Source organism: Pseudidiomarina homiensis, assembly GCF_003987225.1.
Lineage (GTDB): Bacteria > Pseudomonadota > Gammaproteobacteria > Enterobacterales > Alteromonadaceae > Pseudidiomarina > Pseudidiomarina homiensis.
This window is the reverse complement of sequence record NZ_PIPX01000001.1, coordinates 973,762-1,089,104: the sequence shown is the minus strand read 5'-3', so window position 1 is coordinate 1,089,104 and position 115,343 is coordinate 973,762. Positions and strand designations below refer to the sequence as shown.

105 protein-coding genes and 8 tRNA genes (2 of these 113 only partly in view) are annotated in these 115,343 nt (G+C 50.3%); 74 read left to right on the top strand and 39 right to left on the bottom strand.

Features of this window, described 5'->3' with window-relative positions; genetic code table 11:
- From aspS to nadA, 15 genes are all read left to right on the top strand, one after another.
- A protein-coding gene (aspS, locus tag CWI70_RS05305; protein WP_126771191.1) for an aspartate--tRNA ligase crosses the window boundary here: on the top strand, positions 1 to 1,724 show its 3' portion. Its footprint begins 55 nt before the window's first position; 1,724 of the gene's 1,779 nt are visible here — the last part of the coding sequence; the start codon falls outside the window, past its left edge; the stop codon is at positions 1,722 to 1,724.
- 14 nt (positions 1,725 to 1,738) lie between these two features.
- Positions 1,739 to 2,485: a YebC/PmpR family DNA-binding transcriptional regulator gene (locus CWI70_RS05300; protein WP_126771189.1), complete on the top strand. Its 747-nt coding sequence runs from the start codon at positions 1,739 to 1,741 to the stop codon at positions 2,483 to 2,485.
- Positions 2,485 to 3,012 (top strand): crossover junction endodeoxyribonuclease RuvC, encoded by a 528-nt coding sequence (gene ruvC, locus CWI70_RS05295; RefSeq protein ID WP_126771187.1) that lies wholly within the window; start codon positions 2,485 to 2,487, stop codon positions 3,010 to 3,012. Before CWI70_RS05300 ends, ruvC begins: the two co-directional genes overlap by 1 nt.
- The gene (gene ruvA, locus CWI70_RS05290; protein ID WP_126771185.1) at positions 3,009 to 3,629 is read left to right on the top strand and encodes a Holliday junction branch migration protein RuvA; all 621 of its coding nucleotides are present in this window, start codon (positions 3,009 to 3,011) and stop codon (positions 3,627 to 3,629) included. The genes ruvC and ruvA overlap by 4 nt, the downstream gene beginning before the upstream one ends.
- A 130-nt stretch (positions 3,630 to 3,759) precedes the next feature.
- Positions 3,760 to 4,758: a Holliday junction branch migration DNA helicase RuvB gene (gene ruvB / locus CWI70_RS05285; protein ID WP_126771184.1), complete on the top strand. Its 999-nt coding sequence runs from the start codon at positions 3,760 to 3,762 to the stop codon at positions 4,756 to 4,758.
- A gap of 498 nt (positions 4,759 to 5,256) precedes the next feature.
- On the top strand, positions 5,257 to 5,682 hold the full coding sequence (gene ybgC, locus CWI70_RS05280; protein ID WP_126771182.1) for a tol-pal system-associated acyl-CoA thioesterase: 426 nt from the start codon (positions 5,257 to 5,259) through the stop codon (positions 5,680 to 5,682).
- Positions 5,672 to 6,373: a protein TolQ gene (gene tolQ, locus CWI70_RS05275; RefSeq protein ID WP_126771180.1), complete on the top strand. Its 702-nt coding sequence runs from the start codon at positions 5,672 to 5,674 to the stop codon at positions 6,371 to 6,373. The genes ybgC and tolQ overlap by 11 nt, the downstream gene beginning before the upstream one ends.
- Entirely contained in the window at positions 6,373 to 6,810 is a 438-nt protein-coding gene (gene tolR / locus CWI70_RS05270; RefSeq protein WP_126772737.1) for a protein TolR, read from the top strand. The genes tolQ and tolR overlap by 1 nt, the downstream gene beginning before the upstream one ends.
- A gap of 44 nt (positions 6,811 to 6,854) precedes the next feature.
- Entirely contained in the window at positions 6,855 to 7,745 is an 891-nt protein-coding gene (tolA, locus tag CWI70_RS05265; protein ID WP_126771178.1) for a cell envelope integrity protein TolA, read from the top strand.
- A gap of 26 nt (positions 7,746 to 7,771) precedes the next feature.
- The gene (gene tolB / locus CWI70_RS05260) at positions 7,772 to 9,127 is read left to right on the top strand and encodes a Tol-Pal system beta propeller repeat protein TolB (protein ID WP_126772734.1); all 1,356 of its coding nucleotides are present in this window, start codon (positions 7,772 to 7,774) and stop codon (positions 9,125 to 9,127) included.
- A 58-nt stretch (positions 9,128 to 9,185) separates the two neighbouring features.
- Entirely contained in the window at positions 9,186 to 9,722 is a 537-nt protein-coding gene (pal, locus tag CWI70_RS05255) for a peptidoglycan-associated lipoprotein Pal (RefSeq protein ID WP_126771176.1), read from the top strand.
- A 35-nt stretch (positions 9,723 to 9,757) separates the two neighbouring features.
- Positions 9,758 to 10,498 (top strand): tol-pal system protein YbgF, encoded by a 741-nt coding sequence (ybgF, locus tag CWI70_RS05250; RefSeq protein ID WP_126771174.1) that lies wholly within the window; start codon positions 9,758 to 9,760, stop codon positions 10,496 to 10,498.
- Positions 10,499 to 10,635: 137 nt separating this feature from the next.
- Positions 10,636 to 10,711 (top strand) — tRNA-Lys (locus CWI70_RS05245).
- A 29-nt stretch (positions 10,712 to 10,740) separates the two neighbouring features.
- A tRNA-Lys gene (locus tag CWI70_RS05240) sits at positions 10,741 to 10,816 on the top strand.
- Positions 10,817 to 10,887: 71 nt separating this feature from the next.
- A complete protein-coding gene (nadA, locus tag CWI70_RS05235; protein WP_126771172.1) occupies positions 10,888 to 11,937 on the top strand; it encodes a quinolinate synthase NadA in 1,050 nt (349 codons plus the stop codon).
- A gap of 8 nt (positions 11,938 to 11,945) precedes the next feature.
- Here the strand turns inward: nadA and CWI70_RS05230 are convergent, their stop codons facing one another.
- The 8 genes from CWI70_RS05230 to CWI70_RS05195 form a co-directional block, all read right to left on the bottom strand.
- Positions 11,946 to 12,767, bottom strand: coding sequence for an NAD(P)H-binding protein (locus CWI70_RS05230; RefSeq protein WP_126771171.1), 822 nt, complete (start codon positions 12,765 to 12,767; stop codon positions 11,946 to 11,948).
- A complete protein-coding gene (locus tag CWI70_RS05225; protein ID WP_126771169.1) occupies positions 12,764 to 13,540 on the bottom strand; it encodes a ZIP family metal transporter in 777 nt (258 codons plus the stop codon). Before CWI70_RS05225 ends, CWI70_RS05230 begins: the two co-directional genes overlap by 4 nt.
- A gap of 71 nt (positions 13,541 to 13,611) precedes the next feature.
- Positions 13,612 to 13,812, bottom strand: coding sequence for a helix-turn-helix transcriptional regulator (locus CWI70_RS05220; protein WP_126771167.1), 201 nt, complete (start codon positions 13,810 to 13,812; stop codon positions 13,612 to 13,614).
- Complete coding sequence (locus CWI70_RS05215; RefSeq protein WP_126771165.1) at positions 13,809 to 14,204, bottom strand: hypothetical protein; 396 nt, start codon at positions 14,202 to 14,204, stop codon at positions 13,809 to 13,811. Before CWI70_RS05215 ends, CWI70_RS05220 begins: the two co-directional genes overlap by 4 nt.
- Before the next feature lie 75 nt (positions 14,205 to 14,279).
- Entirely contained in the window at positions 14,280 to 15,320 is a 1,041-nt protein-coding gene (locus tag CWI70_RS05210) for an MBL fold metallo-hydrolase (RefSeq protein WP_126771163.1), read from the bottom strand.
- A 45-nt stretch (positions 15,321 to 15,365) separates the two neighbouring features.
- A complete protein-coding gene (ggt, locus tag CWI70_RS05205; RefSeq protein WP_126771162.1) occupies positions 15,366 to 17,069 on the bottom strand; it encodes a gamma-glutamyltransferase in 1,704 nt (567 codons plus the stop codon).
- Between the two features lie 104 nt (positions 17,070 to 17,173).
- Positions 17,174 to 17,497 carry a c-type cytochrome gene (locus CWI70_RS05200; protein ID WP_126771160.1) on the bottom strand — a complete coding sequence of 108 codons (324 nt, stop codon included), beginning with the start codon at positions 17,495 to 17,497 and terminating at the stop codon, positions 17,174 to 17,176.
- A 181-nt stretch (positions 17,498 to 17,678) separates the two neighbouring features.
- Positions 17,679 to 17,769, bottom strand: a tRNA-Ser gene (locus CWI70_RS05195).
- A 247-nt stretch (positions 17,770 to 18,016) separates the two neighbouring features.
- Here CWI70_RS05195 and CWI70_RS05190 point away from each other — a divergent pair.
- Entirely contained in the window at positions 18,017 to 19,897 is a 1,881-nt protein-coding gene (locus CWI70_RS05190) for an acetate--CoA ligase (RefSeq protein ID WP_126771158.1), read from the top strand.
- Here CWI70_RS05190 and CWI70_RS05185 read toward each other — a convergent pair.
- The 6 genes from CWI70_RS05185 to CWI70_RS05160 all read right to left on the bottom strand — a co-directional run bounded on the left by CWI70_RS05185 (position 19,894) and on the right by CWI70_RS05160 (position 23,601).
- Positions 19,894 to 20,913 (bottom strand): mechanosensitive ion channel family protein, encoded by a 1,020-nt coding sequence (locus tag CWI70_RS05185; RefSeq protein WP_241967823.1) that lies wholly within the window; start codon positions 20,911 to 20,913, stop codon positions 19,894 to 19,896. The genes CWI70_RS05190 and CWI70_RS05185 overlap by 4 nt on opposite strands.
- On the bottom strand, positions 20,910 to 21,380 hold the full coding sequence (bfr, locus tag CWI70_RS05180) for a bacterioferritin (RefSeq protein WP_126771156.1): 471 nt from the start codon (positions 21,378 to 21,380) through the stop codon (positions 20,910 to 20,912). The genes CWI70_RS05185 and bfr (CWI70_RS05180) overlap by 4 nt, the downstream gene beginning before the upstream one ends.
- Position 21,381: 1 nt before the next feature.
- On the bottom strand, positions 21,382 to 21,858 hold the full coding sequence (bfr, locus tag CWI70_RS05175; RefSeq protein WP_126771154.1) for a bacterioferritin: 477 nt from the start codon (positions 21,856 to 21,858) through the stop codon (positions 21,382 to 21,384).
- Positions 21,859 to 21,893: 35 nt separating this feature from the next.
- Positions 21,894 to 22,118 carry a bacterioferritin-associated ferredoxin gene (locus CWI70_RS05170; protein WP_126771152.1) on the bottom strand — a complete coding sequence of 75 codons (225 nt, stop codon included), beginning with the start codon at positions 22,116 to 22,118 and terminating at the stop codon, positions 21,894 to 21,896.
- Positions 22,119 to 22,200: 82 nt separating this feature from the next.
- Positions 22,201 to 22,635 (bottom strand): DUF3429 domain-containing protein, encoded by a 435-nt coding sequence (locus CWI70_RS05165; RefSeq protein WP_126771150.1) that lies wholly within the window; start codon positions 22,633 to 22,635, stop codon positions 22,201 to 22,203.
- The gene (locus CWI70_RS05160) at positions 22,636 to 23,601 is read right to left on the bottom strand and encodes a calcium/sodium antiporter (protein WP_126771148.1); all 966 of its coding nucleotides are present in this window, start codon (positions 23,599 to 23,601) and stop codon (positions 22,636 to 22,638) included.
- 91 nt (positions 23,602 to 23,692) lie between these two features.
- Between CWI70_RS05160 and CWI70_RS05155 the strand changes: the two genes are divergently transcribed.
- Positions 23,693 to 24,661 (top strand): CorA family divalent cation transporter, encoded by a 969-nt coding sequence (locus CWI70_RS05155; RefSeq protein WP_126771146.1) that lies wholly within the window; start codon positions 23,693 to 23,695, stop codon positions 24,659 to 24,661.
- Here CWI70_RS05155 and CWI70_RS05150 read toward each other — a convergent pair.
- The 3 genes from CWI70_RS05150 to CWI70_RS05140 are packed head-to-tail and all read right to left on the bottom strand — an operon-like array spanning position 24,638 to position 28,414.
- Entirely contained in the window at positions 24,638 to 25,747 is a 1,110-nt protein-coding gene (locus tag CWI70_RS05150) for an ABC transporter ATP-binding protein (protein WP_126772728.1), read from the bottom strand. The two genes, CWI70_RS05155 and CWI70_RS05150, sit on opposite strands and share 24 nt — an antisense overlap.
- Complete coding sequence (locus CWI70_RS05145) at positions 25,734 to 27,401, bottom strand: ABC transporter permease (RefSeq protein ID WP_126771145.1); 1,668 nt, start codon at positions 27,399 to 27,401, stop codon at positions 25,734 to 25,736. The genes CWI70_RS05150 and CWI70_RS05145 overlap by 14 nt, the downstream gene beginning before the upstream one ends.
- Entirely contained in the window at positions 27,401 to 28,414 is a 1,014-nt protein-coding gene (locus CWI70_RS05140) for an extracellular solute-binding protein (protein WP_126771143.1), read from the bottom strand. The genes CWI70_RS05145 and CWI70_RS05140 overlap by 1 nt, the downstream gene beginning before the upstream one ends.
- Before the next feature lie 192 nt (positions 28,415 to 28,606).
- Here CWI70_RS05140 and CWI70_RS05135 point away from each other — a divergent pair, with 192 nt between their 5' ends.
- The 13 genes from CWI70_RS05135 to CWI70_RS05075 all read left to right on the top strand — a co-directional run bounded on the left by CWI70_RS05135 (position 28,607) and on the right by CWI70_RS05075 (position 42,247).
- A complete protein-coding gene (locus tag CWI70_RS05135) occupies positions 28,607 to 30,493 on the top strand; it encodes a cation:proton antiporter (protein ID WP_126771141.1) in 1,887 nt (628 codons plus the stop codon).
- Between the two features lie 194 nt (positions 30,494 to 30,687).
- Positions 30,688 to 31,176, top strand: coding sequence for a hypothetical protein (locus tag CWI70_RS05130; protein ID WP_157980868.1), 489 nt, complete (start codon positions 30,688 to 30,690; stop codon positions 31,174 to 31,176).
- 4 nt (positions 31,177 to 31,180) lie between these two features.
- Positions 31,181 to 31,507: a BolA family protein gene (locus CWI70_RS05125; protein WP_198677650.1), complete on the top strand. Its 327-nt coding sequence runs from the start codon at positions 31,181 to 31,183 to the stop codon at positions 31,505 to 31,507.
- 66 nt (positions 31,508 to 31,573) lie between these two features.
- Positions 31,574 to 32,755: an enoyl-ACP reductase FabV gene (gene fabV / locus CWI70_RS05120; protein WP_126771137.1), complete on the top strand. Its 1,182-nt coding sequence runs from the start codon at positions 31,574 to 31,576 to the stop codon at positions 32,753 to 32,755.
- A gap of 238 nt (positions 32,756 to 32,993) precedes the next feature.
- Entirely contained in the window at positions 32,994 to 34,334 is a 1,341-nt protein-coding gene (locus CWI70_RS05115; protein ID WP_126771135.1) for a Na(+)-translocating NADH-quinone reductase subunit A, read from the top strand.
- Positions 34,335 to 34,336: 2 nt separating this feature from the next.
- Positions 34,337 to 35,533, top strand: a complete 1,197-nt coding sequence (locus tag CWI70_RS05110) for an NADH:ubiquinone reductase (Na(+)-transporting) subunit B (protein ID WP_126771134.1) — start codon at positions 34,337 to 34,339, stop codon at positions 35,531 to 35,533.
- Positions 35,526 to 36,314, top strand: a complete 789-nt coding sequence (locus tag CWI70_RS05105) for a Na(+)-translocating NADH-quinone reductase subunit C (protein WP_126771132.1) — start codon at positions 35,526 to 35,528, stop codon at positions 36,312 to 36,314. Before CWI70_RS05110 ends, CWI70_RS05105 begins: the two co-directional genes overlap by 8 nt.
- Complete coding sequence (locus tag CWI70_RS05100) at positions 36,307 to 36,942, top strand: NADH:ubiquinone reductase (Na(+)-transporting) subunit D (protein WP_126771130.1); 636 nt, start codon at positions 36,307 to 36,309, stop codon at positions 36,940 to 36,942. The genes CWI70_RS05105 and CWI70_RS05100 overlap by 8 nt, the downstream gene beginning before the upstream one ends.
- Positions 36,943 to 36,952: 10 nt before the next feature.
- On the top strand, positions 36,953 to 37,561 hold the full coding sequence (nqrE, locus tag CWI70_RS05095; protein WP_126772722.1) for an NADH:ubiquinone reductase (Na(+)-transporting) subunit E: 609 nt from the start codon (positions 36,953 to 36,955) through the stop codon (positions 37,559 to 37,561).
- A gap of 43 nt (positions 37,562 to 37,604) precedes the next feature.
- Complete coding sequence (nqrF, locus tag CWI70_RS05090) at positions 37,605 to 38,846, top strand: NADH:ubiquinone reductase (Na(+)-transporting) subunit F (protein ID WP_126771128.1); 1,242 nt, start codon at positions 37,605 to 37,607, stop codon at positions 38,844 to 38,846.
- Between the two features lie 7 nt (positions 38,847 to 38,853).
- Positions 38,854 to 39,867 (top strand): FAD:protein FMN transferase, encoded by a 1,014-nt coding sequence (locus CWI70_RS05085; RefSeq protein ID WP_157980891.1) that lies wholly within the window; start codon positions 38,854 to 38,856, stop codon positions 39,865 to 39,867.
- A gap of 14 nt (positions 39,868 to 39,881) precedes the next feature.
- Positions 39,882 to 40,094, top strand: coding sequence for a (Na+)-NQR maturation NqrM (gene nqrM / locus CWI70_RS05080; protein ID WP_126771126.1), 213 nt, complete (start codon positions 39,882 to 39,884; stop codon positions 40,092 to 40,094).
- 47 nt (positions 40,095 to 40,141) lie between these two features.
- A complete protein-coding gene (locus CWI70_RS05075) occupies positions 40,142 to 42,247 on the top strand; it encodes an aminotransferase class V-fold PLP-dependent enzyme (protein ID WP_126771124.1) in 2,106 nt (701 codons plus the stop codon).
- Between the two features lie 15 nt (positions 42,248 to 42,262).
- Here the strand turns inward: CWI70_RS05075 and CWI70_RS05070 are convergent, their stop codons facing one another.
- The 4 genes from CWI70_RS05070 to CWI70_RS05055 all read right to left on the bottom strand — a co-directional run bounded on the left by CWI70_RS05070 (position 42,263) and on the right by CWI70_RS05055 (position 46,707).
- Positions 42,263 to 43,249: a WD40/YVTN/BNR-like repeat-containing protein gene (locus CWI70_RS05070; RefSeq protein WP_126771122.1), complete on the bottom strand. Its 987-nt coding sequence runs from the start codon at positions 43,247 to 43,249 to the stop codon at positions 42,263 to 42,265.
- Between the two features lie 63 nt (positions 43,250 to 43,312).
- On the bottom strand, positions 43,313 to 45,559 hold the full coding sequence (locus CWI70_RS05065; protein WP_126771120.1) for a heavy metal translocating P-type ATPase: 2,247 nt from the start codon (positions 45,557 to 45,559) through the stop codon (positions 43,313 to 43,315).
- 21 nt (positions 45,560 to 45,580) lie between these two features.
- Positions 45,581 to 45,868, bottom strand: coding sequence for a metal-sensitive transcriptional regulator (locus CWI70_RS05060; RefSeq protein WP_126771119.1), 288 nt, complete (start codon positions 45,866 to 45,868; stop codon positions 45,581 to 45,583).
- A 101-nt stretch (positions 45,869 to 45,969) separates the two neighbouring features.
- The gene (locus CWI70_RS05055) at positions 45,970 to 46,707 is read right to left on the bottom strand and encodes a YciK family oxidoreductase (RefSeq protein WP_198677678.1); all 738 of its coding nucleotides are present in this window, start codon (positions 46,705 to 46,707) and stop codon (positions 45,970 to 45,972) included.
- Positions 46,708 to 46,959: 252 nt separating this feature from the next.
- Here CWI70_RS05055 and CWI70_RS05050 point away from each other — a divergent pair, with 252 nt between their 5' ends.
- From CWI70_RS05050 to CWI70_RS05035, 4 genes are all read left to right on the top strand, one after another.
- The gene (locus CWI70_RS05050) at positions 46,960 to 49,350 is read left to right on the top strand and encodes a VolA/Pla-1 family phospholipase (RefSeq protein ID WP_126771109.1); all 2,391 of its coding nucleotides are present in this window, start codon (positions 46,960 to 46,962) and stop codon (positions 49,348 to 49,350) included.
- Positions 49,351 to 49,436: 86 nt separating this feature from the next.
- Positions 49,437 to 50,438: a protease SohB gene (gene sohB / locus CWI70_RS05045; RefSeq protein WP_126771107.1), complete on the top strand. Its 1,002-nt coding sequence runs from the start codon at positions 49,437 to 49,439 to the stop codon at positions 50,436 to 50,438.
- 12 nt (positions 50,439 to 50,450) lie between these two features.
- A complete protein-coding gene (smrA, locus tag CWI70_RS05040; RefSeq protein WP_126771105.1) occupies positions 50,451 to 51,059 on the top strand; it encodes a DNA endonuclease SmrA in 609 nt (202 codons plus the stop codon).
- 21 nt (positions 51,060 to 51,080) lie between these two features.
- A complete protein-coding gene (locus CWI70_RS05035) occupies positions 51,081 to 51,794 on the top strand; it encodes a hypothetical protein (RefSeq protein ID WP_126771103.1) in 714 nt (237 codons plus the stop codon).
- 28 nt (positions 51,795 to 51,822) lie between these two features.
- Here CWI70_RS05035 and CWI70_RS05030 read toward each other — a convergent pair whose 3' ends face one another.
- Together CWI70_RS05030 and CWI70_RS05025 are read right to left on the bottom strand one after the other, a co-directional pair.
- Positions 51,823 to 53,121, bottom strand: coding sequence for a dicarboxylate/amino acid:cation symporter (locus tag CWI70_RS05030; RefSeq protein ID WP_126771101.1), 1,299 nt, complete (start codon positions 53,119 to 53,121; stop codon positions 51,823 to 51,825).
- A 151-nt stretch (positions 53,122 to 53,272) separates the two neighbouring features.
- Positions 53,273 to 53,869, bottom strand: coding sequence for a Yip1 family protein (locus CWI70_RS05025; protein ID WP_126771099.1), 597 nt, complete (start codon positions 53,867 to 53,869; stop codon positions 53,273 to 53,275).
- A 254-nt stretch (positions 53,870 to 54,123) separates the two neighbouring features.
- Here CWI70_RS05025 and miaE point away from each other — a divergent pair, with 254 nt between their 5' ends.
- A complete protein-coding gene (gene miaE / locus CWI70_RS05020; RefSeq protein WP_198677649.1) occupies positions 54,124 to 54,906 on the top strand; it encodes a tRNA isopentenyl-2-thiomethyl-A-37 hydroxylase MiaE in 783 nt (260 codons plus the stop codon).
- Here the strand turns inward: miaE and lpxH are convergent.
- Positions 54,863 to 55,615: a UDP-2,3-diacylglucosamine diphosphatase gene (lpxH, locus tag CWI70_RS05015; protein ID WP_126771097.1), complete on the bottom strand. Its 753-nt coding sequence runs from the start codon at positions 55,613 to 55,615 to the stop codon at positions 54,863 to 54,865. The genes miaE and lpxH overlap by 44 nt on opposite strands.
- A 14-nt stretch (positions 55,616 to 55,629) precedes the next feature.
- Positions 55,630 to 56,130 carry a peptidylprolyl isomerase gene (locus tag CWI70_RS05010; protein WP_126771095.1) on the bottom strand — a complete coding sequence of 167 codons (501 nt, stop codon included), beginning with the start codon at positions 56,128 to 56,130 and terminating at the stop codon, positions 55,630 to 55,632.
- A gap of 123 nt (positions 56,131 to 56,253) precedes the next feature.
- Between CWI70_RS05010 and cysS the strand changes: the two genes are divergently transcribed.
- The gene (gene cysS, locus CWI70_RS05005; protein ID WP_126771093.1) at positions 56,254 to 57,633 is read left to right on the top strand and encodes a cysteine--tRNA ligase; all 1,380 of its coding nucleotides are present in this window, start codon (positions 56,254 to 56,256) and stop codon (positions 57,631 to 57,633) included.
- Positions 57,634 to 57,655: 22 nt separating this feature from the next.
- Positions 57,656 to 59,185 carry a M17 family metallopeptidase gene (locus tag CWI70_RS05000; protein WP_126771091.1) on the top strand — a complete coding sequence of 510 codons (1,530 nt, stop codon included), beginning with the start codon at positions 57,656 to 57,658 and terminating at the stop codon, positions 59,183 to 59,185.
- A gap of 38 nt (positions 59,186 to 59,223) precedes the next feature.
- Here CWI70_RS05000 and CWI70_RS04995 read toward each other — a convergent pair whose 3' ends face one another.
- From CWI70_RS04995 to CWI70_RS04985, 3 genes are all read right to left on the bottom strand, one after another.
- A complete protein-coding gene (locus tag CWI70_RS04995) occupies positions 59,224 to 59,622 on the bottom strand; it encodes an acyl-CoA thioesterase (RefSeq protein ID WP_126771089.1) in 399 nt (132 codons plus the stop codon).
- Positions 59,623 to 59,663: 41 nt separating this feature from the next.
- The gene (locus tag CWI70_RS04990) at positions 59,664 to 61,910 is read right to left on the bottom strand and encodes a S9 family peptidase (RefSeq protein ID WP_126771087.1); all 2,247 of its coding nucleotides are present in this window, start codon (positions 61,908 to 61,910) and stop codon (positions 59,664 to 59,666) included.
- A 102-nt stretch (positions 61,911 to 62,012) separates the two neighbouring features.
- Positions 62,013 to 64,196, bottom strand: a complete 2,184-nt coding sequence (locus CWI70_RS04985; protein WP_198677648.1) for a TonB-dependent receptor — start codon at positions 64,194 to 64,196, stop codon at positions 62,013 to 62,015.
- Between the two features lie 184 nt (positions 64,197 to 64,380).
- Between CWI70_RS04985 and CWI70_RS04980 the strand changes: the two genes are divergently transcribed.
- A complete protein-coding gene (locus CWI70_RS04980; protein WP_126771085.1) occupies positions 64,381 to 66,015 on the top strand; it encodes a M28 family metallopeptidase in 1,635 nt (544 codons plus the stop codon).
- Positions 66,016 to 66,086: 71 nt separating this feature from the next.
- Here CWI70_RS04980 and CWI70_RS04975 read toward each other — a convergent pair whose 3' ends face one another.
- Positions 66,087 to 68,459 (bottom strand): zinc-dependent metalloprotease, encoded by a 2,373-nt coding sequence (locus tag CWI70_RS04975; RefSeq protein WP_126771083.1) that lies wholly within the window; start codon positions 68,457 to 68,459, stop codon positions 66,087 to 66,089.
- A gap of 43 nt (positions 68,460 to 68,502) precedes the next feature.
- On the opposite strand from CWI70_RS04975, the gene CWI70_RS04970 reads away from it, so the two are divergent.
- A complete protein-coding gene (locus tag CWI70_RS04970; protein WP_126771081.1) occupies positions 68,503 to 68,946 on the top strand; it encodes an HIT domain-containing protein in 444 nt (147 codons plus the stop codon).
- 10 nt (positions 68,947 to 68,956) lie between these two features.
- Here the strand turns inward: CWI70_RS04970 and fldB are convergent, their stop codons facing one another.
- On the bottom strand, positions 68,957 to 69,499 hold the full coding sequence (fldB, locus tag CWI70_RS04965) for a flavodoxin FldB (protein ID WP_126771079.1): 543 nt from the start codon (positions 69,497 to 69,499) through the stop codon (positions 68,957 to 68,959).
- A 180-nt stretch (positions 69,500 to 69,679) separates the two neighbouring features.
- Here fldB and CWI70_RS04960 point away from each other — a divergent pair, with 180 nt between their 5' ends.
- Positions 69,680 to 69,958: a YfcL family protein gene (locus tag CWI70_RS04960; RefSeq protein WP_126771077.1), complete on the top strand. Its 279-nt coding sequence runs from the start codon at positions 69,680 to 69,682 to the stop codon at positions 69,956 to 69,958.
- Here the strand turns inward: CWI70_RS04960 and mnmC are convergent.
- Positions 69,955 to 71,796, bottom strand: a complete 1,842-nt coding sequence (gene mnmC / locus CWI70_RS04955; protein ID WP_157980867.1) for a bifunctional tRNA (5-methylaminomethyl-2-thiouridine)(34)-methyltransferase MnmC2/FAD-dependent 5-carboxymethylaminomethyl-2-thiouridine(34) oxidoreductase MnmC1 — start codon at positions 71,794 to 71,796, stop codon at positions 69,955 to 69,957. The genes CWI70_RS04960 and mnmC overlap by 4 nt on opposite strands.
- Positions 71,797 to 71,929: 133 nt before the next feature.
- Between mnmC and fabB the strand changes: the two genes are divergently transcribed.
- The 10 genes from fabB to purF all read left to right on the top strand — a co-directional run bounded on the left by fabB (position 71,930) and on the right by purF (position 82,963).
- Positions 71,930 to 73,144: a beta-ketoacyl-ACP synthase I gene (gene fabB / locus CWI70_RS04950; RefSeq protein ID WP_126771073.1), complete on the top strand. Its 1,215-nt coding sequence runs from the start codon at positions 71,930 to 71,932 to the stop codon at positions 73,142 to 73,144.
- A 102-nt stretch (positions 73,145 to 73,246) separates the two neighbouring features.
- Positions 73,247 to 74,419: a 4-phosphoerythronate dehydrogenase gene (locus CWI70_RS04945; RefSeq protein WP_126771071.1), complete on the top strand. Its 1,173-nt coding sequence runs from the start codon at positions 73,247 to 73,249 to the stop codon at positions 74,417 to 74,419.
- Between the two features lie 10 nt (positions 74,420 to 74,429).
- Positions 74,430 to 75,446 (top strand): aspartate-semialdehyde dehydrogenase, encoded by a 1,017-nt coding sequence (locus tag CWI70_RS04940; RefSeq protein ID WP_126771070.1) that lies wholly within the window; start codon positions 74,430 to 74,432, stop codon positions 75,444 to 75,446.
- Positions 75,447 to 75,502: 56 nt separating this feature from the next.
- Positions 75,503 to 77,239: a FimV/HubP family polar landmark protein gene (locus tag CWI70_RS04935; RefSeq protein ID WP_126771068.1), complete on the top strand. Its 1,737-nt coding sequence runs from the start codon at positions 75,503 to 75,505 to the stop codon at positions 77,237 to 77,239.
- A complete protein-coding gene (truA, locus tag CWI70_RS04930) occupies positions 77,236 to 78,039 on the top strand; it encodes a tRNA pseudouridine(38-40) synthase TruA (protein ID WP_126771066.1) in 804 nt (267 codons plus the stop codon). Before CWI70_RS04935 ends, truA begins: the two co-directional genes overlap by 4 nt.
- Positions 78,040 to 78,137: 98 nt before the next feature.
- Positions 78,138 to 79,001: an acetyl-CoA carboxylase, carboxyltransferase subunit beta gene (gene accD, locus CWI70_RS04925; RefSeq protein WP_126771064.1), complete on the top strand. Its 864-nt coding sequence runs from the start codon at positions 78,138 to 78,140 to the stop codon at positions 78,999 to 79,001.
- 10 nt (positions 79,002 to 79,011) lie between these two features.
- A complete protein-coding gene (gene folC, locus CWI70_RS04920) occupies positions 79,012 to 80,289 on the top strand; it encodes a bifunctional tetrahydrofolate synthase/dihydrofolate synthase (RefSeq protein ID WP_126771062.1) in 1,278 nt (425 codons plus the stop codon).
- Between the two features lie 2 nt (positions 80,290 to 80,291).
- Positions 80,292 to 80,858: an SPOR domain-containing protein gene (locus tag CWI70_RS04915; protein ID WP_126771060.1), complete on the top strand. Its 567-nt coding sequence runs from the start codon at positions 80,292 to 80,294 to the stop codon at positions 80,856 to 80,858.
- Between the two features lie 78 nt (positions 80,859 to 80,936).
- Positions 80,937 to 81,422 carry a CvpA family protein gene (locus CWI70_RS04910; protein WP_126771059.1) on the top strand — a complete coding sequence of 162 codons (486 nt, stop codon included), beginning with the start codon at positions 80,937 to 80,939 and terminating at the stop codon, positions 81,420 to 81,422.
- Between the two features lie 20 nt (positions 81,423 to 81,442).
- Positions 81,443 to 82,963, top strand: coding sequence for an amidophosphoribosyltransferase (gene purF / locus CWI70_RS04905; RefSeq protein WP_126771057.1), 1,521 nt, complete (start codon positions 81,443 to 81,445; stop codon positions 82,961 to 82,963).
- Positions 82,964 to 83,084: 121 nt separating this feature from the next.
- Here purF and astB read toward each other — a convergent pair whose 3' ends face one another.
- The gene (gene astB, locus CWI70_RS04900) at positions 83,085 to 84,431 is read right to left on the bottom strand and encodes an N-succinylarginine dihydrolase (protein WP_241967822.1); all 1,347 of its coding nucleotides are present in this window, start codon (positions 84,429 to 84,431) and stop codon (positions 83,085 to 83,087) included.
- Positions 84,432 to 84,667: 236 nt separating this feature from the next.
- Between astB and topA the strand changes: the two genes are divergently transcribed.
- From topA to CWI70_RS04845, 11 genes are all read left to right on the top strand, one after another.
- The gene (gene topA, locus CWI70_RS04895; RefSeq protein WP_126771055.1) at positions 84,668 to 87,301 is read left to right on the top strand and encodes a type I DNA topoisomerase; all 2,634 of its coding nucleotides are present in this window, start codon (positions 84,668 to 84,670) and stop codon (positions 87,299 to 87,301) included.
- Positions 87,302 to 87,408: 107 nt separating this feature from the next.
- A complete protein-coding gene (locus CWI70_RS04890) occupies positions 87,409 to 87,852 on the top strand; it encodes a hypothetical protein (RefSeq protein WP_126771053.1) in 444 nt (147 codons plus the stop codon).
- Positions 87,852 to 89,339: a hypothetical protein gene (locus CWI70_RS04885; protein ID WP_157980866.1), complete on the top strand. Its 1,488-nt coding sequence runs from the start codon at positions 87,852 to 87,854 to the stop codon at positions 89,337 to 89,339. Before CWI70_RS04890 ends, CWI70_RS04885 begins: the two co-directional genes overlap by 1 nt.
- The gene (locus CWI70_RS04880) at positions 89,339 to 90,544 is read left to right on the top strand and encodes a hypothetical protein (RefSeq protein WP_126771049.1); all 1,206 of its coding nucleotides are present in this window, start codon (positions 89,339 to 89,341) and stop codon (positions 90,542 to 90,544) included. Before CWI70_RS04885 ends, CWI70_RS04880 begins: the two co-directional genes overlap by 1 nt.
- On the top strand, positions 90,544 to 90,981 hold the full coding sequence (locus CWI70_RS04875; protein WP_126771048.1) for a hypothetical protein: 438 nt from the start codon (positions 90,544 to 90,546) through the stop codon (positions 90,979 to 90,981). The genes CWI70_RS04880 and CWI70_RS04875 overlap by 1 nt, the downstream gene beginning before the upstream one ends.
- Positions 90,981 to 92,408: a GspE/PulE family protein gene (locus CWI70_RS04870; RefSeq protein WP_126771046.1), complete on the top strand. Its 1,428-nt coding sequence runs from the start codon at positions 90,981 to 90,983 to the stop codon at positions 92,406 to 92,408. The genes CWI70_RS04875 and CWI70_RS04870 overlap by 1 nt, the downstream gene beginning before the upstream one ends.
- Positions 92,372 to 93,433, top strand: a complete 1,062-nt coding sequence (locus CWI70_RS04865; protein ID WP_198677647.1) for a type II secretion system F family protein — start codon at positions 92,372 to 92,374, stop codon at positions 93,431 to 93,433. The genes CWI70_RS04870 and CWI70_RS04865 overlap by 37 nt, the downstream gene beginning before the upstream one ends.
- A 32-nt stretch (positions 93,434 to 93,465) precedes the next feature.
- On the top strand, positions 93,466 to 93,921 hold the full coding sequence (locus tag CWI70_RS04860; protein WP_241967821.1) for a type II secretion system protein: 456 nt from the start codon (positions 93,466 to 93,468) through the stop codon (positions 93,919 to 93,921).
- A 16-nt stretch (positions 93,922 to 93,937) separates the two neighbouring features.
- On the top strand, positions 93,938 to 94,183 hold the full coding sequence (locus CWI70_RS04855; RefSeq protein WP_126771042.1) for a hypothetical protein: 246 nt from the start codon (positions 93,938 to 93,940) through the stop codon (positions 94,181 to 94,183).
- Positions 94,183 to 94,905, top strand: coding sequence for a hypothetical protein (locus CWI70_RS04850; protein ID WP_126771040.1), 723 nt, complete (start codon positions 94,183 to 94,185; stop codon positions 94,903 to 94,905). The genes CWI70_RS04855 and CWI70_RS04850 overlap by 1 nt, the downstream gene beginning before the upstream one ends.
- A complete protein-coding gene (locus CWI70_RS04845) occupies positions 94,869 to 95,585 on the top strand; it encodes a TadE/TadG family type IV pilus assembly protein (RefSeq protein WP_126771038.1) in 717 nt (238 codons plus the stop codon). Before CWI70_RS04850 ends, CWI70_RS04845 begins: the two co-directional genes overlap by 37 nt.
- On the opposite strand, the gene folD is transcribed toward CWI70_RS04845, so the two are convergent.
- Entirely contained in the window at positions 95,582 to 96,457 is an 876-nt protein-coding gene (folD, locus tag CWI70_RS04840) for a bifunctional methylenetetrahydrofolate dehydrogenase/methenyltetrahydrofolate cyclohydrolase FolD (protein WP_126771036.1), read from the bottom strand. The genes CWI70_RS04845 and folD overlap by 4 nt on opposite strands.
- A gap of 241 nt (positions 96,458 to 96,698) precedes the next feature.
- Between folD and CWI70_RS04835 the strand changes: the two genes are divergently transcribed.
- From CWI70_RS04835 to CWI70_RS04780, 12 genes are all read left to right on the top strand, one after another.
- Positions 96,699 to 96,775: transfer RNA gene (locus tag CWI70_RS04835), tRNA-Pro, on the top strand.
- A 23-nt stretch (positions 96,776 to 96,798) separates the two neighbouring features.
- Positions 96,799 to 96,875, top strand: a tRNA-Arg gene (locus tag CWI70_RS04830).
- A 51-nt stretch (positions 96,876 to 96,926) separates the two neighbouring features.
- Positions 96,927 to 97,002: transfer RNA gene (locus tag CWI70_RS04825), tRNA-His, on the top strand.
- Between the two features lie 4 nt (positions 97,003 to 97,006).
- Positions 97,007 to 97,083, top strand: a tRNA-Pro gene (locus CWI70_RS04820).
- 125 nt (positions 97,084 to 97,208) lie between these two features.
- Positions 97,209 to 98,303 carry a GGDEF domain-containing protein gene (locus tag CWI70_RS04815; protein WP_157980865.1) on the top strand — a complete coding sequence of 365 codons (1,095 nt, stop codon included), beginning with the start codon at positions 97,209 to 97,211 and terminating at the stop codon, positions 98,301 to 98,303.
- A 133-nt stretch (positions 98,304 to 98,436) separates the two neighbouring features.
- Positions 98,437 to 99,738: a trigger factor gene (tig, locus tag CWI70_RS04810; protein WP_126771033.1), complete on the top strand. Its 1,302-nt coding sequence runs from the start codon at positions 98,437 to 98,439 to the stop codon at positions 99,736 to 99,738.
- 104 nt (positions 99,739 to 99,842) lie between these two features.
- Positions 99,843 to 100,460, top strand: a complete 618-nt coding sequence (gene clpP / locus CWI70_RS04805) for an ATP-dependent Clp endopeptidase proteolytic subunit ClpP (protein ID WP_126771032.1) — start codon at positions 99,843 to 99,845, stop codon at positions 100,458 to 100,460.
- 1 nt (position 100,461) lies between these two features.
- The gene (gene clpX / locus CWI70_RS04800; RefSeq protein WP_126771031.1) at positions 100,462 to 101,739 is read left to right on the top strand and encodes an ATP-dependent protease ATP-binding subunit ClpX; all 1,278 of its coding nucleotides are present in this window, start codon (positions 100,462 to 100,464) and stop codon (positions 101,737 to 101,739) included.
- Between the two features lie 143 nt (positions 101,740 to 101,882).
- Positions 101,883 to 104,228, top strand: a complete 2,346-nt coding sequence (gene lon, locus CWI70_RS04795) for an endopeptidase La (RefSeq protein ID WP_126771030.1) — start codon at positions 101,883 to 101,885, stop codon at positions 104,226 to 104,228.
- A gap of 304 nt (positions 104,229 to 104,532) precedes the next feature.
- Positions 104,533 to 104,805 (top strand): nucleoid-associated protein HU-beta, encoded by a 273-nt coding sequence (gene hupB / locus CWI70_RS04790; protein WP_034732659.1) that lies wholly within the window; start codon positions 104,533 to 104,535, stop codon positions 104,803 to 104,805.
- A 7-nt stretch (positions 104,806 to 104,812) separates the two neighbouring features.
- Positions 104,813 to 104,889, top strand: a tRNA-Asp gene (locus CWI70_RS04785).
- Positions 104,890 to 104,999: 110 nt separating this feature from the next.
- Entirely contained in the window at positions 105,000 to 106,892 is a 1,893-nt protein-coding gene (locus tag CWI70_RS04780; RefSeq protein ID WP_126771029.1) for a SurA N-terminal domain-containing protein, read from the top strand.
- Positions 106,893 to 106,971: 79 nt separating this feature from the next.
- Here the strand turns inward: CWI70_RS04780 and CWI70_RS04775 are convergent, their stop codons facing one another.
- Genes CWI70_RS04775 through CWI70_RS04750 form a run of 6 tightly spaced genes read right to left on the bottom strand, consistent with a single transcriptional unit; the run spans position 106,972 to position 113,977 of the window.
- Positions 106,972 to 108,777 (bottom strand): BatD family protein, encoded by a 1,806-nt coding sequence (locus CWI70_RS04775; RefSeq protein ID WP_126771028.1) that lies wholly within the window; start codon positions 108,775 to 108,777, stop codon positions 106,972 to 106,974.
- Complete coding sequence (locus CWI70_RS04770; RefSeq protein WP_126771027.1) at positions 108,771 to 110,588, bottom strand: VWA domain-containing protein; 1,818 nt, start codon at positions 110,586 to 110,588, stop codon at positions 108,771 to 108,773. The genes CWI70_RS04775 and CWI70_RS04770 overlap by 7 nt, the downstream gene beginning before the upstream one ends.
- A complete protein-coding gene (locus CWI70_RS04765; RefSeq protein ID WP_126771026.1) occupies positions 110,585 to 111,577 on the bottom strand; it encodes a vWA domain-containing protein in 993 nt (330 codons plus the stop codon). The genes CWI70_RS04770 and CWI70_RS04765 overlap by 4 nt, the downstream gene beginning before the upstream one ends.
- The gene (locus CWI70_RS04760; RefSeq protein ID WP_157980864.1) at positions 111,570 to 112,055 is read right to left on the bottom strand and encodes a DUF4381 domain-containing protein; all 486 of its coding nucleotides are present in this window, start codon (positions 112,053 to 112,055) and stop codon (positions 111,570 to 111,572) included. The genes CWI70_RS04765 and CWI70_RS04760 overlap by 8 nt, the downstream gene beginning before the upstream one ends.
- Positions 112,055 to 113,014, bottom strand: coding sequence for a DUF58 domain-containing protein (locus CWI70_RS04755; RefSeq protein WP_126771024.1), 960 nt, complete (start codon positions 113,012 to 113,014; stop codon positions 112,055 to 112,057). The genes CWI70_RS04760 and CWI70_RS04755 overlap by 1 nt, the downstream gene beginning before the upstream one ends.
- Before the next feature lie 6 nt (positions 113,015 to 113,020).
- Positions 113,021 to 113,977, bottom strand: coding sequence for an AAA family ATPase (locus CWI70_RS04750; protein WP_126771022.1), 957 nt, complete (start codon positions 113,975 to 113,977; stop codon positions 113,021 to 113,023).
- A gap of 157 nt (positions 113,978 to 114,134) precedes the next feature.
- Between CWI70_RS04750 and fadI the strand changes: the two genes are divergently transcribed.
- Positions 114,135 to 115,343: the 5' portion of an acetyl-CoA C-acyltransferase FadI gene (gene fadI / locus CWI70_RS04745; protein WP_126771020.1), read on the top strand. Its footprint extends 102 nt past the window's final position; only the first 1,209 of its 1,311 coding nucleotides appear in the window; its start codon is at positions 114,135 to 114,137; the stop codon falls past the right edge of the window.

Here is a 115,343-nt window from a genome sequence, read left to right as displayed (position 1 = left end):
CCCTTTGTGGATGGGTTAATAAACGTCGTGACCTCGGTGGTCTGATTTTCATCGATATGCGTGACCGTACCGGTTTGGTGCAGGTGGTATTCGATCCGGATCAAGCGGCGCTGTTTGAAAACGCCAATAAGCTGCGCCAGGAATTCTGCATACGGTTAAAAGGTACCGTGCGCGCTCGCCCTGAAAGCCAAGTCAACGCCAACATGGCGACCGGCACAGTTGAAGTCATGGCCGATGAGCTCGAGATTTTGAGTCGTTCAGAGCCACTGCCGATTGACTTTAACCAGCACGTGAGCGAAGAAGCGCGTTTGCGTTTCCGCTATCTCGATTTGCGCCGCCCAAATATGAACCACAACTTGCAGTTCCGTGCGCGGGTAACTAGTGCGGTGCGTCGTTTTATGGATGACGCTGGCTTTTTAGATATCGAAACGCCAATGTTGACGCGCGCCACCCCTGAAGGTGCACGTGACTACTTGGTGCCAAGTCGCACGCATAAAGGCAAGTTCTTTGCCTTGCCGCAATCGCCGCAGTTGTTTAAGCAGTTGCTGATGATGTCGGGCTTCGATCGTTATTATCAAATCGTCAAATGCTTCCGTGACGAAGATTTACGTGCCGATCGCCAGCCAGAATTTACCCAAATTGATATTGAAACCTCGTTCATGACCGCCGACCAAGTGATGGCGGTGACTGAACAGATGGTGCGTAAGCTGTTTAATGAGCTGTTAAACATCGACTTGGGTGATTTCCCACAAATGAGCTGGCACGAAGCGATGCGTCGCTTTGGTAGTGATAAGCCTGATTTGCGCAACCCGCTAGAATTGGTTGACGTGGCTGACTTGTTAAAAGACGTCGAATTCAAAGTTTTTGCTGGTCCGGCGAATGACCCGAAAGGACGTGTTGCGGCGTTGAAAGTACCGGGTAAAGCAGGTGATATTTCACGTAAAAACATTGACGAGTACACCAACTTTGTCGGTATTTACGGCGCTAAAGGTCTGGCGTGGTTGAAAGTGAATGATCTCGCAGCGGGCCGCGACGGTATTCAGTCGCCCGTGTTGAAATTCATTCCAGATGACGCTTTGCAGGGCATCCTTGAGCGCACCGAAGCTGCCGATGGCGATATTATCTTCTTTGGCGCAGACAATGCGACCGTGGTCGCTGAAGCCATGGGTGCGTTGCGTTTGAAAGTCGGCGAAGAGCACGGTTTCGTCAGCGATGAATGGCGTCCGTTATGGGTGGTTGACTTCCCTATGTTTGAAGAGCATGACGGTGAATTACACGCCATCCATCACCCGTTTACCGCTCCGGTAGGCGTAACGCCAGAGGAACTCAAAGCCAATCCAGCGCAGACCTTGTCGAATGCCTATGACATGGTGCTGAATGGCGTTGAAGTTGGCGGTGGTTCGGTACGTATCCACGACAATGCGATGCAGCAAGCGGTATTTGAAATCTTGGGCATTGAGAAAGACGAAGCACAAGAAAAATTTGGCTTCTTACTCGAAGCTCTGAAATACGGTACACCGCCGCACGCCGGCTTAGCCTTCGGTCTTGATCGCTTAGTCATGTTGATGGTGGGCGCCAGCTCGATTCGTGAAGTGATTGCTTTCCCGAAAACCACCACGGCAGCTTGTGTGTTGACTGATGCTCCTGGTTTAGCAAACCCAGACGCATTGCAGGAGTTGGGCGTAGCCGTTAAGGTAGCTGAGGAAGCCAACGACAACGATTAACGAGGAGCGACACAATGGCAGGTCATTCCAAATGGGCCAACATTAAACATCGCAAAGCTGCGCAAGATGCTAAGCGTGGCAAAATCTTTACTCGTCTTATCCGTGAAATTGTGGTCGCTGCCCGGCAAGGCGGTGGCGACCCTGACACCAACCCGCGCTTACGCGCAGCCGTCGACAAAGCTCTGTCGAATAATATGAAAAAAGACACCATCGATACTGCGATCAAACGTGGCAGTGGTGATCTGGAAGGCGATAGCGTTGAGGAGCTCAGTTACGAAGGCTATGGACCTGGCGGGGTGGCCATTTTCGTCGAAACCATGACCGATAATCGTAACCGTACCGTGTCGGAAGTGCGCTACGCATTCACTAAACACAACGGCAACCTGGGTACCGATGGTTCAGTCGCCTATTTATTTAATAAGCGTGGCGTGCTCAGCTTTGGCCCTGACACTGGCGAAGATGCATTGATGGAAGCTGCACTCGAAGCTGGGGCGGAAGACATTGTTACCAATGAAGATGGTAGTTTTGATGTTTTTACCACGCCAGATACATTTGGCACAGTGAAGGACGGCTTGCAGCAAGCGGGATTTGCCGCGACTCATGCGGAAGTGAGCTTTATTCCGGAAACCCGTTCACAGCTTGATGAAAAAGACGCCGAACAATTTCTTAAATTAATTGACGCGTTGGAAGAGGTGGACGACGTGCAAGAGGTCTATCACAATGCCGATATTGCCGACGACATTCTGGAGCGCATTGGCTAATGGCGATCATTCTGGGTATCGACCCAGGTTCGCGGATGACCGGCTATGGCGTGATCCGTCAGCAAGGGAATCAACTCTCCTACATTGCCAGTGGCTGCATCAATGCTGCTGGCACCGCCCGTAAGCCATTGTCACTTGCCGAAAAACTCAAGGTCATTCATGATGGCGTGAGTGAACTCATTGTGCAGTTTCAACCAGACGAATTTGCCATTGAGCAAGTGTTTATGGCGCGTAATCCCGATTCAGCGTTGAAGCTAGGGCAGGCGCGTGGCGCGGCAATTGTCGCCGCAGCTTGCGCTAACCTTCCCGTGGCCGAATATGCCGCGCGCTTGGTCAAGCAAGCTGTGGTAGGTACGGGAGCGGCAGATAAGACCCAAGTACAGCATATGGTGGTGGCTATGTTAAAGTTAAGCCATCGACCACAAGCCGATGCAGCTGATGCTTTAGCGGTGGCCATGTGCCACGCGCACAACCGAAATCAGGCCATTTTGATGGCAACCCATAAAAGCACAAGGAGAGGACGTTGATAGGTCGCCTTACCGGAACCCTAATTAGCAAACAGCCACCCGAGATCATGATCGACGTGCACGGCGTGGGCTACGAAGTGCAAATGCCAATGACGTGCCTGTTCGAGTTACCCGACGTGGGTGAACCGGTGACCGTTATCACGCACTTTGTGGTACGTGAAGACGCGCAATTGCTGTATGGCTTTAATACCTTTGCCGAGCGCTCACTGTTCCGCCAACTGATTAAGGCACAAGGCGTTGGACCGAAGTTGGCACTTACCATCATGTCTGGGATGACTGCACATCAGTTTGTTCAAGCTGTCACTCATGATGACGTATCGAGCTTAATTAAGCTGCCTGGAGTGGGACGCAAAACTGCTGAGCGTTTAGTGGTGGAAATGCGCGATCGGCTGAAGCAATGGAGCAGCGCGACACCTGCAACTGACGCAGCACCTATTGATTTTGGCGATGGACAGTCGACGTTGGTGGCAAGTTCTCCGCGCGACGATGCGGTGGGTGCTTTGTTGGCGTTAGGTTACAAACCAGCACAGGCAGAGAAGGCCGTCGCACAAGCGATGAAGACAAATGAAGGTGCGTCGAGCGAAGAGCTTATCCGCACCGCATTGAAAAATATGTAGAGCGAAGTAGCCCGTGGTTCTACCACGGGGTATGCCGAATTCAACGAAAATGGTCAAAACGTCAGGTTTGACCCGTGGTAGAACCACGGGGTACCTGTACGAGAAACGAATAACGACCTTTGAGGCTCTTATGATTGAACCGGACCGTATTAACCAGCCGCAGACCCAAGGCGATGACGAACTCATCGACCGTGCAATTCGGCCCAAAAAACTTGCCGATTATACTGGGCAAGAGCATGTGGTCGAACAGATGGAGATCTTCATTCAAGCGGCTCGGCAACGGCAAGAGGCACTCGATCATTTGCTGATTTTTGGTCCGCCAGGACTGGGCAAGACGACGCTGGCAAATATTGTTGCTAACGAGCTAAACGTTAATATTCGCCAAACCTCCGGGCCGGTACTCGAGAAAGCAGGCGATTTAGCGGCGTTACTGACCAACCTCGAAGAGCATGATGTACTGTTCATTGACGAGATCCACCGCTTAAGTCCGGTGGTTGAAGAGATCTTGTATCCAGCGATGGAAGATTACCAGTTAGATATCATGATCGGTGAAGGACCTGCCGCACGTTCAATTAAGCTCGATTTACCACCGTTCACGCTCATAGGTGCGACGACGCGTGCCGGGGCGTTAACTTCGCCGCTGCGTGATCGCTTTGGCATCGTGCAACGACTTGAATTTTATAATGTGACCGAACTTACGACGATTATTCAACGCTCAGCGAGCTACTTAAACTTAGATCTAGACGACGCCGGGGCGCGCGAGATCGCACGACGTTCTCGTGGTACCCCTCGTATTGCCAACCGCTTGTTGCGCCGTGTGCGTGACTTCGCCGAAGTACGCAACAATGGCAAAATCGATTTGCCGATTGCCTCTGCCGCTCTGAAAATGGTTGATGTCGACGAAGCTGGCTTTGATTATATGGATCGGAAGTTGTTATTGGCCATCATAGAAAAATTTATGGGTGGCCCCGTCGGTTTGGATAACATTGCGGCGGCGATTGGTGAAGAAAAAGATACTATTGAAGATGTATTGGAGCCGTATTTGATTCAACAGGGGTTTTTGCAGCGTACGCCGCGTGGTCGAATTGCGACACCGCACGCCTACGCGCACTTCGGCTTAGATAAGTAGCCCGTGGTTCTACCACGGGGTATGCTGAATTCAACGAAAATGGTCAAAACGTCAGGTTTGACCCGTGGTAGAACCACGGGCTACCCGTAATGCCGAACGCACGAATAACGCACAAAAAAAAGCCCGCTGGGAAGCGGGCCAAAACTACAGAACAACAAGGAAGTTAAATCCAGGGAACAATAACAGGAAGAAGTGACAACCGGTCTCTTCGTAACTGATATGCAGCGCATTATACGGAGGTCGGACATCTGTTCAAACGAGAAAAATTGCGCTTCGCATAAGAAAAACTAATAGCATGATGTAACGTGTGAATAAATAATAAACACACTAAAATTGGTAAGACCAAAAATAATCAATTCAATCAACAACATAATGATTTTTGGTAAAATCGGTTAAATAAAAAAATGTCTGGCTACTTTTTAATCATGCAAAAAATTTACATAAACTTTGAGCGGTGCAAGGTTGCGCATTCACTGAAATAGAGGAAAGCTTGCAAGTATGGTCGAAGCAAATGCATTTTCGTGGCCGATCCGAGTGTACTATGAAGACACAGATGCCGGCGGTATCGTATATTATGCCAACTATCTCAAATTCCTTGAGCGCGCCAGAACAGAATGGTTACGCTCGTTGGGAATAGAACAGGATACGTGGTTAGCTCATCGGCTGGGTTTTGTGGTTCGGCAGGTCCATATGGATTTATTACGGCCAGCACGATTTAACGATGAACTGCGTGTAACCGTTGTGGTCGAACGGTTGAAACGCGCGTCGGTCGTGTTTACACAACAAGTGCTAAATCAACAAGGCACAGTTTTATGTCAGGCTCAGGTCAAAGCGGCCTGTGTGAATTTAGGGGAAGACGGTAACGCCGTTCGGGCGGTACCGATGCCAACAGAAATAATAGAGGTGCTTAAGCGTGCAAGCTGAAATGTCGATCACTGCGTTGATTCTTGAAGCGAGTTTTGTAGTTCAGTTAGTCATGCTGATGTTGCTTGCTTTTTCGGTGTTCGGTTGGATGATGATCTTTCAACGGAAGAAAATTATTCAAACCGCAAGTCAGCAAGCGACGGCGTTTGAAGATCGTTTCTGGTCTGGCGTCGACTTGGCTCGGCTCTATCAAGAAATTGGCGCGCGCGCGCAAAACGCAAATGGCATGGAAAAATTGTTCTATGCAGGTTTTAAAGAATTCGCACGCTTGCGTAGTAATGCTGCGTTAAGTCAGCAACAAGTTCTAGAGGCCTCGTACCGTGCGATGCGTGTCGTGCACTCGCGTGAAGTCGATCGCCTCGAGCACAACCTCAGTTTACTCGCAACTATTGGTTCGATTAGTCCGTATGTCGGTCTGTTTGGCACGGTGTGGGGGATTATGAACGCCTTTATTGGTCTGGGCGCGGTACAGCAAGCAACCCTTGCGATGGTTGCTCCGGGTATTGCCGAAGCGTTGATCGCAACAGCCATGGGTTTATTTGCGGCGATTCCGGCGGTTATTGCCTATAACCGTTTTGCTAACCGAGTTGAAAAAGTAGATAACCAATACCTGAACTTTATGGATGAGTTATTGGCGATTTTACAGCGCCAAAGCGCTCAACCTAAAGCAGCAGCGAGTAATGCCTCATGATGATGACGTCGAATCGAAAACGGCGTAAGCCAGTTTCCGAGATCAACGTCGTACCTTACATCGACGTGATGTTAGTGTTGCTGATTATTTTTATGGTAACAGCGCCGTTGATCACGCAAGGCGTGCAAGTTGATTTGCCTAACGCCAATGCCGAGCCGCTTGACAAAGAAAGTAAGCCGCCGGTGATTGTGTCTGTGAACCGTGATGGTCAGTATTTTATTAATTCAATCAATAATATTGGCGATCCAAATGAGCCTTTGCCGCTGGAAACTTTGGCAGCACGTGTGCAAGCGCAGTTGATTAACGATCCGGAAACACGCTTTATGGTAAATGGCGATGGTGCTGTTTCCTACAATCAAGTGATTCAATTAATGGCATTATTGCAGCAGTTGGGGATTGAATCTGTGGGCTTAATGACTGAAGACACCGACGGTTAAGCGAGGCGCATGTGAAGAAGGGTAAGTATACATGGCCGCAGGAAATGACCGTTCCACTGCTTTTGTCGGTGGCGCTGCACTTAGGTGTGGTCATTATTTTAGTCGCAGGCTTTAAGTTCTCACCAAGTACACCTGAGGCGATGGAAGTAACGCTTGACGCGCCGCTCTCGGAAGAGGTTGTGCCACAAGAAGAGATTGTGAAGGCCGCCACTGTCGATAAGGCAAAAGTTGAGCAGCAGCTTGAGGAAATTCGTGCAGCTGAGCAACAGCGCAAAGATGAAATTGCCGAACTCGAACGTCGTGCTGAGCAAGCAAAACGTCAGCGCGAAGCGGAACAGCAACGTCAACGTGAGCTTGAAGCGCAACAGCGTGCCGAGCGAGAGCGGTTGGCTAAAGAGAAAGAAGCTGCGCTGAAACAACAGCGTGAAGCTGAACGCAAGGCGGCAGAAGCCGAGCAGCGCCGCAAAGCTGAAGAAGAGGCAGCACGTAAGGCGGAAGAAGAACGTAAGCGCCGCGAAGCTGAAGAGCGTCGCCGTGAAGAAGAGCGTAAACGCAAAGAAGCCGAAGAGCGTGCGCGAGCGGAGCGTGAGCGTCAGATGCAAGAAGAATTAGAACGCGAGCGTGAGGCGCGAGCGGCGGCGAAGGCACGGCAAGTTCAAAGCGAGTTAGGTAAATACACCAACTTGATTAAGGCGACAATTCAGCGCAACTTAATTTCTGACTCGTCCATGCAAGGTAAGCAGTGCGTGGTAAACATTCGCTTAGCGTCCAGTGGTTTCGTGATTTCAGTGAATCGCGTAAGTGGTGACCCAGGAGTTTGTAAAGCAACCGAGAATGCGGTGCTAAAAGCAGGTACACTACCTGTATCTGAAGACCCTGAAGTTTTCGCGAAGATGAAAGATATCAATTTGACCTTCGCTCCTGAATTTAACTAAACAATGAAGTAGCAACGCCCATGAGTATGATGAAAAAGCTAGCATTTGTTTTAGTCACCGCAATTGTGGTGAGCTTAATGTATCGTCCGGCCAAGGCATCACTTGAGATCGTTATCACTGACGGTATCGATAGTGCGCGTCCGATCGCTGTCGTACCGTTTCGGTGGTTAGGTGACGGCCCAGCGCCTGAGGGGCTGACACAAGTTATTGCAGCGGACTTGATGCGTAGTGGTAAATTTAACCCGATACCGACCAATGCGATGCCACAAATGCCAAGCTCGGAGGAGGAAATCGACTACCCGAGTTGGGCGAGCTTAGGGGTAGAAGCGGTTTTGGTGGGGACCATCGAACCCTATGCCGTCGACCGCTATACCGTCGCTTTTCAAATTATTGACGTATTGCGCGGGCAAATTACTAGTGGCTCACGCGTGTTGCGTGGCGGTGAGCTGGTAAGCTCAAATGATCATATTCTCGATGCGCGTCGCAGCGTCATCAACGGTGATCAGTTCCGTCAGTACGCGCACCGAATCTCGGATGTGTTTTATGAAACGATGACGGGCGATCCTGGTGCATTTATGACGCGCATCGCTTACGTTACGGTCAACCACAATCGCGAAAAGCCTTATGAGCTGGTGGTGGCTGATTATGACGGCTACAACGAAAAGGTGTTACTACGTAGTCCTGAACCGTTAATGTCGCCATCGTGGTCGCCGGACGGCAATAAGCTTACCTACGTGAGTTTTGAAAACAAACGCCCAGAAATCTTTGTGCAGGACATCTACACCACTCGGCGTGAAAAGATGACATCATTTTCGGGGATTAATAGTAGTCCAGTTTGGTCTCCGGATGGGCGCACGCTGGCTATGGTACTGTCGAAAGACGGCAATCCTGAGCTTTACACGATGGATGTTGCAAGCAAGCGTCTAACCCGTGTAACGCGGCATCACGCTATCGATACAGAACCGAATTGGTCACCTGACGGGAAATCCCTTGTATTCACCTCAGAAAGGGGTGGCAGACCGCAGTTATATAGCGTAAATTTAGATTCAGGTCAGGTGCGTAGACTTACTTTCGAGGGCGAACAAAATCTCGGCGGTACCTATACGCCTGATGGCCAACAAGTGGTCATGGTAAATCGCACGCAAGGCAACTATCATATTGCTAAGCAAGATTATCCGAGTGGTAACCTGCAAATTCTAACGCAAACGTCGTTGGATGAATCACCAAGTCTAGCGCCAAATGGCAGTATGGTGATTTACAGTACTACTCATAACAACCAACAAGTGTTGGCGTTGGTTTCGGTAGACGGTCGCTTTAAGGCCCGTTTGCCAGCCCGTGAAGGTGAAGTTAAGTCGCCTTCGTGGTCGCCATATTTACGCTAGTTTTATACAGAACGAACCCTAAAAATATTAATTAAACAGAGAACTAAGGATCGCGGACATGAACGCAAACCAGTTACTAAAAAGCCTGCTAATCGCCGTACCTATGTTGACTTTGGCTGCCTGTAGCTCAAGCCAAGGTGCCGATGATGCAGCAAATCAACAAACCAATCAGCAACAACAAGACCAACAAGGTTCTGGTGTTGAGCTGGATTCTGCGGAGCGCACTAAGACTCCTGAAGAAATCCGTGCTGAACAAATGGAAACCTTGCGTCAAGAAAACATTGTTTACTTTGCGTTTGATGATTCACGAGTAAGCTCTGAATATGCCCAGATGCTTTCTGAGCACGCTGACTTCTTAGTGCAAAACCCGAATGTTACTGTCACCATCGAAGGTCACGCAGATGAGCGTGGTACTCCAGAATACAACATCGCCCTCGGTGAGCGTCGTGCGAAAGCGGTAGCACAGTACCTGCAAAACCTAGGTGTAAGTTCAAACCAAATGGAAACCGTGTCTTACGGTGAAGAAAAGCCATTGGTAAATGCTTCTACCCAGTCGGCGTACGCAAAAAATCGTCGCGGTGTACTGGTTTACTAAGCACCATTTAAATGAAGCAATATACGGTTAAGCCAATGCAAAAATTATGTCTAGTGCTAGCCTTTGTTGTCCCCGGTGTCGTGTTCGCACAGGCACCGGTGTCTAAGTTAGGTAGTGGCAGTGTCGAAGAACGCTTAGAGCAACTAGAACGGGTGATGGATGCGCGTAACGCTGCGCAAATGGCGCTGCTGGATCAAATGGCAAGCTTACAGGATGAGGTCGCTGATTTGCGCGGCAAAACCGAAGAGCATGCCTACCAGCTTGAGCAGATTTTGCAGCGGCAACGTGAAATTTATCAGGAAATCGATCGTCGTTTAGCGGCGACACCGGTGAATCCTGAGCCATCTACGGTTGCTGAACCGTCGTCGAACGCTTCTGGCGGAGTTGAGTACTCAAACAACTTAGGCGAAAACGATGCCTATGACAAAGCGATTCGCTTAGTCATGGAAGATCGTCGCTACGACGCCGCGATTCCTGAATTCCGTAAGTTTATTCAGCAATTCCCGAATTCGACTTACGTTCCTAATGCACACTACTGGCTTGGTCAGTTATTGTATGCGGAAGGTCAATTTGACGAAGCGAAGCAGGAATTCACCGCTGTAGTGGAGCAATTCCCTGATAGCAATAAACGTGGTGACAGCATTTTGAAGTTGGGTATCGTTGCCCAACAACAAGGTGAAAGTCAGCTTGCACGTAGCTATTTTGAGAAGGTTATTAGCGAGTACCCAAACAGTACTCCGGCCGGATTAGCTGAGAAACGCTTAGCAAATTTGTAAAAAGCCTGTGGTTTTTTACGCGAAGTGTTCGCTAATTGAGCAAACGCACCGTATATCTGCAAATTGCAGTTGCAACGCGCGGCATTTTAAGTAAACTATGCCGCCGTTGCCGCTGATAAGCAGCAACCGATGAGATTGGGTCGTTAGCTCAGTTGGTAGAGCAGTTGACTTTTAATCAATTGGTCGCAGGTTCGAATCCTGCACGACCCACCAATCTTCTCATCATCCCCTTCTTTAGTCGTGGGTCGTTAGCTCAGTTGGTAGAGCAGTTGACTTTTAATCAATTGGTCGCAGGTTCGAATCCTGCACGACCCACCACGATTTTTTACCCTAGCCTTGTTTTGCAGTATACTACTCTAACTTTTTTTCGCATGTGGTGAAGTAGCAGCATGAGTATTACTGAAGAGATTCAAGCCCGCGTTATTGACCAGCTCGACTACGCGTTCCCGGCCAAACCTAAACCTTTAAGCGACACTGAAAAAGCGGCTTACATTGCGCGTATCAAGCAGTTGCTAAAAGAAAAGAATGCTGTGCTGGTAGCACACTATTATACCGATCCTGAAATTCAGGCATTGGCCGAAGAGACGGGTGGCTGCGTTGCGGATTCACTCGAGATGGCGCGATTCGGTGCGAATCATGACGCCGACACTTTGATTGTCGCTGGCGTTAAATTTATGGGTGAGACGGCGAAAATCCTCACGCCTCACAAAACCGTTCTGATGCCAACGTTAGAAGCAACCTGCTCACTTGATATCGGTTGCCCAATCGAAGAGTTTTCGGCTTTCTGTGACGCGCATCCTGAGCGAACAGTTGTGGTTTATGCGAATACCTCAGCTGCAGTAAAAGCGCGCGCCGATTGGGTGGTTACTTCGAGCATTGCGTTGGATATTGTTGATCACCTTGATGCCGAAGGAGAGACCATTCTTTGGGGCCCAGACAAGCATTTAGGTAATTACATTCAGAAGCAGACGGGTGCCGACATGATCATGTGGCAGGGCGCTTGTGTGGTGCATGATGAATTCAAGACCAAGGCCTTAGAAGATCTGAAGAAAGTTTATCCAGAAGCGGCCATTTTGGTGCACCCAGAGTCGCCAGCCCATGTGGTAGAAATGGCCGATGCGGTGGGTTCGACCTCGCAGTTGATTAAAGCCAGCCAAGAGCTCCCGAATGATACCTTTATTGTAGCGACCGACCGCGGTATTTTTTACAAGATGCAGCAGCTGTCACCAGGCAAACACTTCATTGAAGCACCGACCGCTGGAGCAGGTGCAACATGCCGCAGCTGTGCCCATTGTCCGTGGATGGCAATGAATGGCCTGGTAGCCATTGCTGAAGCATTAGAGCATGGTGGTGCGACGCACGAGATTCATGTCGACCCAGCACTCGCTGAACAGGCGATGCGGCCATTACAGCGTATGTTGAACTTCAAAAAGACCTAAGCGTCCGATCAGCGCGGCGTATAGGTCGGATGTTGCAGTTGGTAACCGCTTGCCCGCAGTAAGCGGTTACTAATTCGCTTACTGCCTCGACGCCCAATATCATCACTGCGTGGAAAGGTGCTCAAATCGACTCCCAAGCGCTCGGCTAAACGGCCATAAGCAGCCTCTTGCGGTAACGGCTCATCATCCGATACGAGGAACATTGGCTGCTGCTTATCGGGGTGCTGAATCAGAAACGCGATAAAGCCTGCGACATCGTCGGCGTGAATCCGATTCGTCCAAGCTGGTGTAATGACCGCCTCGCCCGAAATTAACATCTCAGCAAGCCGCGTGCGGTTTGGCCCATAAATCCCTGAACAACGCAAAATACTTACCTGATCGGTTGCGGTGGCGATGGTCTGTTCGGCTTGAAGTAACATCTGACCGTGGTGATCACTTGGCTCTGCCGGCGTACGCTCATCAATCCACTCGCCATCGCGCTGATCATAAACGCCCGTGCTTGAAATATAGATAATACGAGGTCTTAATCCCTGGCTTTGTAATTGATGTTGCAACAGCCGACAGGGCAGCACATAGCCGTTGAAATACGGATCTTCCGACTTTCGGTTTGGCGTTAGGGTAATAACGACAACATCGACATCGGCATCAACTAAACGCTCTAAGTCAGCAGCGTTACTCGCATCGCCAGCGAGTAGCTCGATATGGGCGGGGTTGTTCTTATTATCAGGATGACGACACATACCACGCATTTGCGTAAATCCAGCAAACTGCAATAGCGAGCTGGTGCGTTCGGCGATATCGCCATAACCTAAAAAAGCAATTGTTGTCATGCTGCTAACCACACATCAAGGAATAACATCACCACTAAGCCAACCATTAAGCCTGCGGTAGCGCGTCGGTGGTGACCACGTCGGTGGGTTTCGGGAATAATCTCGTGACTGATGACAAAGAGCATAGCACCTGCTGCGAAAACGAGGCCCCAGGGCAGTAAAACTTGTGAAATATTTACAAAGACACCGCCGACTAAACCGCCGATAGGTTCGATAAGACCGGTAAGTGCCGCAACCACAAAGCTTTTAAGGTGACTATACCCCACAGCAACTAAACCTACCGCAACAGCTAAACCTTCGGGTAGGTTTTGCAGGCCAATACCCAACGCCAATGAGAACGCGGCATCACTTTCGCCGCTACCGTAGGCAACGCCAACGGCAAGTCCTTCAGGGAAATTATGAATGGCGATGGCAAAAACGAACAGCCAAACTCCAGCAATTTTTTCTGATGAACGGCCTTCAGGGCCGGAAATAAAGTGCTCGTGTGGAAGTAGGCGATCCATTACGGCGATGGCGACCGCTCCGAGTAAGATGCCAAACACGGCAATCAAAGCGGGTGCTGGACCTTCACCATAGAGCTCAGTCGCTATTTCAATTGACGGCACAATAAGAGAAAAGAACGAGGCGGCTAACATCACCCCAGCGGCGAAGCCAAGCAGAGTGTCGTTAAAGGACTCAGAGGGTTGACGTCCAAACAGCACCGGTAACGCGCCAACCGCTGTTAACCCACCTGTGATAGCACTGGCGATGAGTGCCGTCAAAACCAAGTCCATGCCCACCTCTTCAGCGTTAAACTCTCATGCCTTCAGCTTACCTTAGCTCATGGCAAAATGGCACTTTGTTTTTAACGATCACCCTCATCGAAAAAGATCGCCTCTATAGGGGTATTGAATAGTCGCGAAAACTTAAAGGCCAACGGCAGACTTGGATCAAATTTGCCTTTCTCAATCGCATTAATGGTTTGCCGCGAAACATCAACCGCGTCGGCTAGATTCGCTTGGGTCCAGTCGCGCTCAGCACGGAGCACTTTGAGTCTATTTTTCATTGGTATCTCCGTGTGCCGATGATGATCGAAAACAAATAGCTAAGACTCATCAAGATGAGTAAATAAGAAAATTCAGCGTCACCGGCATAGAGGTTACCAATATCTGCGATGTTGTAGGCTAGCCCTACAATAACGGTAACGCCTAATGTGATCCCCATCGCCTGTAAGTGAATTTTCTGCTGCAGCTCATCAAGAGCCATAATATGGCGTCGGTTCATTTCAATCATAACCCCACCGATCACTAAATTGATTATGACTAATGCGAGTTTGAGTCCGTAATGCTCTTCAGCATACGTGGTAGCGACTGCGGTTGCAGCCGCGGTCGAGATTAACCACGCAGCGGTCCAAAGCGCTAATCCTAACGTGTTCTTTTTTGTTCTGTTGCAACCCATAAGTATTCTCCAAAAGTAAAGTGTGTTTTACATAGAGTTGCGCAAGGGACTAGATAAGTCAAGTTTTATTTACTTTTAGTCTTGTATGATTGTCTTGGTTTCGCCGATAGCTAGAATTTTGAGTTGTTCATTGTTGTCGTTCGCAACGTTCTGTTTTGCAGCGGCTAAGTCTCCTCGCGTTTGCTTTAGGCTTTCGGCGGCGAGTTGGTAAGTACCCCAGTGCATGGCGTAGGAGCGGGTTGCGCCGAGATCTTGGTGAATCTGCAGGGCTTCTGGAGGATTAACGTGTTGTGGCTGCATAAACCAGCGTGGCAAGTACGCCCCGATGGGAATAAGTGCATCGTCGATAGCGGGAAAGCGTGTGCCAATTTCCTTGAATTGAAATGGGTTATAGCCGGTGTCGCCACCAAACCATACTTGCCAGTCTTCGACCTGTAGGTGCCAGCTCGCCCACAGCGTCTCGTTTTTATCGAATAGATTGCGAGCTGACCAATGCTGACTTGGCGTCGCCGTAACAGTAACAGGGCCAAAATTGAGTTGTTGCCACCAATCGAATTCGTACACACGCTCGGCGCTAATACCTTGTTCTACAAACCATTCGGTGAGCCCTAACGGGACCATATAATTGACCTGAGCGCCGAGCCCCGCAATGGTTTCTTCGTCCAAGTGATCGTAATGATTATGGCTAATGACGACGATGTCGATAGGCGGTAAATCTTGAACACTAAGTGGTGCAGGAGTAATACGCTCAGGCCCTGCAAAGCTGACCGGCGACGCCCGCCCATTCAAAATAGGGTCGGTAAGGATATTGAGGCCTTGGTACTGCAATAAGAACGTAGCATGTCCGAGCCAAGTCAGTTGCGGCTTAGTGCTGGGTTGCAGTAGTGCACCAAGGTCAATGCGGGTTTGCGGCACGAGGCTCGGATCATTGCTGTACTCTTGCATTTGATCAGCCCAAGGGTCGTCACCAAACCATCGCATCATAAAGAAATCGATAGCGTTGGTATCTTTGGGAGTAACGTAAGGGTTACGATCGGCAAAACGGCCAGGGGCGCTACAGGAGCTCACCCCGACCACAATGCCAATGACACATACTAATAAGATCAACCAACGCACAAACACCTCCTTTGTGATAACTACGTGGCTGGTCTGTCTATTGGATTAGAAACCTGCCGCGTGACCGTCTTTGCGACTCTCGGAAGCACCATAATAGACATCTTCTTCATGGTTTTTCCAGATAGCTTGGTAGCCACCGTAAGGGCCGACCGCTTCTTGCAGGGTATGGCCCATCTTGATGAGTTCACGCCGAGTTTTGGCCGAGAACCCATTCTCTAAGCTCAGGACACCGCCGTCTGTCATCTGCTCACCCGTCGGCTGGCTTGAACCTGAGTGTAGAATGCGCGGCGCATCGCCAGCCTCTTGTAGGTTCATACCAAAATCAATCATGTTGATTAAAATTTGCGCATGCATTTGCGGTTGCGTAGCACCACCCATCACGCCGTAGCTCATCACTGGCTTACCGTCTTTCGTAACGAAGGCCGGAATAATGGTATGGAATGGACGCTTACCCGGGGCGAATACGTTTGCATGACCCTCTTCAAGGGCAAACAACTCACCACGGTTTTGGAGTACAAAGCCCAAATCGGTCGGCGTTACGCCCGAGCCCATGCCACGGTAGTTACTTTGAATCAACGATACCATGTTGCCAGCTTGGTCGGCGGTGGTCAGGTAAATGGTATCGCCTTCGGTTGGTGGGTTGCCCGTTTCAACTGCGTTGGCGGCTTTGTTAGGGTTGATGAGCTGAGCGCGTTCTTTGGCGTAGCCCTTATCGAGCAGACCTTCGACGGGAGCTTTGCTAAAAGCTGGATCGGCATAGTATTTGGCGCGATCTTCGAAGGCGAGTTTCTTGGCTTCGACAAAGTGGTGAATGTATTCGGCACTGTCAAAACCCATACTCGCAAGGTCGAAGTTCTCAAGAATATTAAGAATTTGCTGAGCGGCAATCCCTTGGGTATTCGGTGGTAACTCCCACAGGTCATAGCCACGATAATTAGTCGCTACTGGCTCAACCCACGTCGAGGAGTGCTCTGCTAAGTCGTCGTACGAAAGAAAACCGTCATGCTCAGCTACAAAGTCGCTGATGGTTTTCGCGATATCGCCTTTGTAGAAAACGTCGCGGCCTTGCTCAGCGATGGTCTCTAAAGTGTTGGCGAGGTCAGGGTTGGTAAAACGCTCACCTTTCTGCGGTGGTTGACCGTCTTTCATAAACACTTCGGCAAAGCCCGGTTGCTCTTGCAGCACTTCGGCATTGCGTTCGAAGTAATAGGCAATAACCTCAGTGACCGGAAAGCCTTGGCGAGCATACTCGATGGCTGGTGCAAGGACCTTGGCCATTGGCAACTGGCCGAATTTTTCGTGTAATTCGAACCAACCATCAACGGTGCCAGGAACCGAAAGAGGCAAAACGCCCCGTGGTGGAATCGAGCTATAACCATTTTGTTTGAAGTACTCGAGCGTGAGGCTTTGCGGCGAGCGTCCCGAAGCGTTCAAACCGTAAAGTTGTTCACTTTCAGCATCCCAAATAATTGCGAAAAGATCGCCTCCGATACCATTCCCGGTTGGTTCAACCAAGCCCAATACCGCATTTGCCGCAATCGCGGCGTCAATGGCATTACCGCCTTGCTGCATAATATCGAGTGCCACTTGCGTCGCTAACGGTTGGCTTGTGGCGGCCATGGCATTGGGGGCCATCGCTTCAGAGCGGGTCGCAAAATGATGACCGGTAATGCGGTCGGCTGCGGCGCTGATGCCACTGGTAAGGGCCAGTCCAGCCGCAAGAGAAAAGGAAAGTAGTTTGGTTTTCATGGTTGCCTCCTCATGAGTGATGCTATTCACTATAACGAGGCTCAAAGGGAAAAGGAGCAGGACACGACCAATGTCGCATCCTACTCGGTAGGTAACCTGTACGGTTATTTAAGGCTTAAAATCCACTCGGCCAGCAAAGTGAGTTGTTCATCACTCAATTGTGGCTGCGCTGGCATGGGTATTTCACCCCATTTACCTTTACCACCATTTTTGATGCTGTTTTTGACCTTTGCCAAGGCGTCTGCATCATCTGCGTAACTCGCTGCGACTTTTTTATAAGCTGGGCCAACAATCTTGTTATCAATACCATGGCAAGCTGTGCAAGCATTGTTCTGCGCCAACTTTTCCGCCTCTTCATTCGCTTGGGCCTGACCTGCGACGAGCACAGCGGCTAAAACGAAAGCACCTCCAATCACTTTCTGAAACATAGTACGACTCCTTGATGAAAAAACCGTCAGATTCATCATAACGAAAACTGGATTGAGTACAATGGGTACGTTTAAAGTGGAGGTTTGGATTCACTCAGGCCATCCATGGCCTTCGCCCTTTGGGCCGCACTGGCGTGCGGTGCAAAACAAAAAACCGCCACGGGGGCGGTTTTTTAGTAGTTGGCGGAGAGAGAGGGATTCGAACCCTCGATACGGGGTTACCGTATACACACTTTCCAGGCGTGCTCCTTCAGCCACTCGGACACCTCTCCAAAAGCGGCCGCAATGATAGGCCATCAAAGGGCCAAAAACAAGAGCGCTGTTTACTATTCGCTGTTCGTAGCCCGTGGTTCTACCACGGGGCAAGCCTGACGTTTTAACCATTGTCGTTGAATTCGAGAATTCCCGTGGTAGAACCACGGGCTACCCGAATAACGGCTCTTACGACTCAAGTCGAATAGGCAGAATCCCATACTGCGCTACAGTTAAGCCATCGCAGCAGGATAAAGGACTTCAGCCATGAACAACTACCCCCACGAATACGAATCGTCGTTGCAACAGCCGCAGCGGTTTTGGTTGCAGCAAGCACGGCGCTTGCATTGGTTTAATGAGCCTAGCGAAATCATGCAACTGCGGCCAGACGGTACGGCCGATTGGTTTGTCGATGGCGAGCTGAATATGGCTTTTTGTGCCCTTGACTACCACGTGGATAATGGGCGTGGGGAGCAAACGGCACTGATTTATGATTCGCCAGTAACGCAAACAAAGGAGCGTTACAGTTATCGTGAACTCCGTGATCAAGTAGCGCAATTTGCTGGGTTGCTAAAGAAATACCATGTGAAGAAGGGGGATCGGGTCGTTATTTATATGCCGATGATCCCGCAAGCTGCGATTGCCATGCTGGCGTGTGCGCGATTAGGGGCGGTGCACTCGGTGGTATTTGGTGGCTTCGCGCCGCATGAGTTGGCGGTGCGTATTGACGATGCGGAAGCCAAACTGGTCATCACCGCGTCCTGTGGTGTGGAAGTCGATAAAGTATTGCCCTATAAGCCTTTTGTCGACAAAGCTATTGAGTTGGCCGAGGTCAAGCCACAGCATGTGGTGGTTTGGCAGCGTTCAATGTGCCAAGCGGAGCTGCAGGCTCCGCGTGATATCGATTGGCAGCAATCGCTATCTGATGTTACCCCAGCCGAGTGTGCGGTAATGAAAAGCACCGATCCGCTTTATATTCTGTACACCTCGGGTACCACTGGAAAACCCAAGGGTGTCGTGCGCGATACCGGTGGCTATGCCACGGCACTGCGCTATTCGATGAATGTGGTGTATGGCGTGCAACCGGGGCAGGTTATGTTCACGGCCTCAGATGTGGGTTGGGTGGTAGGTCATTCCTATATTGTCTATGGCCCACTTTTGGCGGGCGCTACGACTATTCTGTATGAGGGTAAGCCAGTGCGCACGCCGGATGCTGGTGCTTTCTGGCGCGTTTGTGCGGAGTATGGTGTAAGTGTTCTCTTTTCCGCGCCGACGGCTTTTCGAGCCATTAAAAAGGAAGATCCTGAGGCTCGCCAGTTAAAACCTCATAACTTGAGCAAGTTAGAGCGCATTTACATGGCTGGCGAGCGCTTAGATCCGCCAACCTTAGAATGGACCCAAGAGATGACCGGAAAGCCGGTGTACGATCATTGGTGGCAAACCGAATCGGGCTGGCCGATATGTGCGAATCCTGTAGGAATCGCTGAGCATCCGATAAAACCTGGCTCATCGACACTACCCGTGCCGGGTTATGATATTCGTATTCTTGCGCCAGACGGCAGCGAAGTTGAAGCAAACGAGCAGGGCGCTGTGGCGATTAAGCTCCCCTTACCGCCAGGCTGTCTGACCACGATTTGGCGCAATTCTGAGCGGTTTTCTGCGGGTTATTTGCGCGAATTTAAGGGCTTTTATAGCAGTGGTGACGGTGGCTACAAAGATGATGACGGCTATGTTTTCATTATGGGCCGCACCGACGACGTCATTAATGTTGCTGGCCATCGCTTATCAACCGGCGAAATGGAGGAGATTTTGGCCATGGACGCTGCCGTAGCCGAATGTGCCGTCATAGGCGTTAGTGATGAGCTCAAAGGGCAGATCCCAGTGGGATTAGTGATTGTCAAAGATGGTGTGGACATTGCACCGCAGGAACTGAGTGCGCGCTTGGTGCAGCGGGTACGTGATGAGATTGGCGCAGTGGCCTGTTTGCGGCAAATTCATGTGGTGCCGCGTCTGCCCAAGACCCGTTCGGGTAAAATTCTGCGGCGCTTGCTGCGGCAACTGGCCGATGGCGATACCGAAGTGAGTATTCCATCGACCATCGACGATCCGAGTTGTGTCGACGAGCTCAAGCAGCAGCTTGGCAGCTAGATCTCGTCGGCAGCATCGTTATGTGAGGGTTGCTCTTTTGCCTCTGGCTCCGGCTCAGGGGCTTTTTTTTCTGTGGCGCCCTTGGCCACACGTATCGCATCATCGGCTTGCCAGCTTTTAATATGCAAGTCACGCTGTGGAAACGGAATCTCAATAGTGTTCTCAATGAGAGCCGTGTGAATTTCCCATAAGAACGCTGCTTGAACTGCGCCGGGGCGGTTGACGGCTTCAGGCTTTAGCCACACCACGAGCTCGAAGTTAAGACTGCTTTCACCAAACTCAACTAACCACACTTGAGGTGGTCGGTGAGAGGTGTCGGTCAACGTGTGTGGCACTTTATCCGCGGCTTCCAATACAGCCTTTTTGACCAGTTCCTTATCGGTGCCGTAAGCAACACCAAAGGGAACCTTGATGCGTCGATAAGTATCGCGCATGGTCCAGTTGGTAACGCGGCCAGCGACGAATTCAGAGTTTGGTACGACAATGTCGATATTGTCATTGGTGGTGATAATGGTGCTACGAATATTGATTTCATTCACTTCACCGGTGACGCCTGATTCCAGTTCGACAAAGTCACCCACTTTTAGCGTCTTATCAAAGAGTAAAATAATACCGGCGCTAAAATTACTGATCAGGTTTTGTAAGCCAAAACCTACGCCAATACCCAAGGCACTGGCAAAGATCGCAAACTTGGTTAAATCAATGCCGATGGAAGCAACAGCGACTAAAAAGCCCACGAGCAAAATAATGTAGTGGGTGATCCGTTTGAGCGCATAGAGTGATGAGCGTGAAAAGCTACTGCGCATGTCACCATAGCGTTGCAGTGCCTTTTGGATGAGCACTGAGACAATGTAGGTGGCAAATAAAATCGCTACAAAGCGAAACACCGAACCATAGGTGACGGCGGTTTCACCAACGCTAAAAAGCTCTTTTTCGAGCCAATGAAATGCGCCCGAAACGGTAGACACCACCGTATCGATGGTGTCCGTGGCTTGTTCTGTAGGTGTTTTACTCACATTTGTGCCTGCAGGTAAAGCTCCAGTCCTAAACGGTCAATCAACTCAAGTTGCTGCCGCAGCCAGTAAGCATGATCTTCTTCTGTATCACGAAGAATGCCGACGAGCATGTCACGCGTGACAAAGTCACCTGCTTGTTCACAAAAGTCGATGACTTCGCGCAGGGTTTTGGCATTGTTGCGCTCAAGTTCAAGGTCGTTGGCAAGCATGGTCGGCACATCGTCTGCGATGGTGTGCTTTTCACGGGCATCCATATCTGGACGGCCACCAAGGAATAACATCCGGCGGATCAACAAGTCCGCATGGCCGCGCTCGTCATCAACTTCATGGTTGATGCGCTCATACAATTTGTCTAAGCCCATATCTTCGTAGCGGCGTGAGTGCGCTGTGTATTGATCGATTGAGGTTAATTCAAACGCGAGTAAACGGTTAAGCTGCTTCACCACAGCTGCGCTGTCTAAAGTCATTTTAAGACTCCTTATGCAGTTTGGTTTGCAGGTAGGTGTTAGCCCCCAAGTGGGTGATTAAGTCGAGCTGGGTTTCGAGCCAATCTAAATGCTCTTCTTGCTGTTCCAAAATCTCAGCGAGCATGTCGCGACTAACGTAGTCTTGCTGCTTTTCACACTGAGCAATCGCGTCACGAATGGCCTCGACGTCGGCGAGTTGGATTTTGTGATCCAGTTGCAGCATTTCGCGCGGGTCTTCGCCAATGAAGAGCTTACTAAGATCTTGTAAGTTAGGGATACCACCAAGAAATAGCAGCCGCTCGATGATGTCATCAGCGTGCTTCATTTCTTCGATCGAAGCTTTATAAATGGTGTGATTCAGTGCTTCAAAACCCCAGTTTTTATACATACGAGCATGTAAAAAGTACTGGTTAATGGCAGTTAACTTACGGGTAAGAATTCGATTAAGTTCTTGAAGAACTTTGGGTTCGCCTTGCATGAACTACTCCTAACCTAGGTAATTTAAAACCTAGCTTAAGTGTAGCACACGTCCGTTGGCAACAAGGTTTCTTCTAAAAAGCGTTTATTCCGCTCTTTCACAGCGTCGCTGAGGACTTCTTTGGCGCAACTTTTACAGCAGCCACACTGCGATGCTACGCCATATTCTTGGCGGAGTTCGCGCATCGTACTGATGCCTTCTTCGTGCACGGCACGACGAATGGTTTTATCGGTGACACCTTTACAAAGACAGACGTACATAAAGACCTCGTTGAGTACTTGGTCTAAATACTAATACAAATACGAATGATTCGCAACAGTGCTGTTTGTTTTTGCGTCAGCTTTACAGCGAAATAATGATCAAGATCACGTGCAGAGCAACAACCGTGAAGGTGAGGCGGTTGCGAAGCTCTAAGTACCAAAGCTGTTCGCTTAGATGGCGTTTTTCAAAGTTAAGCCAGAACAAGTGGGTAAGGGCAAGAATCGTCAACATGGATAAAGGCGATACCCAGATCCCGGCAAAAAAGAGCACGATACCTATGATGCTCGGCAGCATGCTCCATTTGAAAGCGCGGGTAGGGCTACCTTCGCTTTGCATGGCGACGCCCCAGTGAATGCCGCCAAGAAAACTAAGAATAAGCGCACTATAAATGACGAAAAGGCGCACTGCGTGGTCTGCATAAACATCAAGCAGTCCACCAAGGGTAAAGGCTAAGAAAGGGATTAAGCCGGCGTAGCCAAGTCGTTGTGCGGTTGCAATTGCCTTTTCGTCGATCATTTAGAAGCCCGTTTTGAGTAAGTAGATCGTGTAAGCAGTATAACAAAGTAATAGCGCGATACCGTGGATTCGGTTCAGTCGCGTTGGACGGTTAATGCGGAAGGCGAAAATCGCCAATAATAGAGTTAGCACCGTCATGGCAACCCAATCACGGCTTAATACCAGAGGTTCTAGGCTTACAGGATGAATTGCGCCGGCAATCCCCACCACAGCTAGGGTGTTAAACATGTTAGAGCCAATGACATTACCGAAAGCGAGGTCATGCTCATTTTTGCGGACCGCCGCTATGGCTGATGCGAGTTCTGGCAACGACGTACCAATGGCCACCACAGTTAGGCCAATGACTAAGTCACTCACCCCCAACGCGACGGCAATATCGACTGCACCCCAAACCAAGACACGTGAGCTAATGACGAGAAGTACAAGACCAATAACCAGCCAAACAATGGCTTTGCCAAGGGGCATTTTGTGTTCTTTGAGTTCCTGATCAAATTCACCCGCGAGTACGTCATCTTTACCGCGCATGCCTTGGTAAATACTCCAGCCCATATAGGCAGCAAAAATAGCTAGAATCATCCAGGCTTCAATCGCGGTGATGGTGAGATCGTAAAGTGGGATCGCCATCAGTAAAGTAATGGCAATCAAAATCGGCATTTCGCGTTTAAGTACTTGGCTGCTTACGGCAATTGGCGCGAGAACTGCGGTAATACCCAGCACGAGGGCTATGTTGGTGATGTTTGAGCCGAAGGCGTTACCTAAAGCTAAGCCGGGGTTTCCCTGTAACGAAGCTAATGCTGATACCACCATTTCGGGGGCGGACGTACCAAAGCCAATGATCACCATGCCGATTAAGAGTGGGGGCATCCCCAGATGGGTTGCGGTCGCAGCTGCTCCATCAACAAACCGGTCAGCACTCCAGACAAGCAAAGCTAAGCCAACAATTACAGCGACAACAGCAAGTAACATGCACGATCCTTTTTAATGAGGTTATTTCAATTGGCTGCTATTGTAACCTTAAAGCAGAAAATGTTGCAGCAACCGCACGGAAGGAATTTACATGGCGAACTCAACCTTAACGCAACGACCAGATTTTATGATCGATAGTTGGGATTTCTCCTGTCATCCCGCACAACCTATCGAGCATGACCTACAAGGTGCCCCACAGCGTTGGTTTCACATTCAGCGCGATTTACCAGGCATTGATACCTGGTTAGCGGCTTCAGGGATTCCAGCGCCACTGATTGATGCTGTATTAGAAGAGGATACGCGACCACGTTTTGAGCGCAGTAACGAAGGCTTTCTGCTGATCTTGCGGGGCGTTAACTTGACCGAAGGCGAGCGTCCAGAAGATATGCTCAGTCTACGTATTCTCTATTACAAAGGCGCTATTTATAGTTTTCGCAAAAGGCCTATTCGTTCGGTTGGGGTCATTCGTGAGCGCTTGCAGCGACAGGAGGGACCTGAATCACTCAACGACTTCTTAGTGACCCTAATTGAAGAAATGAACAATCGTCTTGAAGAACTGTTGGATGTCATAGAAGTCGAAATGGAGAGCCTAGAAGACGATGCTCAAGGAACGACGTCTGAACGCCAACGTAAGCTCACCGAATTGCATCGACGGATGCTGCGTTTAGTTCGCTTTGTCAGGCCACAACTTGCTGCGATTGAGCGCTTTGGTGTGGATGCGCCAAAGTGGTTGGAACCCGAAAATGTGCAGTGGTTGGTGAATGAACGCGACGGCATTCAACGTGAACTTGAATCGCTCGAAATGCTATTAGAACAAGTGTGGATGTTGCGTGAGCATTTGCAGCAGGAAGTGGCAGAAAAAATGAATCGCAATACCTATTGGTTGTCGATGGTTGCTGGCGTGTTTTTACCGATCAGCTTTTTGACCGGGGTATTTGGCATTAATATTGGTGGCATGCCAGGCGTCGATAACGACAACGCGTTTTGGATTTTCTGTGGCGCACTTGGCGTCATCGCTGTGGTTGAATTTTTACTGTTACGCCGTTTGCGCTTTTGGTAATACCGGACGAAAGGCGGGGGCCTGACTATGGAAGCCTGGCAACTCGCAGTGATCGGCAGCAAATACCACAAGGTGGTCGAAGTCTGGGCGCAGCCCAATTTCGGCGCCGACCTCTAATTGCTCGTGTGAAGCGCTAAGGGTCAAGACTTCAACACCGCTGACTAACTCGACGCTGTAAAGATTGTGGGCGCCACGAAAACCACGTGCTTTGATGGTGCCGCGTAAACGCGATTCGGGATCGGGCACCAAGTCGTCAGGACGTACCAAAAAGCTCACTGGGGTGCCGCCTGCAACATTGGCCAAGCTCGGATGTTCGAGCATACCCAATGGCGACGCCATTGAGCCGCTTGAATTCACCGTACCTTGCAGTAAAACCCCATGGCCAATAAAGTCCGCAACCATTTGGTGACGCGGCTGATGGTAAAGTTGGTAAGGTGTATCCCACTGAAGCAATTCGCCTTGATACATGACGCCAGCTTTATCGGCCATGGCAAAGGCCTCCTGCTGATCATGGGTCACCAACAATGCGGTAATTTGCTCTTTTTTGAGCAACTCACGGACCTCGACCGCAAGCCGCTCGCGCAATTCAGCATCAAGACTTGAGAAGGGCTCGTCAAGCAATAACAGGCGCGGCTTAGGAGCGAGTGCTCTGGCCAAGGCAATACGCTGCTGTTGGCCACCCGATAGTTCATGTGGGTAGCGTTTTTGGTAGCCCGGCAAGCCAATTCGATTAAGCAGCTCATCCACCCGCTGGAGTTTTTCTTTCGCACTGGCATGGCGCATGCCAAAGCTGATGTTCTCTTCGACAGTTAAGTGGGGGAACAAGGCAAAATCCTGAAAAACCATACCAATGCCCCGTTGTTCTGGTGCTTGGGTGTAAGCCGGTGCAGAGACGGTTTTTTCAGCGAGGCTAATGCTGCCCGCAGCTACTTGTTGAAAGCCTGCTATAGCTCGCAACAGCGTCGTCTTTCCGCAACCGCTAGGGCCAAGCAAACAACCGATTTCGCCTGCCGCGAGTTGCACGGATACGCCACGAACAATCGCATTTTGACCAAGGTGAACATGTAAATGATCAAGCTGTAACAGGGACAAAGTCTTGCTCCTTCAGGGCATTTTGTTGCGACTTTAACATAGCTCGCGACAGCAGAATAACCGGTATCAAACCCACCATCACCATCATCAAAGCGGGCGGACCGGCATCAGCCAAACGTTCGTCACCGGCCATTTCGTAAGCGCGCACTGCGAGCGTATTGAAATCAAACGGACGCAATACTAGGGTTGCCGGTAACTCTTTCAAAACGTCGACGCCAACCAATATAATCGCGGTCAGTACGCTCGGTCGTAATAACGGTAGATGAATGAGCCGCAGCACTTGCAAGGGCTTATAACCGTGAATTCGAGCGGCTTCGTCCATGCTGGGTCGAATTTCCGCGAGGCCGGCCTGCACAGTTTGTATAGCGACGCTTAAAAAGCGCACAGCATAGGCGAAAAGTAATGCAAATAAGGTACCCGATAGCAGCAAGCCTGGGTTGTAGTCGAACCAACGTTGGCTAGCAGCGATAATGACGTTGTCAATTGATGTGAGCAACACTAATAAGCCTACGGCGATGACTAAGCCAGGAATGGCATAACCTAACCCGGCAAAGGCGACGCTGGTGCGGACGACGCGGGTTGGCAATTGGCGACGGCCATAGGCCAACCACAGGGCAATCATGACGACTAAAATTGCCGCCATAAAGGCGAGGGCGAAGCTATTCCAAGTTAACTGCCAGAAGTCGCCCGTGGTCCATACTTGCCAACGTTCGAGTGACCATGCCGCCAGTTGCACTGCCGGTAAAATAAAGCCAAACACTAATGGTAGCCAGCAAGCGATACTGGCGAGCCAAGCCTTTCTACCATGCAACTCGAAAGGGGTGGCAGGGCGCGGGTTACGTTGATCGTAGCGTGCTTGCTTGCGTGACCAACGCTCCAACAGAATGAGGCTGATGACCGCTGCTAACAGTAAGCCCGCCAGTTGCAACGCGCCGGTCAAGTCACCAAGTCCATACCAAGTGCGGAAAATTCCGGTGGTGAAGGTGGTTACCCCAAAATACTGCACGGTACCGTAGTCGGCGAGCGTTTCCATCAGCGCCAGTGTGGTTCCGGTAACAATAGCGGGCCGTGCTAAGGGCAAGGCAATCCGCAGGAAACATTGCCACGGCGTTAATCCCAAACTACGGCCAGCTTCTAAGGTTGTAGCGGACTGCTGCAAAAAGGTCGCACGGGTGATTAAGTAAACATAGGGGAAGAGTACTAAGCTCAGCACCACGATAGCCCCACCGAGACTACGAATTTGTGGGAACCAATAGTCGCCGTAGCCCCAACCAAAGGTTGTCCGCAAGGTGTCCTGTACAGGACCACTGTAATCGAACATCCCCGTATAAGTGTAGGCGGTGATGTATGCCGGCATCGCCAGCGGTAACAAGAGCGCCCAGCTGAGTATTTTTTGTCCAGGAAAGCGGCAGCTAGTGGTCAGCCACGCCGTACTTACGCCGAGAGTGATGACGCCTACCGCAACCCCGAGCATTAACCACAAGGAGTGTCGGACGTACTCCGGAATAACCGTTTTCCAGAGGTGACCAAGGGTGCTGAAGTCGCCCCCAAACAGCAGTTGCAAGAGGGCGAAAACGATAACAAAAAGCGGTAGCCCCAGCACTAACGCTGAAGCTACGAGGGAGAATTGCCGCCCGCGTGCTTGCATTAACGCCAGCCAGCTCGGTTCATAAGTTTAACCGCAGCAGCGTTATTTTCGCCAAGGTAGCGCATCTCAATAGAATCCATTTTGAACTCGCCCCATGCTTGTAAACGTTCGCTCCATTCGACGCCATTTACCGCAGGGTACTCATTATTGGTTGCAGCGTACCAACGCTGTGCCTCTTCAGAGAGTAAAAACGCGATCAATTGCTGTGCTTCTTGGGTGTTCTTCGCATGCTTCGTGAGGCCAATTCCCGAGACGTTGACGTGGGTACCAAAGCTCTCTTGATTTGGCCAGAAAATAGCGACTTTGCTTGCTGCTTCGCGTTCGTCAGCATCGTTCGAAGCTTCCATGAGGCCTAAATAGTAAGTGTTTGCTACGGCAATATCGCAAACCCCAGCTGCGACCGCTTTGATTTGGTCGCGATCGCCACCTACTGGAGGTTTGGCCAGATTACCGACCAAGCCTTTAGCCCACGCTTCGGTTTTTTCCGGGCCCCAATGTTCAATTAAGGCGGCGGTGAGTGATTGGTTGTAGATATTGTCGGACGAACGGATACAAACGTTGTTGTCCCAGCGTTCTGCGGCAAGGTCTTCATAACCATTCAGGACACTTGGGTCGACGCGGTCTTTGGCGTAGAACAACGGACGGGCGCGCAAACTTAAACCGATCCACAGCTTGTCAGCGCCATGCAGATTGGCGGGCACTTTGTTGAGCACTCCGGCGTCAGTAATCGGTTGGAAAATACCAGCTTCGGCCGCGCGATGGAGGTTGCCAGCATCGACGGTAAGAAAGAGATCTGCAGGACTGTTTTCGCCTTCGTTACGTAAGCGTGCGAGGAGCGCATCACCGCCGCCGGTCAATAAACGTACTTCAATTCCCGTTTTTTCGGTAAATTGCTCTAAAACGGGTTTGATAAGTGCTTCTTTTCGCGCAGAATACACGTTTACCGTTGCTGCGTGGGCAACACTTGCCGTTAATGCTAAAGTGATAGCACTGAGTGACACGAATTTTTTCATGTTAGCTAATCTCATAACTTGAGAACCTCGTAGTAAGTCAGACCCAAAACGGGCGAGCATTTGACTGTCGATGACTGTATTGTACGCAAATGCGAATGATTATCAACAAGAAGAGAAGTGATCTTTCTTGAGCCAGATCAGCTTTTTCTCCGGCTCGCCGTAAACTGCTTTGTACAGGGAGTAACACTTTATATGTCAAATATGTCAGCTCTTGCCCTCATCGGCGTTCTATCGATTCTCTGTCAATGGTCAGCTTGGCGGCTCAAGATCCCTGCAATTCTACCGTTGTTGATTGTCGGGATGGTGGTTGGTCCTGGTCTTGGTTGGCTGCAACCGGATGCCGTGTTTGGCGATATTTTATTCCCGCTGGTGTCGTTATCAGTTGCCATTATTCTGTTTGAGGGGAGCTTAACCCTGAAAATGGAAGAAATCCGTGGTCATGGGCGAATGGTAACTCACCTTGTTAGCATTGGCATGCTGGTCACCTGGATCGCTATTTCAATTGTCGCGTACTTGCTGATGGATTTTGGTTGGGAGCTCGCCGCGCTGTTTGGTGCTTTGGTGGTGGTGACCGGACCCACCGTAATTATGCCGATGTTACGCTCGGTAAGGCCTAAGTCGAATATTGCCAACATTCTGCGTTGGGAAGGTATCATCATCGATCCAGTAGGCGCATTGCTGGCGGTTTTGGTCTACGAATTTATCATTGCGAGCCAGGGTGCAGGACTGTTGCATGCGTTCCAAGCCTTTGGCATCACTATCGGTATTGGCTTCGCATTAGGTTACGCCGCTGGCAAACTCCTCGGCATCGCCTTGCACAAAGGTTGGTTCCCACATTACCTCAAGAATGTTGCGACATTAGCCTCAGTGCTGGGGGTATTTGCCTTATCCAACGCGCTACAGCATGAGTCTGGCTTGTTAACGGTTACGGTCATGGGCATGGTTATGGCGAATATGCGTAACCTCAACCTTGATGACATCTTGGAGTTTAAAGAGACGCTCAGCGTGCTGCTGATTTCAGGACTGTTTATTATTCTTGCTGCGCGGTTGAATACCGAAGCCTTTAGCCAGCTCGGCCTGCCAGCAGTCATTTTGTTGGCGATTATTATTTTTGCGGTACGTCCGCTAAGTGTGTGGCTGTCAGCGATTGGAACGCAACTCAATGTGCGAGAAAAGCTATTGCTGTCGTGGATTGCGCCACGCGGTATCGTGGCCGCCGCCGTATCGGCATTGTTTGCGTTGAAGTTGCAACAAGCCGGCTGGACGGACGCAGAATTATTAGTGCCGTTGGTGTTTTTGGTCATTCTTAGTACCGTCGTACTGCAAAGCCTAACAGCAAAGCCGCTGGCGCACGCTTTGAAGCTACGTGAACCGCCAGCTCATGGTTTTCTTATTTTCGGCGCCAACGCAACTGCACGTGCGATAGCCAAGGCGTTGCGTGAGCATGATTTGCCGGTATTGCTCGCGGATACCAACTGGGAAAACATTAAAACCGCCCGCATGGAGAACTTGCCGGTGTATTTCGGTAATCCAACCTCTGAGCACGCTGAAAACAACATGGATATGACCGGCATTGGTAAGGTCTTGATCTTGTCCCCGTACAAGCAGTTAAATCCAGTGGTTGCATTGCACTACATGGATTGGTTTGCCTCAGAGAAAATCTATGGGTTACCGAGTACAGAACACGATGCCCCAGCACGCAACCAACTCTCCGAAAGTTATCGTGAGCGCTTGAAGTTGTTTGGTAAGGGAGTGACGTTCTCGAAACTTGCGAGTCTGACGTTCCAAGGTGCGCAAATGAAGACCACTACGATTACTGAGAGCTTCAGCTTTACCGACTATCAAGAACGGTATGGCAATCGTGCGATTCCGATGTTTGCCATTGACGAACGCAAGGTGTTCCATGTGTTTACCACCGATCATACTTTTGAGCCGAAGCCAGGTTGGCAAATTGTGGCGCTGATCACTGCCGATGAAATCTCTGAACAGCAGGCTGTGAAGCAGAGTCGTGAAAAAGAAGAAAAAGAACATAAAGAACAACAAGTAAAAGACAAATCACCTGATGAAAACGGTAAATAAAGTGTAAAAAGTGTTGCGCAAAGGTTGATTTAACGCATCAGGGTGGCTAAGGTGTGACTCAGGATCTAGAAATGGAGTTAAGGATAGACACCATTTCGTCGGAACAGGGATGTTCGTCTTGAACCTCTGAGTTTATCCCCTCATTAATCTTAGGTATGATGCGCTAACGCTTATTAAGTCGTAAGGGTATCACCGTGTACTATGCTTCGCTTCGAGGTTTTTCATTACTGACGTTCGTCATGTCGAGCTTTGCGCTTTCGGCTTGCTCGCCGCCACCGGTTGCCGAGGGAGCTGCTGCGCTTGATGTGGTTGCTGAAGTCAACCTCCAAGACTTACCTAATCGCGATTGGCAACTGAGTGCCGGCACATTGCAGCTTAGCTTTTGCCGCAATAAAATGAACGATGCCTTACTCGCCGACGCAGAAGATTTGAATCGCTGGCGCCTTGTGCAAGAGGCTTCTGCGTTACCAGAACGACGTAGGTTAGGTCTCCAACAACTGGCAGCTATCTATCAAGATCATGCCATTTTGTTGTGGCAAGAGTGGGGCACGGTAAGCTCACAATCGTATCGACTCGCCGCGCCTGCCGATGCTCCGCCACCATCATTGACCGACGCACTCGCTCGCCTAGGGCGTGATGACGCCATCTGCTATAGTGCTTTAGATAGCTCGCAGGAGGACTAATTGAATGGCTGATACGACGACGCAACACCCCACCGCAACAGCAATTACGGCAGCATTAGGGAACGCGATGCCGCTGCAACATCTTGAGGTGATCAACGAAAGTGACCGCCATGGCACGCCAACCGACGACTCGCATTTTAAATTAGTAGTGGTGAGTGAAACCTTTACCGGTAAGCGTTTGTTACAGCGCCACCGATTGGTCAATAAAGCTTTAGCAGAGCTCTTAGCTGGGCCGATTCATGCGCTGGCTTTGCACACCTACAGCCCCGACGAATGGCAACAACTGAACGAAGTCCCAGCGTCACCTGCTTGCCGTGGTGGCAGCAACTAATCAGATGTGTTTTCCGACGGTGGTCGGTTACACTGCGGCACAAGTAAAATAGAACAGGATAGAACTATGGTTATTAAGCCGAAAATTCGTGGTTTCATTTGTACCAATGCCCATCCGATCGGTTGCGCGGCACATGTGCGTGAGCAGATCGAGTATATCAAGCAACAACCGCAAATAACCGCCGCTCCTAAGCGTGTGTTGGTGATCGGTTGTTCAACAGGTTACGGGCTTGCGTCACGGATTACAGCAGCTTTTGGTGCTGGCGCTGATACGCTTGGCGTGTGTTTCGAAAAAGAGCCAAGCGAGAAGAAAACAGCCACAGCTGGTTGGTACAACACTGCTGCCTTTCATGACGAAGCGGCGAAAGCGGGCTTGTATGCCCATACCATCAATGGCGATGCTTTCTCTGATGAAATTAAAGAAGAAACCATTGCACGGATTAAAGCCGATCTTGGCCAAGTTGATCTTGTGGTTTACAGCTTGGCGTCGCCGAAGCGTAAAGACCCTGAATCTGGTGAACTTTATAGCTCGACCTTGAAACCTGTGGGTAAGGCTTACACCACAAAAACCTATGACACCGATAAAGATTTGGTGAAAGAAATCACCCTAGAGCCAGCCAACGACGACGAAATTTATAACACTGTAAAAGTGATGGGTGGCGAAGACTGGGAGCGCTGGTTGAATGCGCTTGATGCGGCCGGAGTGTTGGCGAAAGATGCGAAAACGACGGCTTATACCTATATCGGCAAAGAATTAACTTGGCCGATATACGGTCACGCAACCATTGGTAAGGCCAAAGAGGATTTAGATCGCGCCGCCGCTGCAATTCGCGGCGATCACAAAAATTTAAATGTTGAGGCTTATGTTTCTTCGTTGAAGGCCTTGGTTACCCAAGCAAGTTCAGCGATCCCGGTGATGCCACTGTATATTTCACTGATTTATGGGGTGATGAAAGAAGAGGGCACTCATGAGGGCTGTATCGAACAAATTTACCGGTTGTTCACCGAAGGCCTTTATACCGATGAGCCAAACTGGGATGCGGCCGGTCGCTTGCGCATGGATGGCAAAGAAACCAACCCAGAAACGCAGGCGAAAGTAAAAGCACTTTGGGACCAAGTGACCCAAGACAACTTCCATCAATTGGCCGATTACGAGGGCTATCACTCGGACTTTCTGAAGCTGTTTGGCTTTGGTATGGAAGGTGTTGATTATGATGCCGATGTGGATCCCGTTGTGAGCTGGTCATAAGCCGACACAAATCAAAGAAATCACCACAAAAATTGTGCGGTGTAAGGTGGTAACGCACCGCACAAAAGTGCTAAAATGCCCGCCCTAGATGACTATGTACAAAATTCAGTCAGCGCAGTGAATGCTCGGCTCGTTGAGTTTCAGTGCGCTAACTATATGATTTATCAGGTTTCAGAGAGCTGCTAGTCAGTGTAACTGAAGAAAGATTCATCTTCCCTAACGAGTAGTGCAAACGCGTATGATTACGATCAAGAAAGGGCTGGATATCCCAATTACGGGTGCTCCCCAGCAAACTATTGAAGATGGTCAATCCATCACCACCGTTGCCGTTCTGGGTGAAGAGTATGTGGGTATGCGCCCAACCATGCATGTCAAGGTTGAGGACCGCGTAAAAAAAGGCCAGGTACTTTTCGAAGACAAGAAAAACCCAGGGGTTAAATTCACAGCTCCAGCTGCAGGCGTTGTTAAAGACGTATTGCGTGGTGCTAAGCGAGTGTTGCAAGCGGTAGTCATCGAAATTGATGGCGACGAGCAAGAAACATTTGCGAAGTACGACAGCAAAGAGCTTACTAACTTGGATCGCGAGAAAGTCGTCGAACAATTGAATGATTCAGGTCAGTGGGTCGCTCTACGCACGCGTCCGTTTAGCCGTTCGCCGAAGCTTGACGCTGAGCCAGCAGCGATTTTTGTCAACTGCATGGATAGCAATCCACTCGCTGCTGACCCAACCGTAATCATCAACGAAGAGCAACAAGCTTTTGTTGATGGTTTGAAAGTGTTGGGCAACTTGACCAAAGGCAAGGTGTACGTCACCAAAGCTGCTGACGCAAAAGTTGACACTGGCGACGCGCAGGCACAGGTTGAGAGCTTCAAAGGTCCTCACCCAGCTGGCTTGGTCGGTACGCATATCCACTACTTAGAACCTGTTAGCATGAAGAAACAGGTTTGGCACATCAATTATCAAGACGTGATCGCTTACGGTAAGTTGTTTACCACAGGTGAGATTTTCACACCACGCACGGTTGCTCTTGGCGGCCCTGGTGTAACTAAACCACGTTTGCTGCGCACCCACATGGGCGCGAACCTGAACGAGCTCATCAAAGGTGAACTTGCTGAAGGTAAACAGCGCATCGTTTCCGGCTCTATCTTGAATGGCCACAAAGTTGACGATGCCCACCAGTGGTTAGGGCGCTTCCATATGCAAGTAAGCGTACTGCCTGAAGGTGATGAGAAAGAATTCTTAGGTTGGCTCAAGCCAGGTGTGAATCAGCACTCTGTGACCCGTGCTTTTGCCGGACACTTGATGCCGAAGAAGCTGTTCGCAATGAACACATCTACCAACGGCTCTGACCGTGCCATGGTGCCGATCGGCAACTACGAGCGCATCATGCCGTTAGATATTCTGCCAACCATTTTGTTACGTGATCTGCTTTCTGGTGACACCGATGAAGCTCAACAACTGGGCTGCTTGGAGTTAGACGAGGAAGATTTGGCGCTTTGTACTTATGTTTGTCCAGGCAAGTACGAGTACGGTCCAGTGTTGCGTAATGCGTTGACCACGATCGAGAAAGAGGGCTAATCATGGGCTTAAAAAATTATCTTGAGCGGATTGAGCCAGACTTTGAGAAAGGCGGCAAGTATGAAAAGTGGTATGCCCTCTATGAAGCAGTGGCCACGATTCTCTATACGCCTGGCAAAGTAACCAAAAAAACTACGCACGTTAAAGACAATGTGGATCTGAAACGCATCATGATTTTGGTGTGGATGATGACCTTCCCAGCAATGTTCTGGGGTATGTATAACGTGGGTAACCAAGCCTTTATGGCACTTGGTAACGGCTACGAATTGGCCGACGTTTGGCAGGTTGGTCTATTCCAAATGCTAGGCGGCGATATGGCCAACGCGGGCTGGGGTACCAAAATGTGGTACGGCGCTTGCTTCTTCTTACCGGTTTACGCCACGACATTTATTGTCGGTGGTTTCTGGGAAGTCGTGTTTGCCAGCATTCGTAAGCACGAAATCAACGAAGGCTTCTTCGTTACTTCGGTCTTGTTTGCCTTAACCCTGCCAGCGACGATTCCACTATGGCAAGTTGCCTTAGGTATCACTTTCGGTGTGGTCATTGGTAAAGAAATCTTCGGCGGCACCGGTCGTAACTTCTTGAACCCGGCGCTTACCGGCCGTGCGTTCTTGTACTTTGCTTTCCCAGCGCAAATCTCGGGCGACAAAGTATGGACAGCTGTTGATGGTTTCTCGGGTGCAACTTTGCTTGGTCAAGCGGCTATCGGCGAAAACTATTTTGCTGACATGGACATGTGGTGGAATGCCTTCTTAGGTAACATCCAAGGTTCAATGGGTGAAGTTTCAACACTAATGATTCTGATCGGTGGTTTGGCCCTGATCTACTTCCGCATTGCCTCATGGCGCATCGTATCAGGTGTGTTCATCGGTATGGTCGCACTGTCGTTGTTGTTTAACACGATAGGCAGTGACACCAATACCATGTTCGCAATGCCGTGGTACTGGCACTTAGTTGTCGGTGGTTTCGCCTTCGGTATGATGTTTATGGCGACCGACCCAGTATCGGCCTCGTTTACGAATAAAGCTAAGTTCGCTTATGGCTTCTTGATTGGTGCCATGACCGTACTTATTCGTGTGGTAAACCCTGCTTACCCAGAAGGCATTATGTTGGCGATTCTGTTTGCGAACGTATTTGCTCCATTGTTTGACCACTTTGTTGTTCAGGCGAACATTAAACGGAGGTTAGCTCGTGGCTAAGAAGAACGAATCCTTAGGCAAAACGCTATTTGTCGTGGTCGCCCTCTGTTTAGTGTGTGCGATCATCGTGTCTGGTGCTGCAGTCGGCTTGAAGCCGATGCAGCAGAAAAATGCTGCGCTCGATATGCAGCGTAACGTATTAGATGCAGCTGGCTTGCTAGAGCCTAGTACTGACGTTGTCGCGTTGTTCAACGAGCGTGTTGAGACCAAGCTTATCAATCTTGATACGTTGGAGTTGGTTGAGCAGGCGAATGGCCAAAATGCTACCAACTACGATCCGATTGCTGCGGCGAACAAGCCCGACTGGAGTACTAAGCTTGAGAAAAGCGAAGACAAAGCGGGTATCGGTACGCGTGAAGATGTCACCAAGGTTTATTTTATCAATAATGACCAAGGTGAACTTGAGACTTTAGTTCTCTACATCCGTGGTTATGGCCTGTGGGGTACCATGTATGGCCTTATTTCATTGCAGCCAGACTTGAACACCGTTCGCAGCGTGAATTTCTATGAACATAGTGAAACTCCGGGACTGGGTGGTGAAATCCAGAATCCGAAATGGGTCGCACAGTGGTCAGGTAAAGAAATTTACGGCGATAGTAATGAACAAGTTGAGTTCGACGTAATGAAGAACCCTACCCAAGAGAACCATGATGTTGACGCACTTTCGGGTGCGACACTGACCAGTAATGGCGTCGATAATCTCGTTGAGTATTGGTTCAGCGACAAGGCTTATGGCCCATTACTTGAAAAAATTCGCAAGGGGGAGCTGAGCAATGGCTAGTAGTGCAAAAGAAATGAAAGAAGTCCTGTTTGGACCGATCTTTGCCAACAACCCTATTGCCTTGCAAATTCTCGGTATTTGTTCGGCGTTGGCAGTTACTTCGAAAATGGAAAACACTGTGGTTATGTGTATTGCACTGACCTTGGTAACTGCATTTTCGAACTTGTTTATTTCATTGATTCGGAATCACATTCCTTCGAGTGTTCGAATTATCGTGCAGATGACGATCATTGCTAGCTTGGTTATCGTTGTCGACCAGGTACTGCGTGCTTACGCATATAGTATTGCGAAAGAGTTGTCAGTATTCGTTGGTTTGATCATCACTAACTGTATCGTTATGGGGCGCGCTGAAGCGTTCGCCATGAAGAGCTCACCAGGCCTGTCGTTCCTTGATGGCATTGGTAATGGCTTGGGTTACTCAGTAGTGCTGTTGTTTGTTGGTTTTATCCGCGAACTTTTTGGTTCAGGTAGCCTATTCGGTTATCAAATTCTTTCGCTTGCCTCTGAAGGAGGATGGTATCAACCGGTTGGCTTGCTTATTTTGCCGCCGAGTGCCTTCTTTATCATTGGTGGATTCATTTGGATTCTGCGTACATTCCGTCCAGAACAAGTAGAGCCGAAGGACTAAGGAGCCGATGATGGAAGCATATATTAGTTTATTTATTAAATCGGTCTTCGTTGAGAACCTTGCACTATCGTTCTTCTTGGGCATGTGTACGTTCTTGGCGGTATCGAAGAAGGTTAGTACGGCTTTTGGTCTTGGTGTTGCGGTAATCGTGGTACTAGGTATCTCTGTACCGGTGAACAACTTGGTCTACCACAATATCTTGGCACCAGGCGCTTTGAGTTGGGCTGGTTTTCCAGACGCAGATCTAAGTTTCTTGCGTTTCTTGACCTTTATCGGCGTTATTGCGGCGTTGGTACAGATTCTCGAAATGACACTCGATAAGTACGTACCAGCGTTATACAACGCACTAGGTATCTTCTTACCGTTGATTACCGTGAACTGTGCGATTTTTGGTGGTGTTTCGTTCATGGTTGAACGTGACTATAACTTCACTGAAAGTATCGTCTACGGTATTGGTGGCGGTGTTGGCTGGGCACTTGCAATTGTTGCTCTAGCTGCGGTGCGCGAGAAGCTGAAATATGCAGATGTACCAGATGGCCTACGTGGTCTTGGTATCACCTTTATTTCAGTCGGTCTCATTGGTTTGGGCTTTATGTCATTCTCTGGCGTATCCCTGTAAGCACCGGTAACGAAAGCAACGGATAATTAAGAGGTAAAAGTCGATGCAAGGGCAAGAATTAACACTTATAGCGCTCGGCGTAGGCATGTTTACCGTGATCGTATTGATTTTGGTTGCGGTGATTATGTTCGCCAAATCAAAATTGGTACCTCAGGGTGATGTCGAGATTTTGATTAACGATGACGAAGATAAGAAGATCACAACCCAACCGGGTGGTAAGTTGCTAGGTGCGCTAGCTAACGCGGGTATCTTCGTATCGTCGGCGTGCGGTGGCGGTGGTTCATGTGGGCAGTGTACCGTGAAAGTAATCGAGGGTGGCGGTGATATCCTGCCAACCGAGAAAGACCACATTAACAAGAAAGAAGCGCGTGAAGGCGTGCGTCTGTCTTGTCAGGTCAACGTGAAGCAAAACATGAAAATCGAATTGCCTGAAGAGGTATTCGGTATTCGTAAGTGGGATTGTACCGTTAAGTCTAATGACAACGTAGCGACCTTCATCAAAGAGTTTGTCGTGCAGTTGCCAGAAGGCGAAGAAGTACCGTTCCGTGCTGGTGGTTACATTCAGATCGAAGCTCCACCCCATCATGTGCGCTACAAAGACTTCGATATCGAAGAGAAATTCCGTGGCGACTGGGAACGTTTTGGCTTCTTAGACATCGAGTCCAAAGTTGATGACGAAACGATTCGTGCCTACTCAATGGCGAACTACCCAGATGAGAAAGGCATCATCATGTTGAACGTGCGTTGCGCTACGCCGCCGCCAAACAACTTGAGCTTGCCAGCAGGTAAAATGTCTTCGTACATCTTTAGCTTGAAGCCAGGTGATAAAGTCACCATTTCAGGTCCATTCGGTGAGTTCTTCGCGAAGGAAACCGAAGCGGAAATGGTCTTCATCGGTGGTGGTGCAGGTATGGCACCAATGCGTTCGCACATTTTCGATCAGCTACGTCGTTTGAACACCGACCGTAAGATCAGCTTCTGGTACGGTGCTCGCTCGAAAAAAGAAATGTTCTACGTTGAAGACTTCGATATGTTGCAACGTGAAAATGACAACTTCGAGTGGCATGTTGCGCTTTCAGATCCGCAACCAGAAGACGATTGGGATGGTGACACGGGCTTCATTCACAACGTTCTTTATGAGCGTTACTTGAAAGACCATGACGCGCCAGAAGATTGTGAATTCTACATGTGTGGGCCGCCAGTGATGAATGCGGCAGTGATCAACATGCTTAAAGATTTAGGCGTGGAAGACGAAAACATCATGTTGGACGACTTCGGTGGTTAATTAAGTGATGACTTCATCATTACGTATGTTCTGGCTAGCCCTTATTGGGCTAGCCTTTTTCGTTTCATGCTCGCATGCGCCGCAGCAAATAGCGGTGTCCGGTGAGACCATGGGCACGACTTATCATATTCGCTATGTTTCTGCGAACCCGCGGCACGAAGCTGAGAAGATTAAAGAGCGCGTGGATGCGGTACTTGAGCAGATCAACAGTCAGATGTCGACCTATGACCCCAATTCTGAATTGTCGCGCTTTAATCAGCGCCAAACGACCGAGCCTGTAGTGGTTTCTCGCTCACTTGAAACGGTGGTACGCCGCGCGTTAGAGATAGCAGAAGAAACCGATGGCTTGCTCGATGTTACGGTTGGACCCCTAGTAAACTTATGGAGTTTTGGCCCACAACAGCGTCCAGAGGTTACTCCAACCGCAGCAGAGTTAGCTGCAGCGCAGGCAGCAACGGGCTACCAACATTTAAGTGTTGAAAACCACCAACTCCAGAAACGGATTCCTGAGCTCTACGTTGACCTATCAACCATTGCCAAAGGCTATGGTGTCGACCGCGTAGCGCGGCTACTTGAGCAGATGGAAATCCAAAATTATTTGGTCGAAATCGGCGGTGAAATGCGCATGAGGGGTGTTAAACCTGGTAACAAACCGTGGCGCATAGCGATTGAAAAACCAGATAATACCCAACGTGCGGCGCAACGTATCATTGAACCGGGCAATAACGCGGTCGCAACTTCTGGTGATTACCGTAATTATTTTGAGCAAGATGGTGTGCGTTATTCGCACATTATCGATCCGCGCACAGGTAAACCAATCCAGCATAATCTTGTCTCAGTAACAGTGCTGGCAGAGACGTGTATGGATGCTGATGCCTACGCCACCGCATTGACGGTGATGGGGCCTGAGCAAGCGCTGGCGTTTGCTGAAGAAAAGGGGCTTGCCGTACTTTTGATCGCACGTGAAAACGGTGACTTTAAAGAGTACACTAGTACCGCGTTCAAACCTTATTTGCAGTAACCTAGGAGGTCCGCATGGGATTATTCTTACTTGTTTTCGCCATCTTTTTGGTGGTGGTGTTAGCCATGTCGGTTGGGTTCATTGTGCAGAAGAAATCAATCTCGGGTAGCTGTGGTGGCATTTCAGCACTCGGTATGGATAAAGCTTGCGATTGCGATGAGCCGTGCGACGACAAAAAAGCGCGTATGGCCAAAGAAGAAGAGTGGCAGAAAAACCGTATTCACTAATACCTTCATAAACCAATAATAAAAAAGCTGAGGTTGTAGCAGTTACCATGGTCACGCCTGTACAAATACGTCCAAAAGCCGATGAAATTTACTTAGACTGCAACGCAACGACACCGGTGCTGGCACAAATTGCACAGGCTGTTTCGCACACCATGGAGCAAGTCTTTGGTAACCCGAGTAGCAGTCACATCACCGGTTTGCAAGCGCGCTATATTCTCGACAATGCACGTCGTTTGGGACGTGAGGTTATTGGTGCCCCGCGCGGTGAACTGGTGTTTACCAGTGGTGCGACCGAAGGTATTCAAACTGCAGTGCTTTCAGCGCTTAGCTACGCCAAGACACAAGGAAAAACTGCCGGCAAGTGGTTACTTTACGGAGCCACCGAACATAAGGCTGTACCGCAGGCGTTGGCGCATTGGAACAAGCTACTGGATACTCAAGCAGAGCTGAAAGCCATCCCTGTTGATCGGAATGGTTTGCTGGATCTTGATTTTATTGAAGCACACGCCCCTGACGCGTTAATGATCTGCACTATGGCGGTGAATAATGAAACGGGTGTGCGCCAGGACCTCGCCAAACTTGAACAAGTGATTCGGCGTCAGGCGCCACAAGTCCCGTGGATGGTTGATTGCGTACAAATGCTCGGTAAAGGCGACCTCAAGCTTGCTGAAACGAGCATCGATTATGCGCCTTTTAGTGGGCACAAGCTCTATGGTCCCAAAGGGATCGGCTTCCTCTATGTGCGTGAGCAACGCCCTTTTACGCCACTCATTATCGGTGGTGGTCAGGAACAGGGCTTGCGCTCCGGAACAGAAAACTTGCCTGGCATTGCGGCCTTGCACACCTTATTTGAATTGTTGCTCGACCAAACGCAACAGGTGTTTAAACCATTAGCGACGTTACAAAGCTACCGTGATCAGCTACTCGGGGCATTACGCGAGGCTTTTCCGACACTAGAACTTAATCACGTACTCGAATATTCGGTGCCAACCACGTTAAACTTTTCGGTACGCGGTGTGCCATCGCGTGACATCATGGATGTGTTTGATGCGGCGAATATTCGCGTGAGTTCAGGTTCCGCGTGCAGTTCCAAAGTTACGCGAAGTTTTGTACTTGATGCGATGGGGCTCGAAGATTGGCGTTCCCAGTCGGCGGTGCGTTTATCTTTCGGCCCAGCGACTGAACAACAAACGATTGATGCGGCATGTATGCGTATTAAAGAAGCTGCGCAGGCGCTACGGCACTCTTGCTTGTTGGTCAGTGACACCAACGAAGATTTCGATAGTGAATTGGATGGCGTGGTACAGCTCAGATTCGACGCGCAATGTTGCTATTTAATCATTGATCGGCAGGCTCGCGAAATGGCCGTGATTGATCCAGTGCCACAGCTGGCGGAGCGCATCGAGAAATTGGTGGAATGCCAACATTACCGAGTTAAAGCGGTGGTCACCACGGAGCAGCAAGGTGCGCAGAGCACCGCGGCGATGCTTGCGCAGATTGTTTGTGCCAGTGGCTGTGATGCTGAACGAGATAATGTCGGGTGGCCGTTGCATGCGCAAGCCGATTGTCAGTCACCGCAAGGTTGTGAATTGCCGACCAGCGGTTGTTTATTGGTTGGCAACCGACGTTTATATCGGGTGGGCAGCCGGCAACCGATTTTCTTACTGAGTTCACCGATTGCTCCTGAAAGCCAAGCTCAAGTAGATTTCGCTTTTGTGGGTGAGCAAGCGTCGGTGGAATTGTTACAGCAAGCAGTAAGTGCGCAAACGCTGCTGTGTGGCAAATGGGATGAAGACTTTGCAATAGCCGAGCAACTTGCTGAGTTAACTAACGAAGCGTGCGGCTGCGATTTAGTAGACATCCCGCCGGAACAGCAACAAGAGTGGCTTAGCCGCCCTGAAACACTAGTGGTGGACGTGCGTGAACAACAAGAGCATCAAGTCACGCCGCTCGATTTACCGGCGCAGGTTATGAGCGTGCCGTTAACACGCTTGATTCAGTTCATTTATGAGCATCGCGATGACTACGCACAACGTCCGATTGTGTGTCTCTGCCGCTCTGGGCATCGTAGTGCCGTGGCGGCCCGTGCACTCAGCCGGTTTGGCTTTTGTAATGTCAGCCATTTAACCGGCGGTATGGCGCTGCTAGGTTAATTGAAGGCCTCGGCTTTAGTTCTGCGGTACGCTAAGGCGCGCCGCGTAACCATCCTTACCTACCAAGAAACACGAATCTAGGTTGCAAACACTGTTCCAAACGTTGGCTTCAGTGAGAACCTGCCATGTCTCGCTAGCACTCGTGGGAAGATACGCCACGCCCGCAGGGTTACTAACAATTAAGCCCTTGTTAGGCGTCACCGTGAGGCTGTACAAGGCGCCTGCAAGAGGAGGTTCTGCCAATGGCGTAAAGTCGCCATCTTTATACTCGACAATACGCGGCCGACGCTCGGGATGATTGAGGTCACCACCTACGAGTAGGGCATGTTTTTCTGAGAATGGCCAAACACTCGCGATACCGGCGCTCGGGCCTGCGACGATTGGCGTGTCGATGGCTTTAAAGCGAATACCAAAGCTACTTTTAATCAGCAGTCGTGCAGTACTCGCGTTGGCGGTCCCTATTGCCCAAACGTTATTGCGAAAGCGCACACAGCCACCGCTGGCCGCCAAACCGCCTTCGGCGCCTTGCGGAGGGCCGTCAATAGCATTGCGTGACGGGAGCCAGTTGCGGCCATCGGGACTCCGTACCAGATCCCATTGGCCATCAATACTGTCGCCATAGACCCAAATTTCATTGCGCGATGGCGAAATCGCCAAACAGTTCAGAAATTGATTGCCACCGGCACGAAAGCTTAACTGCCAGTCACGGCCACCGTTGCTGGTGTGATAAACACGCGAGTCGCCGTTATTACCAATACTAAGCGCATAGGCGTGGCGGTCATCGAGTGCTTCGATGTCACGAAATTGCAAGTCATTTGAGGTGGGTTGACTGTATTGCCAAGTGTTACCGCCATCGGTACTGCGGCCAATCGTAGCCTTGCTGCCACTGATCCAAACCACGTCAGGACTGGGGCTACTCACTCCAATCCAATTGACGTCGGGACGTGTGGCTAACACTTGTACATCGATTGCCAAAGCCAATAACGCACTGCTGACTAGCATAAATTTCCCGTTCGTTTAAAGTCTTCGTCCTACGATAAACTAACCTATCGCCGACCACAACGCTTATTGGCGGTTGAGCTTGACTCGTTGTAACCGTAAGGCATTGAGCACTACAGAAACCGAGCTTAGCGCCATTGCCCCACCAGCTAACCATGGAGCAAGTAAGCCCGAGGCAGCAATAGGAATGCCTATAACGTTATACGCAAACGCCCAGAATAAGTTTTGTCGTATATTACGAACGGTTAAGCGACTCATCTCTAAGGCTTGTGCTAGACCGTTCAAGTCAGCCCGCATCAGCGCGATATCCGCCGCCTCAATGGCGACGTGTGTGCCCGTGCCCATGGCAATCCCAATGTCGGCTACGGCAAGGGCCGGGGCGTCATTGATGCCGTCACCGACCATGGCCACCGTAGCGCCCGTCGCTTGTAATTCTTTAATGTGATTTGCTTTATCTTCCGGCAAAACCTCAGCGATGACATCATCAAGGCCTAGCTCTTGGGCAATAGCCTGAGCCGTATGGTTATTGTCACCGGTTAACATGATCAGTTTGAGGCCACGTCGACGCAACGCTTGCAGGGCTTCCTTGCTGGTACTGCGGAGCGTATCAGCGACCGCAACGTAGGCATGTAACTCACCGTCGACAGCGATGGCCATGGCGGTTTTGCCCTGTGTTTGCAGTTCGCGGAGGAGCTGCTGGGCATGGTCATTTACATGCACACCTTGTTCTTCTAACAAGCGCAAGCTGCCAATAAACACTTGATAGCTGTGGTCATGATAGGTTGCCTTGGCACTGACGCCTTTGCCTTGATGTGCATTAAATTGCTGTATTTTGGGGGCGTCGGTTGCGCCATCGTCATTGCCTAGATGGGCAACGAGCCCATTCACAATGGCTTGCGCAAGCGGGTGCTCTGACTGCTTCTCTAAGCTGTGTACGAGGGTTGCGACAGTCGCTTGCGGTAACGCTTGGTTGAAGAGGCCAAAGTCAGTAAGTTTCGGCCGCCCCTCGGTGAGTGTCCCGGTTTTATCAAATACGATGGTGTCAACGGCTTGCGTGCGTTCCAGCACATCGCTTTGTTTGAATAAAATGCCGGCCTGCGCAGCGCGCCCAGAGCCCGCCATAATCGACGTTGGTGTAGCGAGGCCAAGGGCACATGGGCAGGCAATGACCAACACGGCAACGGTCGCCTCAAAAGCTGAACGCCAGTCGCCAGGGGCTAAGAAGACGATCCAAGTCAACATGGTAAGCGCAGCAATCACCAAGACAGCAGGAACGAAGATACTCGCTACGCGGTCAGCTAAGCGCTGAATTGGCGCTTTTGAATTTTGCGCCTGTTCGACGATTTGAATAATTTTGGCTAAGGCGGTTTCAGCACCAATTTGTTTTACTTCGACGCGCAGAAAGCCTGTTGTATTCATGGTGCCGCCCATGACGACGTCATCGTCATGTTTGGCGACAGGCATGCTTTCACCGGTTAACATCGACTCGTCAATCGCCGATTCACCGCTGATAACCTTGCCGTCAGTAGGGATCGATTGTCCCGGACGTACATGAATGATGTCGCCTACCTTGAGGTCGGCAACAGCAACTTCTTCGGTATCACCGGTGGCAAGTTCGCGTAAAGCGCGTTCCGGTTGCAGCTGCAAGAGCTTTTGAATCGCGCTGGACGATCGACCTTTGGCACGAGCCTCAAACCACTTACCTAATAGAATCAGAGTGATGAGAACGGCGCTGGTTTCAAAGTAAAGTCCTTCGTGCGGGTGGTAATCTGGCGCAAACCAAGCAAGGTAAATACTGTAAAAGTAGGCTGCCGAGGTGCCAAGGGCAACAAGTACATCCATATTGGCCGCACCATTACGTAGCGCATGATAGCTTCCGCGGTAGAATTGCCAGCCCATAATGAATTGCACGGGGGTAGCGAGCAGTAATTGCAGCCAAGGACTCATTAATAAAGCGGGAACTGGAATGCCCGAAGTCCAACTGAAATGACCGAACATTGTGTAGAGCAAGGGCAGTGAAAGAATTGCCGCCGCTAAGAATTTGAAAAACTGAAGCTGTTGAGCATCGTCGCGCTGGTCTTCTGGGCTACTTTGGCTGCGATCAATCAATTGCGCACTGTAGCCGGCATCTTGTACGGCAGTGATAAGCTGCTTGGGTTGTAAACCGTCCCCAGTAACAGCGGCGATTTCTGACGCAAAGTTAACGTTGACACTGGTTACACCGTCACAGCTTTGTAGTGCTCGCTCAATACTCTTTGCACAGCCTGCACAGCTCATACCGGAGAGTTGTAATTGCAGTGTTTCGGTAGCCATTCTGTTCTCCCTTACTGAGTATTAGCGTTTTAACAAGCGTTCGATAGTGACATCAAGCTCTTCGAGTACGCTGTCATCGCCGTCACGTAAACGTGCCTTCACACAGCTATGCATGTGTTGACTAAGAAGCTTCTTCGCAACCCCGTTGAGCGCGGCTTGCACTGATGCAACCTGCATAAGGATATCATCACAATAAATGTCGTTATCGACCATGCGTTGCAAACCGCGCACTTGCCCTTCAATGCGACTAAGGCGTTGGCTGAGATTCTTTTTAAGTGCATCAGGATGGGGCGTAACCGTTGTTTTCATCGAAGCATCTCCATGAGTTGATGTTGTTAATCTATACCCCCGTACCCTATATGTCAACTAAGAAAACACGCCAACTTTTTCGAGCGGCGTGTTTTCTTAGGTTACTGCGCGTCTAGTGATTGGCCATTGACGCCAAGGCTAGCGTCGCTCATTAAATACAGATAGGTCGGCATGATCTCGGCAGGCGTTTTCAATTTACTTCGGTCTTCTGCAGGGTAGGCCCGTGCCCGCATCGAAGTGCGAGTGGCACCTGGATTGATGACGTTGATACGAATGTTACTCCCCTCGTATTCGTCAGCCATAACCTGCGCTAATCCTTCGGTGGCAAATTTGCTCACCGAGTAGGGACCCCAGAATGCACGGCCTTTGCGGCCAACACCTGAGGAAGTAAAGACAATGCTGGCATGCTCAGCCTTCTTCAATGCGGGCATGAGTGCTTGGGTCATTAGAAATTGGGCAGTAACGTTCACCTGCATCAAGTCATGCCAATTGCCATGATCGATGTGCTCGAAAGGCGATAGTACGCCAAGCAAACTAGCGTTATGTAAGAGTCCATCAAGATGACCAAACTGCTCGACAATAGTAGCGCACAGGCCTTGGTAGTGGGTGAACGTTGCGCCTTTAAGGTCGAGTGGAACAATCGCTGGCTCGGCGCCGCCTGCGGCAATGATATCATCATAAACCGCTTCTAATTTACTTACTGTGCGGCCTAACAAGATGACGGTTGCGCCGGCTTTAGCAAAGGTGAGTGCGGCTTCTTTACCGATGCCATCGCCAGCACCCGTCACCAAGATCACTTTCCCTTCGAGGCTGTAGTCTGCTACGTTGTCGTTATGCATTTTGCTCATTTTCGGCTTACACTACTCGTTAAATGAATGATTGGCTCAAGTTTACTGGTTTTTATCTAGATTCTCAGCTGTTGCCGAGAAAATCTTGAAAAATACTTTCAACTTGGGCCTCAGCGGTGTATAAAATTTTGTTAAGTGTGTGTCTTGTCCTACCAGTTAGAAAAAGCGATGATAGGCAAGATAAACAAAAGCATCTGTAGGTGCTCAAAACATAACAACACGAACAAGGATTGGGGAAGCCTCATGAAAAAACTCTTGCTTGCAACGGCGATTACCAGCGCCTTTACCCTAGCCGGTTGTGGCAGTGGTGACGAAGCGCCACAAAGCGAAACAGTCGATTTTCAAGTCAACGCTACACGGGTAGTGTTTGACCCAAGCAACGGCGCAGTGCCGGTGCCTTCAAATATTCTTTTAAGCGGTAGTGTCGATGGAACGTTGAATATTCCAGTCGCAGATCCTACCGACAATGCAAATCCGCAAGTTGCGCTAAACGGCCTTGACGGTTGGGGTACGCACTCAACGATGACCTTTAGCTTCTCGTTGCCAGAAGATGAAAATGGTAACAAAATCGCTGTTGACGCTGCTTCCCTTGAAGCTGCTGGCAGTGTGCGGGTTTTTGAAACGATCATGGGCGGCTCAGCGGTAAGTCCTGAGTGTGCTGCGGCGAGTCCTGCGGCAACTTGTGCTGTCGCTGGCGAGTTGACACATGGTGTTGATTTTATTGTTCGTGCAACAGGACCTGATGGCGTTGCTGTCATTCCTCTGAAGCCACTGAAGGCGAAAACTGGCTACGCAGCTGTTTTGACCAGCAACATCCAAGACGAACTTGGTCGTGATGTTCGCCCTTCGCAAACCTATGGCTTAATGAAGCGTAATGCGGATACCGATCCAGTATCAGGCGATGCTTCTGGAGTTGGCTTACAGCGTTTGATTAATAGTCACGAGGCTGCACTGGATGCATTTGGTGTCGCGAAAGAAGATATCATCTACGTGTCAAGCTTTACCACCCAGTCAATTAATGACGTATTTGGTGCAATTAAAGGCTTGATGGCACAACAGTTCTCTTCTGGTGCTGGTCCTGCTTTGATGGCGCAACCTACGGGAATCACGGTAGGTGATGCTTTAGTCGGTGCAGGTCGTTTGCAAGCCAATCCGCAAGACCCTGCGTATTTAGCTGCTTCTTCGGCAGTATTGTATCAAGGTCAAGTCACCTTGCCGTATTATCTACCAGTGCCTACAGCTGAAAATCAGCAAGCACCGTTGAATGGTCGCTGGCAAGCAATGTGTGATAGCCCTGCATCGATTCTTGGTGCTGTAGGCGCCGGAGCGCTACCAGCAGAAGCGATCGATCCGCTGGCGTTTGAAGATCCTTCGCGCTTGCTACCACCTTACAACTGTTATGACTTCCCTGGTATCGACGAAGAGCGTCACTTGACCAAGTATAACCCTGTTCCTGCAGCCACTACTGCAATGGACATTCCAGCAGTGGTTACCGTACCAGACGTGAACATGGCGAATATGGTACGCGCTGCGCAAGGTCTAGACCCATTGAGCGAACCAGCAAATGGTTGGCCGGTGGTGATCTTCCAACATGGTATTACTGGTGAGAAGACCAATGCTTTCGGTATTGCCGGAACGCTAGCGGTGATGGGTTTCGCAACAGTGGCAATTGACCATCCGCTGCATGGCGATCGTGGTTTTGGCCCGATTAACGCAACGACCGGTAGCCCGACTGCGTACATGAATCTCGGCAGTTTGTTGACTGCTCGTGATAACTTGCGCCAGTCAATCTCTGATTTGCTCGGTTTACGTTTAAGTCTCAATGCTGCGCAAGGCGCTCCGCTCAATGGTCAAAACGTTTTCTTTGTGGGTCACTCGCTTGGCGCGATTGCTGGTACAGGCTTTACCGCTATGGCAAATGAACCTATGAGTGGTCAGCTTGCTCCTGCATCAGCTCTGTTTAAAGTTAATGCAAGCTCATTGATGGCGCCAGGTGCGAGTGTTGCCAACTTCTTGTTAGCATCTAACTCATTTGGTCCAGTCATCAAAGGTCAACTCCTTTATGCTGCGAATGCCGATTTTGCGGCTGCCGTGAATGGCGCTGCGCAACAGGCCGGCATCTCACCTAGCTCGCCAGAGTTCCAAGGCTTGTTGGTGCAGGTTTATACGCAGTTCTGGTCAGGCCTAAGCGCGGCTGAGCAAGCACAGATTAATGGTGTGTTTGAGCAGTTTGCCTTTGCTGCACAGTCGGTGATTGACTCTGCTGACCCAATTAACTACGCAGCGCAGGCGGTGGGTAACGACAGCCCGATTCACTTGATCGAAGTGATTGGTAATGGCGCTGAGTTCTTACCGGACCAAGTTATTCCGAATGCCGTAGAAGGCAAGCCTTTAGCCGGTACTGAACCGCTGATCACGGCACTTGAATTACCGACCATCACGCAAACAACCGCAAGCACTGATGGTTCGAAGATTTCTGGTGCAGTTCGCTTTATCGAGGGTAGTCATGGTTCGATTGTTGATCCAAGCGCCTCGGCTGCAGCGACGATGGAAATGCAGTTGCAAGCGGCAGGTTGGTTTAGCACCAATGCAACGGCAATTCCGGTAAGCAACCCTGCAGTGATTCAACAATAACCTGTATACTGCTTACAGATGAGTTTCAAAGGGCCGCTCGTCGGCCCTTTTTTATGGCCATTGTGAAATAAGAGCATGGGGACACTATGGAATTTCTTTTAGAAATAGCTGACTTTGTGATCAAGGCAGCCATTATTATTTTGGCCTTTGGCTTAATGGTAGGGATTATCGCCAACGCTGCACAGCGTCAGCGCAAGCAGTCAGGTGAGTTGCACGTGCGCAACTTATCAAAACAGTTCCGAAAAATGGCGCAAGCTATCGAGCACGAATTACTGAATAAGAAGCAACTCAAACAGGCGCAAAAGGAAGAGAAAAAAAGCGAGAAAGCGCAAAGCAAAGAGAGTAAAGAAGACGCAAAACGCGTATTTGTGATTGACTTTAAAGGCAGTATGGATGCGCATGAAGTCGATAACTTACGCCGTGAAGTCAACGCGGTCATCGGCGCAGCGAAGCCATCAGACACAGTGTTTGTGCGGCTAGAAAGCCCGGGCGGCGTGGTCCATGGTTATGGACTGGCTGCAGCACAATTGCAGCGCTTGCGCGACGCTGAACTTAAGTTGGTGGTGAGTGTCGATAAAGTAGCGGCGAGCGGGGGCTATATGATGGCCGCGGTTGCCGACGAAATCGTAGCTGCCCCGTTTGCTATTATTGGTTCGATTGGTGTGGTGGCGCAATTGCCGAATTTTCACCGCTGGCTCAAAAAGCATGACGTTGACTTTGAGCAAGTCACCGCGGGTGATTACAAGCGCACATTGTCGTTATTTGGCGAAAACACCGATGCCGGGCGGCGCAAGTTTAAGGAAGACCTAGAAAACATTCATGCGCAGTTTAAGCAGCATATCGGCCTTTATCGCCCACAAGTTGACCTCGAAAAAGTTGCGACAGGGGAGTACTGGACCGCACAACAAGCCAAAGAATTTGCTTTGGTGGATGCGATTTCAACAAGTGATTCTTGGTTGCTTGAACGCGCCAACGAGCAAATGATTTTACAAGTGAGTTATCAAGAGAAACGACCGTTGGGTGAGCGGATCGGAAAAAACGTAACAGCCGTACTTACGAGTATCCGAGAGTTTCTTAGTAAATCGTAATCGGGAGTTGTGATGCGTGACGATTTTTCAGATGAACCTGCTGATGACTTTGCGAAGGAGCTTGCCGAGTTCAGGCAGCAAATGGCAGATGTTAAGCCTATCGATAACAACGATGTTGTACCGGTAAAGAAAACGAAGCCGACGGCAGCGCAAGAAGCGCGTCGGCAAGCTGCCGAGCGTCAGCTTGAAGACGACATTAATTATTTGTCGATGGAGTTTGTTGACTTAGTTGAACCCGAAGAGTTGGTTGAGTTTCGTCGCGATGGCGTGCAGCACGGCGTATTTAAACGCCTGAAGCGTGGTGATTATGGTATCGAAGCAAGTCTCGATTTGCATCATCACAGTCTACGCCAAGCCCGTGAGGCGTTATTTGATTTTATTCAGCTTTGTCATCGTCGTGGGGTGCGTTCCGCAATTGTGGTTCACGGAATGGGCCGTCATTCAAAACCCCATCCGGCACTGTTGAAGAGTTATGTGGTGAAGTGGTTAAAGCAGCTCGATCCGGTTATGGCCTTCAATAGTGCCCAGCGACATCATGGTGGGGCCGGTTCAGTGTACGTAATGCTCCGCAAAAACGCGGAGCAGAAGCACGAAAATCGTGAGCGCCATCAAAAACGCTAAATCAACATAGGTCCAGAGTAGATGAAGTTAGTTAGATTAAGTGCTATGGCATTGTTAATGAGTGTCTCAGGCTGTGCTGAAGCCGTTCCAGAGCAAACACTATCCGAGCGTGTCGCTGAACAACTGACAGAGCGCGTCGATCAGCGTTACGATGCAACGTTTAGCTACGATTCTTTTGAGCTCAATACCTTAACGGCGGAGCTTCTTGCGACGGATATTGGTGTTGCCACCCGAGTGGCCGAGCTTGATGCGGGATTGAATCAGCTCCTCTGGGCTGAACGGATCCGCTTGACCGGTGATTGGCTGACCCAGCAACAGGATCAGCTGCAGCTGGATAGTGCGACAATTCAAAATGCGCAACTCACCATTGCTTACTTTGCCGAAGGGCAGTCCAACTTGCATACCTTGGTTGAGAAAGTTAAAAGCCAATTGCCAGTCCAGCGCGCCAGTGAACAGATTCTATGGCAGGTGAACCGAGTCGAGCTTGAGGATGTGGTGGTGAACTTGTTTGATCAAGGCCAGCCATTGGTAAGTGTCAAGCTGGAACGACTGCGCTTACCTCCGCTCAATAGTGCGCAAACGACCAATGAATGGGTCAATGGTGTGTTAGGACCATTATTGGAACAACTTATTCAACAGGCACTGCGTGGGGACACAGACACGATGACGGTGGATATGCAGGGTCTGACAAGGTTCTTCTGGCGTGAGTTAGGGGCAGGTATAGGGGCGCTCTAAAACGCCCCTACAGAGAGTTTAGCGAGCGTTAGAGTTGCTCGCTAACATCACGTTCTTTAAGATCGGCTTGCTCATCATTGAAGACGCTTTCATCGAGTTCACCTTCACTTTTCGCAACAATCAAGCTGACCATGGCATCGCCGGTTACGTTGACGGCTGTGCGCGTCATATCCAGCAAGCGGTCAACACCAATGATCAAACCAATCCCTTCGACGGGAAGACCTACTTGGCCAAGCACCATCGCCAACATGATTAAACCAACGCCTGGGACACCAGCAGTACCAATACTCGCTAAGGTCGCAGTGAGGACTACCATCGCATAATCAGCAATGCTCAAGTCGACGAGGTAGACTTGGGCGATAAACACCGTCGCCACACCTTGCATGATGGCAGTACCATCCATGTTGATGGTAGCGCCAAGCGGAACCGTGAAGGAGCCGACCTTGTTACTCACACCAAGGCGTTTGGTGACGGTCTCGAGCGTAACTGGAATGGTGGCATTACTGCTTGAGATCGTGAAGCCGAAGATTTGTACTTCACGCATTTTCTTCAAGAACATCCATGGACTCAGACCGGTCATCGTTTTGAGGATCACCGAGTAGGTCACAACGCCATGTAAGATCAAGACAAAGAAGACCAGTAAGAAATATTTACCAAGGCTGAAAATGGTCTCGAACTGAGTTTCACTAAAGAGCTTGGCCATGAGCGCAAACACGCCGTAAGGTGCCAAGTTCATCAAAATCACAACGAGCTTCATGATGACGTCGTTAAAATCATCAAAGACGCCCTTCAAGCGTTCGCCAGACTTACCGATAAGCGCCATTGAGATTCCGAACAACAGTGCGAATACGATAATCTGTAACATGTTGCCATCGGCCATTGCCGAAAACGGGTTTTTCGGGAACAGGTCGATAATGACTTGGGCAAGCGACGGTGCTTGTGACGGTTCAAAGGTTGCGTCCGATTGTATTTCAACGCCAGCCCCTGGCTGAATCAACACAGCAGCAAAAATGGCAAAGGTAATTGCGACTGCGGTGGTGACCATGTATAGACTTACGGCTTTGCCGCCTAGTCTACCCAAGGTACTCGGGTCGCTAATCGAACAGGTACCCAACACCAACGACACAAACACTAACGGGACCACCAACATTTGCAGCGAACTGATAAAGATCTGACCGACGACGTGGAATAAACCTTTGGTCAGGTAGCCTTCGACTAAAACACTTTCCGGGAACAGCAGTTTAAGTAGAAAGCCAACGAGGATGCCCGCGAACATACCGATGACGATACGCGTTGTTAAGCTAAGCTTTTTTTTATTATCACGCATACATTTTCCTGAGAGTTGAAAATAATGAACTGGCAAAGACTACCAGAAAAGCGCAGACGATTTTAGTACTCTCTGCATTCCTGCGATAAAACCATAAAAAAAGCCGACCAAGGAAGATTCCTGCGGTCGGCTCTGGGTTGGTTTACAAAAATTACATGTATTGCGGACCAAAGCCATTGGTCCATACCATTGCTGAACCTACCATTAAGATAACCAGCAAGATAAGCCCAGCAGTTACCACCGAGCTCGCATAAATAAAGCCGCGTTCTTCTGGAATATGCATCAGAATAGGTACGCCGGAATAGAGCAAGTAAACTGAATAAGCGATTCCCGCTAAGAACGCCATCGTTACAAACCACAATTCTGGATAGAGCGCAGCAACGCCCGACATAATGACCGGAGTTGCAGTGTACGCAGCAAGTTCAACGGATTGTGTGAACGTTGGCGATGCGCCGAAGGTTTTTGCCATCCAGTGGATCAGATAGGCCAAGGCGAAGGTGGCCGCGATGATACCGACATACATGGCAACGCTCATTGATAGTGCGCTTGTTTGAGTTAAAAATGTGGCCTCTCGCGCACCAATACTCCAACCCAGATGAGCTGATGCATAATAGGCCGCCGCACACGGAATAAGCGCGATAAGAAGAATGTGACTTAGCGCATAAGTCAAACTTTCGTGCCGCTCATCAATACTCTTCCACTCTTCGCGAGGGTGTGCGTACAGTCCCCAAATGTGATTCAAAATCATGGTGAACCTCTACTTCTCGTTGTTGTATAGACTATTATTATTGTTATAACTGCATTTATTATGGTTTCGTTTACGCACTTCTTTGGTACGTTTAGCGTCGATTTTTAGCTCCGACTTAACATCTATATTGGTCGGATTTTCAACAGTGTCAAGGCTTTTTCAGTGACAACCACGCAAGTTTATGAGTACACTACGAGGCCTTGATGTTATTCGTATTACTCCCTACTTTTTAATCTTAATCCGCGGTTTCTCTGATGAATGCAGCTCAAATTAAACCTTTGCTAGAACCTATTCGTAGTTTTTTACAATGCGAGACGCCTGATGAATGGCTAGCTGAAGCGCAAAAAACTGAGAATTTGCCGGTCTTGTTGCGTGATCATATGGTTTGTGAGCTAAAAGCCGCACAAAGTGCAATGTTATTAATTCGCCGTTACGCAGTGGATCAGGCCAGTGGTGATGCGCTGTTGGCTTGGTTAGCGCCCTATGAGGACTATACCTATCGTCTCATCGGTGATTGGCGCACGTTGCCGCAGCACAATCGGCTACAAAAGAAAATGATACCGCGCTCCGATAAGCCCTATAGTGCGGAACTGATTGATAAGATGGTGCTGCTCATTAAAGAAGAGTTGCATCATTTTTATCAGGTTCTCGAAGTGGCAGAACACTACGGGGTAGCCTACGACAAGGTAACTTCAAGTCGCTATGCCAAAGAGTTATTGCGCCATGTTCGGACTCATGAACCTGCAACGCTGATTGATAAATTGATTTGCGGGGCATACATCGAAGCGCGCTCCTGTGAGCGTTTTGCTAAATTAGCGCCCTTGCTGCCTCCGCAACTGAGTGAGTTCTATGTATCGCTATTGCGTTCTGAAGCGCGGCACTATCAGGATTATCTTACCTTAGCCGAACAGATTGCCGGTGCAGACATCAGTGCGCGGATTGCGTTTTTTGGCGAGCGCGAAGCGGAGCTTATTTTAGCACCTGACGCAGACTTTAAGTTCCACAGCGGCCTGCCGCAGGGAGCGGTTGCTGCATAAGGTTGTGCGCTTCGTGAGTCACTTTGAGCATACTGCCCTGAGTATACCAATCACCTAACACAACGCGTGTTGCTGTGGTGCCATCGACGCTATGTTGATGTACCGCAGGACGATGGGTATGGCCGTGAATCATTTGTCGCACGTTATAGCGCGCAAAGTAGTCAATGACCGTTGTCGTATTCGCATCCATAATCGCCAGTTGCTCTTCGCTTAACGGTTGTTGCGTTTTGCTTGTCGCCCTGAGCTTATTGGCAATGCGCATGCGCACTGACAATGGCAAAGCGAGCAAGAACTTCGTTAACCAAGGTTTGCGAATCCAACGTCGGAAGCGTTGATAGCTATGGTCATCGGTACAGAGCAAATCACCGTGCATGATTAGCGTAGGGGTTGCATAGAGGTTAATCACGTAGGGGTCGGTCAGTAACTTTACACCGGTTCGCTCAGCGAACTGGCGACCGATCAGGAAATCGCGATTGCCGGCCACGAAATAGGTGGGAATACCGTGGTCAGTAAAACGGCGCAGTTCGTCTTGCACCTGCGCCGCAAAGGCACTGGTATCATCGTCACCGATCCAAGCATCAAATAAGTCACCCAAAATATACAGAGCGTCAGCACTGCGGGCCGTGTCGCGCAAAAAGTCAAAAAACAGATGAGCGATATCGGGCCGCGCAGGGCTTAAATGCAGATCAGAAATGAACCAGGTGGCCATAAAGCGAGTTGTCCTTACTCGCCTTCAACTGTCGCTTTCTCGATGATTACATCATCTTTCGGCACGTCTTGATGGAAGCCAGCTTGGGTGGTGTAAACTTGCTCGATTTTGTCAACCACGTCCATACCTTCGACGACTTTACCAAACACGCAATACCCCCAACCACCGACGCTTTCGTTCTTGAAGTTAAGGAATTCGTTGTCGGCAACGTTGATAAAGAATTGGCTGGTGGCAGAGTGCGGATCTTGCGTACGTGCCATCGCGACAGTCCCTTTCAGGTTCTTCAGGCCGTTATCCGCTTCATTTTCGATGGCGTCGTGCGTGCTCTTTTGTACCATTTCAAGATTAAAACCACCACCTTGAATCATGAAGCCTTTAATCACGCGGTGAAATAAGGTTTCAGCGTAAAAGCCTTCACGAACGTAACGCAAAAAGTTTTCAACAGTCTTAGGTGCTTGTTCTGAGTACAACTCAAGTTTGATAGCACCATGATTGGTATGCAAAGTTACATGCATGGGACGAACTCCATTGATGTTTTAGCGAAAAATTTGCGACAGTTTAGCACTGTTTGTGAGAAGGCTACAGCATGCGGTATCATAATCAGTTCAAGAAGCTAACAAGTTGGAGTCGTAAATCGCATGTTGACCATTTTTGATACCCTGCGCCGTCGTAAGGAAGTATTTCAGCCGATCACCCCAGGTGAGGTGAAGCTGTATGTTTGTGGGGTAACGATTTACGATTACTGTCACATTGGTCATGCTCGCACCTACGTAGCTTTTGACGTGGTAGTGCGTTATTTACGCTCAAAAGGCTATAAAGTTACCTATGTGCGTAATATTACCGATGTTGACGACAAAATTATCAATCGTGCTAATGAAAATAATGAAGCGATTGACGCTGTTACCGCACGCTTTACTAAGGCGATGCACGATGACTTTGACGCACTGAACTTGGTGCGTCCTGACATTGAGCCCACGGTGACCGGCCATATGGGTGACATTATCACCATGATCGAGACCTTAATCGCGCGCGGCCATGCTTATGTGGCCGCTGACGGTGATGTGCTGTTTGATGTAAGCACCTTCGAGAATTACGGCAAGTTAAGTCGTCAAAACTTGGAGCAATTGCAGTCGGGGGCGCGGGTTGATGTGGCGCAGAATAAAACCGATCCGCTTGATTTTGTGCTGTGGAAGCGCGCGAAAGCAGGCGAACCGAGTTGGCCTTCGCCGTGGGGGGAAGGTCGCCCAGGCTGGCATATTGAGTGTTCAGCGATGAATAAACGCCATCTTGGCGAAAATTTTGATATTCATGGTGGTGGCTCGGATTTGATTTTTCCACATCATGAAAACGAAGTAGCACAAAGTTGCTGTGCCAATGATCATGACTATGTGAATTACTGGATGCATAGCGGCATGGTGCAGGTTGACGCGGTCAAAATGTCGAAGTCGCTGGGTAACTTTTTTACGATTCGTGATGTTTTGGCGGAATACGATGCCGAGACAGTGCGATTTTTCTTGCTTTCGAGCCACTATCGTTCACAGTTAAACTATTCTACCGATAATTTAGACCAGGCTCGGGCCGGCTTGGAACGTCTGTATACCGCCTTGCGTGATATCCCAGAAGTCGCCGTCGATGCGCAGTTAGCCGCGCCTTTTCAAGAGCGCTTTGCGGCAGCTATGGATGATGATTTTAATGTACCTGAAGCCTTGCCAGTGCTCTATGACTTAGCGCGTGAAATCCATCGTGCTGACGATGACAGCATAGCAGCGCGGCACGCGGCAACCTTGCGTCACTTAGGCGGCATTCTCGGCTTGTTACAACAAGCGCCGGAAGCCTTTTTACAAAGTGGTGCTGGGGAGGCTGTCGATGCTGCGGCGATCGAAGCTTTGATACAACAACGCAATGACGCCCGCGCGACAAAAGATTGGGCGGCTGCCGATGCGGCGCGTGACCAATTGACCGCACTAGGTATTGAACTTGAAGACACGCCGCAAGGCACCCGCTGGCGTCGTGTCTAAACTGACCACAACGAGGATAGCTATGGCATTTCCAACAGTTGAAGTAGTTGAAAGTTACAGCGCTGCACACAGTGATTATGATGCAGTGATTTTGGTTGGCGATTTTGCGCAAAACCTCCCACCTGAGTTTGCCGACTTTGTTGCGCAAGCAGCGCAATACGATCAACGTGTGGGCAAACAGCCGTTATTACTCGCTGCCGATGTCTTTGGTGGCCGTTTGATTGCGGCGCCAACGGGACCGTTAACCCGTGATTACGATGACGTACGCAATATTGCCGATGCTGCAGCAGCAGGCGCGCACATTGCTCAGCAAGCAGGCGTAAAGCAGCCGCTTTTAGTGGTGTTTGGTACGCAAGACGACGCACGTTACGGCCAGGCTGAAGCGGTGGCCTATTGGGGGTTATGCCAAGCGCTGTATGAACCACTTGAAGCACGCGAGGCGCTTGGTGAAGAGACGATTGAGACCATCACTAACGTTGGCGTAGTGGGAACGCTTGACGCCGATTGGTTGAGTGCGGTTGAAGCGGGTAAGCGGGTCGCGCGCGACCTGTGTGGTACCGAGCCGGAGCGCATGGCGCCGCCACGTTTTGCTGAGTATTGCCAACAAGCGTTTGCCCATACACCAGTCAAAGTTACGGTGATTGATGACATTCAGCAGTTGCAACACGAGTATCCACTATTAATGGCAGTGGGCCGTGCGTCACTAGGTGTCGAGCGCCACTGGCCATGCGTCGTTCGCCTTGAGTATGATGCGCCAGCAGCTGAGCAAACCCTTATGTTTGCTGGTAAAGGCATTGTCTACGACACTGGTGGTGCTGACCTCAAAACTGGCGGTCACATGGCCGGTATGAGTCGTGACAAAGGTGGTGCTGCAGGCGTCGCTGGGTTTATGAAAACCGTGGCGGAAATGCGCCCAGACACAGTGAGTGTGGTGGCTGAGCTAGGCGTGGTGCGTAACAGCATTGGCGCCGAAGCCTTTGTCGCAGATGAGATTATCAAGGCGCACAGCGGTGTGCGTGTGCGTATTGGTAACACTGATGCGGAAGGTCGTTTGGTGTTGGCTGACTTGCTCTCGCATTTGCGCGTGCAGGCGAGCAACTATCCACGTCCGCAACTGTTCAGTGTGGCGACATTGACGGGGCATGCAGCTTTGGCCAAGGGGCCTTACACAGCATTAGTACCGAATGGTCCCGCTCGGGCTGTAGGCTTGCATGACAAGCTTTGGGAAGCTGGCGAAGTGTATGGTGACCCAGCGGAAGTAAGCTGGTCACGCCGCGAGGATTTCAGTTTTGTTGCGCCGCGGACGAAGTCAGATGACGTGTTGTCGAGCAATAATGGTCCATCGGTAAGCACCAAGCGTGGGCATCAATTCCCGATGGCCTTTTTAGCGATTGCCTCGGGTCTCGATCGCCATGGCAATGACAGTGACCATCCATTACCTTACGTTCACGTTGATATTGCTGGCAGTGGCGTGGAAGGTGGTGATTGGCAGCATGGCAAGCCAAGTGGTACGCCAGTAACGTGTTTTGCCGGTGCCTATTTGCACAAGTAATAACACGGCAAGCACGCCAGAAAGAAAAAACGCCGGATTTATTCCGGCGTTTCTATTTTAATGGACTCGAGTTCGGCAAGGGTTTTGCCATGAGGTTGCGGTGCTCGTGTGGCGGGGTCGATATGGACAAACACGATGTCATCGGCAACGCAGATATTTTGCTTGGTCTGCTTATTACGCACCACGCAGGTGAGGGTAACCGACGTGCGACCGGCTTTTTTCACACCTAAACCAAATTCCACAACATCGCCTTGGTAGGCTGACGTTTCGAAACTAATTGCGCCGATATGTTTGGTAACGAGGCTTTTGGCGTCGAGCTGGCACGCAGCGAAGATGTAGGCTTCTTCGTCAATCCATTCGAGAATTCGGCCACCAAATAAAGAGCCAGCAAAGTTCAGATCATTCGGCATGACCAAACGGCGAGATAAAAAGCGCATCAGTTTCACTCCTTGAGGATTATCGATGCGCTTAGTATATCTTATTGTAAGTGGCGGGCAAAAAAGTCTGCGATCATCTGGTACCGATGTATTGACGTTTCGCGCCCGCGAAGCCCATGTTGCTTGCCTGGGTAAGCCATAAGCTCGAACGGCAACATTGCTTGCTGCAAGGCATACGTCAGCTTAGCTGTATGAGTGTAAAGCACGTTGTCATCCGCCATTCCATGATAAATCAACAGCGGTTGTTTGAGGTCTTTGGCGTAGGTTAAAACATCGGCTGCCCGATAACCGTCAGGATTGTCTTGCGGTGTGCCCATATAGCGCTCGGTGTAATGCGTATCGTATAAACGCCAATCGGTAACTGGGGCTCCGGCAACTGCAGCGCTGAAGTGTTCAGGCGCACGTAAAATTAAATGCAAGGCCATGTAGCCGCCATAGCTGTGCCCAAATACGCCAATCTTGTCATCGGCAACGTAAGGCAAGCTGCGCAAAAATTCGACCCCCTTCATTTGGTCGGCGACTTCTGCTTGAGCAAGGTTACGATAGATAACTTGCTCGAATTGTTTGCCGCGATGACCGCTGCCGCGATTGTCGAGATGGAATACCACATAACCTTGCTGTGCCAAGTATTGCGTAAAATAATCACCCCAGCTGTTGGTCACGCGCTGAGCTCGAGGCCCGCCGTAGACCATCACCACGACCGGATAACTTTGGTTGTCGACCATGACCGCAGGTTTCGTTACTTTATAATGCAGAATTTGCTCATCGTCGGCGCGCAGGGTACCGAACTCCGGGTACGACCAATGTGCAAGGTAAGGAGCTAACGGATGACTGCCGTTAATTTGGTTTTCATGCAACCAGGCAATGCGCTCTCCTGTAGGGCCGTGCAAGCTGACTTGCGGCGGTTGTGTGCTGCTCGAATAGTAATCGATATAGCTGCGTTGGTTGGGGGCAAAATCGACCGTATGAAAACCTTGTCTTTGGGTCAGCTGAGTTGGTTGGCTCGGGTTGGTAGTGGTCATACTCACCCGATAGAGGTGGCGTTCCAGTGGCGTTTCTTTGCGGCCCATAAAGTACACAAAGCCAGTGGTGTCGTCGACGGCGGCAACACTATCAACTTGCCATTCGCCGCTGGTCAATTGGCGGATCAAACTGCCATCGGTGCGATATAAATACAGGTGCTTGTAGCCGCTACGTTCAGAGGCCCAAATAAAGTGGCGCGCGTCGGCTAAGAAGATGAGGTCATCATGTAAATTCACCCAAGTGTTACTGCTTTCACTAAGAATTGCGGTCGCGTCACCGCCCGTGCGCGGCTGTAAATAGAGGCTGAGCTGTTGTTGCTTGCGGGTTTGCCATTGGTAGCTGACCTGAGAGCTATCGGGTAACCATTTAACGCGAGCCAAGTAACCTTCTTGATGCCGTTGTCCAAGTTTCAACCAAGTCGTTTCAGCACTATCGCGCTGCCAAATTCCTAGGTCAATATCCGCGTTCGCTGTTCCGGTAAAAGGGTAACGTTGTTGCACCACTTCGGTGCGCTCGGCGTACACGTCGGTACGTGTTTGTAGATCGACCGGGCTCGTGTCCACTCGGGTGAAGGCAATACTTTGCTCATCAGGACTCCACCAATAGCCAGTCATACGTTTCATTTCTTCCTGCGCAACAAACTCGGCCACGCCGTAGTGCAGGGTTTCGGTGGCTGCTGGGCTCACTTGTTGGCGACGGTTTTCGGCGAGATCGAGGATGAACAAGCTGTTCTGTTCAATGAAGCTGACAAAGTTACTTTGTGGCGAAAAGCGCGCATCGGTAACACTGCTGTTGCTGTCAGTTAATGGGGTAACGTTGGCAGACTTAAGATCGACGAGAAAGAGCTGACCACTGAGTGGAATCAATAAGTGCTGGCCGTTATTGGCCCATTGATAATCAACGATGCCGCTGGCGCGGATGCGCAGGCGCTCGCGTCGCGCTCGCTCGCTTGCAGACATTGCCGCCGGGTCGTCAACCAGTTGGCTGGCTGCGACCAAACGGCGATGTTCTTGTTTGCGAATATCGTAAAGCCATAAATCATTAATGTTGGGGTTGTCGGCACTGCCGCGTAAATAACTGATGACCTGCCCATCGGGAGAAAAACGCAGTTGACTTGGCGCTGAGGTGGTCAGGTCAGGAGCAGAAAACATCCGCTCGATGCTCAGCCGTTGCTCACCGAAGTTTTCCGCCGCAGCGGTGGACTGCGCCTCAACGGCAGAGGTGGTGAGCGTAGCTAGGAGTAGCGTAAAAATCAGAGCTCGCATTGCTGCTTCCTTGTCGACACTAAAGTTCGCGAATAGTGACCTCAGTGTAACAAAGCAGCAAGCGAGCTCGGTCAAGCTGCGATAAAGCGCAGCGGGTTTGCGCTAGAATTCACCTCGCAAGCCGATACTGAAGTTACGCCCAGCAACAGGAGCGTCATACTTCAAGAACGAGGTATGAACGTAGCCGAGTTTGTCGGTCAGGTTTTCAGCTTTAACATACACACTTAAGTTATAGCGTGAGAAGCCTTGCGGGAACCAGTTAAACTGCGCATTTAGCAGGCCATAACTTGGTGTACGCTCTTCGTTAGCAGCAACTCGATTCTGTTCTGCATACCAGACATAACCAAGGCTCGATTCCCAGTTACCTTCGTTATAGGTAAATTCAGCACCAATACGCTGTGAGGGAATACGTGGCAGGTTTGCGTTGTTATCGATAGCGTATGCGCGAGTGTAGTCGCTAAAGGCATCTAAGCGCCAGTTAGGTGCTAATTGCCAACGACCATCGATTTCATAACCAAATAACACGACATCTTCTTGATTGTACTGCACGACAGGGAGGCCTTCTTCATGATCGTGTTCGCCTTCAGGCTCCCCTTCATGCACTTCTTCGTCGGCGTGGTCATCGTGGTCAAAAGCTAAATCAACGCTGTTCAAGCCGGTAAAGCTTTCGTACACAAAGTTGTTCACACGATTAACGAACAGGTTAATGTTTAAGTGATTTTCACCCGTTTCAAAGTGTGCCCCAAGGTCTAAAGAATGTGAGGTTTCGAGTTCGATCGAACGTTCATTAGGCTCAATCACGTACAAATGTTCAGCTTCTGCGTGAACGTCGTAGTTCAGGCCTAACTCATAGGTTTGTGTTGCTAAGTGTGCGCCGTTGGCAAAAATTTCGTTCGCCGATGGTGCGCGCTGCGCGAAACTGTAATTGGCATTGAACATAACAGCAGGGTGCCATTGATAGGTTACGCCGAATGATGCCGATAATGGGTCAAAGTCATGTTGTTGGCGACCGAGTTCTACGGTTGGAGCGTTGATGCTGACATTCTCATAACGTACACCGAGTTGGTAATTAAGTTTATTCTCCCGTGTTTCGATCAACCAAAAGAGGCCGTGGCGGTCAGTTTCGCTGGCCGGTGTATAGGCTTCCTCGCCAAAAGCTGCTTGCTCCTGCAAGAAGCCGTGGTAACCAAAAGCACCGTACCATTGGTCGGTAAGCTGATGGTTGGCGGTCACGCGGAGTTCGTGCTGTTCGTTAGTGAAGGTGGTTGACGGCGCGGCATCTTCGATTTCTTGATGCTGATAGTCAGTGTAAGCGTAACGAACCGAGAGTTGTTCAACACCTTGCCATGGGTTTTCTAGACCGGCATGCAGTTGCCAGCGGTTTTGTTTGAGATCGGCGAATGGACCGGTTTCCTCTTCGTGTGCTTCTTCTTCGTGTGGTTCGTCGCTGTGCTCCTCTTCACCATGTTCTTCTTCATGTGCATGGTGGCCTGGAATGCCGTATTCTTGGTCAAGGCGTGCGTAGGATGCACCGATGAAGCCGCCGTCAAATAAGTAACTTAAACCAAGAGTACCACCTTGCGCATCAACGAAAGAGTTCTCAATGGTGTCGGTTGTTTCGCCTTCATCGTTGGTGAAACTTGGTACTTGGTAGTCGTCACTACTACGGGCGAAGCCATCGACGTGTAATACTGTATTGCCGATGTCAGTACTTACGCCGGCATTCACATCACGTAAATCATCGACGCTTGCTAGGTTACCGCCGAAAAAGCCGCGGGTGCCACCAACATGTTCTTGAGCGATGCGTTCATCGACGACATTCACAACTCCTCCAATAGCGCCACTGCCGTACAGCAAGGTTGCGGGACCACGAAGAATTTCAATTTGTTGTGCCACCGATGTCTCGGTGGTGACAGCATGATCAGGGCTGCCGCGCGATACGTCCGCGCTATCTAGGCCATTCTGGGTTACTTTGACACGCGGACCATCAAGGCCGCGGATAATGGGACTAGAGGCAACACGAGCGAAATGGGTCGAGTTAATACCAGGTTCATGCGCAAGGGTTTCACCAAGCGTGTGGGCTTGTTTTTCACGTAGTTCATCACCGCTAATCACTGATACTGGCTGCGCTGAGTTAAGCTCAGTGCGTGCTAATGGTGATGCGTTGATCACAATAACTTCAGTATTTTCGTGTTGGTGTTGTTCATCTTTGTTCTCATCTTGGGCGTAGGCTGCAGGTGCAAGCAGCTGGGCTACCACAAGTGCGATCGGGCTGTACTTCATCATAGTTGCGTCCTCGGATGATCATTTTGGATTTATTGTAATGTTATACTATAACAATTCAAGCCTTTCTTAGAATTTGAAACAAACGATTACAAAGCTCTACAGCAATCGCTTCTGTTCTGAGTTGTGCTTAGGTACACTTCCAGCGGACGAATTTTTTGATCTTGAGTGATAGGAACCTGAACTTATGCGAGTAAAAACTTGGGTCAGCGCAGCGGCGTTGGCTGCGTTATTGACGGCCTGCGGCGAACAAACGACGAAGGCTGAGACTGCGACGGTCTCGGCTGATGCAAATGCGCTGCAGTCGCATTTAGAATTTCTGGCAAGTGATGCCTTAGAAGGACGTGACACTGGTAGTCGTGGCCACGAAATCGCTGCGCAGTATATTGCTGCACAGTTTCAAGCTTTAGGGCTAGAGCCAGCAGGCGATAACGGCAGTTATTATCAGCGTATTGCGTTTCGGCGTAGTTCATTGGTCGAAGGTAGCGCGAAAATGATCGTCGATACCGGTTCTGAAACTTTTGAACTTGAATATGGTGAAGAGTTTCTTACCGGACCAAGTGCTTATACTACTGAGTCGACGGTCACCGCACCGGTTGTTTTTGTCGGTTATGGTTTGGTGTCCGAAGAGTTTGGCTTGAATGACTATGCCAACGTTGATGTGGATGGCAAAGTGGTCATGATGGTTTCTGGTCGCCCGGAGGAGCTTCCAAGTGAAGAGGGGGCACATTTAAACAGTAGTAAAACTAAATTTGCTGCGGAGCGTGGTGCCGTTGGTGTTATCACACTGCATACACCAATGCGTGAAGAAGTTCGCCCATTCAAAGTGAGTGCGATGTATCAACGTGCACCGCGGGTGACCTGGTTAAATCCAGAGGGTGAACCTAATGTGACGTACAAAAAGTTACAAGGTTCTGCTTATGTTGACTATCGTGCCGCAGAATCGTTGTTCGCAAATGCTGCGATTAGTTTGGATGAGGTGTTTGCACAGCTTGAAAAAGGTGAACAGCCAAAGCCATTCGAACTGAATAGCAAGGTCACTTTAGCGCGTCAATCAAGCCATGAAGAGATCTCTAGCCCGAATGTGGCAGCGATTTTGCCAGGTGCTGATGCGGAATTGCAGAACGAGTATGTGTTGTATACCGCACACTCGGATCACATCGGCGTAACCCAAGACTTGAGCCAAGATGATCATATCAACAATGGCGCCATGGATAACGCCAGCGGTGTGAGCGTGTTACTGGAAACGGCGCGCATGTTCGTTGAAGCTGAAGAACGCCCGAAGCGCTCCATTTTGTTCCTGTCAGTCACCGCCGAAGAACGTGGCTTGTTGGGGGCCGATTATTTTGCCCACTACCCAACCGTACCGTTACAGCAGATTGTTGCAAACGTAAACTTGGATATGCCGGTGTTGTTGTATGACTTTGCTGACGTTATCGCGTTTGGCTCTACCCATTCAACGTTGGGTGACTCAGTGGCTGAGGCAGCAGGGCAATACGGTATCGAGTTGAGTGAAGATCCGATGCCAGAACAAGCTATTTTTACCCGTTCAGATCATTATCCGTTTGTGAAAAAAGGCGTTCCAGCGGTTTTCTTAATGACTGGTTTTACCGCTAAAGGTGAAGATGAAGATGGCGGCAAGATCTGGGGCGAGTTCTTCGCTGAGCACTATCACCGTCCAAGCGATCAACCGAGCTTGCCCATCAACTATGAGGCTGGTGTGGTGTTTACCAATATTAACTTTGAGATTGGTAAAACGATTGCCAACGATGAGCAACGTCCACGATGGTTGCCGGACTCGTTTTTTGCCGATCTAGATTAAAGCGACAATTGCACTGATAAAAAAAGCGCCGCTGCGATGCAGGGCGCTTTTTTTTTTGCTAAGTAATCAGCCTAAATGGGCGAGCCCGGCGGCAAAGCTGGAGCTGGTGTCAGTGGCCAGTCGCGTTGTTCATGTAAGAGGCCTTGCAAAGCGCGCACAATGAAACGCTGATGCGCACTTACGGGTTGCTGTTGCCAGCGCTCGAGTTGCTCTTGCAAAAACACGAAGGTCGCTGATTTGACGACACCCGTCGGTGCTTTTGTAGAGAGCTCAACTACTGCCGTCAATGCCTCAAAAGCCAAACGTTGTTCGGTGCTACTGGCATTAACCTTGTGCGCTGGTGCGATCGCTGCAGTGGCGATGCTCGCAAGTACGTCGGTGACAGACGGGATATCGGCATCAAATCGTTGTTGTTGCGCTAAGCGCTCCAGGCGAGCTGGATCTAACAATAACTGCAGGGTGAAACGGGCGGTACTGGCCGCCATGGTGTCTGCGTCCGGTACCAAACTCGTATACCCAGTAAAATTCTCTCGGGTAGCGCTGCTGCCATAGGCATACGGCAATAATAATTTCTCAACGGCCTGTGGTAGCTGCAAATGTTCGGTGGTCAAGGTCGCTGTAAGAATGGCGAGAGCTCGCTGTTGCTGTGCTGCATTGACTGGTCGCGTAGCTACATCTGCGGCACTGCTGTCCGCGGTCTTCACTGCATAGTTGTAGTGCACACCAGCGAGCATTTTTACCGCGGCTTCGGTTTGATAACGGTGCAGCAAATACAGCGGCACCAAGAGGGTACGCAGGTCGCTAACCACGGCGCCATTCGCTAGGTTGGCGAGCCCGAATTGTTGCAGTGCGGTACGGCGCACGGCCAAAACCCGCTCCAATTCAGTAACGGCATCGCTGCCATTGTCCCAGAGGTGCGCATCGGGATGGGCGCCACCAGCGGGCCGTGCATCGGCGTCGGAAATAAAGCTTAAGCCAAGTTGCTGATTCTCATCCAGAATGGCGCTTAAGGACGTGTCGCCATAGCCATAACGCACAACTTGTTTATCCCATAGACCAATGCCTTCGGCATAAGCGCCGGCAAGGGTAAGGCCATTGTTTTCAGTGCTTAGGCTAATGAGCGGATGTGGGTAATCCATCACCGAGGCGCGATCGCGGCTGCTGGCGGCAAAGTTATGCGCAATGCCAAGGGTGTGACCCACTTCATGCGCTGATAGCTGGCGAATTCGTGCCAGCGCCATGGCTTTAATGGTACTTTCGAGTTGCTCTTGTTGTTCCGGAGTAAAGTCATCGGCGTAAGGGGCTAATAGGCTTTGCGCGATAAGCATATCTTGACGCACACGTAATGACCCTAAAGTCACATGACCTTTAAGTATCTCACCAGTACGCGGGTCGATGACTGATGAACCGTAAGACCAACCACGGGTGGCACGATGGACCCACTGAATCACATTGTAGCGAATATCCATGGGGTCAGCTGCGGCGGGTAATTCTTTCACCGCAAAGCCATTCGGGTGACCGGCTGCCGCAAACGCATCCTGCCACCAGCGCGCACCATCAAGCAAAGCGGTGCGGACGGGCTCGGGCACCCCTGGGTCAAGGTAATAGGTAATGGTCTCGCCTTTTTGTAAACGATGACGAGGAATGTATTTTACCGCCATGGGCTGACCTAGCGGTGCTGCGTAATCGCGATGCTCTTCAGCCCAGAAGCCACTTTGTGGATGAAACTCACGTGGCGTGTAATTGTCGTCAGGCAAGCGAATGAACGAATGATGCAGGTGTAGGGTTAGGTGATCAGCATCCGGTGCAACTTGGCGCACATAGCGACCTTTACCTTGTCCACTAAAAGTGACCTTCGCCTCCAGCTCGGTATTGTCGACGAAAGCTTTACTGCGCGCTGGATAAACCACACTGCGATCCGCGGCAACTTTATAGCTACCTTGTTCGGTTTGTTGCAAGCGCTGAACAACGCCATGGGTGTCACTGAGTAGGAAAGGCGTGTAGTCAATGAGCACGGCTGTCTCATTCGCTGCAACCACGCTAAAACCAGCAATCACTGAGTCGGCAAAGGCTTCATCGATACTCGTCCGCTCGGCGGTATTATCCGAATTGGCGCGGAAGAAGGTGTTGTGATGCATTAACAGTGCTTTGTTACCTTCCAAGTAAAAACTCGCGAGTCGGGTGGCTCCAAGTTGCCCACGATCGAGTCCGATGTCATTGGAACCCAAGCCCCATGGTAGGCTGGTTTGGAAAATAAACTTTTGTGGTGCTCGCGGTACTTGCAGATACACGTTACCGTTCTGGCTATCATGATAAAAAGTAAAAAAGCCTTGGTGGGGCTGCATCGATTCGGTAAATTCATTGATGGTTGGGGTGTTCGCGTACGCCGTGTTACTCGCAAGCCAACAAACCATAACCAGCAATGCCGACATGAAGTGTTTCATGAGGTTGTCCTTAAAGAAAGCATGAAGAATAAGAGAGTCATGTATGGGTTATAACAAACCTGCGAATGAAAGTAATGCCTTCACCCTCGATCAGCGGTTAGCGCACGATACTTTGCGACTAGGTGCATTGCCATTGTGTGAGGTGTTGCTGTTTGATGATGTGCGTTACGACTGGCTGATTTTGGTGCCCCGAAAGCCTTTAGTGGTCGAATTTCTGGAGCTTCCAGAGGTGGAGCAAGTACAGTTGGCTGCTGAAATTCAGCAAGTAAGTCGTGCCTTAAAACAGTGGCAACCGCAGGCTAAACTAAACGTGGGGGCACTTGGCAATGTGGTCGCGCAACTGCATATACATGTGGTGTTGCGTCATCCGCAAGACCCAGCATGGCCGGGCCCAGTGTGGGGGCACTCGCCGCGGCAGCCGTATACCGAGCACGAGGCCGCCGAACGTTGTTTGTTTTGGCGGCAACGCTTGCAGTTGGAAGACTAGCGGAATAGCGTTAGGTTAAGACTTCGGCTAGCTCTTGTTTGACTTGCGCAACCCACTGCGCAATACGGTCATCACTGAATTCGTATTGGCTATCTTCGTCGAGGGCGAGCCCCACAAAAAACTCGCCATCTTCTGTGAGTGCTTTTGATGCGGCAAAGTCGTAGCCTTGATTTGGCCAAAAACCGATGCGAACGGTGCCGCTGGCGGCCAGTTCATCATGCAGCATGCCAAGTGCGTCTTGAAACCAATCGGTATAACCGACTTGATCTCCCATGCCGAACAACGCCACGACTTTACCATTAAGATCAAGTGCGGCAATTTCTTCCCAATGGCTTTCCCAGTCTTCTTGGATCTCACCAAAGTCCCAGGTCGAGAGACCGAAGATCAGCACGTCGAAGGTTTCTGCGTGTTGCAATGGCACATCCTTGATGTTGAACAACTCGACTTGTCCGGCTGGGAATTGCTGCTGAATTTTTTCCGCGGCAATTTCTGTGAAACAAGTGGTTGAGCCATAAAACAGACCAATCTGGGGAAGTGGGGTCGCTGCCGTCATAACTGCGCTGGGTTCCTTTTCGGTGTGTTGCTATTGCCAAACATGATGGTGCTAAGTGTATCAGATTGCGTGTGCCATGTGGTATCCTACGCCGCTTCACGGTGAGAGCTAATTTCATAGCTAACCTTTCATAGCTAACCTTTGATAGCTAACCAATAAGTCATAAGCGAGGTAGACAGCGTGGCAGAGCAGGATTTTGCACTTTATATTGAGCGCTTGGAGCAGGTTTTTGACCGAGCCGTAGCCGAAGGTACTGATGATGAATTGTTTGCCAGCGGCTATTTGCGTGGTCACTTTGATTTAGTTGTCGCGCAACTTGAACTGCAAGAACAGGCCAAGGCTGAGGCGGTTTTGCCGACCTTGCGCGCTGCCGTCGAACAAACCAAACATGAATTAGCCCCCGCAGACCAGCAGCACATTGCCGACATGATTGCACGTCTGGAACAGGCTGCCGCTTAGCGTGTTTGCAAACGTTGCGGCTGCAGTCGTTGCCAAAGGCTTGCGGGCATTGGTAATGGCTGGCCCTGCAGCGCTGCAACGAGGGTGCTAGCCGCTAACGGCGCCGCAGTAAATCCTCGCGAACCTAAACCACCAATCACCCATAAGTTCGGTGCGAGTTCACCGACCATCGGCAAGTGGTCCCGAGTGGTATTACGCACCGCCGCGCGATCGGCTATCGGCTTGAGTTCGTGAGGCCAGTTTGCCGGTGCTAAATTAGCACGCAGGTTGTCCATATTCTCGTCACGATCTATGGAGCGTGTTCGGCAATCTTCGCTGTCCCGCGCATAAGTCGCACCCACACAATGCCTACCTTGATCTGCTGGGGTGAAATAGCCTTTGTAGCACACCACCACCGGGCAGTGTTGGGTTACTGCGGTCGCGGCGACTTGGGTGACTTGTCCGCGCACGTTCTGTAGTTGCACCGCAAAGGATTCGAGCAACTGTTTCAGTGCCGCACCGCAGGCGAGCACGACGGTTTGGCTGTGACGTGTTGACCCATCGGCGAAAGTAAGCTGCCAGCCTTGTGCTTGTGGCTCTACGTTGGCAAGTAGTTGGTGTTCGACGTGGCAGTCCTTAAGTAGCTGCGCAACGATAGCCGCCGGACGTAACCACCCACCTTGCGGATAACAGAGACTCGGGTAAGCTGGCAACGCAGACCAGAGTGCTTGCGTTTCGCTTGCAGTTAAATAGCGGACGGTTTGCGGGGCATAACCGGGGCCTTGCTCATCCGTAGACCGACTGATTTTCGTATAGCGTTCGGCGCGTGCTGAGGTATATCCCAATTGTACGACGCCACAGGGATACCAGTCTTGCGCACAGTTTTGCGCATAAAATTGACAGGCGTAGCCGAAGGCTTGCGTGAAAAACTCAGCGAGCGGACTGCGCTCCGCATGAAGGAGCGGGTACACAGCTCCTTGAGGGTTGCCCGAGGCACCATCTGCAATTGCGGGACTGATCACTTTGACCTGATAACCGGCTTGCTGTAATTCGAAGGCAGTGCATGCCGCAGCGATGCCGCCACCGATCACGGTCACTTCCCGTGGGGTCGCGCTTGATGCTGTGGTGGCATGGTCTTGTGCAACGGGTAAATGGCCTCGTAACATTTCTCTTTTGCGGCCAAAACCTTTCACTTTTTCGATGGCGAAACCGGCAGCTTGAAGTCCGCGTCGTACCGCTCCGGCGGCGGTAAAGGTTGCAAAGGTAGCGCCCGGACGGCCGCTGCTAGCCATGGCTTCGTACAATGATGCGCGCCACATGTCAGGGTTTTTGTCAGGTGCAAAACCATCAAGGTACCACGCGTCGACACTTTGTTGCGCGTGTACTAACCACTGTGGGAGAGCAGCGTGAATATCATCGAGCCAAAGATCGAGGATTATTCTACCGTTGGCAAATACGCGTCGATGACAACCCGGTTCTGCGGCCGGGTAGGCCTGTATCAGTTCTTGCGCAAGCGCTTGCAACTGTGGAAAAGCACTTAGTGCTTGCTGTAAATCGCTTTGGCGCAGAGGAAATTTCTCAAATGAGATATAATGTAGCTTAAGTGCAGTTGGCGCATGCTCTAAAAAACATTGCCAAGTGGCGAGAAAGTTTAAGCCAGTACCAAAGCCGCTTTCGGCAACGACAAAGGTATCGAGTGGGTGTGATTGCCAGCGCTGCGGGAGATCATTATGCTGTAAAAAGACGTAATGGCTTTCGGCCAACCCATCTTGGTTGCTAAAATAGATATCGTCGAAGGCGGTCGCCACGGGCATACCGAATTCATTAAAATGTATTTGAGCGTGAGTGGAATCGGTCACAGGACATCCGTACACTGGCATATGGATAGTGCGCAATAGTGTAACAATAATTCGGTAATATTGCGGAAAGCAGACCACTTTTTTATTCAGAACAGCTACCATACACAGGCGCTCAGCAAGACAGGAAACCAGAATGAGAAGAGCAGTGATAACCGGTATGGGCATTGTGTCCAGTATCGGCTTAAACCAACAAGAAGTACTAGAGTCCCTTAAACAAGGCCGCTCTGGTATCGAGTTTTCTCAAGAATTTGCCGACATGGGCTTGCGTTGCCAAGTCTGGGGACCGGTACGTACCAACCCAGCTGATCATATCGATCGTAAAGCATTCCGCTTCATGGGGAATTCTGCCGCTTATGCCTACATGGCCATGGCGCAAGCTATTGAAGATGCAGGTTTGAATGAAGACGAGGTGTCCAATCCACGTACAGGTTTGGTGGTCGGTTCCGGCGGCGCTTCTGGTGAACACCAAGTGGCAGCAGCCGACATCTTGCGCGAAAAAGGTGTTAAGCGGGTAGGGCCTTACATGGTTCCACGCTGTATGGCATCAACCACTTCTGCGTGTTTAGCTACCCCATTTAAAATTAAAGGTGTGAATTACACCATTAGTTCGGCGTGTGCGACGTCTGCACACTGTATCGGTCATGCTCTTGAGCTTATTCAATTTGGTAAGCAAGATCGTGTCTTTGCCGGCGGTGGTGAAGAACTGCACTGGACCCTAGGTATGGAATTCGATGCCATGGGTGCGCTGAGCACCAAATACAATGATACGCCGAGTAAAGCCTCACGTACTTACGATACCGATCGCGATGGCTTCGTCCCAGCTGGTGGTGGCGGTATCTTGGTTATCGAAGAGCTTGAAAGTGCCTTGGCTCGTGGTGCGAAGATTTATGGTGAAATCGTCGGTTATGGCGCAACGTCGGATGGTTATGACATGGTTGCTCCATCGGGCGAAGGCGCCGTGCGTTGCATGCAAATGGCAATGTCGACAGTCGATACCCCGATTGATTACCTGAATACGCACGGTACCAGCACGCCGGTGGGTGATACCAAGGAACTTGAAGCGATTCGTGAAGTGTTCCCAGAGCAAACACCGCTGATTAGTGCGACCAAAGCAATGACCGGTCACGCACTTGGTGCTGCGGGCGTGCATGAAGCTATCTACTCGCTGTTGATGTTGAACAATAGCTTTGTTGCCCCTTCGATTAACGTCGAGAATTTAGATCCAGCAGCACAAGACATGAACATCGTAACCGCAATGCAACCAGCGGAATTGACGACTGTGATGTCGAATAGTTTTGGCTTCGGCGGCACCAACGCAACCTTGGTATTGCGTAAGTATCAGAACTAACACGGCTAGACTTACCAAAGTGTAGCGATGAATAAAAAGGTGCGCCATGGCGCACCTTTTTGTATGCTAGCCTTATCGTTTTTGCTGTGACAGCGAAGGTCTATGTTACTTGTTGCCGATGCCAACCTACCTGGCTTTACCCGTCTTATCGAAGTGTTAAACACGCAGGCTTCGACGCCGCTAGAGGTGAGTACCTATAGCGAACGGCAACCGCCTATGGAGCTGCTCGCACGCGCTGATGCATTATTTATCCGCTCAGTGACGACGGTTGATGCTGGCTTGCTCGCCCACGCGCCAAACTTGAAGTGGCTGGGAACAGCCACCATTGGCACCGATCATGTTGATAGACCTGCGCTCAAAGCAGCTGGAATACGCTTTCACAACTGCCCAGGGGTGAATGCAAACGCAGTCGGCGACTATGTTGTAAGTGCGGTGGCGGCATTAAGCTTACAAAACGGTAGCCTGCCTAACGGTGAAGTCGCTATTGTTGGTGCTGGCAATACTGGGACTGCGGCTGGACAGCGTTTGACCGGACTAGGGTTGAAAGTGCATTACTATGACCCTCCACTTGTTGCGCAAGGTGCTACCCATGTGCATGCAGACTGGCAACGGGTGCTCGCGTCGCAAGTTATCAGTTTTCATGTGCCATTGGTTACGAAGGGTGAGCATGCAACCCACCATTTGTTTGATGCTCGTGCGCTCGAGACCTTTACTGCTTCTGAGCAGAAGAAAATGCTCATTAATGCTAGTCGCGGGCCTGTGATCGACGAACAGGCATTGCTGACGCACTTGCGTGAGGATACACAACTCCAAGTGGTACTTGATGTATGGGAACATGAGCCGCAGTTGCATGAAGAAGTGGTAAAGAGAGTGTCCTTAGCAACGCCACATATCGCTGGACACAGCTTTGCCGGTAAGCTTGGTGGGAGCTGGCAACTATTGAAAAAGTGGTTGACGGATCAAGGCTTAGCTCTACAATTGCCAAGTTTTCAACGATTCCTGCAAAGCTACGCGCAAGGTCAGTCGCGCCTTCAGCATGCGCCGCAGGCGCCAGACTGGCAAACGCTGGCGCATTGGGTGTTGCAGGTGTATGACATCCGTCAAGATGACCAGCTATTAAGACAAACTGGACTGACGGCCACTGAATTTGATGCCTTGCGGCGGAACTACGCTGTGCGTGCTGAGTTGAGTCAGCTACACTTGCAAACAGGAACTTGGGCGCAGGACGAAAACTGGCGTAAGCGTCTAACACAATTAACATTTCAGATAGAGTAAAGGGGCAGTCATGGCGCGAGCATTTAATGTTGCGGTTTTAGGAGCTACAGGGTTGGTGGGTCAACATATGATTGAACTACTGGCCGAGCGAGACTTCCCGGTTGCACAGTTATTCCCATTGGCGAGTCAACGTTCCGCGGGAACCACTATTTCTTTCAAAGGCGAAGACGTTGAAGTTCTTGATGCCGACACGTTTGACTGGACACAAGTGGAGCTGGGCTTCTTTTCTGCGGGCGGCAGCATTTCACGGACCTTTGCGCCACGTGCCGCTGAAGCCGGGTGTATTGTCATCGACAATACCTCTGAGTTTCGCTACGAAGAAGATATTCCGTTAGTTGTACCCGAAGTGAACGCTCACGCCTTAGCGGACTTTCGCAATCGCAATATTATCGCTAACCCGAATTGTTCGACGATTCAGATGCTGGTAGCGTTGAAACCAATTTATGATGCGGTTGGTATTGAACGCATCAATGTGGCAACTTATCAGTCGGTGTCGGGTGCTGGTAAAGAAGCGATGGACGCTTTGGCGCAACAAACGGCGAGCTTGATGAATGGGCGCCCCTTAGAAAACGACTTTTTTGCGCGGCAAATGGCGTTTAATTGCATTCCACAAATTGACGTGTTTTTGGATAATGACTACACCAAAGAAGAGATGAAAATGGTGTGGGAAACGCAGAAAATATTTGGTGACCCGAGCATTCGCGTGAACGCCACAGCCGTGCGCGTTCCTGTGTTTTATGGGCATGCCGAAGCCGTGCATATTGAAACTCAGCAGCCGATTGATGCGGTACAAGCAAAGGATCTTTTACGGCAAGCTCCGGGTGTGGTGTTGCTGGATGCCAATGAGGATTTTCCGACGCAGGTTAGCGATGCTACTGGGCACGACGATGTTTTTGTTGGACGCGTACGCAATGATATTTCGCATCCGCAGGGCCTCAACTTATGGGTAGTGGCGGATAATGTACGCAAGGGTGCTGCAACCAACAGTATTCAAATTGCTGAACATTTGATAAAAGACTATATTTGAGTAAGTTTTTGATTTCACTTAGTTCCAATAATGACAGCTATAAGGACGGGAAAGTGATGGCACGGATTATCATAGCGGCAGCATTGGCACTGGTCGTGGCGTTTTCAGCCGTAGCCGTAGCGCAACAGGGGGCGCGTGCTTCGCGCTGGCAACCCGATCAGTTTGGTCCGATTGTACCCACCGACACTATGTGGAGTATTGCCGGTTACTATGGTCGCCAGCAAGGCGTAAGTATGTTCGATATGATGGACCGCATTGTCGCTGCTAACCCACGCGCCTTCCGCGATAACCGTCCGGACTTTATGTTGACGGGATTCTATTTGGATATCCCGGTTGTTGGTGAAGCTGTCAAATCAGCGCAGCCTGCAGTCAGTGCAGTTTCTGCGGACACCACCGCTGATGCGGCAGAAACAACACCGGAAACCGCCGACGATGCTTCTGAGCCGGTTGCTGATACCAGTGTGGAAAATGAAATTGCGATTTCGGTTTCCGAAATGCAAGCGCTGCGTACTCAATTGTCTGATTCGATCGACTTGATCGAAAACTTGCAAGGTGAAAATAGTGAACTACAAAGTCGTTTAGCTGCGGTTACGCGCGAGCTGAATGAGCTGCGTGCCCGAGCTGATGCGGAACAACAAGCATCATCAGAAATGGAATTGATGGCGCAGGAATTAAGCAATGAAGAAGTCACCAGCGACACCATTGCTGCCGAGCCAGAGACATTGAATCCTGCCGCTGAGCCAGCCACCGAAACGAAGCAAGCGGAGCCTGTCCCTGCGACAACCACCGCAAATCAACAAGTTGAGCAAGAAACCAAGACACCGCCGGTCATCAGCAAGCGGAAGCAAGAAACGTGGCTCGATTGGTTGTTGAAGCCGCTGCAAATAGCCATCGTTGGCGGCTTGCTGATTATTTTGCTCGGTATTATCGGGTTTGCGCTCTACATACGCCGCGTTAATCGTGAAATCGAAGAAGGTGGTTCGGCGCCAGACGCGAGCGCAGAAGACGCAACAGAAGTCGAACCAGAAGTCGAGCCAACAGAACATGAAGAGTCAGCAAATTGGCAAGAAGAAGGCGCAGAACCCGACTATGCGGAAGTGACCGATGTTGACCTCGATGAATATTTGCGTGAACGTGGTGATGAAGATGTAAACGATGCGTCGGACGCATCCTCGGCAACCGATAAAGGCGATGATGATACGGATCCGATGTCGCAAGAAGTCGATGAACTGTTGGCGATGGATTTCCCGAGTGAGGAAACTGAACCAGAATCGGAAGTGACTGAACCTGCGGAAGATATTGCTGAGTTTCGTGTTGCTGAAGCCGAACCAGTCGAACAACAAGATTTGGATGATGAGCAACGCACCCGTGGAGAACTTGAGGACGCCCTAGATTCCTTTGGCGGCTTGCGTCTGGATGAAGATGAAGCTGGCGATAAGGATGTAGCAGAGCGTCAAGATGACGAAGACTATGTGTCGATTGAAAGTTTGATGGAAGAAGCTGAAACCGAAGCCAGTGAAGAGCAAGAAGATCCTTATGATAAAGAGAAGCTCAATGAAGCTTTAGGCGGTGAAGGCAGCGATTCTGATGAAATTGATTTAGGTACCGAAGCCATGCTCGATGAAAGCAAGTCACCAGCGGCGAAACTCGACTTAGCCCAAGTCTATATTGATATGGGCGAAATCGATGATGCACGTGAGTTACTTGAGAGTATTAAGGGCTGTGGTGATGAAGAAGCCGAGCGTGATGCGGCAGAATTATTAGAGAAGTTAGCTGAACAGGGCGGTCGATGAGTAGTACGCGCTTCGCGCTGGGTATCGAATATGATGGTAGTCAGTATTTTGGTTGGCAACGGCAGCGCGAGGTCGTTGCCGTTCAAGAGGTTCTTGAGAAAGCTTTAAGTAAGGTTGCAAACCACCCCGTTGAAGTTGTTTGTGCTGGGCGTACTGATGCCGGCGTGCATGCGACCGGTCAGGTGGTGCATTTCGATAGCCAAGAACCACGTAGTGATGCAGCTTGGACGATGGGCATCAACAGCAACCTTCCACACGACGTCGCTGTACGTTGGGTGCGACAGGTCCCTGAGGACTTCAGTGCGCGGTTTAGTGCGACAGGTCGACGTTACCGCTACATTATTTGCAATACGCGTTTACGTCCGGCCATTTTAGGGCGCGGCGTCAGCCATTACCACTTTGCGCTTGATGCAGATAAAATGCATCAAGCAGCGCAAGGCCTGCTCGGCGAGCATGATTTTAGCTCTTTTCGCGCTGCACAATGCCAATCGCATTCGCCAAATCGTTGCGTTACGCATATCAATGTTACCCGTCATCAAGATTTTATTGTCGTTGATATTGCCGCAAACGCCTTTTTGCATCATATGGTTCGCAATATCGTCGGCACCTTACTTGCGGTCGGACGCGGCGAGCAGTCGCTAGCATGGCCCGCGGAACTCTTAGCAAAACAAGACCGTACTTTGGCAGCCGCCACAGCGAAAGCCGAAGGTTTGTATCTCGTTCAGGTGGATTACCCTGAACAATATGCACTGCCAGTGTTGCCCCCCGGGCCCCTGTGGTTGCCAGAGGCAAACCACTAATAAGACCACTTTTTACTGCAAGGTCAGTGCAGAGTATGCTTTAATACAGGGAATTTAGGGCCTTTGCCGAAGTCATTTACAGAGAATTAAGACACGATATGAGCTGGATTGAGCGAATTCTTGCAAAACCAAAAAGTGGTAAACGCCGCAACATCCCAGAAGGGGTGTGGACGAAATGCACCAGTTGCGATGCCATTATTTACAGCGCAGATCTAGAGCGCAATTTGCATGTTTGTACCAAGTGCGATCACCACATGCGTATGTCGGCACGACGTCGACTTGCGAGCTTTCTTGATAGCGATAGCGCGAGCGAGATTGGTGCGGAGTTAGAACCGAAAGACATTCTTAAATTCCGTGATTCAAAAAGATACAAAGATCGTATCGCGGCAGCGCAAAAAGCAACTGGTGAAAAAGACGCTTTGGTTGCGCAGAAGGGCAAACTTAAGGGTATGCCTGTGGTTGCTGTAGCCTTTGAATTTGAGTTCATGGGCGGCTCCATGGCATCAGTAGTTGGCGCTCGCTTTGTGAAAGCTGCAGAAGTTTGTCTACGTGAGCGTATTCCGTTGATTTGCTTTTCGGCATCGGGTGGTGCGCGTATGCAAGAGGCTTTAATGTCACTGATGCAAATGGCGAAAACCTCGGCAGCGCTCGCGCGAATGAGTGAAGAAGGGCTACCGTTTATCTCGGTGTTAACTGATCCGACGATGGGCGGGGTCTCTGCAAGTTTAGCTATGTTGGGCGACGTTAATATTGCCGAACCGAAAGCTTTGATTGGTTTCGCTGGTCCTCGCGTGATCCAGCAAACAGTGCGTGAAACTTTACCTGAAGGCTTTCAACGTGCAGAGTTTTTGTTGGACCATGGCGCCGTTGACATGATCGTTGATCGTCGGCAAATGCGTAACCGCATCGCTGCATTGTTGGCGAAGTTCCAACACCATGCGCCATTGGCGGACGAGTATTGATCAAACGCTCATGAGCGCAACACCTCAACCACCTTCTGTCACAGCCGGGCTTGATGCCTGGCTGTCCTATTTAGAAGCCCTGCACCCTAGCGAAATTGATCTCGGTTTAGAGCGAATACAGGCGGTCGCGCAACGTTTAGGAATTGCGCCTGGCCAAGCGAAGGTGATCACGGTTGCTGGTACCAACGGCAAAGGCTCCACTGTTCGCTACCTTGAGACGATGTTGCGCGCCGCAGGTTATGTTACCGGTGTCTATATTTCACCACATTTAGTGGATTATGAGGAACGGGTGCGCATCAATGCTCAGCAACTTGATGCACAGTACCACGTTGAGGCGTTTAACGCGGTTGAGCAAGCGCGGGGTGACACGTCACTGACGTACTTTGAGTTTGGTACCTTGGCGGCATTTTGGTTGTTACAGCAGCAAGCATTGGACGTTTGGATTTTAGAAGTCGGTCTGGGCGGGCGTCTTGATGCAGTGAATTGTATCGCTGCTGATGTTGGTGTGATCACCTCTGTAGGTATCGACCACGTCGCTTTTCTTGGTCCTGATCGCGAAAGCATCGCGCGGGAAAAGGCAGGTATTTTCCGCCCTGACAAAGCAGCAATCATCGGCGAGCCTGATTTTCCCGCTACTGTTTTGGCTGAGTTAAGGCAGCGTGGCATTGAGCCCGCACGGGTAGGTCGCGATTTTCACTATCGGCGCAATGCTGATACTGAAACCTGGGATTACGTTGGGCGATCCAGTGTCCTGCGGCAGCTACCGCTACCGCAGCTACCGTTACCGAACGCTGCTACGGCACTGAAGGCTCTCGAAAAGCTGGCTTTACCGGTGTCTTTACAGGCGATTAAGCAGGGGCTTCAGACAGCGCGTGAACATGGGCGACTTGAGTTTCGTCCCGGCTCACCAAATGTGTTACTGGATGTCGCACATAACCCCCATGCGGCGACATTTTTAGCCGAGCACATCCGCAGCCGCTTTCCCAATTACACCATCATGGCCGTTGTAGGAATGCTCCACGACAAAGATATTCGCGGTACATTAGCTGCATTAGCGCCGGTGGTAGGGCAGTGGTTTTTCGCCGATTTAGCAGGCCCTAGGGGAGCTAAAGCTTTGCGTTTAGCGGACGAAATGGCGCCCGGTAGTGTTGCATCGGTGCATACCTTTTCGACGGTTGCGGACGCCTACCAGGCGGCTTGTGCAGAGGCGCAGCGGGAAAGCGTAGAAACACTAGTATTGGTGTGTGGCTCGTTTTACACTGTTAGTCAAATTCCTCAAGCGGAGTAAGCATGGCGTCGCAACTTCAAAACCGTATCGTAGGTAGCATCATCTTAATTGCATTAGCAGTCATTATTTTGCCAGAGTTGCTGGATGGGAAGCAGGTGAAGCAACAGCAAGAGTTAGCAGCAATCCCGATGCAACCTGATGCTGAGGTGATTGAGAAAACCGTGGTTCTACCGAGTGAAGAACTCGCTGGTACACCGATCGAAGTTGATGAAATGGAGCCGTTGCCTGATACCGTCGAGCTTACCGCAGAAGATGCGCCTCGCGTTGCCGAACCTGCGGGCGAAGAGGTCAACACAGAGCCTGCACAACCGGTAACCACCTCCTTGTCTGAGCCAGGTTATGTGATTCAATTAGGCGCCTTTAGTAATGCCGAGTCGGTTGCTGCACTAATTAAGCAACTGCAGGAGCATGGCTTTGCTGCCTACAGCGAAGCGGCGCAAGTGAATGGCAAAACACTTACCCGCTTATTCGTCGGGCCAGCGCTTAGCGAAGCCGAACTTGAAGCACAACTTCCCGAATTACAAAAGCTCACAGGTCTTTCCGGTCGGGTTGTCAGTTACGAACCGTAAAGCTAAATAAAAAGTGGCGTTTTTCAGCTGTTTTTCTGTTAAACTGCGCGCGTCTTAAACAGCCTTAGGAACTTCCTTATGGTCTGGATCGATTATGCTATTTTAATTGTTATCTGCTTGTCGACTTTAGTCAGTTTGGTACGCGGCTTCATCAAAGAAGCCTTGTCTTTGGTCGTATGGGTAGCGGCGTTTTTTGTTGCCAGTTGGTACTACGCCGATCTCGCCTCTTATTTCACCGGTCTCGATGATCCCATTGTGCGTAATGCGGTTGCTGCATTGGCGCTATTCATTACCACGCTTATTGTTGGCGCAGTCGTGAACTACGTGATGGGGCAGCTTGTTCACAAAACGGGACTTACCGGTACAGACCGTGTGCTTGGTGGTGTGTTTGGTGCGCTGCGCGGTGTTTTAATTGTCAGCGCCTTACTGTTTTTCTTGGATAGTTTTACCGGTCTTGCCGGCACCGATTGGTGGCAGCAGTCATTGCTGATCCCGCATTTCGGCGTATTTATCCAATGGTTTTTTGAGTATTTCGAGCAAACTTCGAGTTTCCTCCCCAATTAAGTCAATGAGGTTGTTCTAGCATGTGTGGAATCGTCGGTATAGTAGGTAAAGATCCGGTCAATCAAGCGTTGTATGACAGCTTAACCATGCTGCAGCATCGCGGGCAGGACGCCGCAGGCATCATGACGGTGCACAACAATACGTTGCGCTTGCGTAAAGCGAACGGCCTCGTACGTGATGTGTTTCATACACGCCACATGCATCGTTTGGCCGGTCGCGTGGGGATCGGACACGTTCGCTATCCGACCGCGGGAAGCTCAAGCTCTGCCGAGGCACAGCCGTTTTACGTGAATTCACCGTTCGGTATCGCCATGGCGCATAATGGTAATCTTACGAATGCCCAAGAGATCCAAGATCAGTTATTCACCAAAGCACGTCGCCACATCAACACGACCTCTGACTCAGAAATTCTGTTGAACATTTTTGCCCATGAGCTCTATCAGCAACAGAGCCTCGAGCTTACAGCAGATGATGTTTTTGCAACGGTAAGTCGTGTTCATCGGCAAATCCGTGGCGCCTATGCGGTGGTAGCTATGATTATCGGCTTCGGTATTGTGGCGTTTCGCGACCCATGGGGCATTCGCCCGTTAGTGTTAGGCAAGCGCGAAACACCAAATGGTAACGAGTACATTGTCGCCTCAGAAAGTGTTGCCATTGACGGAACCGGCTTCAAGTACGAGCGTGATATTGAGCCAGGTGAAGCGGTTTATATTACCGAAGATGGCGAGCTGTTCTCACGTCAATGTGCGGATAATCCACAACACTGTCCGTGTATTTTTGAATACGTTTATTTTGCCCGTCCAGACTCGTTTATTGACAAAATTTCAGTCTATGCCTCACGGGTGAATATGGGACGTAAGCTCGGCGAGAAAATCAAGCAAGACTATGCTCATCTTGATATTGATGTGGTGATCCCCATCCCTGAAACCAGTTGCGATATTGCGCTAGAAATGGCGAATGTCCTCGACTTACCTTACCGTCAAGGCTTCGTGAAAAATCGTTATATTGGTCGTACGTTTATTATGCCGGGTCAGACGCAACGTCGTAAGTCAGTGCGACGGAAGCTGAATGCCATTGGTGCTGAGTTCCGCGGCAAAAATGTCTTGTTGGTGGATGACTCCATTGTACGGGGTACCACGTCAGAGCAAATTATCGAAATGGCTCGTGAAGCTGGTGCGAAGAAGGTCTATTTTGCCTCTGCAGCGCCCGAGATTCGCTTCCCGAACGTTTACGGTATTGACATGCCAAGTGCGAACGAATTGATTGGCCATGGCCGTGAAGCTGACGAGATTAATGCATTGATTAAAGCGGATGGTTTAATCTATCAAGATCTTGAAGATTTGATCGCTGCGGTAAAAGAAGAAAACCCCTCCATTCAGCAGTTCGAAACTTCGGTATTCAGTGGCGAGTACATCACCGGCGACATCAATCAAAGTTATCTTGATCGTCTCGACGCCGCACGCAATGATGTCGCGCGTCACGGTGGCGATGGCGAGGAAGATGCCAATCTTGAGTTGCACAACGAAAGCGACGACGAGTAGCCCGTGGTTCTACCACGGGAAATATCGAATTGAACGAGCATGGTTGAAATGCGCAGTTGGATCCGTGGTAGAACCACGGGCTACCATGAACAAACAAAAAGCCCGCCGAAGCGGGCTTTTTTTATACCAGTTGGAACGGGTAAACCGAGCCTAATTTCAGGATTTGCGTCAGCTCGTCGAGTGCGCCGCGCGACTCGTTCAGCAACTGTGGGTCACGCAGGTCATCCACACTCAATTCTTCGCGATAATGCTTATCTACCCACTCATTAAGGCGAGTAAAGAGTCCATCGTTCATGATCACGGCTGGATTGACTGCAGCAAGCTCATCATCATTCATAGCAACCCTTAGGCGCAGACAAGCCGGACCACCGCCATTACGCATGCTCTGTTTAACGTCAAAGAAGTGCACTTTCTTGATAGGTGTATTACGCTGCACTAAATCTTCCAAATAAGCCTTCACGCGCGGATTTTCTTCGCACTCGGTTGGCGCGATGATGGCCATGCTGCCATCTGGCATGGTCAGCAACTGCGTATTAAACAAATAAGTTTGTACCGCATCTTCCACAGAGACTTCGCTGGTTTTAACACAAATAAAGTGTACCGGCTCAGCGCCGAATTTCTGCTGAATTTCAGCAAGTTTCGCTTCGGTATCCAAGAAGGCTTGCTCGTGGTAGAACAAGACATTCTGGTTACCTACCGCGATGACGTCATTGTGGAATACACCCTGATCGATAACATCCGGATTCTGCTGAATATAGACTGTATTTTCGTCACTCAGGCCATGCAAACGCGCAATCGCTTGCGACGCTTCAAAGGTTTGCCGTGCAGGGAACTTCGTTGGTGCCGGCTTACTACTGTCAAATGCATAACGTCCGAAGGTAAAGATCTCGACACCGGCGTGGCCATAGTTGCTACACAATCGCGTATGGTTCGCCGCACCCTCATCACCAAAATGCTCGTTGTCAGGTAAGTGCAGATGATGTTCAAAATAACGTGAGTTATTGAACATAGCTTGTAAAATACGGCCGCTGGTCATCGGCTCCAATGAACGGTGGAATTTATTGGTCAAGTTAGCGGGGGTAAAGTGGACTTTCCCATTCGCAGTGTCTGCGCCCGGCGATACCGTTGCTGCATTTGCCGTCCACATACTTGAAGCGGAGCACACAGCCTGATAAATTTGCGGCGCTTCGGTGGCGGCTTTGTAGAGAACTTCGCCATCGTTGCCAGTGAAACCAAGACGGCGCAAGGTGGCAATGTCAGGGCGCTCATGCGGTGCAAAGACGCCTTGAACCATTCCCATATCGTGTAGGGCCTTCATTTTAGCAAGGCCTTGCTTGGCTGCGGAGCGAGGGCTGGAAACGGCTTTAGCGTTGGATAGTGACGCGACATTACCAAAGGATAGACCCGCGTAATTGTGCGTAGGGCCAACCAGACCGTCGAAGTTCACTTCAAAATGTTGAGTGCTCACGAATTCCTCCATTGCAGTTGCAAGCAAGTGATTGGCGGCTATTATACCCACAACGGGCCTCTTGTGTAAGCCCTGAAGTGGCGTAAGTCCGCGTCTTACAAGGTGATCCGAGGAGCGCTTGCATAGCTATAAGTAATCAACGAATTTTTATTAAATTTGCTTCGCATGGTTGTTTACTGTGAACAGAAGCGATATATCTAAAAAAAGATCCCATCTTATTAGGACACGAAGGACGCATGGCAAAATCGCTAGTAATTGTCGAGTCGCCGGCCAAGGCTAAGACCATAAATAAATATTTAGGCAACGATTTCGTCGTGAAATCGAGTGTCGGCCACGTACGTGACCTACCTACGCGCAGCACTGCGGAGGTGGCGAAAAAGTCACCAGCTGAAGTGCGCAAGATGTCGCCGGAACAAAAAGAAGCCTATCGACAGGCGCGCGAGTTCAAGAAGCTTGTCGCCCGGATGGGGGTAGATCCCGAGCACGGCTGGGAAGCACATTACGAAGTTTTACCCGGCAAAGAAAAGGTTGTCAGCGAGCTACAAAAGCTAGCGAAGAAAGCCGATGCCGTCTATCTCGCAACGGATTTGGACCGCGAGGGGGAAGCCATTGCTTGGCACCTACGCGAGCTTATTGGTGGCGACGACGAACGCTTTCGTCGGGTGGTCTTTAACGAGATCACCAAGAATGCGATTCAAGATGCGTTTTCGCAGCCTGCACACCTTAACCTTGACCGCGTGAACGCCCAACAAACCCGCCGCTTTCTTGATCGGGTGGTGGGCTTTATGGTTTCACCATTGCTTTGGAAAAAAATTGCCAGAGGCTTGTCGGCAGGGCGAGTTCAGTCGGTTGCGGTACGCTTGGTGGTTGAACGCGAACGCGAGATTAAAGCATTTGTACCGGAAGAATACTGGGATATTTATGCTGACCTAAGCACTGCGCAGAAACAAGAATTGCGCATGCAGTTAGCGAAGTACCTTGGAAAAACGTTCAAGGCTGGTGATAAAGCCGCCGCAGATAAGGCTGTTGCTGCACTCAAGACGGCGGACTACAAAGTTATCGACCGTGAAGATAAACCAACGAGCAGCCGACCATCGGCACCGTTTATCACCTCAACTCTGCAACAAGCAGCGAGCACGCGACTCGGTTATGGTGTGAAGAAAACCATGATGTTGGCGCAGCGTCTGTATGAAGCGGGTCACATCACGTACATGCGTACCGACTCGACCAACTTGAGTAAGGAAGCAGTGGCAACATGTCGCGACTTCATTGGTAAGCAGTACGGTAAAGACTACTTGCCCGAAAAGCCGAATGTGTATGGCGCCAAGCAAAATGCGCAAGAAGCGCACGAGGCAATTCGTCCCTCGAGTGTCAGTGTTAAGTCGGAACAGTTGCGTGATATGGAGCGCGATGCTCAGCGTCTCTATGAGCTCATTTGGCGACAATTCGTCGCTTGCCAGATGACACCAGCCCGCTACGACTCCACCACTTTGACCGTGGGCGCGGGGGATTATGAATTGAAGGCCAGAGGTCGGGTTATGCGCTTTGCCGGTTGGACGAAAGTGCAACCGCCTGCGGGCTCCAAAAATGCGGATGACGCGACGTTGCCGGATGTAAAGAAAGGCGATGTCTTGAATTTACAGGCATTGGATCCGCAACAGCACTTTACCAAGCCGCCGGCACGTTTCAGCGAAGCGTCATTGGTAAAAGAGTTAGAAAAGCGCGGCATAGGCCGCCCGTCGACTTATGCTTCGATTATATCGACCATTCAGGATCGTGGCTACGTGCGAGTTGAGAACCGTCGTTTTTATGCCGAAAAAATGGGTGAAATCGTCAATGATCGTTTAGTCGAAAATTTCTCGCGCTTATTGAATTACAATTTTACCGCCGAAATGGAGCAGGCGCTCGATGACATTGCGGAAGGGAAGCGTGATTGGAAACAAACTTTAGATGCTTTTTACGACGAGTTTTCGAAGAAACTTGAGAAAGCCGAGCTACCGCCGGAGGCTGGCGGTATGCGTGGCAATGAGATGGTTCTGACCGATATCGATTGTCCGAAGTGTGGCCGCAAAATGGGCATACGCACAGCATCGACCGGCGTATTTCTAGGTTGTTCTGGTTATGAGCTGCCAGCCAAGGAACGTTGCACCCAAACGCTGAATCTGTTGCCTGGCGAAGAAGCTGTCAAAGTGAGTGATGACGACGAAGCGGAAACGGAAGCGTTGCGGGCGAAAAAACGTTGTCCGGAGTGCGGTACCGCGATGGACAGCTACTTGATTGATAAAGAGCGCAAATTACATGTTTGTGGTAACAATCCTGCTTGTCCCGGGCAATTGGTCGAGTATGGTGAGTTCCGCATCAAAGGTTATGATGGGCCAGTGCTTGAATGTGATCGCTGTGGTAGTGACATGCAGCTGAAAACGGGGCGCTTTGGTAAATACTTTGATTGCACCAATGATGACTGTAAGAACACACGAAAACTCCTGAAAAATGGTCAACCAGCGCCACCGAAGGAAGATCCTGTGCCATTCCCAGAATTACCATGTGAGAACTCTGATGCGTATTTTGTGCTGCGCGATGGTGCGTCTGGTGTGTTTATGTCGGCGAATACGTTTCCAAAGTCACGTGAAACACGTGCGGTAAAAGTTGCGGAGTTGCAACGTTTTAAGGATCGTATTCCGAAGAAGTTTCATTATTTAACCGAAGCGCCGACCGAGGATGATGACGGTAATGAAGCGATCGTTCGCTACAGCCGCAAACAAAAAGAGCAGTATGTTATTACCGAAGCCGATGGTAAGCCAACGGGGTGGCAGGCTTACTATCGCGATGGTAAATGGCAGGTCAAAGAAACTAAAAAGCGTAAGAAATAACGCTCGCTAGAATCCGCTCTTACCCGCTTGCGGCGGGTGAGGGCAGTGACTACAGTTAGAGGACACCGTGACGGAACAACGGTGCAATCTGACATGGAGGTCACTACATGGGCCAAGGCGTTTATTTTTCTCAAGTTATCCGTAGAATTTTGCCCTACTTGGCATTACCGCTCGCGATCTGGTGCACGTCAAGTTACAGTCAAATTGACTCCCCCGTAGCAGCCTCGACCTGCCCGAGCTTTTCCTTCGCAGCTGAACCTTTTAAGCCGCAGCGCGCCGCAGTTACAGAAGCAGCTGCCGCGCAAGCCATTACCGCGCGTTTGCAACCCGGCTTACTTAAACCACAAGTCGAAAGCTTGATTAAGCAAGGTTTCGATGTTGAATACATCGATTGGCGCGCATCACCACATTATCGTTGGTCGACTCACTTTGAGTTTGCGGCCGACGATTGGCAGCGCGCACTCACCAAAATCCTGCAACCGTATCAACTGCAACTCACTTTGTACGCTAATCACATGGCTGTGGTAGCGCCAACCGCTCAGGTGCAATGATGACCAGATACGCGCTGATCAGTGTGGTGTTGCTGCTTGGAGCATGCCAAACACCTAACACCCATGACCTCGAAGAGCGCAAGTCGAGGGCGTTGGCTGAGCTTGCCAAGTTGCGCTATCCAGCCGCCGTTGCGGCAGAGACAGTTCAATACGCCGATGACTTTTTCGTGCCAGCGCTCGACGAAACACTGCAACAAGAGCCCGTCTGGTATAGCCAAGAAGTGCAGGTCGAGGTCAACGCAATGCCGCTTGATAGCCTACTTGCATCGGTATTCACTGACCAGTACGTAACCTTTGCGTTTGCCGATCCCAACTTAGCTGAACAAGAGGTTTCGTTAGTTTTCAAAGGGTACCGCGGGGACTTGATCAAGGCTATTGCCAATCACTTGAACTGGCATGTTGAGTACGATGATCAACAGTTGCGTTGGAGCCGCTGGCAAACGATGGAATTTGACGTGGCGTTTATTGCCGGTGCTAGCGAATATTTTATGGGGAATAAAGATACGACGAGGCAAGTCGCTAATGACGGGCAAGGGATGCCCTCAGGTGGTACTCCGCAACGATCGAGTGAGCAATACAGTAACTTTCGTAACGAACGTCTAAGTGTCTGGGATGATTTGGCGCGCACCCTAAAATTATTGGTATCCGAGCACGGTGTTGTGAGCTTAAATCAGAGTTCAACGTCGGTGGTGGTGCGTGACACGCCTTATCATGTGCAAGCGGTTGCGAGTTATCTGCGGCAACAAAACGAGAGGCTTACCCGTCAGGTCGCCATTGAAGTGCAGATCATTGAAGTTAATTTTAATGATGAGCAACAACTTGGCATCGATTGGCAGGCATTAACGCAAACGGCCGGTGGTAATGCGGTTCTAGGTTTAGGTGCGGGTGGTGGCGCACTTGCCGATGCCCTTGGTGGGCAATTGTTCTGGCAGCGTCAAAGTGGACGTGCCGCAGGTTCTGAACTCTTTATTCAAGCACTTGAGCAGCAAGGCTTGGTGACAATCAATAACCAACCAAGAGTAGTAAGTTTAAACAATCAAATAGCTAAAATTGCCTTACAGGATAATGCGACTTATTTAGCCTCGGCTGGAACCACAAGCACAGTGAATGTGGGAGCTACGACAACATTGCAACCGGGAGTCGTAACAACGGGGTTCGAGCTTTATTTATTACCTAGTATTCGCGAAGGCGAAGTTATTCTCCAGTTATCAACTGAACTTTCCGATCTGCAACGCATTGATGAAGTGCGGTCAGGCGACCAGTTGATTCAAACGCCGCATACCAACCGTAAGCAATTTTTTATGCAAGCCGCGGTTGCTGATGGACAAACATTACTCTTGTCTGGTTTGCGTAATCAGCGGTCTCAGCTTCAGGCGCAACAAAGTTGGCTAAGTATTATGCTCGGTGGCCAACAACTTGAGCAGCAGCGGCATAGCGAAACCTTGGTCTTGTTAACGCCGACCATTGTGACCAGAGGAAACGGTTGATGACAGCGGTGTGGGCTATTAATGGTTGGCGGCAGCAAGAGCGCTCTGCAAGTGCTATTACTAAGGCGCTGGCAGTCGCACGCGAGCGTGGCATGCAAACTTACAATATTAGTCGTATTGGAAAGCGTTATTGGCTGGTGTGTAGCCGCGAAGTAACGCCGATGTATGACCTTGCGGCAACCGTACGTCGTCACTACCGAAACGTCGTACAAGGTATATACCTAGCTGTATGGCGAGAGCAGTTTGTTGTAGTGGTGTGGACGAATGCGCTGCTGCAGCATTGTGTTGCTTGCACGGCCAATGAAACCGGGCTCGCTCACATACAACTACTTCTCGAACGGCTTACGGGTAAAACGAGACGTCATTCAGCATTGTTGCTGGCGAGCTCTGTTCCACAACACTTACATGATTATTGCCTTGCCCACTTAGCGCAATGGCAATTGCACACGAATCAGGTGGATATTGGCGACCTACCACACGACAAACGAACCAAGTTACGTGATATCGCCTTACCGACAACGTGGCAGCAACGACAACGTCTATTTATAGCCGTATTGTTGACCCTAACGGTTGCCGCCGCTTTGGGGTGGTATCTATGGCCGGAACAACCTGTGCAAGTGAACGAGCAAGTTAAGGTTCAGCAAGCACTGCCAGATCCGAAAGGGGTTGTGCCCAAGGTTTTGCAAGAATTACCAAACCTTTTTCATGGTATGAACCACCTTGCTGGGTGGCAATGGCATTCAGCTGAGTTGCGCGGTCAGGAGTTACATGTGTCGCTACGGGCAACGTATGGTCGTCCCGAGGAACTGCCGCATCAGCTTGATGCCGCGTGGCAAGTACTGCCGCAAAGGCAGCAAGCTGCGGCAAAATACGCGTGGCCGACAGTACCATTTGCACGCCAGAAAGCAGGCTTTAGTGTCACTGGCCTCGATACAGCTGATTGGCAGAGGCGACTTAAGCGTTATTTCCCCACTCTTGAAGTAAAACAGGGACAAGCGCTGGCGACAGCGCAGTATCGCCAAAGTGTATTTGTTCTTAAGTTTTTGCAGACAGACTTTGCTGAACTCGCGCGATTGAGTCAATTGCTTAATCATCCGCACTTGCGAATCGTGAAAATGAACTTGCAAGCCGGGCCGCGATTGCGGTCGGAACTAGAGGTTCACCTGTATGCACCACAGGTCATTTCCATGGAAGGAGCATCATAATGGTTTATCCACTTGCATTACTTTTATTTTCGACCCCTGTGGTAGACGCTACTTCAGGGCGTGAGCTGGAGCAGCAATTGGCGAGTGTCAGCGCTTTGCGTATTGAGGAGTTGGCCGAGTTGAAGGCGGCGGCAGAAGTACGCAAACTGCAACATCAACTACAAGTTGCGCAGCTCGCAGCGCAAATCGCCGAGGTTGATCCGCAGCCTGCGGCGCATGTCACAGCGACTGAGAATCCCCTGAATACGTTAAAGCTACTGGGTGTCGTCGGAGTGGATACGCAGTTACGAGTATGGTTACAGGGTGATAGCCGGCCGTACTTCGTAAGCGTTGAGCTACCAGGGCCAAATGGCCTTAAACTCGTTCGCCAAGGGCATCAGTTGACACTCGTGCAAGGACAGTGGCGGCGCGATATAGCACTCACGGAGGTTCGCTAATGCGCTACATTACTGATACTGAATGGCAAGCTGCAATTGCTGATGAGTTTTATTTACAAGAATGCGTGGGGTTGACTGAAACTGCTAGCGAAGAAGGAACCGCGGTGGTAGTGACCACTGAGGGTTATTTAATTGCCAGTCGTGATTCGTGGCGGCGCGACTCGATTGCGCTCTTGCGTTTGCAGGAGGAGTTGCAAGCTCGTCAGGCTTTTCGCCAGCAACTACTTGGTGATGCACGGGAAATTCGTAGGTTTTTACATGATGCAGAAGCGACGCGGACACAACGCTTGCGCCAACATGACGAGCCGACTTTTGATCGTACGAGAGCCCAGCAAGCTTTGGAAGATTTGGTGACCCAAGCATTAGTGTTGGAAGCATCGGATATTCATTTGGTGTTCGACGCACGGCATGCGAGCTTAGCATTCCGAGTGCACGGTCGCTTGGTTGGCCACCTTGAGCGTCCGCGCGAAATTTTAGTCGCGGCGATCGCAGCTGCACTGAATACCAGTTCAGATGACTTTCATGAATTATTTGACGAACAGCGGTTATCGAGTGCCAGCATTAATGTGGTCGTGGCGCTGCACGGTGAGCCACAACGTATTCGTTTGCGCGTGCAGAAATCGCCGACTCGGAATGGTTTCGCAGTAACCATGCGCGTACAAATCGAACGTCAACAGATTCTGCGTTTGCAAGATCTTGGTGTTGCTGCGGATCTCATTGCGCAATTACATCTGTTGTTGGAACAGCCTCGTGGCATGTTGCTGATCGCCGGACCTACTGGACAGGGAAAAACAACGACCTTAGCAGCGTTAAACTTAATGATCCCACCTGATCATAAAATCATTTCGCTCGAGGACCCCATTGAAATTATTCAGCCACATATCGAGCAAAAACCAGTTATTGCAGACCACGCAGAATTAAATTTCGCCAACATGGTTAAAGTTGCTTTGCGCGAAGACCCAGATGTGATCTCAATTAGTGAAATTCGTGATAGTAAGACCGCACAAGCAGCCTATACCGCGGCTTTGACAGGACATCTTGTGACCGCAACCGTGCATGCTCATGATTGCTTTGGGGTGTTACAACGCTTGCATGATTTAGGGTTAGCTTATGAGATGCTTGCTCAACCTGGCGTTATTCGAGGCGTCCTAGCACAGAGGTTGCTCAAACAAGATTGTCAGCATTGCGCAAATTGGGTGCCAGACGACCGAACAGCCTGCCCGAAATGTCAGGGGACAAAAGCTGGCAAACGGCAATTTGTTGGTGAGTATCTTGATGTGAATGACGGGTTACGGCGCGCACTACGCAGCAATACGTTGGATGATTATCGAGCGGAGCTTATCAGCCACGGATGGAAACCGCTCGATCAGCAATTACAGGAGGCAAAGGAATGCCAGATGGAAAGTCATTCAAGTCGCTGCGGCTAAGCAAGCCTTTGCGCCGCGCACAGCAGCTAGCGCTCCTTGAAGATATTGCCTTAGCCCTCGGCGATGGGCTAACGGTCGCACAAGCTTGTCGTGAACTTCAGCACCATGCGGCACAACAAAAAATGTTTCGTGAGCAACAAGCTGTCACCGATTTACAGGCGGCTATTTATCGCGGACAACCTATGGCGACAGCCATGCGTAAATGGTTTGCGCAAGATCTATGCATGCTGGTTAGCGTTGGCGAACGAAGTGGTCTGTTGGAACAGCTCGTGGCTGCGCAGCGCCAGTTTGAGCAACAGCGCCGTGCGGCCCTGCAAGCATTCTGGCGACCGCTTATTTACCCGTTCATCATGCTCCTCGTAAGCATGTTCGCTTGCTATGCAGTAGGTACTCAGGTTTTGCCGAAGCTCACAGCGGGCCTTGCCGAAATAAGTTGGCCACTACTAAGTCTGCACCTTATGAGTATTGCCGAAGGTGTTTGGTTGTTCGCGATAGGGATGGCTTTAGCTGCTATTTTGATCTGGTGCTGGGGACCTTACCCGCTTATTGACTTTCGTTATGTGTTTTGGCGTTGGCTGGCGCAACACAACGCTTTTGTGATACGCCGCTATTTCGATGGTGTCTTGTTGCTGCAAACGTTAACCGTTCTCCTACGCGCCGGTGTTCGGCTCGATCGAGCTCTGGAAGCGATGCAGGAGTTTGGTACGGGTGCGCTGGCACCGATACTTCCGAACATCCGGCAAAAACTCGCTAACGGAGAGCGCTTGCTGGCGACGATTTTAGATTGTGGCTTGTTGTCACCACGAATGTTATTTCGACTCAGTAACGGTAGTCGAAATGCAACCGAACATGGAACCTTGCAACGCGTTGCGAATTACGCCGCCGCAGATGCAGCGACGGCTTTGCAACGCTTACGAGTGACCATGCAACTCTGCTGTTATGGGCTCATTCTATGGCTACTGCTTATTACCGTTGGCGGTATGGGAGCGATGCTTATGGCAGTAACTCAACAACACGTTCGTTAGTGTTAGGAAAACTTAAACAAGGAAAGTGAATTATGACTATGAAAATGTCGCGTCGAATGCAGGGCTTCACCTTTATTGAGGTGCTTACAGTACTAGCGATTATTGCGTTAGCAACTGTGGGGACATTGGTGGTTCGCGATTGGGCCGTTGGCAATGCGCGAGTGAGTGACGCCAAGAACCAAATTGTGACCATTCAGTCTGGCGTACAGCTTTGGCGTCCGCGCAATGGCGATTTTACTGGCATTAGTATGGCGTCGATGTCGGCGATTGCAGCGATTCCTGAAAGTTGGGGGGATGGCACCAGTATCAATCCATGGGGTGGAAGTATCAATGTTGACGCTGATGTATCGGATAGCAGTCGTTATGTTGTCACGGTGTCAGGCATTGGTCAGGACGGTGAAGGAGCGCGCCTCGCACGAGATTTCACCGAATACACCGTGGATAGCACATACAGTGCGGGTACTCTGACACTGCGCTTCCAAGGATAACCAAAAGGTGATAACGATGCAGTGTGGAACTGCGGTGCGACCAAGCCTAATGCGCGGATTTCTGCTTGCCGAGTGGGTTATTGCATTGGCGGTGCTAGGCAGCTTCGCATTGCTCGTTATCATTTTTGTACAACGTCAAGAGATTTACATCAACACGCAGCAAGAACGACGCCAAGAAGCGCGCATCAACATAATTGAGCGCAACACAGAATGGTTACGTAACGAGCATCGTTTGTTCATTGAGTTGCAGGAGGGCGACTAATGCAGAAGCGGCGGGGACTCATATTAATCGAGTTAGTGATTGCCTTAAGTTTACTTTCAGCGTTGCTGTTATTTAGTCAACATTGGCTCACGCAACAGAACAGAAACGCGCTGGCGGTGAATGATTTGCCAGTGGCACAGCAAATGCTAAAGGCCATTGAGTACTTCTGGTTACAGGAACGTCGTCCACCGACAAGTTTGAACGAACTGATTAGCAAAGGCTATATCGCCGCCGTTTGGCAACCGTGGCCAGGTGAATGGCGATTGCAACTGAGCGCCAATATGCTGCGTTTAGCCTTACCAGCGACCGATCTTGCCGTTGCCCAGCGTACAAGTGAGCAGGTTCCAGGAGCACACGTTAACTCCACTAATGAACTGACCCTGCATGTATTTGAGCCGGTTCAGCTGGCACTCCATAAGCGCTATTTGCATCGCACGGTCGACGTCACAGCACCAGAGTACAACCAAATGGAAGTTGACCTGAATATGAACGGACATGCACTTGATAATGCGGGCAACGTGATTGCTGAGCGGGTGGTCACAACCTCGGCACTCATAGATCAAGCAACATTTAATCAGGTACAGGCTGCAAGCGCGAGTGTCACTGACCTGCTAGCAAGCAATGCCACGCTTGGTAGTCATGATGTTGTGCTACTGGCGAATCGTGTGCAGCAATTGCATGAACAATGGCAGCTATGTTTGGCAAATGGTGGATGCCAGTGAGCTTGCCTACCACCAAGCAGAGGGGGCAAGCGCTGGTCGAAAGTTTAATCGTATTCCCGATTCTTCTCGTCACAACACTTTTAGTCACGCAGCTGTTATGGATTGCCTTGGCACATGCCACAGTGCAAACCGCAACCAACTACAGTGCACGTGCAGGCACCATCAACCATGGTCAGCGTGCTGTGATGGAGAGAACATTTATTGTTGGCATGGCGAGTCTTGTACCTCAGTGGTTCGTAGCATTACCGCCGTCGACAACTGAACGCTGGCAGGCACAATTGGCAGCAACTGCACGGCAATGGGCGCGTTTCCAGTGGGCTGGGAAATTACAAATTCTGCGGCCGACTGCTCAAGTTCTCCAGGAACATGCTGAGCAACGTTATGATCTTGCGTCGGAACAGTGGGTAAAGGAGTTAGCTGTTGATCATGCCAGTTTGCGTTTAGCAGAGGCGGCTGATGCTGAGCAATGGCAAGCTGAGCGGACGTTAGAAATTGAAGTGTGGTGGTGTTTGCGGTTGCAGGTACCGCTCGCAGCAGCGCTGCTTGCCGCACTGAAAAATGCGAATGCGTCAGCTGCGCAACAGTTTTGCCACTCACGCCAAATGCTTAGTGGGCAACCTCTTTGGGCGTTAGAGCATAAGGTTGCCTACCCGTTATTGAGTGGCTATCGTGTGCCTTAGTTAGTCTCGGCTCGCTGCGGTGAGTGCCAAGTATCACAGGCTTGTAGGGTATTTTGCATGAGCGTGGCAACGGTCATTGGGCCAACACCGCCAGGTACTGGTGTGATATAGCTTGCCCGCTCGGCTGCGGGGGCAAACTCGATATCGCCAACTAACTTACCATCACTTCCACGGTTAATACCGACATCAATGACTATCGCACCAGGCTTTACCCAAGCACCAGGAATAAAGTTTGGCTTGCCCACCGCGACCACCAGCACATCTGCGCGTTCAACATGGTGTTGCAGGTCTTTGGTGAAGCGATGACAGACGGTTGTGGTAGCGCCACCGAGCAAGAGTTCGAGGCTCATAGGTCGACCGACAATATTAGAAGCTCCTACGACAACCGCATGTAAACCATGCAAGTCGACACCAATCGAGTCGATAAGGGTGATGACGCCGCGCGGTGTACAGGGGCGCAACGCTGGATTACGTTGCGCTAAGCGCCCCATATTAAAGGGGTGAAAGCCGTCGACATCTTTAAAGGGGTTAATGCGTTCGAGCAGCTCTTGTGCATCAAGGCCTTCGGGGAGAGGGAGCTGTACCAAAATGCCATCGACAGTTGGATCATTGTTTAACTTATCAATCAGAGCGAGCAACTCGCTTTGTGTGGTCGAGGCGGGTAAGTCATACGATTTCGATGTGAACCCAACTTCGTCACAGGCGCGTCGCTTGCTGCCGACGTAAACCTCAGAGGCGGGATCTTCACCTACCAAAATGACCGCTAGACCTGGCGCGCGAAGTCCTTGTTGTACACGTTCAGCGACGCGTTGTTTAACTTGTTCACGAACCTGTTGGGCGACATGTTTGCCGTCGATAAGTTGCGCTGTCATTGGATTCCCCAAATAAATAGAATGTGAAGGTCAATTTGGTGGTGTATTTTTGCATGTTTCCGCTGCTGATTGTAGTTAAGATTAGGGATAATTCATGAAGGTACGTATAATTAAGCAGCGAATTGTTTTAAAAATCGTCAGTCAGTGAATTTGGGCAAAAAAATGTTTGACGCTGCCTAGCCGAGTGGGTATTATTCGCCCCCGTTGTCAGGCCGCGTCCTGCACGGGTTTACTTAGATGTCGGCGAGTAGCGCAGCTTGGTAGCGCACTTGGTTTGGGTCCAAGGGGTCGCTGGTTCGAATCCAGTCTCGCCGACCATTCTAAGCAAGCGTTAGTACCATGCGCCCGTAGCTCAGCTGGATAGAGCAACGGCCTTCTAAGCCGTCGGTCGCAGGTTCGAATCCTGCCGGGTGCGCCATTTTAGCCCTGGCATGACAAAGCACGTTGAAGTAAGTCAAAGTAAGTAGTGGTGGCTGTAGCTCAGTTGGTAGAGCCCCGGATTGTGATTCCGGTTGTCGTGGGTTCAAGTCCCATCAGCCACCCCATTTACGGCGAGTAGCGCAGCTTGGTAGCGCACTTGGTTTGGGTCCAAGGGGTCGCTGGTTCGAATCCAGTCTCGCCGACCATTATCTCCCTCTCAAAAAAATAAACCTTTCTGTTCCATATTTTAGCGCCCACTTAAGTTGAAATTCTGTCTGAACTAGCGCATATTGCTAAAGTTTCGTTAATAAAAATGACGAGTTCATTACGCATGACGACCGAATCAACTACAATAACAACACATTCGACCGCGCAGTTTGCGTATCTTATTTCGCAAATTAGTACCAGCCTGATCAACGCATCACCCGCTGAGTCTGCTCAACATATCGAGAATGCTCTTGCGGCATTAGGTAGCAACGATCGTAAGGATCGCTGTTACGTCTTCTTGTTTTCTAATGACTACAACGAGATGTCTAATACGCATGAGTGGGTTAATGACGGTATTACCGCCCACAAAGACGACCTGCAAGGCGTTCCGGCCTCGGCAATGCCGTGGTTCTTTCGCGAAATGAAGGCGAACGGCCTGATCTTGGTAAATGATACAGCACAGCTGCCTGATGAAGCGGGGGGGTTTAAGGCTGAATTGGTGCGCGAAAATATTCAGTCAATGATGGCGGTAGGCATGTATTTGGAGGGACGCCTCATTGGCTTTGTTGGTTGTGATCTTGTGCATCGACAGTGCGACTGGAGTGATGAAGATGTGCGGCAAATGCGCTTGGTGGCGGACATGATCACCAACACGTTGGCGCGCCACCGCACCGAAGCCCAGCTACAACAGATGGAAGCGGAATTGCGGGCAGCCAATACAAGGTTAGCGCAACTGGCACATGAAGATGGGCTGACCGAACTGAAAAATAGGCGCGGGCTCGATGCCGCATTAAGTAGCGAACTCAGCCGGTTACAGCGTAAACAGCAAGTCCTCACCGTGATGATGATTGACATTGACCACTTTAAGCAACTGAACGATCAACATGGGCACATGGTCGGTGATGCGGCGTTACGCTGTGTTGCGCAAGAGCTGAAGCACACCTTGCAGCGCAGTGGTGAAACGATTGGTCGCTTCGGCGGCGATGAATTTTTAGCGATTTGTCCATTGTTAACCGAGGCCGAAGCACAACAACGCGCAGAAACCTTACTGGCGCGCATTAGCTCCTGTGAGGGTGCAGCTCAATTGACCATAAGTGTCGGAATTTACACCTTTATTCCGACGGCCACGAGTACGCCTGATGATGTGATGCGGAAGGTTGATAACGCCGTGTACCGCGCGAAACATAATGGCCGTGATCGTTTCGAAATCGCGAGTTAGTGGCTAACTTCGACAAAAAGATAACCTGCACTACTCGACTCTCTCGCCTCCCTTCGCTATAATGCGGCGTCATTTTCAAGGGCCCCAATCGTGGTGGGCTCAAGGCCAATAGTGAAGCCGAGGTAAGAAAGCAATGCAGGTTTCTGTAGAGACAACCCAAGGATTAGAGCGCCGCGCCACCATTACTGTGCCAGCGGCAACCATCGACGAAAAAGTCAAAGAGCTGTTGAAGAACGAGTACCGTAACCGTCGCATTAACGGTTTCCGTAAAGGCAAGGTACCACCGAATGTATTGCAAAAATTATTCGGCAAAGAAGCTCGTGCTCGCGCTGCACAAGAACTGATGCAGAGCAAATATTTCGAAGCAATCATGCAGGAAAAAATGAATCCTGCAGGCCCTCCTTCCATCGAGCCTAAAATCAATGAAGAAGGTAAGGACCTTGAGTTCGTTGCAACCTTCGAAGTTTATCCAGAAGTTGAAGTACAAGGTTTGGATAAAATCGAAATCGAAAAGCCTGACGTGACCGTCACTGAAAAAGATGTCGACGATATGCTCGACACGTTGCGTAAGCAGCACGCGAGCTGGAAAGAAGTGAAGCGTAAGTCGAAGAAAGGTGAGCGTATCACGATCGATTTCACTGGTCGCATCGATGGCGAAGAATTTGATGGCGGCAAAGCGCAAGACTTCGCTTTAGAACTTGGTCAGGGTCGCATGATCCCAGGTTTCGAAGACGAAATTATCGGTATGAAAACTGGCGAAGAAAAGACCATTAAAGTCACCTTCCCAGAAGACTATCACGCTGAAAACCTGAAAGGGAAAGAAGCTGAATTCGATATCGTCGCTAAGAAAGTTGAAGAACAAGTTTTACCAGAAGTCGATGACGAATTTGTTGCGTTGTTTGGTGTGAAAGAGGGCGGCATTGACGCACTTAAAGCTGAAGTTCGTAAAAATATGGAACGCGAACTGAAGAACACCGTACAAAGCAAAGTGAAAGAGCAAGTATTGAAAGGCTTGGTTGAACACAATGACGTAGAAACACCGTCAGCGATGGTTAAGCAAGAGATTGACGTTTTGCGTCGTCAAGCGATGCAGCGTTTCGGTAATAACGCTCAACAAATGCCTGAGTTACCAGCTAACTTGTTTGAAGAACAAGCGAAAGAACGTGTAAAAATTGGCTTGTTGTTGGGTGAAGTTATTCGTGGCAATGACATTAAAGTCGACGATGCAAAAGTTGACGAAATCATCGCTAACAATGCGTCAGCTTACGAAGATCCAGAAGAAGTTGTGGCCTATTACAAAGGCAACCAGGAATTGATGCAACAAGTGCGCAATGTAGCACTTGAAGATCAAGCAATTGACTTCGTTCTTGGTAAAGCTAAAGTTTCGGCGAAAAAGACCAGCTTCGACGAGTTGATGAACCCGAAACAGAAGTAAGTTCGTTGATTCCGCGACCTAAGCGTTGACGGAATGACTCGCAACTTGGTTTAATGGCTCGTATAGTCTTATACGAGCCATTTTTTATTTTAGGAGTAGTTTCTATGTCGGAACTCGCGCACGATCCGCTCGCGCAGTTAGTCCCCATGGTAGTGGAGCAAACCGCTAAAGGGGAGCGTTCTTACGATATTTATTCGCGCCTGTTAAAAGAGAACGTCATTTTCTTATGTGGCCAAGTGGAAGATCACATGGCGAATCTGATTGTGGCGCAGTTGTTGTTCTTGGAGTCAGAAAATCCGGACAAAGACATCTATATTTATATTAACTCACCAGGCGGTGCGGTAACGGCGGGTATGGCTATTTACGACACCATGCGCTTTATTAAGAACGATGTAAGCACGGTATGTATGGGCCAAGCGGCGAGTATGGGCGCTTTCTTGTTGGCTGGCGGTACCAAAGGTAAACGTTACTGCTTACCGAACTCGCGCGTCATGATCCACCAGCCGCTGGGCGGGTTCCAAGGTCAAGCGTCTGATTTCGAGATCCATGCTCGCCAGATCCTTGATATTAAAGAACGCTTGAATCGCATGTTGGCAGAGAATACTGGGCGTGATTATGAGCAAATCGCGAAAGACACTGACCGTGATTACTTTATGTCGGCTGAAGAAGCAGTAAACTACGGTGTAGTTGATAAAGTATTGACGCAACGAGCTGGAGAGTAGCATGTCTGATAACACCCAAGGTAATGGCGAACAGCCGTTGTTTTGTACCTTTTGTGGGAAAAGTCAGCACGAGGTTCGCAAACTTATTGCCGGACCTTCGGTTTTTATTTGTGATGAGTGCGTAGAGCTCTGTAACGATATTCTTGAAGAAGAAATCAAGAACATTGCGCCGAGCGAAAGCTCTGATCGTTTGCCGACCCCACGCGAGATTCGTGATCATCTTGATGCTTATGTCATCGGTCAAGAATTTGCTAAACGCGTGCTTGCGGTAGCGGTTTATAACCATTACAAGCGCCTGCAAAACTCAGGAAAGGGTAAAGACGAAGTTGAACTTGGCAAAAGTAATATTTTGCTGATTGGCCCTACTGGTTCAGGTAAGACGTATTTAGCGGAAACCCTTGCGCGTTTCCTTGATGTTCCTTTCACCATGGCTGATGCCACCACCTTAACCGAAGCCGGTTATGTTGGTGAAGACGTCGAAAATATTATTCAAAAGTTGCTGCAGAAGTGCGATTACGATGCCGAAAAAGCCCAACGCGGTATTGTCTACATTGATGAAATCGACAAGATTTCACGTAAATCAGACAATCCATCGATTACTCGAGATGTTTCTGGTGAAGGCGTGCAACAGGCTTTATTGAAGCTGATTGAAGGTACCGTGGCGGCAGTTCCTCCGCAAGGTGGACGCAAGCACCCACAACAAGAATTTGTCCAGGTGGATACCTCAAAAATTCTGTTTATTTGCGGTGGTGCATTTGCTGGACTTGAAAAAGTCATCGAGCAACGCGTAAGCACGGGTACCGGTATCGGTTTCGGCGCCGAAGTGAAAAACAAAGCGGCTGAAAAGATGGCGAACCTGTTACAGCAAGTTGAGCCTGAAGATTTGGTTAAGTACGGCTTGATTCCAGAGTTTATTGGTCGTTTGCCCGTGTTAGCGACGTTAGAAGAGCTTGATGAAGATGCCTTAGTGCAGATTCTGCAAGAGCCGAAAAATGCGCTTACCAAGCAGTATGCAGCGCTGTTCGATATGGAAGGCGTGGAACTCGAGTTTCGTGATGATGCCTTGCGAGCGATTGCGCGTAAAGCTATGCAGCGTCGTACCGGCGCTCGTGGTCTCAGATCCATCGTTGAGGGCGTCTTGCTGGATACCATGTATGACCTGCCGTCGATCGATAATGTGGCGAAAGTGGTCATCGATGAATCGGTGGTTACCGGTGAGTCCAAACCGATTATGATTTACCATAACCAAGAACAAGAAAAGCATGCCTCAGGTGAATAAGCACCTTGATTAGCATGAAAAATGTGCAAAAAGGGCCTTTTAGGCCCTTTTTTTATGCCAAACATTGAACTTTATCTACATGGCCTCATATTAGAGAGTAAGATAAATTTATCGGACTTGAAGTTACCCATCTGGAGACAATTATGAGCGAAGCACGGGTTGAACACCTGAGTATTCCAGTTTTACCGTTGCGTGACGTCGTGGTGTACCCGCATATGGTCATCCCGCTGTTCGTCGGACGTGAAAAGTCGATTCGCTGTTTAGAAGCTGCGATGGAAAACAACAAACAGATTTTTCTGTCCGCACAACAGGACGCCAGTATTGATGAGCCGGAAGAGAAAGATATTCATCGGATCGGTACAGTAGCGAACATTTTACAACTCTTAAAGCTGCCTGATGGCACCGTCAAAGTTCTGGTTGAGGGCTCTCAACGGGCTGAGATCGACGAGTTTGAGGCGAGCGAGGACTTCTTCAAGGCGAAAGTTCACTACCTTGAGTCTGAGGCGATGTCGGATAAAGAAGAAGAGGTGATGATTCGCTCTGCGGTCAACCAGTTTGAAGGCTATGTGAAGCTGAACAAGAAGATTCCGCCGGAAGTCTTGACGTCGTTGTCAGGAATTGAAGAAGCTGATCGCTTGGCCGATACTATGGCTGCGCACATGCCGTTGAAGCTTAACGATAAGCAAAAGGTTCTGGAAATCACTGAAGTTCGCGAGCGGTTAGAGTTTTTAATGGCGCTGATGGAAGGCGAAATCGACTTGTTACAGGTTGAGAAGCGCATTCGTACGCGTGTGAAAAAGCAAATGGAGAAAAGCCAGCGCGAGTACTATTTGAATGAGCAAATGAAAGCTATTCAAAAAGAATTGGGCGAGATGGAAGATGGTCCAGATGAATTTGAGGCGCTGGAGCAGAAGATCCAAGATGCGAAAATGCCGGAAGAAGCTGAGCAGAAGACCCGCGCTGAACTGCAAAAATTGAAAATGATGTCGCCGATGTCCGCCGAAGCAACCGTGGTTCGTGGCTACATTGACTGGATGGTCTCGGTGCCATGGAAGAAGCGTTCGCGTATCAAGAAGGATCTAGCTAATGCCGAGAAGATTTTGGATGCCGACCATTACGGTTTAGAGAAAGTCAAAGAACGCATCCTTGAATATTTAGCGGTGCAACAGCGGACCACTAAGGTTCGAGGTGCAATTCTTTGCCTTGTCGGCCCTCCTGGGGTCGGTAAAACCTCATTAGGACAATCCATTGCTAAAGCAACGGGGCGCAAATACATTCGTATGGCGCTCGGCGGTGTGCGTGATGAAGCTGAAATTCGTGGTCACCGTCGTACCTATATTGGCTCGATGCCCGGCAAGTTAATTCAAAAAATGGCCAAGGTAGGTGTGCGTAACCCACTGTTTTTATTAGACGAAATCGACAAGATGGCGGCTGATATGCGTGGTGACCCTGCGTCGGCATTGCTTGAGGTTCTTGATCCCGAGCAGAACATCAATTTCAACGACCATTATTTGGAAGTTGATTATGATTTGTCCGACGTCATGTTTGTCGCAACCTCTAATAGTATGAATATTCCAGGTCCGTTACTCGACCGTATGGAAGTTATTCGCTTGGCCGGTTACACCGAAGACGAGAAGCTCAATATTGCAAAACGGCACCTACTGCCGAAGCAACTCGATCGTAACGGCTTAAAAGAAAAAGAGCTGACCATCAAAGATGACGCTATTTTGGGAATCATTCGCTACTACACGCGCGAAGCTGGGGTGCGAAACTTGGAACGAGAAATTTCTCGTTTATGCCGTAAGGCCGTGAAGAAAATCGTGCTTGATAAGCGTATCAAAAAGGTCGAAATCAACGCCGATAATCTTAAGGAATACCTAGGTGTACAGCGTTTTGATTATGGTAAAGCAGAAGAAAGTAATCAAATTGGCCAAGTCACCGGTTTGGCATGGACCGAGGTGGGTGGCGACTTGCTTACCATCGAAGCGACGAATGTTGCGGGTAAGGGCAAGATCACTTCAACCGGTTCACTCGGAGACGTCATGCAGGAGTCAATCCAAACCGCATTAACCGTGGTTCGCAGTCGTGCCGACATGCTTGGCATCGCCGATGATTTCCACGAAAAACGCGATATTCATGTGCATGTGCCGGAAGGGGCAACCCCGAAAGATGGTCCAAGTGCAGGTATTGCGATGGTGACCGCGTTGGTTTCATCATTAACGCAGATTCCAGTGCGTGCCGACGTTGCCATGACGGGAGAAATCACCTTGCGCGGCGAAGTGCTGGCCATTGGCGGCTTGAAAGAGAAGTTGTTGGCGGCTCATCGCGGCGGCATCAAGCATGTGCTGATTCCGAAAGATAATGAGCGCGACCTGCAAGAAATTAGCGATAACGTAAAAGGTGACCTCACGATTCAGCCAGTACAATGGATTGATGAGGTTTTGGCGGTCGCATTAGAGCGTCAACCTGAAGGTAAAAAAGCCCATTAAGACGGTAAAATGCGGGCTGTGAGGCCGCAACATGGCTACAGCCCGCATTCTTTCGTCAAAAAAATTGTGAAAAAGGGTTCTCAATCGAAAATCTTGTGGTAGCCTAGAGTCAAAGTGAATGGTCAGGGGAAACCTTAAACACCGCCTGACGTGGCACTTGAACGACAGGGAAACGTAAAAGTAGTCGGAGACCTGTTGAACCGCTTGAACAGAATGTTCAAGCTTGTTATAACCTTCGCTGGCCCATTTAAAAGCTAATGGAACCAAGCAAAATCTGATAATAACAATCTAAGGGGATGATACTGTGAACAAGTCTCAGTTAGTTGACAAAATTGCAGAGGGAGCAGAAATTTCAAAAGCTGCTGCAGGTCGAGCTCTGGACTCTTTTATTGAAGCAGTAACTGATGCTTTGAAAAAGGGTGATTCAGTACAATTGGTAGGTTTCGGTACCTTCGCAGTTCGTGAGCGTTCAGCTCGCACTGGCCGTAACCCACAAACTGGCCAGACGATTCAAATCGCTGCAGCAAAAGTACCTTCTTTCAAAGCCGGTAAAGCACTGAAAGACTCAGTAAACTAATCTCTGCGGAGCGGTAGTTCAGCTGGTTAGAATACCGGCCTGTCACGCCGGGGGTCGCGGGTTCGAATCCCGTCCGTTCCGCCAGCGAATAGAGAAAGTAACCCGAAGCCTGTCTTCGGGTTATTTTTTTTCTGCGTAATGGGATAGAATAACGCGCGGAAAAAATCAGAACACTTTGAGGTTAAGAGACGATTATGTTGGAGAGGATTCGTGAAGGGTCACAAAGCCTTTGGGTCAAGGTATTTCTTGTACTCATTGCGTTAACGTTTGCTTTGGCTGGGATTGGTGGCTACATCGCTAATCAGCCTGAGCCTTCGGTCGCATTAGTGAATGGCGAGGAAATTACCCAAGCAGAGTTTGACCGAGCGGTCGAAAATGAGCGAGCCCGTCAGCAGCAGCAAATGGGCGACTTCTACGACCAGATGGCGCGTGATCCGCGCTTTACCCAGCAACTTCGTACGCGAGTTGTGAATGACTTGGTGAATCAAAAATTATTAGAGCAAGCCGCGAAAGGCCAAGGATTGCGTGTTTCAGCTGCCCAAGTTAAGGCGGCGATTCGTGATATTTCGAGCTTTAAAGTTGCTGGCCAGTTCGACAACGACTTGTACCTAACGACATTGCGCAGCTTAGGTTACACTCCCGACGGATTTGCCCAAGTGGTACGCCGCGACTTGGTGACCCAGCAGTTGGTGCAAGGGATCGTTTCTAGTGAGTTTGTATTGCCCAGCGAGGTTGATGCAACGCAGCAGTTGATCGGGCAGACTCGCAGCGGTAAGTATACGGAAATTGCGCTGGCGGATTATCTTGCGCAGGTCGAGGTCGATGAGGCAGCAGTAGAGGCATGGTACAACGATAATATTCAGCAGTTCGCAGTACCGGAAAAAGTGAAGCTGGCCTATGTGCTCGTTGATGCCGGTAGCATTGCTGAAGAAATCGAAATCGCGGACGAAGAGGTGCAAGCCTACTATGAAGGTAATATGAGCCAGTATTCAACTGCGCCTCAGTACCGCTTCTCGCACATTTTGATTGAGTCTGGTGAAGACGCTGCAGCGGCAAAAGCTGAAGCAGAAGCAATCTTGGCTGATTTAGAAGCCGGTGCCGACTTCGCTGAACTCGCACAAGAAAAGTCGGATGACGTATTCTCAGGTGAGCAGGGCGGTGATTTAGACTTTATCGAGAAAGGCACTATGGATGCTGATTTCGAAGAAGCTGCGTTTGCGCTGGAGAATGTTGGCGATACGACTGGTGTAGTGGAAACGAGTTTTGGTTATCACATTATCAAACTGACGGATATCAAAGAAGGCTCGGTAACGCCACTTGAGGAAGTTCGTGCAGAAATCATCGCTGATTTGCAAGACGACCGCGTTAAGCAGCGTTACTACGAACTACAGCAACAAGTGTCTGAGTTGACCTTTGAGATCCCAGATACCTTCGCGCCAGTTACCGAGGATCTTGGCTTACAAGTGCAAGAAACTGAGTTCTTTAGTCGCAATAGTGCTCCGGCACCTTTGGACTCGCCGGCGGTTCTGGAACCTGTATTTAATGGTCAATTGATCCGCGAGCAACTGAACAGCGAACTCATTGAAGTGAGTGACACTGAGTCGGTAGTTGTACGCGTATTAGGTCATGAGCCTGCCTCAACCCAAAGCCTTGATGAAGTTCGTGCACAAGTCACTGAGCAGGTTCGTCGTGAACGGGCGCAAGTGATGGCAGAAGAGCGTGCGGCAGAAGTTGTTGCGCAATTGCAGGCGGACGAAGCAACAGGAATTGACTTTGTCGCTTTAGATAATGTGTCTCGCCAAGCGGCCGCACATCCACGAGCTGTGGTGCAGAAGTTATTTAATTTGCGTGCTCCAGCAGCAGGTGCGGTTACTGTTGATACGGCAAACTTAAGTAGTGGCAACGTTGCCGTTGTTGCGCTTACCGGCGTGCAAGCTGGCACTGTCGACGAAGCTCAGTCTGCACAATTGCAGGACCAGCTCGTTAACAGTTACATGCAGGAAAGCTATCAAGCTGTGGTGAGTGCGCTGCGTGCTGATGCTGAGATTGAAATCCTGCTCAACAAGGCTGACGAGACGCAAAACTAGTCGGCTAACGAAGCGCTCTGGAATTCAAAAACGCATCCCTAGGGATGCGTTTTTTTATGGGTACATCGGTAAAGAGTGGTTATTGGGGATAAAGCGGTGGCAATTCTGAAGGTTGCCCGCGCTGGCGTTCTTTATGCGCCTGTAAAGCACCCTGTAAGGCTCGCCATAGCGCTTTTCCTTCTTGCCAATCATGTTGCCCTGCTGAAAACCGCGAGCTCTGCAGATGCTCAAGTTGGCTGCGCAATGGCGTGTGGTCAAAGTAGTCAGCCAGCGCATTGAGTTGTCCAGAAAGTTTCAACTGCGCCCGCATCCACGTTTTGAGGGCAACCTCCACGGCCATTGCGTCGTTTGCATTACAGGCGCGTTGCACAGCGCGAAGATCTGCGCGGGCGTTGCCCTCTCTTGCCGATGACGTAGCATCTTCCTGATGGGCCGTACCGGTGTTGTGCTGACGTGCACGAAGAAACCAGAACAGTAGGGTTAACAGCCATAGTGCTGCGAGCGCTCCTGCCGCATACTGCCAATAGCGTAACTCGCGTTGACTTGTTGCTGTGGGCGAAGTCACCGTTTCGGTGTTAGCTTTCGCTTCATCTGCACTTGGCGCTGAAGGTTCTGGCGTTTGTTGGGCAGCAGTGGGTTGCACATCGCGACCATCGCTAACACCGGGTGCTACCAAAATGCTTTGTCCTGGCGCAGCTGCTTGCTGCCGTCCACGTAGTTGGGTATTGAACCAGGGCAGCTCTAGGCTGGGGATTTCGAGTGTGCCAGCGCTGTGTGGAATAATCGCAACCCGTAAGGTCTGTTGCGATACTAAACGACCATTGCGCTGATTCATGGCTGATTCGGGGGCTTCTGGATAAATACTGGCGTCGCCAATGGGCAGCTGGCGAACCAGTTCGTCCAAACGTGGTAATTGGTCGGCAAGTGGGCCAACCGCAGTCAGGCGATAGGTGAGCGTAAGCGGCTCTCCCTGAGTGATTTGCAATTGCTCATCTTCCGGTTGCGTGCTGCCCTCGTTTCCGACCGACACCGATAAGGTAACGAGCTCGGCTGGCAACCATGTGTGTTGCTTTGGCCAATCTTGCGGAATCGGCTTCACCGTTAGCGGCAGGTCAGTCGCCGCTGTGGTCACCGCGCGCGTCGAAGAAAAGCTTGGAAACAACGTTCGGTTGCTGGCGACGTTGATTTGCCCCTGAAAGACTGGGCCGCGAATTTCTTGGGCACCAGAACGTTGCGGGATTACCACAAAACTACGCTGGAAAACCTGAAACATGCGTCCGTCGATGACTTCAGTGCTGTCTTCGTCACGACCAACTTGGCGAATGTCCGCATCTTCTAGCTCTGGTGGAATGATATTTCCGCTATGCAAGTTCGCTGCAAGGTAAAGCTTGGTCGTTAATACGACCTGCTCTTGCACATAAACTTCGTCGCGATCAAGTTCCACCCGCATGAAAGCGTCACGCTGCTCACTAAGCGCTGGGTCGTCCGCTGGGAGAACTTGCAACGTGAGCTGATTAGACGTTGCGCCGGCAACAGTGAAAGGGCCGAGTTCATAATCACCAGGTTGTTGCGGCGCCTTGGCCACTGTCCGAAATGTTTTTTCGCGCGTGGTTGCGCCATTGATGATTTGGGTGGTGCTGCTACTTGAAGTACCCATGACGTCGAAATCTGGGAGCAGTTCAGCTGGCCGCCATTCTTGGTCCTCAATAAACTGATCGACAGTGAGCGTTAGGATAAAAGTATCACCGCTGGCAACCGGATTTTTATCGACACTCATAACGACTGTTTTAGGTGAATTTGTTTGCGCATTAGTCGCCGAACCAGCGAAACCAAACGCGAGCATCAATGCGCTTATAAAGGCTAAGTGACGTACTGTTTTTACCACTGTTTATCGACTCCTTGGGGCAGACGCTCGCGACCTCGGCGGCGTGCTTCAAGCTCCATTTTTCGTTGTAGCAAGATAGCTGGGTCATCTTCGATGCGATTAAGCCAGTTTTCCATTTGTTGGCGTTGCTCTTCACTGAGTTGATCGGCGCTCGGCATCGCTTGGGGATCGGCCGCTTCGCCTTCAGCTTCAGTTGAGTTTGATTCTGTGCCAGCTTCTTGTGGTTGCGGTGGTGCTTCGGCTTGTGGCTCGGCACCTTGTTCTTGTTGTTGCGCTTCACCTTCAGTGCCGCTTTGCTCCGCGGGTTGTTGCTCGCTTTGTGCGTCGCTGCGCTGTTCGCCTTGTTGTTGACCTTCTTGTTGCTGTTGGCCTTCGCCTTGTCCTTGTTGCTGTTGCTCCTGCTCTTGTTGTGCGGCAGCTAACTGCTTCGCCAAAGCAAGGTTTTCCTGGGCTTCCGTCAATGCGGGATCACGTTCAAGCGCCTCTTGATAGACATTTGCTGCTTCGTCGAAGCGCTCAAGTTGCATCAAGGCATTCCCTTGATTGTAGTAGCCTTGCGCGTTATCGACTTGGGAAAAGTCTTGCAAGGCCTGTTCATAATTGCCTTGCGCGTAGTTGGCCGTGCCACGTTGCCACGGATCTTCAGCAATGCGCTTGGCCCTTTCATAGTCCTCGGCCCGTAATGCCTGATCGGTCTGTTGATAGGGGGTTTGCCAAAGTTGTTCATGCCATGCAAGGCCTTGGTCGTTGCTGGTCGCTTGCGCGTGAGCGCTGGGTGGCGTAAACAACGCAAGATGACCAAGTAGCAAAACCAGCGCAAAATGAAACGCATTGCGTCGCACGAGCGGTAGTACCAAGAGCACGGCTAAGCCAATGAGCCAAGGACCTTGGTCGACCCAAGCATCACCGCGCTGGTCCTCGCTTTCGCTGCCTTCGCGATTGAGTGGTGGCATGCTGCTGAGAAATTCTAGGTCTTGTTGATCTTGTCGCCATGCGCTAAAGCGACCGTTGCTAAGCTCTGCTAAGCGTTCTAAACGGCTGGCTAACATTTTCGGCACCACTACATCGCCCGCCGCATCGCGTAGTAAATTGCCGTTGGCTAATTGAATCGGTGCTCCTTGTTCGGTGCCTAAACCAAGAATCGCAATACGGTGTGGATGGTTACGCACAAAGGTTGTTAGTTCTTGTTGATCGCGTGTATCGATACCGTCGGTGAACCAATAAATATCGCCTTCGGCATAGCCAGCTTCGCGCAACAGACGATCAGCGAGCTCTAACGCGGCGAGCGGGTAACTGCCTTGCACGGGCATGAGTTCGGGGCGCAGGGCGCGAATCAAGTTACTCAGACTTCGAGAATCTGTAGTCAACGGACTGATCACATAAGCATCACCAGCATAAGCAATAAGCCCAGTTTCACCATCGAGCTGTTCGTTGGCGAGTGCCATTGCCTTGAAACGCATCTGGGTGAGGCGGTTTGGTGCAATATCGGTGGCCAACATGGACTGTGAAACATCAAGTACGATGACTTGCCCAGCGTCCAACTGGAAGACGGGTTGCGGCTTTTTCTGCCAAGTAGGCCCTGCTAGACCTAAGACCAGACTACTTAAAGCGAGCGGCAACAGCCAACCGACCATCGAGCTGCGCTGACGGTTCTTATCGGCAACCAGCAAAGTTGATAAATGCGGTGCAACCACTTGATACCACCCCTGTTGTTGTTTACTCCGGCGCCAAAGTACTAAGGCGACCCATAGCACAACACAAAAGCCGAGCAGCCACCATGGTCGAACGAAATGGAATAGCTCTAAATTCATTCTGCTGACCTCCGCCGCTGTTGGCGTAGTTGCCCCACTAGCCAACTCAATGCGAAGAGTGCAAAAGCGAGACCGGCAGGCCAGTAATACAGTTCGGTCTGTGGTCGACGTAATTGCTCATCACCGCTGACGGGCTCGTATTGATCTAATGTTTGATAGATTTGCTGTAGCTCTTCGGTGCTGCGCGCGCGAAAATACTCACCACCGGTCGCTTGGGCTAGTCCTTGCAGCATTGCCTCGTCAAGATCCCGACTTGGATTGACTTTACGCTGGCCAAAGAAACTATCAACAATCACTTCTTCAGCACCCACGCCGATGGCATAAATCTTAACACCATAGTAGCTGGCGAGTTGCTGTGCTTGCTCTGGTGAGACGTAGCCAGCGGTGTTCTGGCCATCGGTCAACAAGATGAGAATTTTATTGCTTTCTTCGTTGTCACGAAAACGTTTCACCGCCAGTGCAACTGCGTCACCGATAGCCGTACGTTCGCCGATCAAGCGCAGCTGAGCTTCTTCGAGTAATTGTTTCACACTAGCTAAATCGTAGGTGATTGGTGCTTGCACATAGGCGGTATCGGCAAACAGAATAAGCCCCATCTTGTCGCCTTTTCGCCGTTCGACAAAGTCACTGACAACATGCTTGACCATGCTAAGGCGATTCACTTCTTCACCATTGATTTTCATGTCAGCGATTTCCATACTCCCCGATAAATCGACAGCTAACACCATCTCGCGGGCCTCACTGCGGATCTGTACCGGTTCGCCAAGCCATTGTGGACGACATAATGCAGCAATGAGTAAGCTCCACAACATAAAGAGTATGACGCTACGCAACAACGAACGTGGTTGTCTTGACGCGCTCTCATTAAGTTGCAGTAGCTGTGGTACGCGTAAGGTTGAGAAGTGCTGTTGTTGTGGCCGACGCAGCCACCACAGTGCAGGTCCCAACAGCCAAGCGAAAGCCAGCCAAGGCCAAGCAAACTCAATCATGCATGCGCCTCCGTTGTGCTTTACTCGGTGGTAGCGCAAGCTTTAACCAAGCCTTAGTAAATTCATAGTAACGTTGCTGCAATTCTGCTTGTTCGGCAAGCGGGCGGTAACTCGCTTGCTCAACTTCGACGAGAAGGTCGTAGTAGCGCGCCGCGTTGCATTCGCTCAGCTGTTGCAGCAAGAAGTCGCGCCACTGGCGACCACTGAGTTGGGCAATATGCTTGCGCGGATAATAACCCATACATGCTTGTTTTATGCGTAAGTTGAGCTCATTAAGCGCTAACCCCGGTTGCAGTTGGCGCAAGGCTGCGCGTCTGATGCGGCGTCGCCGAATCGCACGCACGATGGTTAGGGTTAGCAGCAGCGTAAGGCTCACTGCCGTGATTGCCACCACATACCAACCCGGCGCTAACGGCCACCAAGATGCTGCAGGCGCGGCGATAATAGGATTGAGTTCACTCAATGCGGGATTGGTCATTACAACATCACCTCCGGCCATTGCTCCTCGAGAGCACGTGCTGCGCTAAATTGGTGTAACTCGAGTTGTAGCTGCTGTAGATGTGACCAAAGTTGCTGCTGTTGTTGCGCGCTCTGCGCGGTGTAGCTTGCGCGTAGAGTCCTATCACCCGCTGGAAACTCGAGTTGGCGTTGACCATTACTCAACGCAATGTCTTGTTGTGCGAGAGACTCAGGGAATTGATGCTCGAGCGGGTCACTGCACTGTAACACTTGCAGACTGCAATGGCGTTGCAGTGCTTGTAACAGCGTAAAGGTGGTCTCGGAGAACTGCTGCCAGTCGCTGATGATGTGAATAATCGTTCCGGGTTTAGCGACCTGCTGGGCGCGTTGGAGCAAGTCATCTAAGGTTGCAGTTGAGCCATCCGCTGGCGCCTGCTGCCACGCTGCTAAGCTTTCATTTTGCAGTTCTACGAGGCTATGAATAATGCGCAAGACGCCATGTTGGCGTCCCTGTGGGCGAATCTCTACGTGGCGCTGTGGGTGCCCGAGCAGGGCACCGACGCGATCGCCACGTTGGACAGCAAGCCACGCCATTGCAGCAGTGATGTGACAGGCAAGGACACTCTTTAACAACAACTGACTACCGAAGTGCTGTGAGGGAGATAGATCCACGATAAACATTACCGGACGTTCACGTTCTTCACGGTAAAGTTTAGTGTGAGGGGTGCCGGTTCGCGCTGTAACGCGCCAATCGATGGCGCGCACATCATCACCCGCTTGATAATGCCGGACTTCGTCAAACTCCATACCTCGGCCCCTTGTTTTACTGAGCAAGGCCCCAGTTTGTGCCTTCGGCGGATGTAGTTTGCGATGCCGTGCGAAGGCACCGACTTTGCTACGGTAGTACATTAATTCAGCACTACCGACGTGCATGCCATCGCTGTGCCATTGTTGCAGCCATTCGCTTGCGTTGGTCATAATCACCTACGGGGTTGGCACTTCTTGTAGAATAACCTGTAAGGCTTGGTCAGCGGTTACGCCATCCGCTTCGGCTTGGTAGCTTAAAATAATGCGGTGACGTAAAACGTGCGCGAAGACAGCTTGAATATCATCTGGCGTGACAAAGTCGCGCCCGGCTAACCAGGCCTTCGCACGGGCGCATCGATCAAGCGCAATCGTTGCGCGCGGACTCGCACCGTAACTTAACCATCGAGCCAAGTCATTCGAATAATGTTCGGCTTGTCGTGTAGCAATCACCAGTTGCACGAGGTAATTTTCGACATTTTCGTCCATAAAGATTTCTAATACTTCTTTGCGCGCTGCGAAGATATCTTGTTGGCTTAACGGGGCGGGCATCGCCACGTCGCCATGTAATTCTTCGCCGCGGGTCAAACGCAAAATATCCAGCTCGGTTTCGGCCGCAGGATAATCGAGATTGAGTTGCATAAGAAAACGGTCAAGCTGTGCTTCTGGGAGAGGATAGGTACCTTCCTGCTCCAACGGATTTTGTGTTGCCAAAACCATAAATAAGCCGGGTAGGGGATAGGTTGTTTGCCCCACCGTAATTTGGCGCTCCGCCATGGCTTCAAGTAACGCGGATTGGACCTTTGCGGGAGCGCGGTTGATTTCATCGGCCAAGATCACATTGTGAAACAACGGGCCCTTTTGAAAGACAAACTCGCCAGTTTCTGGCCGATAGATGTCGGTACCGGTCAAATCTGCAGGCAACAGATCCGGGGTGAATTGAATACGATGAAAGTCTCCTTCAATCCCTTTGGCTAAGGCGTTCACGGCGCGTGTTTTGGCGAGACCAGGTGGACCCTCGACCAAGAGGTGACCGTCGGCAAGGACGGCAATCAGCAAGCTTTCGGTGAACTCTGGTTGCCCGAGCACTTGGCTGTCTAAGTAATTTCGCAGGCTTTGAAACTGTTCTGCGGCCATGTTAACCCCTAATGTGATAGCTGTGTCTATACTCTAGTATGTACTTTACCTAAAACAAGAGTTTAATTCTTGGGATGAAACCGCTAGAATTTGTAATAAATCGTGAGGTCTGACCAGATCAGAAATCCGCCAATTTACCGAACAGAGGTAGTGAATTATGACGTCACGTCAGCAACTGACTACGCCACAGGGGGATCGCATAGCGGTGGTCGCTGGGCTCCGCACTCCATTTGCCAAGCAAGCAAGCTATTATCACGGTATACCAGCGCTTGATTTAGGTAAGATGGTTGTGCAAGAAATGCTCAACCGCTATGGCTTAGATGGCAAAGAAGTTGAACAATTGGTTTTTGGCCAAGTCGTGCAAATGCCGTCGGCACCGAATATCGCTCGTGAAATCGTGCTCGGTACCAGTTTGCCGGTTAACACCGATGCCTATAGCGTATCCCGTGCCTGTGCTACCAGCTTTCAGGCAACCGTAAACGTGCTTGAAACCATGGTCGCTGGCAACATTAGTGTCGGTATCGCTGGCGGCGCAGATTCCTCTTCGGTGTTACCGATAGGCGTTTCGCGCAAGTTGGCGCATGCGTTGGTTGATTTAAATAAAGCGCGTAGCTTAGGTCAGCGACTGAGTGTTTTAAAGCGTCTGAGTTTCAAAGATTTACTCCCAGTACCGCCGGCGATTGCGGAATATAGTACTGGTCTGACGATGGGCGACACAGCCGAGCAAATGGCGAAGACTCATGGTATCAACCGCGCCGATCAAGATGCCCTAGCGCATCGTTCACACACGCTTGCTCATGAAGCATGGGAAGCAGGTAAGCTCGACGCTGAGGTCATGACTGCCTTTGCGGAACCGTATAAAGACTTTTTACGCCGTGACAACACGATTCGCAGTGATAGTCAGCTCGACAGCTATGCGAAATTGCGGCCTGTGTTTGATCGTAAACACGGTTCGGTGACAGCAGCGAATAGCACGCCACTTACTGACGGTGCGGCAGCGGTGCTGTTGATGACTGAAAGCAAGGCGAAGGCCTTAGGTTATGAGATTTTGGGCTACATCAAGAGTTATGCGTTTAGCGCCATCGGTGTCGAGAAAGACATGCTAATGGGGCCTTCATTCGCCACGCCAATAGCATTGGACCGTGCTGGTATGAAGCTAAGCGACCTTGATTTAATCGACATGCATGAAGCCTTTGCGGCACAAACATTGGCGAACGTAAAAATGTTTGGCAGTAAAAAGTTCGCGGCGGAAAAACTCGGACGCAGCGAAGCCATTGGTGAGATTGATATGGATAAATTTAATGTGCTGGGCGGTTCGATTGCGTACGGCCATCCATTTGCTGCAACCGGCGCGCGCATGATCACA

What these genes read in the sequence shown, in the direction of transcription:
- CWI70_RS05160 (WP_126771148.1), bottom strand. Translation starts at nt 23,601, where the DNA reads ATGTTACTTGCTGTTGTCGCTGTAATTGTTGGCTTAGCTTTGCTTGTC.
- bfr (WP_126771156.1), bottom strand. Translation starts at nt 21,380, where the DNA reads ATGACTTTAGACAGCGCAGCTGTGGTGAAGCAGCTTAACCGTTTACTC.
- CWI70_RS05155 (WP_126771146.1), top strand. Translation starts at nt 23,693, where the DNA reads ATGGCGAACTCAACCTTAACGCAACGACCAGATTTTATGATCGATAGT.
- CWI70_RS05000 (WP_126771091.1), top strand. Translation starts at nt 57,656, where the DNA reads ATGGCATTTCCAACAGTTGAAGTAGTTGAAAGTTACAGCGCTGCACAC.
- truA (WP_126771066.1), top strand. Translation starts at nt 77,236, where the DNA reads ATGAGTAGTACGCGCTTCGCGCTGGGTATCGAATATGATGGTAGTCAG.
- CWI70_RS04865 (WP_198677647.1), top strand. Translation starts at nt 92,372, where the DNA reads ATGCCAGATGGAAAGTCATTCAAGTCGCTGCGGCTAAGCAAGCCTTTG.
- CWI70_RS04880 (WP_126771049.1), top strand. Translation starts at nt 89,339, where the DNA reads ATGACAGCGGTGTGGGCTATTAATGGTTGGCGGCAGCAAGAGCGCTCT.
- tolR (WP_126772737.1), top strand. Translation starts at nt 6,373, where the DNA reads ATGATGACGTCGAATCGAAAACGGCGTAAGCCAGTTTCCGAGATCAAC.
- CWI70_RS04970 (WP_126771081.1), top strand. Translation starts at nt 68,503, where the DNA reads ATGGGTTATAACAAACCTGCGAATGAAAGTAATGCCTTCACCCTCGAT.
- tig (WP_126771033.1), top strand. Translation starts at nt 98,437, where the DNA reads ATGCAGGTTTCTGTAGAGACAACCCAAGGATTAGAGCGCCGCGCCACC.
- nadA (WP_126771172.1), top strand. Translation starts at nt 10,888, where the DNA reads ATGAGTATTACTGAAGAGATTCAAGCCCGCGTTATTGACCAGCTCGAC.
- folD (WP_126771036.1), bottom strand. Translation starts at nt 96,457, where the DNA reads ATGACAGCGCAACTTATCGACGGCAAACATGTCGCCCAACAGGTTCGT.
- CWI70_RS05230 (WP_126771171.1), bottom strand. Translation starts at nt 12,767, where the DNA reads ATGACAACAATTGCTTTTTTAGGTTATGGCGATATCGCCGAACGCACC.
- CWI70_RS05200 (WP_126771160.1), bottom strand. Translation starts at nt 17,497, where the DNA reads ATGTTTCAGAAAGTGATTGGAGGTGCTTTCGTTTTAGCCGCTGTGCTC.
- CWI70_RS04885 (WP_157980866.1), top strand. Translation starts at nt 87,852, where the DNA reads ATGACCAGATACGCGCTGATCAGTGTGGTGTTGCTGCTTGGAGCATGC.
- sohB (WP_126771107.1), top strand. Translation starts at nt 49,437, where the DNA reads ATGGAATTTCTTTTAGAAATAGCTGACTTTGTGATCAAGGCAGCCATT.
- tolB (WP_126772734.1), top strand. Translation starts at nt 7,772, where the DNA reads ATGATGAAAAAGCTAGCATTTGTTTTAGTCACCGCAATTGTGGTGAGC.
- CWI70_RS04980 (WP_126771085.1), top strand. Translation starts at nt 64,381, where the DNA reads ATGCGAGTAAAAACTTGGGTCAGCGCAGCGGCGTTGGCTGCGTTATTG.
- CWI70_RS04850 (WP_126771040.1), top strand. Translation starts at nt 94,183, where the DNA reads ATGCAGAAGCGGCGGGGACTCATATTAATCGAGTTAGTGATTGCCTTA.
- CWI70_RS05110 (WP_126771134.1), top strand. Translation starts at nt 34,337, where the DNA reads ATGGGCTTAAAAAATTATCTTGAGCGGATTGAGCCAGACTTTGAGAAA.
- folC (WP_126771062.1), top strand. Translation starts at nt 79,012, where the DNA reads ATGAGCGCAACACCTCAACCACCTTCTGTCACAGCCGGGCTTGATGCC.
- CWI70_RS05165 (WP_126771150.1), bottom strand. Translation starts at nt 22,635, where the DNA reads ATGATCGACGAAAAGGCAATTGCAACCGCACAACGACTTGGCTACGCC.
- CWI70_RS05010 (WP_126771095.1), bottom strand. Translation starts at nt 56,130, where the DNA reads ATGCATGTAACTTTGCATACCAATCATGGTGCTATCAAACTTGAGTTG.
- CWI70_RS04990 (WP_126771087.1), bottom strand. Translation starts at nt 61,910, where the DNA reads ATGCGAGCTCTGATTTTTACGCTACTCCTAGCTACGCTCACCACCTCT.
- CWI70_RS04910 (WP_126771059.1), top strand. Translation starts at nt 80,937, where the DNA reads ATGGTCTGGATCGATTATGCTATTTTAATTGTTATCTGCTTGTCGACT.
- CWI70_RS04875 (WP_126771048.1), top strand. Translation starts at nt 90,544, where the DNA reads ATGGTTTATCCACTTGCATTACTTTTATTTTCGACCCCTGTGGTAGAC.
- fabB (WP_126771073.1), top strand. Translation starts at nt 71,930, where the DNA reads ATGAGAAGAGCAGTGATAACCGGTATGGGCATTGTGTCCAGTATCGGC.
- CWI70_RS05100 (WP_126771130.1), top strand. Translation starts at nt 36,307, where the DNA reads ATGGCTAGTAGTGCAAAAGAAATGAAAGAAGTCCTGTTTGGACCGATC.
- CWI70_RS05025 (WP_126771099.1), bottom strand. Translation starts at nt 53,869, where the DNA reads ATGATTTTGAATCACATTTGGGGACTGTACGCACACCCTCGCGAAGAG.
- CWI70_RS05070 (WP_126771122.1), bottom strand. Translation starts at nt 43,249, where the DNA reads ATGCTAGTCAGCAGTGCGTTATTGGCTTTGGCAATCGATGTACAAGTG.
- CWI70_RS05060 (WP_126771119.1), bottom strand. Translation starts at nt 45,868, where the DNA reads ATGAAAACAACGGTTACGCCCCATCCTGATGCACTTAAAAAGAATCTC.
- ybgF (WP_126771174.1), top strand. Translation starts at nt 9,758, where the DNA reads ATGCAAAAATTATGTCTAGTGCTAGCCTTTGTTGTCCCCGGTGTCGTG.
- CWI70_RS04760 (WP_157980864.1), bottom strand. Translation starts at nt 112,055, where the DNA reads ATGACCAATCCCGCATTGAGTGAACTCAATCCTATTATCGCCGCGCCT.
- miaE (WP_198677649.1), top strand. Translation starts at nt 54,124, where the DNA reads ATGAATGCAGCTCAAATTAAACCTTTGCTAGAACCTATTCGTAGTTTT.
- nqrE (WP_126772722.1), top strand. Translation starts at nt 36,953, where the DNA reads ATGGAAGCATATATTAGTTTATTTATTAAATCGGTCTTCGTTGAGAAC.
- CWI70_RS04750 (WP_126771022.1), bottom strand. Translation starts at nt 113,977, where the DNA reads ATGGCCGCAGAACAGTTTCAAAGCCTGCGAAATTACTTAGACAGCCAA.
- lon (WP_126771030.1), top strand. Translation starts at nt 101,883, where the DNA reads ATGAGCGAAGCACGGGTTGAACACCTGAGTATTCCAGTTTTACCGTTG.
- CWI70_RS05125 (WP_198677650.1), top strand. Translation starts at nt 31,181, where the DNA reads ATGGCTGATACGACGACGCAACACCCCACCGCAACAGCAATTACGGCA.
- CWI70_RS05035 (WP_126771103.1), top strand. Translation starts at nt 51,081, where the DNA reads ATGAAGTTAGTTAGATTAAGTGCTATGGCATTGTTAATGAGTGTCTCA.
- CWI70_RS05145 (WP_126771145.1), bottom strand. Translation starts at nt 27,401, where the DNA reads ATGCAAGCACGCGGGCGGCAATTCTCCCTCGTAGCTTCAGCGTTAGTG.
- topA (WP_126771055.1), top strand. Translation starts at nt 84,668, where the DNA reads ATGGCAAAATCGCTAGTAATTGTCGAGTCGCCGGCCAAGGCTAAGACC.
- CWI70_RS04995 (WP_126771089.1), bottom strand. Translation starts at nt 59,622, where the DNA reads ATGCGCTTTTTATCTCGCCGTTTGGTCATGCCGAATGATCTGAACTTT.
- CWI70_RS05225 (WP_126771169.1), bottom strand. Translation starts at nt 13,540, where the DNA reads ATGGACTTGGTTTTGACGGCACTCATCGCCAGTGCTATCACAGGTGGG.
- CWI70_RS04765 (WP_126771026.1), bottom strand. Translation starts at nt 111,577, where the DNA reads ATGATTGAGTTTGCTTGGCCTTGGCTGGCTTTCGCTTGGCTGTTGGGA.
- tolA (WP_126771178.1), top strand. Translation starts at nt 6,855, where the DNA reads ATGACCGTTCCACTGCTTTTGTCGGTGGCGCTGCACTTAGGTGTGGTC.
- CWI70_RS04985 (WP_198677648.1), bottom strand. Translation starts at nt 64,196, where the DNA reads ATGATGAAGTACAGCCCGATCGCACTTGTGGTAGCCCAGCTGCTTGCA.
- clpP (WP_126771032.1), top strand. Translation starts at nt 99,843, where the DNA reads ATGTCGGAACTCGCGCACGATCCGCTCGCGCAGTTAGTCCCCATGGTA.
- CWI70_RS05115 (WP_126771135.1), top strand. Translation starts at nt 32,994, where the DNA reads ATGATTACGATCAAGAAAGGGCTGGATATCCCAATTACGGGTGCTCCC.
- CWI70_RS05300 (WP_126771189.1), top strand. Translation starts at nt 1,739, where the DNA reads ATGGCAGGTCATTCCAAATGGGCCAACATTAAACATCGCAAAGCTGCG.
- CWI70_RS04945 (WP_126771071.1), top strand. Translation starts at nt 73,247, where the DNA reads ATGTTACTTGTTGCCGATGCCAACCTACCTGGCTTTACCCGTCTTATC.
- CWI70_RS05170 (WP_126771152.1), bottom strand. Translation starts at nt 22,118, where the DNA reads ATGTACGTCTGTCTTTGTAAAGGTGTCACCGATAAAACCATTCGTCGT.
- CWI70_RS05190 (WP_126771158.1), top strand. Translation starts at nt 18,017, where the DNA reads ATGAACAACTACCCCCACGAATACGAATCGTCGTTGCAACAGCCGCAG.
- CWI70_RS05085 (WP_157980891.1), top strand. Translation starts at nt 38,854, where the DNA reads ATGACTTCATCATTACGTATGTTCTGGCTAGCCCTTATTGGGCTAGCC.
- CWI70_RS05055 (WP_198677678.1), bottom strand. Translation starts at nt 46,707, where the DNA reads ATGCATAACGACAACGTAGCAGACTACAGCCTCGAAGGGAAAGTGATC.
- CWI70_RS05065 (WP_126771120.1), bottom strand. Translation starts at nt 45,559, where the DNA reads ATGGCTACCGAAACACTGCAATTACAACTCTCCGGTATGAGCTGTGCA.
- lpxH (WP_126771097.1), bottom strand. Translation starts at nt 55,615, where the DNA reads ATGGCCACCTGGTTCATTTCTGATCTGCATTTAAGCCCTGCGCGGCCC.
- CWI70_RS04975 (WP_126771083.1), bottom strand. Translation starts at nt 68,459, where the DNA reads ATGAAACACTTCATGTCGGCATTGCTGGTTATGGTTTGTTGGCTTGCG.
- CWI70_RS05140 (WP_126771143.1), bottom strand. Translation starts at nt 28,414, where the DNA reads ATGAAAAAATTCGTGTCACTCAGTGCTATCACTTTAGCATTAACGGCA.
- CWI70_RS05215 (WP_126771165.1), bottom strand. Translation starts at nt 14,204, where the DNA reads ATGGGTTGCAACAGAACAAAAAAGAACACGTTAGGATTAGCGCTTTGG.
- CWI70_RS04770 (WP_126771027.1), bottom strand. Translation starts at nt 110,588, where the DNA reads ATGAATTTAGAGCTATTCCATTTCGTTCGACCATGGTGGCTGCTCGGC.
- CWI70_RS05050 (WP_126771109.1), top strand. Translation starts at nt 46,960, where the DNA reads ATGAAAAAACTCTTGCTTGCAACGGCGATTACCAGCGCCTTTACCCTA.
- CWI70_RS05075 (WP_126771124.1), top strand. Translation starts at nt 40,142, where the DNA reads ATGGTCACGCCTGTACAAATACGTCCAAAAGCCGATGAAATTTACTTA.
- CWI70_RS05220 (WP_126771167.1), bottom strand. Translation starts at nt 13,812, where the DNA reads ATGAAAAATAGACTCAAAGTGCTCCGTGCTGAGCGCGACTGGACCCAA.
- CWI70_RS04940 (WP_126771070.1), top strand. Translation starts at nt 74,430, where the DNA reads ATGGCGCGAGCATTTAATGTTGCGGTTTTAGGAGCTACAGGGTTGGTG.
- fabV (WP_126771137.1), top strand. Translation starts at nt 31,574, where the DNA reads ATGGTTATTAAGCCGAAAATTCGTGGTTTCATTTGTACCAATGCCCAT.
- CWI70_RS04915 (WP_126771060.1), top strand. Translation starts at nt 80,292, where the DNA reads ATGGCGTCGCAACTTCAAAACCGTATCGTAGGTAGCATCATCTTAATT.
- CWI70_RS04860 (WP_241967821.1), top strand. Translation starts at nt 93,466, where the DNA reads ATGACTATGAAAATGTCGCGTCGAATGCAGGGCTTCACCTTTATTGAG.
- clpX (WP_126771031.1), top strand. Translation starts at nt 100,462, where the DNA reads ATGTCTGATAACACCCAAGGTAATGGCGAACAGCCGTTGTTTTGTACC.
- CWI70_RS04870 (WP_126771046.1), top strand. Translation starts at nt 90,981, where the DNA reads ATGCGCTACATTACTGATACTGAATGGCAAGCTGCAATTGCTGATGAG.
- ggt (WP_126771162.1), bottom strand. Translation starts at nt 17,069, where the DNA reads ATGAAAACCAAACTACTTTCCTTTTCTCTTGCGGCTGGACTGGCCCTT.
- CWI70_RS04755 (WP_126771024.1), bottom strand. Translation starts at nt 113,014, where the DNA reads ATGACCAACGCAAGCGAATGGCTGCAACAATGGCACAGCGATGGCATG.
- nqrM (WP_126771126.1), top strand. Translation starts at nt 39,882, where the DNA reads ATGGGATTATTCTTACTTGTTTTCGCCATCTTTTTGGTGGTGGTGTTA.
- CWI70_RS04890 (WP_126771053.1), top strand. Translation starts at nt 87,409, where the DNA reads ATGGGCCAAGGCGTTTATTTTTCTCAAGTTATCCGTAGAATTTTGCCC.
- CWI70_RS04815 (WP_157980865.1), top strand. Translation starts at nt 97,209, where the DNA reads ATGACGACCGAATCAACTACAATAACAACACATTCGACCGCGCAGTTT.
- CWI70_RS04780 (WP_126771029.1), top strand. Translation starts at nt 105,000, where the DNA reads ATGTTGGAGAGGATTCGTGAAGGGTCACAAAGCCTTTGGGTCAAGGTA.
- pal (WP_126771176.1), top strand. Translation starts at nt 9,186, where the DNA reads ATGAACGCAAACCAGTTACTAAAAAGCCTGCTAATCGCCGTACCTATG.
- CWI70_RS04855 (WP_126771042.1), top strand. Translation starts at nt 93,938, where the DNA reads ATGCAGTGTGGAACTGCGGTGCGACCAAGCCTAATGCGCGGATTTCTG.
- bfr (WP_126771154.1), bottom strand. Translation starts at nt 21,858, where the DNA reads ATGCAAGGCGAACCCAAAGTTCTTCAAGAACTTAATCGAATTCTTACC.
- cysS (WP_126771093.1), top strand. Translation starts at nt 56,254, where the DNA reads ATGTTGACCATTTTTGATACCCTGCGCCGTCGTAAGGAAGTATTTCAG.
- ruvB (WP_126771184.1), top strand. Translation starts at nt 3,760, where the DNA reads ATGATTGAACCGGACCGTATTAACCAGCCGCAGACCCAAGGCGATGAC.
- smrA (WP_126771105.1), top strand. Translation starts at nt 50,451, where the DNA reads ATGCGTGACGATTTTTCAGATGAACCTGCTGATGACTTTGCGAAGGAG.
- nqrF (WP_126771128.1), top strand. Translation starts at nt 37,605, where the DNA reads ATGCAAGGGCAAGAATTAACACTTATAGCGCTCGGCGTAGGCATGTTT.
- purF (WP_126771057.1), top strand. Translation starts at nt 81,443, where the DNA reads ATGTGTGGAATCGTCGGTATAGTAGGTAAAGATCCGGTCAATCAAGCG.
- accD (WP_126771064.1), top strand. Translation starts at nt 78,138, where the DNA reads ATGAGCTGGATTGAGCGAATTCTTGCAAAACCAAAAAGTGGTAAACGC.
- CWI70_RS04935 (WP_126771068.1), top strand. Translation starts at nt 75,503, where the DNA reads ATGGCACGGATTATCATAGCGGCAGCATTGGCACTGGTCGTGGCGTTT.
- CWI70_RS04845 (WP_126771038.1), top strand. Translation starts at nt 94,869, where the DNA reads ATGGCAGCTATGTTTGGCAAATGGTGGATGCCAGTGAGCTTGCCTACC.
- CWI70_RS05135 (WP_126771141.1), top strand. Translation starts at nt 28,607, where the DNA reads ATGTCAAATATGTCAGCTCTTGCCCTCATCGGCGTTCTATCGATTCTC.
- ybgC (WP_126771182.1), top strand. Translation starts at nt 5,257, where the DNA reads ATGGTCGAAGCAAATGCATTTTCGTGGCCGATCCGAGTGTACTATGAA.
- CWI70_RS05030 (WP_126771101.1), bottom strand. Translation starts at nt 53,121, where the DNA reads ATGCGTGATAATAAAAAAAAGCTTAGCTTAACAACGCGTATCGTCATC.
- ruvC (WP_126771187.1), top strand. Translation starts at nt 2,485, where the DNA reads ATGGCGATCATTCTGGGTATCGACCCAGGTTCGCGGATGACCGGCTAT.
- fldB (WP_126771079.1), bottom strand. Translation starts at nt 69,499, where the DNA reads ATGACGGCAGCGACCCCACTTCCCCAGATTGGTCTGTTTTATGGCTCA.